Annotated in this window: 106 protein-coding genes and 4 tRNA genes (1 of these 110 running past the window's edge); 71 read left to right on the forward strand and 39 right to left on the reverse strand. The window is 60.9% G+C overall.

Going from position 1 to position 113,178, the window contains the following annotated elements; all coding sequences use genetic code 11:
- The 3 genes from IEX75_RS12225 to IEX75_RS12235 all read left to right on the forward strand — a co-directional run.
- Positions 1-233, forward strand: a 233-nt coding sequence (locus IEX75_RS12225; protein WP_188794599.1) for a fimbrial protein, incomplete at its 5' end; no start/stop codon positions are given.
- A gap of 10 nt (positions 234-243) precedes the next feature.
- A complete protein-coding gene (locus tag IEX75_RS12230) occupies positions 244-780 on the forward strand; it encodes a fimbrial protein (RefSeq protein WP_188794600.1) in 537 nt (178 codons plus the stop codon).
- 10 nt (positions 781-790) lie between these two features.
- Positions 791-1,354 carry a fimbrial protein gene (locus IEX75_RS12235; RefSeq protein WP_188794601.1) on the forward strand — a complete coding sequence of 188 codons (564 nt, stop codon included), beginning with the start codon at positions 791-793 and terminating at the stop codon, positions 1,352-1,354.
- Positions 1,355-1,379: 25 nt separating this feature from the next.
- On the opposite strand, the gene IEX75_RS24315 is transcribed toward IEX75_RS12235, so the two are convergent.
- Positions 1,380-1,511, reverse strand: a complete 132-nt coding sequence (locus tag IEX75_RS24315) for a hypothetical protein (protein WP_268236480.1) — start codon at positions 1,509-1,511, stop codon at positions 1,380-1,382.
- Here IEX75_RS24315 and IEX75_RS12240 point away from each other — a divergent pair.
- The 5 genes from IEX75_RS12240 (at position 1,510) to IEX75_RS12260 (ending at position 8,603) form a co-directional block, all read left to right on the forward strand.
- Positions 1,510-2,274 (forward strand): fimbrial biogenesis chaperone, encoded by a 765-nt coding sequence (locus IEX75_RS12240; protein ID WP_188794602.1) that lies wholly within the window; start codon positions 1,510-1,512, stop codon positions 2,272-2,274. The two genes, IEX75_RS24315 and IEX75_RS12240, sit on opposite strands and share 2 nt — an antisense overlap.
- Positions 2,275-2,375: 101 nt before the next feature.
- Positions 2,376-3,137, forward strand: coding sequence for a fimbrial biogenesis chaperone (locus IEX75_RS12245; RefSeq protein WP_188794603.1), 762 nt, complete (start codon positions 2,376-2,378; stop codon positions 3,135-3,137).
- A 676-nt stretch (positions 3,138-3,813) separates the two neighbouring features.
- Entirely contained in the window at positions 3,814-4,938 is a 1,125-nt protein-coding gene (locus tag IEX75_RS12250) for a prephenate dehydrogenase (protein WP_188795637.1), read from the forward strand.
- A gap of 137 nt (positions 4,939-5,075) precedes the next feature.
- On the forward strand, positions 5,076-7,004 hold the full coding sequence (yoaA, locus tag IEX75_RS12255; RefSeq protein ID WP_188794604.1) for a DNA repair helicase YoaA: 1,929 nt from the start codon (positions 5,076-5,078) through the stop codon (positions 7,002-7,004).
- A gap of 165 nt (positions 7,005-7,169) precedes the next feature.
- Positions 7,170-8,603 carry a sugar porter family MFS transporter gene (locus IEX75_RS12260; RefSeq protein ID WP_188794605.1) on the forward strand — a complete coding sequence of 478 codons (1,434 nt, stop codon included), beginning with the start codon at positions 7,170-7,172 and terminating at the stop codon, positions 8,601-8,603.
- A gap of 227 nt (positions 8,604-8,830) precedes the next feature.
- Here the strand turns inward: IEX75_RS12260 and hemE are convergent, their stop codons facing one another.
- From hemE to IEX75_RS12285, 5 genes are all read right to left on the reverse strand, one after another.
- A complete protein-coding gene (hemE, locus tag IEX75_RS12265; protein ID WP_188794606.1) occupies positions 8,831-9,901 on the reverse strand; it encodes a uroporphyrinogen decarboxylase in 1,071 nt (356 codons plus the stop codon).
- A gap of 3 nt (positions 9,902-9,904) precedes the next feature.
- Positions 9,905-10,168, reverse strand: a complete 264-nt coding sequence (locus IEX75_RS12270; RefSeq protein WP_126684421.1) for a WGR domain-containing protein — start codon at positions 10,166-10,168, stop codon at positions 9,905-9,907.
- Positions 10,169-10,297: 129 nt separating this feature from the next.
- Entirely contained in the window at positions 10,298-11,320 is a 1,023-nt protein-coding gene (locus IEX75_RS12275) for a terpene synthase family protein (RefSeq protein WP_229720802.1), read from the reverse strand.
- 419 nt (positions 11,321-11,739) lie between these two features.
- Positions 11,740-12,837: a 3-dehydroquinate synthase gene (gene aroB, locus IEX75_RS12280; protein WP_423373024.1), complete on the reverse strand. Its 1,098-nt coding sequence runs from the start codon at positions 12,835-12,837 to the stop codon at positions 11,740-11,742.
- A complete protein-coding gene (locus IEX75_RS12285) occupies positions 12,834-13,376 on the reverse strand; it encodes a shikimate kinase (protein WP_188794607.1) in 543 nt (180 codons plus the stop codon). Before IEX75_RS12285 ends, aroB begins: the two co-directional genes overlap by 4 nt.
- Positions 13,377-13,416: 40 nt before the next feature.
- On the opposite strand from IEX75_RS12285, the gene IEX75_RS12290 reads away from it, so the two are divergent.
- A complete protein-coding gene (locus IEX75_RS12290; protein WP_188794608.1) occupies positions 13,417-14,262 on the forward strand; it encodes an NAD-dependent epimerase/dehydratase family protein in 846 nt (281 codons plus the stop codon).
- A 9-nt stretch (positions 14,263-14,271) separates the two neighbouring features.
- On the opposite strand, the gene IEX75_RS12295 is transcribed toward IEX75_RS12290, so the two are convergent.
- Both IEX75_RS12295 and IEX75_RS12300 read right to left on the reverse strand, forming a co-directional pair.
- Positions 14,272-15,024, reverse strand: a complete 753-nt coding sequence (locus IEX75_RS12295; RefSeq protein WP_188794609.1) for a response regulator — start codon at positions 15,022-15,024, stop codon at positions 14,272-14,274.
- 275 nt (positions 15,025-15,299) lie between these two features.
- Positions 15,300-16,130 (reverse strand): kinase, encoded by an 831-nt coding sequence (locus IEX75_RS12300; protein ID WP_188794610.1) that lies wholly within the window; start codon positions 16,128-16,130, stop codon positions 15,300-15,302.
- Between the two features lie 40 nt (positions 16,131-16,170).
- Here IEX75_RS12300 and pdxH point away from each other — a divergent pair, with 40 nt between their 5' ends.
- The 3 genes from pdxH to IEX75_RS12315 are packed head-to-tail and all read left to right on the forward strand — an operon-like array spanning position 16,171 to position 18,041.
- Positions 16,171-16,758 carry a pyridoxamine 5'-phosphate oxidase gene (pdxH, locus tag IEX75_RS12305; RefSeq protein WP_188794611.1) on the forward strand — a complete coding sequence of 196 codons (588 nt, stop codon included), beginning with the start codon at positions 16,171-16,173 and terminating at the stop codon, positions 16,756-16,758.
- A gap of 13 nt (positions 16,759-16,771) precedes the next feature.
- Positions 16,772-17,212, forward strand: a complete 441-nt coding sequence (locus IEX75_RS12310) for a secondary thiamine-phosphate synthase enzyme YjbQ (RefSeq protein ID WP_188794612.1) — start codon at positions 16,772-16,774, stop codon at positions 17,210-17,212.
- 10 nt (positions 17,213-17,222) lie between these two features.
- Positions 17,223-18,041: a cobalamin-binding protein gene (locus IEX75_RS12315; protein WP_188794613.1), complete on the forward strand. Its 819-nt coding sequence runs from the start codon at positions 17,223-17,225 to the stop codon at positions 18,039-18,041.
- A 64-nt stretch (positions 18,042-18,105) separates the two neighbouring features.
- On the opposite strand, the gene IEX75_RS12320 is transcribed toward IEX75_RS12315, so the two are convergent.
- Genes IEX75_RS12320 through proC form a run of 3 tightly spaced genes read right to left on the reverse strand, consistent with a single transcriptional unit; the run spans position 18,106 to position 20,052 of the window.
- Positions 18,106-18,651 carry a hypothetical protein gene (locus IEX75_RS12320; RefSeq protein ID WP_188794614.1) on the reverse strand — a complete coding sequence of 182 codons (546 nt, stop codon included), beginning with the start codon at positions 18,649-18,651 and terminating at the stop codon, positions 18,106-18,108.
- 6 nt (positions 18,652-18,657) lie between these two features.
- Positions 18,658-19,227, reverse strand: a complete 570-nt coding sequence (locus IEX75_RS12325; RefSeq protein WP_188794615.1) for a YggT family protein — start codon at positions 19,225-19,227, stop codon at positions 18,658-18,660.
- Between the two features lie 3 nt (positions 19,228-19,230).
- Positions 19,231-20,052, reverse strand: coding sequence for a pyrroline-5-carboxylate reductase (gene proC, locus IEX75_RS12330; protein WP_188794616.1), 822 nt, complete (start codon positions 20,050-20,052; stop codon positions 19,231-19,233).
- Between the two features lie 333 nt (positions 20,053-20,385).
- Between proC and IEX75_RS12335 the strand changes: the two genes are divergently transcribed.
- Positions 20,386-21,423 carry a type IV pilus twitching motility protein PilT gene (locus IEX75_RS12335; protein ID WP_188794617.1) on the forward strand — a complete coding sequence of 346 codons (1,038 nt, stop codon included), beginning with the start codon at positions 20,386-20,388 and terminating at the stop codon, positions 21,421-21,423.
- A gap of 28 nt (positions 21,424-21,451) precedes the next feature.
- Positions 21,452-22,621, forward strand: coding sequence for a PilT/PilU family type 4a pilus ATPase (locus IEX75_RS12340; RefSeq protein ID WP_188794618.1), 1,170 nt, complete (start codon positions 21,452-21,454; stop codon positions 22,619-22,621).
- Positions 22,622-22,873: 252 nt separating this feature from the next.
- Here IEX75_RS12340 and IEX75_RS12345 read toward each other — a convergent pair whose 3' ends face one another.
- The 4 genes from IEX75_RS12345 to IEX75_RS12360 form a co-directional block, all read right to left on the reverse strand.
- Positions 22,874-24,637 carry a hypothetical protein gene (locus tag IEX75_RS12345; RefSeq protein ID WP_188794619.1) on the reverse strand — a complete coding sequence of 588 codons (1,764 nt, stop codon included), beginning with the start codon at positions 24,635-24,637 and terminating at the stop codon, positions 22,874-22,876.
- Between the two features lie 192 nt (positions 24,638-24,829).
- Entirely contained in the window at positions 24,830-25,756 is a 927-nt protein-coding gene (locus tag IEX75_RS12350) for an aspartate carbamoyltransferase catalytic subunit (RefSeq protein ID WP_188794620.1), read from the reverse strand.
- Positions 25,757-25,782: 26 nt separating this feature from the next.
- On the reverse strand, positions 25,783-26,205 hold the full coding sequence (ruvX, locus tag IEX75_RS12355; protein ID WP_188794621.1) for a Holliday junction resolvase RuvX: 423 nt from the start codon (positions 26,203-26,205) through the stop codon (positions 25,783-25,785).
- A complete protein-coding gene (locus IEX75_RS12360) occupies positions 26,202-26,771 on the reverse strand; it encodes a YqgE/AlgH family protein (protein ID WP_188794622.1) in 570 nt (189 codons plus the stop codon). Before IEX75_RS12360 ends, ruvX begins: the two co-directional genes overlap by 4 nt.
- Positions 26,772-27,116: 345 nt before the next feature.
- On the opposite strand from IEX75_RS12360, the gene IEX75_RS12365 reads away from it, so the two are divergent.
- Positions 27,117-28,508 carry a hypothetical protein gene (locus tag IEX75_RS12365; protein ID WP_188794623.1) on the forward strand — a complete coding sequence of 464 codons (1,392 nt, stop codon included), beginning with the start codon at positions 27,117-27,119 and terminating at the stop codon, positions 28,506-28,508.
- Positions 28,509-28,712: 204 nt separating this feature from the next.
- Here the strand turns inward: IEX75_RS12365 and IEX75_RS12370 are convergent, their stop codons facing one another.
- Together IEX75_RS12370 and gshB are read right to left on the reverse strand one after the other, a co-directional pair.
- A complete protein-coding gene (locus tag IEX75_RS12370; protein WP_188794624.1) occupies positions 28,713-29,579 on the reverse strand; it encodes a cell envelope integrity TolA family protein in 867 nt (288 codons plus the stop codon).
- Positions 29,576-30,544, reverse strand: a complete 969-nt coding sequence (gene gshB / locus IEX75_RS12375; protein WP_188794625.1) for a glutathione synthase — start codon at positions 30,542-30,544, stop codon at positions 29,576-29,578. The genes IEX75_RS12370 and gshB overlap by 4 nt, the downstream gene beginning before the upstream one ends.
- 473 nt (positions 30,545-31,017) lie before the next feature.
- Here gshB and pilG point away from each other — a divergent pair, with 473 nt between their 5' ends.
- The 7 genes from pilG to IEX75_RS12410 all read left to right on the forward strand — a co-directional run bounded on the left by pilG (position 31,018) and on the right by IEX75_RS12410 (position 42,971).
- On the forward strand, positions 31,018-31,377 hold the full coding sequence (pilG, locus tag IEX75_RS12380; protein WP_188795642.1) for a twitching motility response regulator PilG: 360 nt from the start codon (positions 31,018-31,020) through the stop codon (positions 31,375-31,377).
- A gap of 32 nt (positions 31,378-31,409) precedes the next feature.
- Positions 31,410-31,781 (forward strand): response regulator, encoded by a 372-nt coding sequence (locus IEX75_RS12385; protein WP_188794626.1) that lies wholly within the window; start codon positions 31,410-31,412, stop codon positions 31,779-31,781.
- A 7-nt stretch (positions 31,782-31,788) separates the two neighbouring features.
- The gene (locus tag IEX75_RS12390; RefSeq protein ID WP_188794627.1) at positions 31,789-32,334 is read left to right on the forward strand and encodes a chemotaxis protein CheW; all 546 of its coding nucleotides are present in this window, start codon (positions 31,789-31,791) and stop codon (positions 32,332-32,334) included.
- A 111-nt stretch (positions 32,335-32,445) separates the two neighbouring features.
- Complete coding sequence (locus tag IEX75_RS12395) at positions 32,446-34,479, forward strand: methyl-accepting chemotaxis protein (RefSeq protein WP_188794628.1); 2,034 nt, start codon at positions 32,446-32,448, stop codon at positions 34,477-34,479.
- 80 nt (positions 34,480-34,559) lie between these two features.
- Positions 34,560-40,715, forward strand: coding sequence for an Hpt domain-containing protein (locus IEX75_RS12400; RefSeq protein WP_188794629.1), 6,156 nt, complete (start codon positions 34,560-34,562; stop codon positions 40,713-40,715).
- Entirely contained in the window at positions 40,708-42,498 is a 1,791-nt protein-coding gene (locus tag IEX75_RS12405) for a chemotaxis protein CheB (RefSeq protein ID WP_188794630.1), read from the forward strand. The genes IEX75_RS12400 and IEX75_RS12405 overlap by 8 nt, the downstream gene beginning before the upstream one ends.
- On the forward strand, positions 42,495-42,971 hold the full coding sequence (locus IEX75_RS12410; RefSeq protein ID WP_188794631.1) for a chemotaxis protein CheW: 477 nt from the start codon (positions 42,495-42,497) through the stop codon (positions 42,969-42,971). Before IEX75_RS12405 ends, IEX75_RS12410 begins: the two co-directional genes overlap by 4 nt.
- Before the next feature lie 54 nt (positions 42,972-43,025).
- On the opposite strand, the gene IEX75_RS12415 is transcribed toward IEX75_RS12410, so the two are convergent.
- Entirely contained in the window at positions 43,026-43,760 is a 735-nt protein-coding gene (locus IEX75_RS12415) for a 16S rRNA (uracil(1498)-N(3))-methyltransferase (protein WP_188794632.1), read from the reverse strand.
- Between the two features lie 169 nt (positions 43,761-43,929).
- Between IEX75_RS12415 and IEX75_RS12420 the strand changes: the two genes are divergently transcribed.
- Positions 43,930-44,256 (forward strand): hypothetical protein, encoded by a 327-nt coding sequence (locus IEX75_RS12420; protein ID WP_229720803.1) that lies wholly within the window; start codon positions 43,930-43,932, stop codon positions 44,254-44,256.
- Between the two features lie 87 nt (positions 44,257-44,343).
- On the opposite strand, the gene IEX75_RS12425 is transcribed toward IEX75_RS12420, so the two are convergent.
- Positions 44,344-45,705, reverse strand: coding sequence for an adenosylmethionine--8-amino-7-oxononanoate transaminase (locus IEX75_RS12425; RefSeq protein ID WP_188794633.1), 1,362 nt, complete (start codon positions 45,703-45,705; stop codon positions 44,344-44,346).
- 53 nt (positions 45,706-45,758) lie between these two features.
- Here IEX75_RS12425 and IEX75_RS12430 point away from each other — a divergent pair, with 53 nt between their 5' ends.
- From IEX75_RS12430 to IEX75_RS12455, 6 genes are all read left to right on the forward strand, one after another.
- Positions 45,759-46,532: a type II secretion system protein N gene (locus tag IEX75_RS12430; RefSeq protein WP_188794634.1), complete on the forward strand. Its 774-nt coding sequence runs from the start codon at positions 45,759-45,761 to the stop codon at positions 46,530-46,532.
- Positions 46,529-47,302, forward strand: coding sequence for an inositol monophosphatase family protein (locus tag IEX75_RS12435; RefSeq protein WP_188794635.1), 774 nt, complete (start codon positions 46,529-46,531; stop codon positions 47,300-47,302). The genes IEX75_RS12430 and IEX75_RS12435 overlap by 4 nt, the downstream gene beginning before the upstream one ends.
- Positions 47,303-47,410: 108 nt before the next feature.
- Positions 47,411-47,971, forward strand: coding sequence for an ADP compounds hydrolase NudE (nudE, locus tag IEX75_RS12440; RefSeq protein WP_188794636.1), 561 nt, complete (start codon positions 47,411-47,413; stop codon positions 47,969-47,971).
- Complete coding sequence (gene cysQ / locus IEX75_RS12445) at positions 47,968-48,789, forward strand: 3'(2'),5'-bisphosphate nucleotidase CysQ (RefSeq protein WP_188794637.1); 822 nt, start codon at positions 47,968-47,970, stop codon at positions 48,787-48,789. The genes nudE and cysQ overlap by 4 nt, the downstream gene beginning before the upstream one ends.
- Positions 48,786-49,592: a nucleoside triphosphate pyrophosphohydrolase gene (gene mazG, locus IEX75_RS12450; protein ID WP_188794638.1), complete on the forward strand. Its 807-nt coding sequence runs from the start codon at positions 48,786-48,788 to the stop codon at positions 49,590-49,592. The genes cysQ and mazG overlap by 4 nt, the downstream gene beginning before the upstream one ends.
- Before the next feature lie 83 nt (positions 49,593-49,675).
- Positions 49,676-50,440: a DUF4097 family beta strand repeat-containing protein gene (locus IEX75_RS12455; protein WP_188794639.1), complete on the forward strand. Its 765-nt coding sequence runs from the start codon at positions 49,676-49,678 to the stop codon at positions 50,438-50,440.
- 106 nt (positions 50,441-50,546) lie between these two features.
- Here IEX75_RS12455 and IEX75_RS12460 read toward each other — a convergent pair whose 3' ends face one another.
- The 4 genes from IEX75_RS12460 to IEX75_RS12475 form a co-directional block, all read right to left on the reverse strand.
- The gene (locus IEX75_RS12460) at positions 50,547-51,680 is read right to left on the reverse strand and encodes an SLC13 family permease (RefSeq protein WP_188794640.1); all 1,134 of its coding nucleotides are present in this window, start codon (positions 51,678-51,680) and stop codon (positions 50,547-50,549) included.
- Positions 51,681-51,796: 116 nt separating this feature from the next.
- Entirely contained in the window at positions 51,797-52,426 is a 630-nt protein-coding gene (locus IEX75_RS12465; RefSeq protein ID WP_188794641.1) for a glutathione S-transferase family protein, read from the reverse strand.
- A gap of 132 nt (positions 52,427-52,558) precedes the next feature.
- Positions 52,559-55,042 (reverse strand): ABC transporter permease, encoded by a 2,484-nt coding sequence (locus IEX75_RS12470; protein WP_188794642.1) that lies wholly within the window; start codon positions 55,040-55,042, stop codon positions 52,559-52,561.
- Positions 55,039-55,737, reverse strand: a complete 699-nt coding sequence (locus IEX75_RS12475) for an ABC transporter ATP-binding protein (RefSeq protein ID WP_188794643.1) — start codon at positions 55,735-55,737, stop codon at positions 55,039-55,041. The genes IEX75_RS12470 and IEX75_RS12475 overlap by 4 nt, the downstream gene beginning before the upstream one ends.
- Between IEX75_RS12475 and IEX75_RS12480 the strand changes: the two genes are divergently transcribed.
- From IEX75_RS12480 to IEX75_RS12490, 3 genes are all read left to right on the forward strand, one after another.
- The gene (locus tag IEX75_RS12480) at positions 55,736-56,362 is read left to right on the forward strand and encodes an arylesterase (protein ID WP_188794644.1); all 627 of its coding nucleotides are present in this window, start codon (positions 55,736-55,738) and stop codon (positions 56,360-56,362) included. The two genes, IEX75_RS12475 and IEX75_RS12480, sit on opposite strands and share 2 nt — an antisense overlap.
- A 100-nt stretch (positions 56,363-56,462) precedes the next feature.
- A complete protein-coding gene (locus IEX75_RS12485; protein WP_188794645.1) occupies positions 56,463-57,194 on the forward strand; it encodes a response regulator transcription factor in 732 nt (243 codons plus the stop codon).
- A gap of 16 nt (positions 57,195-57,210) precedes the next feature.
- On the forward strand, positions 57,211-58,194 hold the full coding sequence (locus tag IEX75_RS12490; RefSeq protein ID WP_188794646.1) for a sensor histidine kinase: 984 nt from the start codon (positions 57,211-57,213) through the stop codon (positions 58,192-58,194).
- A 90-nt stretch (positions 58,195-58,284) separates the two neighbouring features.
- Here the strand turns inward: IEX75_RS12490 and IEX75_RS12495 are convergent, their stop codons facing one another.
- Positions 58,285-59,640, reverse strand: coding sequence for a 3-oxoacid CoA-transferase subunit B (locus tag IEX75_RS12495; protein ID WP_188794647.1), 1,356 nt, complete (start codon positions 59,638-59,640; stop codon positions 58,285-58,287).
- A 192-nt stretch (positions 59,641-59,832) separates the two neighbouring features.
- On the opposite strand from IEX75_RS12495, the gene IEX75_RS12500 reads away from it, so the two are divergent.
- The 3 genes from IEX75_RS12500 to IEX75_RS12510 all read left to right on the forward strand — a co-directional run bounded on the left by IEX75_RS12500 (position 59,833) and on the right by IEX75_RS12510 (position 62,609).
- Positions 59,833-60,204, forward strand: coding sequence for a BlaI/MecI/CopY family transcriptional regulator (locus IEX75_RS12500; protein ID WP_188794648.1), 372 nt, complete (start codon positions 59,833-59,835; stop codon positions 60,202-60,204).
- Positions 60,191-61,486: a M56 family metallopeptidase gene (locus tag IEX75_RS12505; protein ID WP_188794649.1), complete on the forward strand. Its 1,296-nt coding sequence runs from the start codon at positions 60,191-60,193 to the stop codon at positions 61,484-61,486. Before IEX75_RS12500 ends, IEX75_RS12505 begins: the two co-directional genes overlap by 14 nt.
- Before the next feature lie 130 nt (positions 61,487-61,616).
- Complete coding sequence (locus IEX75_RS12510; RefSeq protein WP_188795646.1) at positions 61,617-62,609, forward strand: isoaspartyl peptidase/L-asparaginase family protein; 993 nt, start codon at positions 61,617-61,619, stop codon at positions 62,607-62,609.
- Positions 62,610-62,651: 42 nt separating this feature from the next.
- Here IEX75_RS12510 and IEX75_RS12515 read toward each other — a convergent pair whose 3' ends face one another.
- The 3 genes from IEX75_RS12515 to IEX75_RS12525 all read right to left on the reverse strand — a co-directional run bounded on the left by IEX75_RS12515 (position 62,652) and on the right by IEX75_RS12525 (position 66,239).
- Complete coding sequence (locus tag IEX75_RS12515; RefSeq protein WP_188794650.1) at positions 62,652-63,239, reverse strand: response regulator transcription factor; 588 nt, start codon at positions 63,237-63,239, stop codon at positions 62,652-62,654.
- 103 nt (positions 63,240-63,342) lie between these two features.
- Positions 63,343-64,623 (reverse strand): ATP-binding protein, encoded by a 1,281-nt coding sequence (locus IEX75_RS12520; protein ID WP_188794651.1) that lies wholly within the window; start codon positions 64,621-64,623, stop codon positions 63,343-63,345.
- Between the two features lie 65 nt (positions 64,624-64,688).
- Positions 64,689-66,239, reverse strand: a complete 1,551-nt coding sequence (locus tag IEX75_RS12525; RefSeq protein ID WP_188794652.1) for a peptide MFS transporter — start codon at positions 66,237-66,239, stop codon at positions 64,689-64,691.
- Between the two features lie 254 nt (positions 66,240-66,493).
- On the opposite strand from IEX75_RS12525, the gene IEX75_RS12530 reads away from it, so the two are divergent.
- The 4 genes from IEX75_RS12530 to IEX75_RS12545 all read left to right on the forward strand — a co-directional run bounded on the left by IEX75_RS12530 (position 66,494) and on the right by IEX75_RS12545 (position 69,016).
- Entirely contained in the window at positions 66,494-66,868 is a 375-nt protein-coding gene (locus IEX75_RS12530; protein ID WP_188794653.1) for a diacylglycerol kinase, read from the forward strand.
- Positions 66,869-66,992: 124 nt separating this feature from the next.
- Positions 66,993-67,613: a LemA family protein gene (locus tag IEX75_RS12535; protein WP_188794654.1), complete on the forward strand. Its 621-nt coding sequence runs from the start codon at positions 66,993-66,995 to the stop codon at positions 67,611-67,613.
- 4 nt (positions 67,614-67,617) lie between these two features.
- Positions 67,618-68,508 (forward strand): TPM domain-containing protein, encoded by an 891-nt coding sequence (locus IEX75_RS12540; RefSeq protein ID WP_423373297.1) that lies wholly within the window; start codon positions 67,618-67,620, stop codon positions 68,506-68,508.
- A 1-nt stretch (position 68,509) separates the two neighbouring features.
- Positions 68,510-69,016, forward strand: a complete 507-nt coding sequence (locus IEX75_RS12545) for a TPM domain-containing protein (protein ID WP_188794656.1) — start codon at positions 68,510-68,512, stop codon at positions 69,014-69,016.
- A gap of 89 nt (positions 69,017-69,105) precedes the next feature.
- Here IEX75_RS12545 and IEX75_RS24460 read toward each other — a convergent pair whose 3' ends face one another.
- Together IEX75_RS24460 and IEX75_RS24160 are read right to left on the reverse strand one after the other, a co-directional pair.
- A complete protein-coding gene (locus IEX75_RS24460) occupies positions 69,106-69,450 on the reverse strand; it encodes a GspH/FimT family pseudopilin (protein ID WP_423373296.1) in 345 nt (114 codons plus the stop codon).
- Complete coding sequence (locus IEX75_RS24160; RefSeq protein ID WP_229720804.1) at positions 69,384-69,650, reverse strand: pilus assembly FimT family protein; 267 nt, start codon at positions 69,648-69,650, stop codon at positions 69,384-69,386. Before IEX75_RS24160 ends, IEX75_RS24460 begins: the two co-directional genes overlap by 67 nt.
- Positions 69,651-69,777: 127 nt before the next feature.
- Between IEX75_RS24160 and uvrB the strand changes: the two genes are divergently transcribed.
- The 5 genes from uvrB to IEX75_RS12575 all read left to right on the forward strand — a co-directional run bounded on the left by uvrB (position 69,778) and on the right by IEX75_RS12575 (position 76,229).
- Complete coding sequence (gene uvrB, locus IEX75_RS12555) at positions 69,778-71,814, forward strand: excinuclease ABC subunit UvrB (RefSeq protein ID WP_188794658.1); 2,037 nt, start codon at positions 69,778-69,780, stop codon at positions 71,812-71,814.
- Between the two features lie 48 nt (positions 71,815-71,862).
- Positions 71,863-71,937: transfer RNA gene (locus IEX75_RS12560), tRNA-Val, on the forward strand.
- Positions 71,938-72,456: 519 nt separating this feature from the next.
- Positions 72,457-73,227, forward strand: a complete 771-nt coding sequence (locus IEX75_RS12565; RefSeq protein WP_188794659.1) for a response regulator transcription factor — start codon at positions 72,457-72,459, stop codon at positions 73,225-73,227.
- A 99-nt stretch (positions 73,228-73,326) separates the two neighbouring features.
- Positions 73,327-75,612, forward strand: a complete 2,286-nt coding sequence (locus tag IEX75_RS12570; protein ID WP_188794660.1) for an ATP-binding protein — start codon at positions 73,327-73,329, stop codon at positions 75,610-75,612.
- Positions 75,613-75,779: 167 nt separating this feature from the next.
- Positions 75,780-76,229 (forward strand): CopD family protein, encoded by a 450-nt coding sequence (locus IEX75_RS12575; protein ID WP_188794661.1) that lies wholly within the window; start codon positions 75,780-75,782, stop codon positions 76,227-76,229.
- A gap of 66 nt (positions 76,230-76,295) precedes the next feature.
- Here the strand turns inward: IEX75_RS12575 and IEX75_RS12580 are convergent, their stop codons facing one another.
- Positions 76,296-77,309 carry an NAD-dependent epimerase gene (locus tag IEX75_RS12580; protein ID WP_188794662.1) on the reverse strand — a complete coding sequence of 338 codons (1,014 nt, stop codon included), beginning with the start codon at positions 77,307-77,309 and terminating at the stop codon, positions 76,296-76,298.
- Positions 77,310-77,550: 241 nt separating this feature from the next.
- Here IEX75_RS12580 and thrS point away from each other — a divergent pair, with 241 nt between their 5' ends.
- The 10 genes from thrS (at position 77,551) to IEX75_RS12630 (ending at position 86,089) form a co-directional block, all read left to right on the forward strand.
- Entirely contained in the window at positions 77,551-79,452 is a 1,902-nt protein-coding gene (gene thrS, locus IEX75_RS12585; RefSeq protein ID WP_188794663.1) for a threonine--tRNA ligase, read from the forward strand.
- 45 nt (positions 79,453-79,497) lie between these two features.
- Positions 79,498-80,022, forward strand: coding sequence for a translation initiation factor IF-3 (infC, locus tag IEX75_RS12590; protein ID WP_284358162.1), 525 nt, complete (start codon positions 79,498-79,500; stop codon positions 80,020-80,022).
- 308 nt (positions 80,023-80,330) lie between these two features.
- Positions 80,331-80,528: a 50S ribosomal protein L35 gene (gene rpmI, locus IEX75_RS12595; protein WP_019467379.1), complete on the forward strand. Its 198-nt coding sequence runs from the start codon at positions 80,331-80,333 to the stop codon at positions 80,526-80,528.
- Positions 80,529-80,545: 17 nt separating this feature from the next.
- Complete coding sequence (rplT, locus tag IEX75_RS12600; protein ID WP_128898432.1) at positions 80,546-80,905, forward strand: 50S ribosomal protein L20; 360 nt, start codon at positions 80,546-80,548, stop codon at positions 80,903-80,905.
- A gap of 231 nt (positions 80,906-81,136) precedes the next feature.
- Positions 81,137-82,132: a phenylalanine--tRNA ligase subunit alpha gene (gene pheS, locus IEX75_RS12605; RefSeq protein ID WP_188795650.1), complete on the forward strand. Its 996-nt coding sequence runs from the start codon at positions 81,137-81,139 to the stop codon at positions 82,130-82,132.
- Between the two features lie 21 nt (positions 82,133-82,153).
- Complete coding sequence (gene pheT, locus IEX75_RS12610) at positions 82,154-84,544, forward strand: phenylalanine--tRNA ligase subunit beta (protein WP_188794664.1); 2,391 nt, start codon at positions 82,154-82,156, stop codon at positions 84,542-84,544.
- Position 84,545: 1 nt separating this feature from the next.
- Positions 84,546-84,848, forward strand: coding sequence for an integration host factor subunit alpha (gene ihfA, locus IEX75_RS12615; protein ID WP_115477488.1), 303 nt, complete (start codon positions 84,546-84,548; stop codon positions 84,846-84,848).
- A complete protein-coding gene (locus tag IEX75_RS12620; protein WP_115493718.1) occupies positions 84,829-85,185 on the forward strand; it encodes a MerR family transcriptional regulator in 357 nt (118 codons plus the stop codon). Before ihfA ends, IEX75_RS12620 begins: the two co-directional genes overlap by 20 nt.
- A gap of 58 nt (positions 85,186-85,243) precedes the next feature.
- Positions 85,244-85,320, forward strand: a tRNA-Pro gene (locus IEX75_RS12625).
- A 97-nt stretch (positions 85,321-85,417) separates the two neighbouring features.
- Positions 85,418-86,089, forward strand: a complete 672-nt coding sequence (locus IEX75_RS12630; RefSeq protein ID WP_188794665.1) for a hypothetical protein — start codon at positions 85,418-85,420, stop codon at positions 86,087-86,089.
- Between the two features lie 104 nt (positions 86,090-86,193).
- Here IEX75_RS12630 and IEX75_RS12635 read toward each other — a convergent pair whose 3' ends face one another.
- Together IEX75_RS12635 and serA are read right to left on the reverse strand one after the other, a co-directional pair.
- Positions 86,194-87,852, reverse strand: a complete 1,659-nt coding sequence (locus tag IEX75_RS12635) for a methyl-accepting chemotaxis protein (protein ID WP_188794666.1) — start codon at positions 87,850-87,852, stop codon at positions 86,194-86,196.
- A 110-nt stretch (positions 87,853-87,962) separates the two neighbouring features.
- Entirely contained in the window at positions 87,963-89,195 is a 1,233-nt protein-coding gene (serA, locus tag IEX75_RS12640; RefSeq protein WP_188794667.1) for a phosphoglycerate dehydrogenase, read from the reverse strand.
- A 110-nt stretch (positions 89,196-89,305) separates the two neighbouring features.
- On the opposite strand from serA, the gene IEX75_RS12645 reads away from it, so the two are divergent.
- Together IEX75_RS12645 and pip are read left to right on the forward strand one after the other, a co-directional pair.
- Complete coding sequence (locus IEX75_RS12645; RefSeq protein ID WP_188794668.1) at positions 89,306-90,691, forward strand: FAD-binding oxidoreductase; 1,386 nt, start codon at positions 89,306-89,308, stop codon at positions 90,689-90,691.
- A gap of 113 nt (positions 90,692-90,804) precedes the next feature.
- Complete coding sequence (gene pip / locus IEX75_RS12650) at positions 90,805-91,767, forward strand: prolyl aminopeptidase (protein WP_188794669.1); 963 nt, start codon at positions 90,805-90,807, stop codon at positions 91,765-91,767.
- A gap of 79 nt (positions 91,768-91,846) precedes the next feature.
- On the opposite strand, the gene upp is transcribed toward pip, so the two are convergent.
- The 3 genes from upp to IEX75_RS12665 form a co-directional block, all read right to left on the reverse strand.
- Entirely contained in the window at positions 91,847-92,485 is a 639-nt protein-coding gene (gene upp / locus IEX75_RS12655; protein ID WP_188794670.1) for a uracil phosphoribosyltransferase, read from the reverse strand.
- A gap of 105 nt (positions 92,486-92,590) precedes the next feature.
- On the reverse strand, positions 92,591-92,908 hold the full coding sequence (locus IEX75_RS12660; protein ID WP_188794671.1) for a PsiF family protein: 318 nt from the start codon (positions 92,906-92,908) through the stop codon (positions 92,591-92,593).
- 192 nt (positions 92,909-93,100) lie between these two features.
- Positions 93,101-94,597, reverse strand: a complete 1,497-nt coding sequence (locus IEX75_RS12665) for an aminotransferase class III-fold pyridoxal phosphate-dependent enzyme (RefSeq protein WP_188794672.1) — start codon at positions 94,595-94,597, stop codon at positions 93,101-93,103.
- Positions 94,598-94,871: 274 nt separating this feature from the next.
- On the opposite strand from IEX75_RS12665, the gene IEX75_RS12670 reads away from it, so the two are divergent.
- Genes IEX75_RS12670 through IEX75_RS12685 form a run of 4 tightly spaced genes read left to right on the forward strand, consistent with a single transcriptional unit; the run spans position 94,872 to position 98,417 of the window.
- Positions 94,872-95,786, forward strand: coding sequence for an ABC transporter ATP-binding protein (locus tag IEX75_RS12670; protein ID WP_188794673.1), 915 nt, complete (start codon positions 94,872-94,874; stop codon positions 95,784-95,786).
- Positions 95,786-96,583: an ABC transporter permease gene (locus tag IEX75_RS12675; protein WP_229720805.1), complete on the forward strand. Its 798-nt coding sequence runs from the start codon at positions 95,786-95,788 to the stop codon at positions 96,581-96,583. The genes IEX75_RS12670 and IEX75_RS12675 overlap by 1 nt, the downstream gene beginning before the upstream one ends.
- A 44-nt stretch (positions 96,584-96,627) precedes the next feature.
- Positions 96,628-97,818, forward strand: coding sequence for a sensor histidine kinase (locus IEX75_RS12680; protein ID WP_188794674.1), 1,191 nt, complete (start codon positions 96,628-96,630; stop codon positions 97,816-97,818).
- Positions 97,815-98,417, forward strand: a complete 603-nt coding sequence (locus IEX75_RS12685; RefSeq protein ID WP_188794675.1) for a response regulator transcription factor — start codon at positions 97,815-97,817, stop codon at positions 98,415-98,417. Before IEX75_RS12680 ends, IEX75_RS12685 begins: the two co-directional genes overlap by 4 nt.
- Positions 98,418-98,468: 51 nt before the next feature.
- Here the strand turns inward: IEX75_RS12685 and IEX75_RS12690 are convergent, their stop codons facing one another.
- Positions 98,469-98,765 (reverse strand): hypothetical protein, encoded by a 297-nt coding sequence (locus IEX75_RS12690; protein ID WP_188794676.1) that lies wholly within the window; start codon positions 98,763-98,765, stop codon positions 98,469-98,471.
- Positions 98,766-99,083: 318 nt separating this feature from the next.
- On the opposite strand from IEX75_RS12690, the gene IEX75_RS12695 reads away from it, so the two are divergent.
- From IEX75_RS12695 to IEX75_RS12710, 4 genes are all read left to right on the forward strand, one after another.
- Positions 99,084-99,159: transfer RNA gene (locus tag IEX75_RS12695), tRNA-His, on the forward strand.
- Position 99,160: 1 nt separating this feature from the next.
- Positions 99,161-99,231: transfer RNA gene (locus tag IEX75_RS12700), tRNA-Asn, on the forward strand.
- 391 nt (positions 99,232-99,622) lie between these two features.
- Positions 99,623-100,747 (forward strand): slipin family protein, encoded by a 1,125-nt coding sequence (locus IEX75_RS12705; RefSeq protein ID WP_188794677.1) that lies wholly within the window; start codon positions 99,623-99,625, stop codon positions 100,745-100,747.
- Between the two features lie 216 nt (positions 100,748-100,963).
- Complete coding sequence (locus IEX75_RS12710) at positions 100,964-102,187, forward strand: RtcB family protein (RefSeq protein WP_188794678.1); 1,224 nt, start codon at positions 100,964-100,966, stop codon at positions 102,185-102,187.
- Between the two features lie 103 nt (positions 102,188-102,290).
- On the opposite strand, the gene IEX75_RS12715 is transcribed toward IEX75_RS12710, so the two are convergent.
- Positions 102,291-103,670, reverse strand: a complete 1,380-nt coding sequence (locus IEX75_RS12715; protein WP_188794679.1) for a M28 family metallopeptidase — start codon at positions 103,668-103,670, stop codon at positions 102,291-102,293.
- A gap of 144 nt (positions 103,671-103,814) precedes the next feature.
- On the opposite strand from IEX75_RS12715, the gene queA reads away from it, so the two are divergent.
- The 7 genes from queA to motB all read left to right on the forward strand — a co-directional run bounded on the left by queA (position 103,815) and on the right by motB (position 111,520).
- Positions 103,815-104,846 (forward strand): tRNA preQ1(34) S-adenosylmethionine ribosyltransferase-isomerase QueA, encoded by a 1,032-nt coding sequence (gene queA, locus IEX75_RS12720; protein WP_188794680.1) that lies wholly within the window; start codon positions 103,815-103,817, stop codon positions 104,844-104,846.
- Positions 104,847-104,906: 60 nt separating this feature from the next.
- Positions 104,907-106,031 (forward strand): tRNA guanosine(34) transglycosylase Tgt, encoded by a 1,125-nt coding sequence (gene tgt, locus IEX75_RS12725; RefSeq protein WP_188794681.1) that lies wholly within the window; start codon positions 104,907-104,909, stop codon positions 106,029-106,031.
- A gap of 159 nt (positions 106,032-106,190) precedes the next feature.
- Positions 106,191-106,520, forward strand: coding sequence for a preprotein translocase subunit YajC (gene yajC, locus IEX75_RS12730; protein ID WP_188794682.1), 330 nt, complete (start codon positions 106,191-106,193; stop codon positions 106,518-106,520).
- Positions 106,521-106,595: 75 nt separating this feature from the next.
- Complete coding sequence (secD, locus tag IEX75_RS12735) at positions 106,596-108,515, forward strand: protein translocase subunit SecD (RefSeq protein WP_188794683.1); 1,920 nt, start codon at positions 106,596-106,598, stop codon at positions 108,513-108,515.
- Positions 108,516-108,527: 12 nt separating this feature from the next.
- Positions 108,528-109,493, forward strand: a complete 966-nt coding sequence (gene secF / locus IEX75_RS12740; protein ID WP_188794684.1) for a protein translocase subunit SecF — start codon at positions 108,528-108,530, stop codon at positions 109,491-109,493.
- A 210-nt stretch (positions 109,494-109,703) separates the two neighbouring features.
- Entirely contained in the window at positions 109,704-110,576 is an 873-nt protein-coding gene (gene motA / locus IEX75_RS12745) for a flagellar motor stator protein MotA (RefSeq protein ID WP_188794685.1), read from the forward strand.
- Complete coding sequence (motB, locus tag IEX75_RS12750; RefSeq protein ID WP_423373023.1) at positions 110,573-111,520, forward strand: flagellar motor protein MotB; 948 nt, start codon at positions 110,573-110,575, stop codon at positions 111,518-111,520. The genes motA and motB overlap by 4 nt, the downstream gene beginning before the upstream one ends.
- 64 nt (positions 111,521-111,584) lie before the next feature.
- Here the strand turns inward: motB and murU are convergent, their stop codons facing one another.
- Positions 111,585-112,277, reverse strand: coding sequence for an N-acetylmuramate alpha-1-phosphate uridylyltransferase MurU (gene murU / locus IEX75_RS12755; RefSeq protein WP_188794686.1), 693 nt, complete (start codon positions 112,275-112,277; stop codon positions 111,585-111,587).
- A protein-coding gene (locus IEX75_RS12760; protein ID WP_188794687.1) for an aminoglycoside phosphotransferase family protein crosses the window boundary here: on the reverse strand, positions 112,274-113,178 show its 3' portion. The gene runs 109 nt beyond the window's last position; only the last 905 of its 1,014 coding nucleotides appear in the window; the start codon falls outside the window, past its right edge; its stop codon occupies positions 112,274-112,276. The genes murU and IEX75_RS12760 overlap by 4 nt, the downstream gene beginning before the upstream one ends.

The following is a 113,178-nucleotide window of genomic DNA, read 5'->3' on the forward strand; positions in this document are numbered from 1 at the left end:
CGGCACCGTATAGCAATGCGTTTGCCAATCAGGGCACCGCCAAGGGCGTGGCGCTTGAGCTGTGGCAGAAAAACGGTTTGCAAGCCATCCCCAATAGCAGCACCCCTATCAATTTCGCCCCTCAGGGTACAGGCGGAAAGTACACCTTCTCGGCTCGCTATCTCCAAACAGCGCCAACAGTCACGGCCGGTACGGTCAACGCCACCGTCACGGTTACGGTCAACTACAAATAGGGTGAACGTCATGCAACGCTGGTCCATCAACGGCCTCTTGTCTAGTTTTCTGCTGCTTGCCTGCGCCGCGCCGAATGCGGCCTGGGCGGAAACTGCACATATCAATTTTTCCGGCACCATCAGCGGGCCACCGACGTGTTCCTTGCAAACATCCCATATCACCCTCCCCATCGGCGAGGTGGACAGATCGGTGTTTACCGGGGTGGGAAGCTATTCGGACTGGTCGCCCAATGTGGCCTTGATTTCGGCCGGTTGCAGCAATGCGTCCTTGGTATCGATGACTTTCAACGGCACCGCTGATACCGATAACACCAGTTTATTCAAGGCCGTCGGCGGCGCCACGGGTGTCGGTATCCAAGTGTGCAAGACGGGCAGCAGCGACCCTGCCAATTGTGCAGTACCGAACGATACGAGCAAGCGCGTTACTTTTGATCCGGCTGCAGCCGGGCAGGGTTACTCCTTTGCGGCGCGCTATATACAAACCACGCCCACGGTTACCCCGGGAACGGCCAACGCCACGATCACCGTGTTGATCACCTATACCTGATGGTCCAACTATGAACACTATTTCAGAATCAACAAGGTCATATCCGCTGTGGCGTAAAACACTGACTGGCTGGCTGGTTTGTGGTGTGCTGACACTTGGGAGCAGCCTGGCGTTCGCACAGAGCACGGACAACGCCCAGATCGATGTGACCGGTAGCATCACTGGCGGGGCATGCACCATATCAACACCTTCGGTATTCCTTGGCGACCACAATCCTGTCGAATTCAAAGGCGTAGGGACATTCACCGATTGGGTCGACTTTCCAATCACCTCGGGAGGCTGCACACCCGATATCGTGACCTTATACATGGGTTTTGACGGTACCGCCGATGTTGATGACGCCAATGTGTTTGCCGTGGCATCAGGTGGCGCTACTGGCTTGGGCATCCAGCTGCAGGGTCTGGATGCAGCCCAAACCATCGTCATACCCAACAGCACCACGCAGTTGGTCACCTGGGTTCCTGTCGCGGCTGGAGGAACTTATCCCATGCGCGCGCGCTATTGGCAGACCAAGGCGACGGTGACATCGGGCCCGGCCAATGGCACGGTCACGGTGATGCTTTCCTACAATTAAAAGGTTCTGTTCTTTCAGAATTGGATCAAGATTCGGCTTGATACTGGATTCTGTATTTATCCTTCGCCTCCAGAGCTATGGCCAGTTGCTTGGCACCGGGGCCATGGCGGAAGAACAGCGCGCCTGCCCTCGTTATTTCTATGCTGGAGTCGAACATGAATATTGCCCCGCTATCCCGTATGGCACGCCAATTAATTTTTGTTTGCTTGGCCGTCTTGTTCAGTCTGCCAACGCGAGCCGACGTGGTGCTCAACACCACGCGTGTGATCTATCCCGTGCCGGAGCGCGAAGTCACGCTTGCACTGGCCAATGACGAAAAGACCCAACCCCGTTTGGTGCAAGCGTGGATCGACGACGGTCGAGTGAATGTTCCTCCCGATCAAATGCGTGTGCCATTTCAACTGTCGCCGCCGGTGTTTCGCCTGGATGCCGGCAAAAGCCAGGTGCTGCGTATCACTTACACGCACGACGATGACGCGGGGAAGTCGCCGCCCAAGGACAAGGAATCCTTGTTCTGGCTCAACGTGTTGTCGGTGCCACCCACACCAGACAATGCGAAAAAACAGAACGTGCTTCAATTCGCGATCCGTACCCGCATAAAGTTCTTTTTGCGGCCCGAAGGACTTGCAGGCGATCCGGAACAGGCGCCGACACAGTTGCAATGGAAGCTTGCCTCTCAGGGTGCCGAGCAGGTTCTTGAGGCTTATAACCCGAGCGCCTATTACATCTCTCTCGCCAAAGTTGCCCTGGTGGCGAAGGACCAGGAAATCCAAAGCGAGGCACCGCCTATGCTCGCTCCAGGCGCTACTGAAAGATATGTTCTCAAACGCTCGGTGCAGCCACCTTCGGGCGCGGCAACGGTGCGTTTTACGACGGTAAACGACTTCGGCGCGCAAGTGGAGCACACCGCAACGTTGTAGCTGCGTGCTGTGTCCACGTTCGGTTTGAATAGTGCTGTTGCGATGACGAATGCCCACGATGGCCGTCGTCAGGCAATCGGCTTGGATTATCGGAGGAAGCGATGACGACTCGTTTCATTTTCAACGCATGCTTGGCGACCATCTGCTGCCTGATCGGGTTTCTTGCTGCGCCCGTGCGTGCTGGTGTAGTGATCGAAAAAACGCGATTGATTTATCCGGCGCAAGAACGTGAAGTCACGGTGTCACTCGTCAATGACAATAAGGACATACCGGTACTGGTCCAGGCATGGATCGATGAGGGGGACCAGAAAAGTGCGCCGGATCAGATCCAAGTGCCGTTCTTGCTGGTACCACCGGTTTTCAGGATGGAACCAGGCAAAAGCCAGTCGCTAAGGATTAGTTCTCTTCCTGACAAGTCATTGCCAACTGACAAGGAATCCGTGTTCTGGCTGAACGTCATGGAAGTTCCGCCCAAACCCAAGGCTGCCAAGGACAAAGCAAGCAACACCTTGCAGCTGGCCTTTCGCACCCGTATCAAGCTGTTTTTCCGGCCCAACGGTTTGGTCGGAGCGGTGGGTGATGCACCAGGTCAGTTACGTTGGAAGCTGGAAAAGGAGGGTACGCGGCAGGTGCTTGAAGCGAACAATCCTTCCTCCTATTACGTTTCCTTCGAAAAAGTGTCGTTGCTCGTGGACGGGAAAGAAGTCAAAAGCGAAGATCCGCAGATGATCGAGCCGGGCGGTACACAACGCTTTGTGCTTGACGCTGCCGATTTGCCCGTTGGTGTAAGGACTGAGGTGCAGTTTACCCATATCGATGACTACGGCCAGATCGTCGCGCACACAGCGACGTTGATGCGTTAGTAAACGGCTTGAATCGCGTCAGGTGTCCCGCTGGTTTCGCGGCCAATACTTAGCATTTTTACTTCGGCGTCATTCCGGCGAAGGCCCACTGCTGTCCGGGGAAGTTTTTAGCTTGCCGGATCGGCCCCCTCCCCTACGTGTAGTAGGGGAGGGTTGGGGTGGGGTGAAGCAACCTCGCCAGAGATTCCATCATGTTTCTTATCCATTCCCGCGTAGCGGGAAGCGAGCTTCGCTCGCCTCACCCCACCCCAGCCCTCCCCTGCAAGCAGGGGAGGGGGCATTTCCGGTTCACTCGTGGATATCGCGTTGAACAAACTTTTTTAAGTCGCTTGCTGCGCGAATCATGCCAATGTGTTGCCCCTTAAGTGCTCGCTACTTTTTCCGCAAAGTTTCCCCGGACAGCAGTGGGCGAAGGCCGGAATCCATGGTGAATGCGAAGCATGGATTCCGGCGTTCGCCGAGGCGCTTTACAACAACGAAGCTGGTCAATGACGGTTCGGTAATTTACTAAATCTTGGCCACCCTGCTGATTTTGCTCAGATCATCAAGCGGAAAGCGTGGGGATACTTCAGAACTGGTTGTCACGCTGACTTGCGAGAAAATGGCACGATAAAATATGGCGGCAATCACACCGGATGGCCACGGCAAGAGGGAGACAACTTTGCAAACCCATGAAATGCCCCGCATCGGGCTGGTCGGTAGCCAGGGTGCCTATGGCCGCTGGTTGCGGTGCTTTTTTGAAGACCGCATGGGTTTGCGGGTGGTGGGCCATGACCCCCATGGCGACACCGCACTCACCGAACGCGCTCTGATCGAATCCGTCGATGTCCTGATCTTCTGTGCACCCATCCACCAGACTCCGTCCGTCATTCGTCATTACGTTGAACAGGCTGCGGGTGCCGAACGCGGGCAGCTCTGGCTCGATATTACGTCGATCAAAGCCGGGCCTGTCGCCGCCATGCTCACGTCGCAGGCCGAGGTTGTCGGCCTGCATCCGATGAGTGCTGCACCCAAGTCCGCTACCTTGCGCGGTCGTGCCATGGTGGTGTGCGAAGCACGCCTGGATAGGTGGCGCGCATGGCTGGAACGTTTTCTGGCTGCTACGGAAGCCGATTGCGTACGCGCCAATGCCGACCAGCACGATCGTGTGATGGCCCTGGTGCAAGGTATGGTCCATGCCACGCATATGGCGCAAGGGGCGGTGCTGCGCGAGTTGGCGCCAACGGTGGGCGATCTTGACGGCATCCGGCCTTTCAGCTCCGTGGGTTATGAGCTGGATGTGGCGGTCACGCGCCGTATTCTCGCCAGCAATCCAGTCATCTACCAGGACATCCAGTTCGAGAACCCCTATGTCGCGCCGATGTTGGAACGTCTTGCCGCGCATATCGACGGCCTGCGCGATCTGGTTCGCCAAGGCGACGATGTAGCACGCGAGCGCATGCGCGAAACGCTGCTGACTCAGAGCCGTAGTTATGTTGGTGAACAAGCGGTTGCTGAAGGCAGTTATGCGTTCGAGCGCCTGGGTTATCTGCTCGCCGATTTGCGCGAACCACGTTACATCAGCGTCTTTCTGCCGCTGGATCGACCTGGCTCGCTGCGTGCTTTGCTATCCGTGTTCGAGCAGCGCGGCGTGAATCTCGACTCCATCCACTCTTCACGTAGCGCAGAGGGTGAATTGTTGTTTCGCATTGGTGTCAGCAGGGAGTGTGATGCAATGGCACTGCGCGACGCCATAGATGCCATTGCGTGGCAAGGCATCGGTCGCGTGGTAGAAGCCGCTGGTATGGCGACACCATCCTGACGATTGCTGGTATGTCAATGTAGGTTGGGGTGCAAACCCCAACATGACGTGTGTCCAAGCCTGGCGATGTTGGGGTTTGCACCCCAACCTACGATGGCATGGGCATACCTGTCTGCGGTTTGGTTCATACTGTGCCAATGACCGATTCTGACGACAGCGGCGCACTACTCGGCGCCGAAGGCCCCTTTGCCCGCGAGTTGCCGAATTTCGCGCCGCGTCCCGCGCAGCAGGCGATGGCGCGCGCGGTGCAGCACGCCATCGCCGAATGCGAAACGCTGATTGCCGAAGCGGGTACGGGCACAGGGAAGACATATGCGTATCTGGTGCCGGCGATGCTGTCGGGCGAGCGGGTGATCGTTTCCACAGGCACAAAGGCGTTGCAGGATCAGTTGTTTTTTCGCGACATCCCCAAGGTGCGCTCGGTGCTGGGCGCGCGGCTGAAGATCGCACTGCTGAAAGGGCGTGCCAATTATCTGTGCCTGTACCGGCTTGATCAGACCGTGCGTGAAGGGGCCGCATTCGAGCGCACGCAGGCTGCACAGTTGGCGGCGATCCGTGCGTGGTCCGCACGTACGCGTCGTGGCGATCGCATGGAATTGGCGGAGGTGCCGGAGGATTCGCCGCTATGGCTGCGCGTCACCTCCACGCCGGAAAACTGCCTGGGCGTGGAATGTCCGTTCTATGACGACTGCCACGTGATCACCGCGCGCCGAGAAGCGCAGGAGGCGGATCTGGTGGTGGTGAATCATCACCTGCTGTTTGCCGATCTGGCTTTGAAACAGGAGGGCTTCGGCGAGATTCTGCCGGGCGCACAGGCTTTTATTCTGGACGAAGCGCATCAGATACCGGAGCTTGCTGGACAGTTCTTTTCGCAAAGCATCAGTGCACGTCAGCTCACCGAGCTGGCACAGGATGCCCTGGCCGAATGCAACGGCGTTACGGGTGCGATCGGCTTGGTGCTGGAACCAGTCGAAGCACTGCAGGAAGCAGTACGCAAATTCCGGTTGGCCATCGATACGTTGCCGACACGCGGGCCATTCCACGAGCTTTGGCAACGCGAAGGTGTACCTGATGCACTGCATGAGCTGGGTGAGGTGTTGGCCGCGCTGACCGATGCACTGGCTTCGCAGGCCGAGCGTTCGCGTGGTCTGATGAACGTGCACGAGCGTGCAGCGCACTTGAGCGAACGGCTGGAGCGTGTCGCCGAAGCATCATCCGAGCAGGACGTGCGCTGGTATGAATTGTTTCCGCGTGGCTTTGCCTTGCATGCCACACCGCTGGATCTGGCCGCGCCATTGCGTGCGATGCGCGAATGCACGCATGCGGCGTGGATTCACACGTCGGCCACCTTGTCAGTGGCCGGACACTTCGATCACTTCGCGCGACAGCTTGGCCTGGATGATCCACAGACATTGAGCTTGGAAAGTCCTTTTGACTACACGCGGCAGGCGTTGTGTTACATGCCGGATGGCTTGCCTGATCCAGGTATGCGTGATTACACCGATCGCGTGATCGATGCCACGCTCCCCGTGCTGGAAGCGTCCAATGGCCGGGCGTTCCTGTTGTTTACCTCGCACCGCGCGTTGCGCCGCGCGGCGGAATTGTTGGCCGATCGCGTGCCCTGGCCCTTGTTCGTGCAGGGCAGTGCGCCGCGTCATCAATTGCTGGAAGAGTTTCGCGCCAGTGGTCATGGTGTGTTGCTTGGCGCAGCCAGTTTTTGGGAAGGCGTGGACGTGGCGGGCGAAGCATTATCAGTCGTGATGATCGACAAGCTGCCGTTCGCAGCGCCGGATGATCCGGTGTTGCAGGCACGGCTCGAAGCGTTGGAGCAGGCAGGCATCAACCCCTTCATGGGCTGGCAGGTGCCGTCAGCGGTGATCGCGCTGAAGCAGGGGGCTGGGCGCTTGATTCGCGATATTCATGACCGCGGGGTGTTGGTGCTGTGTGATCCGCGACTTACGACCAAAGGCTATGGGAAGTTGTTTCTCAATAGCTTGCCGGCGATGCCGCGTACGCGAGATATCAGCAACGTGCAGCGCTTCTTCGAAGGCGCCCCAGCTGTGTAGGTTGGGGTGTAAGCCCCAACATCGCCATGTTTGTCACGGCGCCATGTTGGGGTTTGCACCCCAACCTACAGTAGTCTTTCCCTGCATACGTATTCAGGCGGACAAGGCCAGCAGGCATACGCAGAATCGTCCACGACCCAACCATCATGCGGGGAGCATGATCACATGCACTTAAATACAAACAATGCGGGCGCGGCGCAGGGTGAAGAGGCGCGCACTACGGCCAGGGTTGTGCTGATTGCAGCGGCGGCGGCCATCGGTGGATTTCTGTTCGGTTTCGATACGGCTGTCATTAATGGCGTTGTTGATGCGGTGCGTCATGGTTTTGGCTTGAGTGCTGGACAGATCGGCATCGCTGTTTCTTGCGCCTTGCTCGGTTCCGCAGTGGGTGCGTGGTACGCGGGGCCATTGGCGGATCGCCTGGGCCGCGTGCGCACCATGCAGGTGGCCGCGCTGTTCCTGGTGCTGTGTGCGATCGGCTCGGGTTTGGTGCACGGCGTGGCGAGCCTGATGTTCTGGCGCGTGATCGGTGGCATCGGCGTAGGTGTCGCTTCGGTGATCGCACCGGCCTATATCGCGGAAGTGTCGCCGGCGAACGTGCGTGGACGGTTGGGTTCGATGCAGCAGCTGGCGATCGTACTGGGTATTTTCGTTGCGTTGCTTAGCGATGCATGGCTGGCAAACACGGCCGGCGGTGCGTCAGGAAAACTCTGGTTCGGCCTGGAGGCCTGGCGCTGGATGTTCCTGGTTGCCACGGTGCCCGCACTGATCTACGGCGTGCTTGTGCTGGGTGTGCCGGAATCGCCGCGTTATCTCGTGGCACGCGGACGTCCTGCCGAAGCGCGCGTGGTGTTGGCAAAGGTGCTCGATCTGCACAGCGATCACGCCCTGGATGCCAAGATCAACGACATCGCGCATAGCTTGAAGGTGGAATACCGCCCCACCTTGAAAGACCTGCGCGGTCCGCGTGGCGGACTGCTGCCGATCGTGTGGGTGGGCATTCTGCTGTCGGTGTTCCAGCAGTTCGTCGGCATCAACGTGATCTTCTATTACTCCTCTACGTTGTGGCACTCCGTTGGCTTCAGCGAGACCGATTCGTTCTCGATCACGGTGTTCACGTCCATCGTCAACGTGTTAGTGACGCTGGTGGCGATTGCACTGGTCGACAAGATCGGGCGCAAACCGCTGCTGTTGATTGGCTCGGCTGGCATGGCCATCACGTTGGCCATGATGGCATGGTGCTTTTCGCAAGCGGTCGGCAGCGGTGCTTCGTTGAGCCTGCCGGCGCCATGGGGAATGGTCGCGCTGGTGGCCGCCAATCTTTACGTGGTGTGCTTCGGTTTGAGTTGGGGGCCGATGGTGTGGGTGCTGCTGGGCGAGATGTTTCCGAACAGCATTCGTGCGATTGCACTCGCCGTGGCGGCTGCAGCGCAGTGGGTGGCAAACTTTGTCATTACCAGCACTTTTCCGTGGTTGGCGCAGGTCGGATTGGCGTTTGCGTATGGGTTATATGCGCTGTTTGCTTTCGTATCGCTGCTGTTCGTGATGCGTGCCGTGCGTGAGACGCGTGGTATCGAGTTGGAAGACATGCACGCCTGACACATCTTGCGCCGGTATGCGGGCATGCCGGCGCGTTTCATATGTTTCAGGCGGCGCTGATCGTTTGATGGATGGACGTCCAAACAAAACGGGGGGGCATGCGTTGTCGTTGCTTCCCTCGCTGCATACCGCGCCAGCCAAGCGACCGCGTCGGCTCTTGGCACCTAATCTCGCAGATCCCCTCCAGATAAGGGGAGAGGGTTCTGGTTTGCGGGTGCGATGAGCTTTTACGCCGCGCGCAATACGCGGCTGTACGCATGCACTTCGTCCACCAGCACCTTGACGTGCTCGGGATCAACTTCCGGTGTGACGCCATGACCCAGGTTGAAGACATGCCCGGGATGATTGCCATAGCTGTCGAGTACCCGGCGCACTTCGCGCCGAATCACTTCGGGGTTGGCACGCAGCACGACCGGATCGAGATTGCCTTGCAGCGCGACCTTGCCGCTCACCGCTTCGCGCGCATCGGCAAGATCGATGGTCCAATCCACGCCGAGTGCGGCACAACCCGTCCTGGCCATCTCGGCCAGATGTGCATTGGCACCTTTGGAGAACAGGATTAACGGCACTTCGCGTGCATGCGCATCACTCTTTAGTGCGTCGGCAATCTGCGCCATGTAGCGCAATGAGAATTCACGATAGGCCGACGGCCCCAGCATGCCGCCCCATGTATCGAAGATCATCAGTGCTTGCGCACCCGCGGCTGCTTGGGCGCTGAGGTAAGCGGCCACGGAGCGCGCCAGTGTGTCGAGCAACTGGTGCGCCAGCGCGGGCTCGTTCCAGCACATGGCTTTGGCTGTCGCGAAATCGCGGGAACCTTCGCCTTCCACCATGTAGCAGGCAAGTGTCCAGGGGCTGCCGGAAAAACCGATCAGCGGTACGCGGCCGGCCAGTTCGCGGCGGATCACGCGCACGGCATCCATCACGTAGCGCAGCTCGCCTTCCATATCCGGCACGCCCAAGCGTTCCACGTCGGCGCGTGTGCGGACTGGATGGGCGAATTGCGGACCTTCACCTTGTGCGAAAGAAAGGCCCAGGCCCATCGCATCTGGAATAGTCAGGATGTCGGAGAACAGGATGGCGGCATCCAGCTCGTAGCGCTCCAGCGGTTGCAGCGTGACTTCGCAGGCCAGCTCGGGGTTGGTTGCCAGGGCCATGAAGCTGCCGGCCTTGGCGCGCGTGGCGCGGTATTCGGGCAGGTAGCGGCCGGCCTGGCGCATGACCCATACGGGTGTGGTATCGACGGGCTCGCGGCGCAGGGCGCGCAGCAGGTGATCATTCTTCAACGGTATAGACATGTTTTATCGACGTCCGTAGGGGCCATCTACCCCTTGGGCAAAGACCACGCGATAGCCGCGTTTGAGTTGGGCATCGCGCACTTTTTCGAAGGCGGCGATGGCTTCATCGCGCTCCAGGTATTGATCGCGCTTGAGCGTGGCGCGGCCGCCCTGCGTGCCGGATTCGCGGTAGAGCGTCCAGCCTCCGAGCAGATCCTGCTCCAAGACGATCTGGACGTAGCGCGGCGGCTCGGCCGAGGCGGGCATGGTTTGCAGGTAAAGGCGCATGGCGTCCTGTATGGCGGTGCGGCGACAAGACCGCAGGCAGACCATTTTAGAGGGCCGGCGCCCTGCTAGCGAGAGTGGATGCCCGGGCATGAGCTGGATATGAGATGCCGGGCGGGTCTGGCGGTGGCCCTAGACGAGATGAGCGAATGCGCGATCGTCCGCATCCTTTTCGGCAAACTGGGGCGAGTAGCGTTGGGTATCGTGTTCAAGCCAGTCGAAATAGCCGCGCAACCAGTCCTTCAGGCCTGCGATATAGGTATGCAAGCAATGATCTGCGTTCTGTTCCGTGGCGGCGGCAAGGACAAGGAATTGGTCGATCTCCGTGCGTATTCTTGCGGCGGCGTAGTCAAAGGCATGTTGTAGCGAGCGTTCCTGGGCCGCGTAGACAGTCACCATATTCCAAAACTGACCAGGCTGTTTCATTTCCACGTCTACGCTGTGGGTATCGTTGCTCCAGCAGACAATGTTGTTGACCTGAAGACGCAGTTGCTGCACTTCCGGCCGGGAAAGAACAGCGGCGGGCAGCGGGGCAGCGTTGGCGGGATCGATCAGGTCAAGGGTTGGATACACACCGCCCATGTACCGCCGGACGGTTATGTACGTTTGCATGGCGGGTGGTTGGCCATTCAGATGATTCAGGATTTGCAGGCCGGCCACGGTTGCCCACAATCGCATGCCGTGCGCGAATCGCTCAAAGTGTTCCGCGGGCAGCAATTGTCTGAGGCGTTCGCATACATCGAGCCACGCCGTCTCACCGTATACGGGTTTTTCGCTCAGGCAATGAAGATCCATGACGTCCAGCATGGCGGTCAATTGAGGGACGGTGGACGCAGAGATACGGTCGACGCGATCAACGAACAGATCGTCGATCAGGAAAAAACAGGCGATGTAATCGGCGATGGCTTGCAACAGGCGGCGTTCCGCATGGGGATAGCAGCGTGCAGCCAGCCATGCAAAGCGTGCCCTAACCGTGCGGCGGCGGTGTTCTTCGTTGAGAAACAAGCCATGTGCCTGCGCCCAGTCGAGCATGGCGCTTTCTATCTGCTCAGCCTTGGGTGCGCAGGCCGAAGGCCAGGGAATGTCGAAACGCGGGTGGGACGGAAGGGCGAGTGAGGCCGGGGTGTCGGCAACGGGCGACAAGGGCGTATTCAAGGCGGTTTCTCCGGCAGGCAGATGCAGATCCTTGGGTGTCCTTTGCCAGGGAATGCAGGAGGCGGTGTCGCCCCTTGTGTTGCCGTCGGCGCGTCACCGGTATCCAGCGTCTCCCTGCAGGGAGCTGATTGCAGCACTTGAAGCTTGAGCGGCCCTGACTCGGCGATCAGGGGTGTAGCCAGTTGTCTTGCCGATGCATGGAGCGAGCGAAGCGTGTAAGGCTCGCCGTATGGCATTCGAAATGTGGTTCTTGCCGCAGATGGCGAGGGTTGATCCACGGCATCGACAGTTTCTGCCGAACTGCACTCAATAGAACGTCAACAACGCCCATGAAAAGAGTTAAGCACGCTCTATGACGTGCTCTTTTGCAACGAAGTGAGTGCGTTTGGGTGCCGTGTGCCTGAACGACTGTGACCCGCTTACATGGCTTCGCGCAGCACCGCGAGAACGTCTGCCTCGTCGACACCCGAGATGATTTCTGCAAGCCCGATACCGTGCCACAAGATCAGCCGCAGCGTACCGGCAGTGTTCTTCTTGTCCAGCCGCATCAAGGCCAGCAACTGTTCCGGGTCGTAGCCGGTGGGAACGTCGGTCGGCAGGCCAATGGCTTTGAGCAACTGCTCAAGACGCAGCGTGTCGGTGCTATGGCTCATGCCCAAACGTTCGGAAAGCCGTGCCGCCAGCAGCATGCCGACAGCCACGCCTTCACCGTGCAGTAGCGTGGTGTAGTGGCCTGCCGTTTCCAGCGCATGGCCGAAGGTATGGCCCAGATTGAGCAGCGCCCGTTCGCCTTGCTCGGTTTCATCGCGTGCCACCACGCCGGCCTTATAGCGCACCTTGGTGGCGATGGCCTGTACGAGGGCGGTTTCATCGCGCGCCGCGAGTGCCTGCGCGTGTTGTTCCAGCCAGTTGAAAAAGATGGCATCGCCGATGGCAGCGCCTTTGATCACTTCAGCCATGCCAGCGCGGTATTCGCGTGCAGGCAGGCTGTCCAGCGTGCCGATATCGGCCACCACCGCACGCGGCTGATGAAATGCGCCGACCAGGTTCTTGCCGGCGGGAAGGTTGACGCCGGTCTTGCCGCCGACGGAGGAGTCCACCATCGACAGCAAGGTCGTCGGCATCTGGATGAAGTCGATGCCACGCATCCAACAAGCTGCGGTGAAGCCGGCAAGGTCGCCTACCACACCGCCGCCCAAGGCAATGATGCAGGCATCGCGCGTTGCGCCGAGTGTGGCTAGTGCTTCCAGTGCAAGACCGACATTGGCGAAGCTCTTGTGCGCTTCGCCATCCTCGAGCAGGAACGAAGACCAGTGCAGTCCGTCCAGTCCGCGTGTTAGGCGCTCCAGATAGAGCGGTGCGATGGTGCGGTTGCTGATCACCAGTGCGTGTCTGCCGCGCAGCATGGCGCGCCAGCGGGCATGATCATCGAGCAGGTCGCGGCCGATCCATACGGTGTAGCTGCGTTCGCCAAGCGTGACGTGGATGGTTTCCTGGGGCGTAGTAGTGCTCATCATGCGGCTTGTCGATTCCAGTGCTGTTCCAGCAATGCCATGCAACGCTCGCTGGCAGCAGCAACGCCTTCGTTGTCCGGGCCGGGCGAGACGGTCAGATCGGTGATTTCGGCATATAGCGAGGTACGCGCTGCTGCCATCGCTTCCAGCTTTTGATGTCGATCGGCATCTGCCAGCAATGGGCGCGACGTATCGAGTGCAAGCCGTTGCAACTGCACCGGCACGGTCGCCTGCAGCCATACCACATAACCACGTTCTGCCAGGGTGCGGCGGTTGGCCGGATCGAGCACCGCCCCGGCTCCACTGGCCAACAGTACACCGCGGCGACCGCTACACTCCTCCAGCATGGCGCGTTCGCGCCGGCGAAAACCGGCTTCACCTTCGATGTCGAAGATGGTGGTGACGGAAACGCCGGTGACGCGCTCGATTTCCTGGTCGAGATCGATAAACGGCATGCCATAACGTGCCGCGAGCTGCCGACCGATGGAGGTTTTGCCTGCACCGGTGGGGCCGATCAGGAACAGGTTGCACGAAGGATTCATGCGTGGATATTAGCAAGCGAGTCGACAATCAGGTGGGCGGATGGCCGAACGGATCTTGATCGCCGGCTGCGGCGACCTGGGTGAGCGCGTCGCGCGCTTGCTGCTGGCGCGGGGTGGCGAGGTCTATGCGCTGCGCCGCAATCCTCCTCGTGGTGACGATGGCATTCATTGGCTGTCCGCAGACCTGGCCAGTCCGGAAACGCTCACTGTCTTGCCCGAAGGGATCACCCGGCTGATCTTCACGCCGGCTCCGGATGCGCGCCAAGCGGATGTCTACCGCGCCGTTTTTCTCGACGGTTTGCGCAATGTGTTTGATGCCCTGGATACCCGCTCGTTGCAGCGCATGTTGTTCGTGTCATCCAGCGCGGTGTATGGCGAACACAGCGGAGAGTGGGTGGATGAAGCCACGATGCCCGCGCCGTTGAGCTTCAATGGCCGGATTTTGCGGGAGGCCGAGCTGGCGTTGTCGGCGTATCCAGTTGATTCGATCGTGCTGCGTCTTGCTGGTTTGTATGGACCGGGGCGCCTGCAGCTGATTGATCGTCTGCGTGCAGGGCAGGTGAGTGCGCCGCGGCACCCCAGGCACTGGGCCAATCGAATTCACGTCGATGATGCTGCAGCCGCGATCGTGCACCTGCTTATGCTGCACGATCATCAAGCGGTGTATCTGGGAACGGACGATACGCCGTTGCCGATGGACGTTCTTTACGACGATCTCGCCGCTTTGATCGGTGCGCCGAAGGTTCCTGATGGGCCTTCACCCACAGGTATCGGCAGCAAGCGGCTCAGCAACGCAAGGTTGAAGGCCAGCGGCTTTCGCTTTCGCTGGCCGGATGCACGCATGGGTTACGCGGCATTGTTGGATAAGCCCCTGCCATCGGCTTGATAGCTGGGATCAACTTTCCGGAGTATCGGGCGTCGGCCGACGCTTCGCCTCATGATGCGGTTCGGCGCTCTGCGAGGTAAGTTGTTCCTCGATGCCATACTTGATGAGGTCTGCATCGCGGCTGATGCCGAGCTTGCGCATCGCACTCATCTTCTGCGTGCTCACCGTTTGCTTGCTGCGTTCGAGGCGGCGTGCGATTTCGCTGATGGTGAGGCCCGACACGTACAGCCGCACCACTTCCAGCTCCCGGGTGGAAAGATGGCGTGCGCGTGATGACGTACTGGCTCCTTGAATACCATGCCGCTGCACTACGGCTTCAATGCCGGGCGAAAGATAACGCTTGCCGGCGAGCGATGCGTAAAGCGCCGTGGTGAGATATTCCAGTGGATCGGCCTTGCTCAGAATGCAGTTGACGCCTTGTGCCAGCAACGTGCGAATCACGTCGGCATTGTTCATCATGGTCAAGGCGATCAGGTGGACGTTCGGAAAGCGGCGACGGAGCAGGCTGAACAGCGTGACCCCATCGCCATGGCTGCCGCCAGGCATGGCGTAGTCCGAGACGACGACGTCGACGGATTGCTTCTCCAGCAAATCCACCAGCACGGTCGAGTTGCTGGCGATGCCGACAATGCGTACGTCCGCTTGGCCTTGCAGTTCGTGCAGAAGTCCGGCCAGCAGCAGAGGATGATCGTCAGCGACCACCACGCGGACTTCGCGCTCACTGGTTGACTGGGTTTCGTGGGTTGATTTCGTGGACGTCATGCTGCACAGCTCTTAAGTGTTTTCCTAACGCTGCCGGCTGCGCCGGGGAATCATTCGGCAGCGGCGCAGCGCCCCACATGCGTGGGTGGGTGTGTCATCGTTGGAGTCCTGGCCTTTGACGAAAAATGCGAGCGAATCGTCTGCGCGGCGGTACGGCTTTCACCAGGATTTGCTGTTCGTCGATTATGGTCAGACGAAACCTTCGGACAATAGAACTTTTCCGAAATGCATCGGCGCATGGGAAGGCGCGGAATGACTGGCGCGAAGCGCTGTTTTCAATTGTGGCTGAGGCCCATCACGTGATGATGGGTGTCATATTCGACGCAGGTGTCGGCCAGCACCGGCAGTGTGGCCAGGGCATGTCGGCTAAGTCGCTCGAAATGAAGCAGAAATCGTTGCATGGCCGTTGCGTCCATCGCCAGTGGTGCGCCGCGTGCCAGCAGATCCTTCTCGGTTTCGCTGCGCCATTCGCGGATCACTTCCCAGTTCGGTGCCTGCAGCACGATCAGGGCATCCAGCTTGCGCCACACCGGCTGGTACGCGCGCAGCTGCTTATTCACCCAATGGCGCCAGCGGCCGTCCGGATCTTCGGTACGTTCCAGTTCGTTTACCGGATCTTCCAGCGCGCTTTCCAGTTGCGGCCTGAGGCCGAGCGCCCAGCCTTCCACCACCACCAGGCGCGGTGGACGGGTGGTGTGCGGCCAGCGTGAAGGTGGCATGCGCGTATCGCGGCCCTTGTCGAAACGCGGCCAGGTCACTGGAAATTTTTCTGAAGCATTGGGCAGGGCTGCCAGCACGGAAAGCAGCAGTTCGATTTCATGCGTGCCGGGCACGCCGCGCGTCTTCAGCAGCGGGTGCACCTGATGGGCGAGCGCCTCGCGTTCGCTGCGCGAGTAGTAGAAGTCGTCCAGTGCGAGTACTTCCGTCGGCCAGCCACGATGGTCGGCCTGGGCCTTGATCACACGCGCCAGGGTGCTTTTGCCGCTGCCCTGCAGGCCGGACAGACCAAGCACATACGGCCGCTGCACCCGCGCGATACGGCCGGCGTAATGATCCAGCAAGTGACCCGCGAGGGCCTCGTTCTGCGTGCTAGCATCATCCTTCATCGCGTAATCATGACGTGCGCCGGCTACGATTCAAATACCCATGCTCAAACCCGAGATCCTTGACACTTTCAACACCTTGCTGGATCAGGCCGTGGCCAGTGGCGACCCGGAGCCCAATGCCATGACCCTGTCCAGCGTTGACGCCGCGGGACGGGTCAGCTCGCGCATCGTACTGCTGAAAGGGGCGGATCAGCGCGGGTTTCGCTTCTTCACCAACTACGAGAGCGACAAGGGCGTGCAGATCGAAGCGCACCTGCAAGTTGCCCTGTGTTTCCACTGGAAGCGCCTGCGCGAGGGCATACAGGTGAGAGTGGAAGGCTTGGCGCGCAAGCTCACGGCAGAAGAATCCGACGCCTACTTTGCAAGCCGCCCGCGCGGCAGCCAGATTGGCGCATGGGCGTCGCTGCAATCGCAGACCCTGGCGGCGCGCGAGATGTTCGAGCAACGCGTCGCGCATTACGAGCAGCAGTTCGCAGACCGCGAAGTGCCGCGCCCGCCGCACTGGGGCGGGTACCTGGTGGAACCTGACATGGTGGAGTTCTGGTACGGCGCCAACTTCCGTCTGCACGAGCGCGTACGTTGGGACCGCCACGGCCAGACCTGGACCCATCGTCTGCTCTACCCATGAGGAGAAGCGCGCCATGACCCGAGCCACACCTGCGGAACATGTCGCGCAAAACGGCTTCACCGTGCACACGCGCGGACGCGGCTTCAGCGAGGTCACCGACAAGGTGGCGGAGCTGGTTGCGGTCAGTGGCGTGCACACCGGCATCGTCAACGTCTTCACCGCGCATACCAGTTGCTCGTTGTTGATCAGCGAAAACGCCGATCCCTCCGTGCGTGCTGATCTGGAGCGCTGGTTCACCCGCGCCGTGCCGGATGGCGATGCGATCTTCCAGCACGACGCCGAAGGCCCCGATGACATGCCCTCCCACGTGCGCGCCATCTTGACTGGCGTGAGTCTGACCATCCCCGTGCACGGCGGCAAGCCGCAGCTGGGCACCTGGCAGGGCATTTACTTGTGGGAGCACCGGGTTGATCCGCACCAGCGCAAGGTCGTGGTGACGGTGTTTGGACATTGATGACACATGCATGACCAAAAACGATCCCTATCCCCATCGCATCGTCTGTCTCACCGAAGAACCCACCGAAGTGTTGTACGCGCTCGGCGAGGAGCACCGCATTGTCGGCATTTCCGGCTTCACCGTACGACCGCCGCGCGCGCGCAAGGAGAAGCCGAAGGTGTCGGCCTTCACCAGCGCGAAGCTGGAGGAAATCCTGGCGCTGCAGCCAGACCTGGTGATCGGCTTTTCCGACATGCAGGCGGATATTGCACGTGATCTGATCCGCGCCGGTGTCGAAGTTTGGATCAGCAATCATCGTAGCGTGGAAGGCATCCTTGCCTACATTCGCCGCCTAGGCGCGATGGTAGGTGCGTACGAAAAAGCCGAAAGCTATGCGCAGCGCGCCGAAGCCCATCTTGCCGAGGTGCGTGCTGCCGCCGCCGCATGGCCGAAGCGGCCGCAGGTGTATTTCGAGGAATGGGACGAGCCGATCATCACTGGTATTCGCTGGGTGGCGGAGCTGATCGGCATCGCGGGCGGCGATGATCTGTTTCCCGAACTCGCGCGCGAATCGCTGGCGAAAAACCGCATCCTGGTGGACGGCAGCGAAGTCGTGCGGCGTGCGCCGGACATCATTCTTGGCTCGTGGTGCGGCAAGCGCTTTCGTCCCGAGCGTGTGGCGCAGCGGCCAGGATGGGAAGCGATTCCTGCGGTACGCAATGGCGACATGCAGGAGATCAAATCGCCGATCATCCTGCAGCCGGGGCCGGCGGCGCTATTCGATGGGTTGGATGCCATGCATGCCGTGTTTGCGGAGTGGGCGGCGCGGCACGGGATACCAGCGTAGATTGGGGTGCAAACCCCAACATGGCGATGCACGTACGTCTATGCGTTGGGGTTTTCACCCCAACCTACGGGCCACGTGGCAAGCACGGTGCGGCAATACGCTGCAACGCATGGCTCTGCACCGCATCCAGCACAAACTCTGCCGCCAGTGGCGGCGTCTGCATATTGTTGGCGTTCTGAGCCCAGATGATCGTCACACCCGGCTTGCCGAGTGCTGCAACAAAATCCGTCACGGCATTGCGCCTCCTGAGCGTGGTAGCGATGCCGAACACGAACATGTCTGGATCATCACCACTGATCCAGCCTGTTACCGGAACCGGCGAAAAAGATTGCTTGCCCACTTGCAGCGTCGCACTGGGCAGTTGTGATGCCGGCGCATTCGGTCCTTCAAACGCATCGAAAGGGAAGTCAGGTGCGGTGTCGCGAACCACCGCCAATTGCAGCGACAGCGCACCACCGCTGCCTGTTGTGCACATCAGCGTGAACAAGGCGGGATGTTCGCCGCTTTGCGTCGTGATGGTGCCGTGCAAGACAAGTTGCGGCGGTCCCGGCTGCGAAGCGTTCGCCAGACCGAACGCGAATGCGAGACAAAGCAGCCAATGCCTCCACATGACGGTTTACCGCGCCAAGCTCGCGCCGAAATCGAACAAAGGTGCTGCAATCAACCGTTGCGCCAGCAGCAGGATGATCACCACCACCGTGGGCGAGAAATCGATGCTGCCCACGACCAGCTTGCCGCGCAGCGGGCGCAGCAGCGGCTCCACGATGGTGCCGGCAAGACGGTACAAGGGGTGATAGGGATCGGGCGCAAACATGCTGAGCAGCGACCAGCCGAAGATCACCACGATGTAGAACAGCAGCACGAAGTTGAGCAGGTCGGCGAGGGAGATCACCAGCAATCCCAACCACGCTGGTACAAAGCCCAGCAGAGCAGAAAGCACCAGCCGTTCCAGCACGAAGGTGAGCAACAGGATCAGCAGGGCAGCGAGGTTGATCCGCCGCCAGTTCGGCAATACGCGCCGGATCGGCGAGAGGATGGGATTGGTATAGCGATATACGAATTGGCTCAGTGGATTGTGAAAATCCGCCCGATTGGCTTCGGCCAGCAGGCGTACCAGGAACAGCGTGGCGATGGCGCCGAACGCCATTTGGACCAGCAGGGTCAGCGCATCAACGAGGTATGACATCGGTCAATCCTTATCCAAGGCAGCGGCAAGTTCCTCACCGCGCCGGGTGGCAGCGCCCACCGCGCGGGCGACGATGCGCGGGAATTGGTCGGCACTGAAGCTCTCCAGCGCCGCCTGGGTGGTGCCGTTGGGCGAGGTGACGCGCTGGCGCAGTGTGGCCGGTGCTTCGTTGCTTTCCACCAGCATGCGGCCGGCGCCGAGACAGGTCTGGGTGGCCAGGATGCGGGCGGTCTCGCGCGGCATGCCTTGTGCCACGGCCGCGTTTTCCAATGCTTCGACGAATGCGAAGAAATAGGCGGGGCCGGAGCCGGAAAGGGCGGTAACGGTGTCCATCAAGGCTTCGTCTTCGATCCAGCGGGTAATGCCCACCGCATCCAGGATGTGCTGCGCCTGCTCACGCTGCTGTGGCGTCACGCGCAGGTTGGCGCACAGGCCGGTGGCGCCGGCGCCGATCAGGGCCGGCGTATTGGGCATGCAACGCACGATCGGCAGCAGGTTGCCGAACCAGCGCTCCAACTGGTCGATGCGAACGCCGGCGGCGATTGAGATCAATAGCGGGCGCTTGCGTTGCAGGGTGTCGCGCAGTTCGTGGTGGATGGCGGGCATCACCTGCGGCTTCACTGCCAGCACCAGCACGTCGGCATCCGCCGCGGCCAGCCGATTGTCGTCGAAGGTGGCTACACTAAAGTCGCGCCCCAGGCTTTCGCGCGCCTGCGCCAGCGGCTCGGCCACGCGCAGGTTGGCGGCCGGCGTGCCGGTCTTGAGCAGGCCGCCGATCAGGCTTCGTGCCATGTTGCCGCCGCCGATGAATGCGATGTGGGTCATATCGATAAGGTGTTCCAAGGTGCCAGCGGCATACCTTAACAGCAGCGCCAGTCTGGCTGAGTGAGCGGGTGTTCCAATCCGCGTTTTCCCCAAGGGCAAAGGGGGCTGGTCGGGATGAATGTGTGTGCGCTCGCATTTGCCGCGATGCGCTCCTGCGCGGACGCCGGAAAGGCTGGCTGCGCGCCCCGTGCCGCGAGTAGTATCGGCATCGCTGCAAGGATCGGGGGAATGGCGGGGTTTGCCACGCCAGCGCATCTAACCGGATGACCACCGTCGTCCTGCTGCGGCTTGCGTTTTCGTATAGACGATCGGTTCTTAGGGGAAAACATTCCGATGGATATCGCCGAACTGCTTGCCTTCTCGGTGAAGAACAAGGCTTCCGACTTGCATTTGTCGGCGGGCCTGCCGCCGATGATCCGCGTGGATGGCGACGTGCGCCGCATCAACATCCCTGCACTGGACCACAAGCAAGTGCATTCGCTGATCTACGACATCATGTCGGATAAGCAGCGCCGTGATTACGAAGAATTCTTCGAGACCGACTTCTCATTTGAGATCCCCGGCCTGGCGCGCTTCCGCGTCAACGCGTTCAATCAGAATCGCGGTGCGGGCGCGGTGTTCCGTACCATTCCTTCCGAAGTGCTCACCCTGGACGACCTGGGTTGTCCCAAGGTGTTCCGCGAGCTGATCGAGCAGCCGCAAGGCCTGATCCTGGTGACCGGGCCGACCGGCTCGGGCAAGTCGACCACGCTGGCGGCGATGGTCGACCACATCAACAAGAACGAATACGGCCACATCCTCACCGTCGAGGACCCGATCGAATTCGTGCACACCTCGCAGAAGTGCCTGGTGAACCAGCGTGAAGTGCATCGCGATACGCATGGCTTCAACGAAGCATTGCGCTCTGCGCTGCGTGAGGACCCCGATTACATCCTGGTGGGTGAGTTGCGCGACCTGGAAACCATCCGTTTGGCCCTTACCGCGGCGGAAACCGGACACCTGGTGTTCGGCACGCTGCATACCAGCTCGGCGGCCAAGACCATCGACCGCATCATCGACGTGTTCCCCGCCGGTGAAAAACCGATGGTGCGCTCCATGCTGTCGGAGTCGCTGCGCGCGGTGATTTCGCAGACGCTGCTGAAGAAAGTGGGCGGCGGCCGTATCGCTGCGCACGAGATCATGGTGGGCATTCCCGCCATCCGCAACCTGATCCGCGAGGACAAGGTGGCGCAAATGTATTCCTCCATCCAGACCGGTCAGCAATACGGCATGCAGACCCTGGACCAGATCCTGCTCGACCTGGTGAAGCGCGGCTTGGTCACGCGTCAGCAGGCGATCGGGTATGCGAAGAACAAGGAAGTGTTCAAGTGATTGAGGGACGTCCCAACGGGAGTGCGCCATGAGCGAATTCGACTTTACCTCGTTCCTCAAATTGATGGTCCACAAGAAAGCGTCGGACCTGTTCATCACTGCCGGCGTGCCGCCGTCGATGAAGGTGCAGGGGCGCGTGGTGCCGATCACGCAGAGCCCGCTGTCCGCGCAGCAATCGCGCGACATGGTGATCAACGTCATGACGCCGGCGCAGCGTGAGGAATTCGAAAAGACGCACGAATGCCAGTTCGCGATTTCCGCGCAGGGTGTGGGCCGTTTCCGCGTATCGTGCTTCTACCAGCGCAACTGCGTGGGCATGGTGTTGCGCCGGATCGAATCGAAGATTCCGACCATCGAAGAACTGAGCCTGCCGCCGGTCATCAAGCAGCTGGCGATGACCAAGCGCGGCATCATTATCTTCGTGGGTGCGACCGGTACCGGTAAATCGACCTCGCTGGCGGCGATGGTCGGTTACCGCAATCAGAATTCCACCGGGCACATCATCACCATCGAAGACCCGATCGAATACGTGCACAAGCACGAAGGCTGCATCATCACGCAGCGCGAACTGGGCATCGATACCGACAGCTGGGAAAACGCGCTGAAGAACACGTTGCGCCAGGCGCCCGACGTGATCCTGATCGGCGAAGTGCGTACGCGCGAAACGATGGAGTTCGCGATCAACTTCGCCGAAACCGGTCACTTGTGCTTGTGTACGCTGCACGCCAACAACGCGAACCAGGCGATCGATCGCATCCTGCACTTCTTCCCGGAAGACCGCCGCCAGCAGTTGTTCATGGACCTGTCCTTGAACCTCAAGGGCATCGTGGCGCAGCAGCTCATTCCTACGCCCGACGGCAAGGCGCGTCGCGTGGCGATGGAGGTGATGCTGGGCACGCCGCTGGTGCAGGACTACATCCGTCAGGGCGAAATCCACAAGCTCAAGGAAGTGATGAAGGAATCCGGCAACCTCGGCATGATGACCTTCGACCAGAGCCTGGTGACGCTGTATCAGGCCGGCGAGATCAGTTACGAGGATGCGCTGCGTCACGCCGATAGCGCCAACGAAGTGCGCTTGCGCATCAAGCTGGCGCAAGGTGGCGATGCGCACACCTTGTCGCAGGGGTTGGAAGGGGTGGAGCTGGAAGAGGATAAGAGCAACCAGAATGGGTTGGGTGGGGGCTTCCTGCGGCGTTAGGCGTCAACACTCGCAGCAGCACTTCAACTTGCTGGGCCGTCATTCCCGCGAAAGCGGGAATCCATTTTGCTCTGGTGCAAAAGCGAAGATGGATTGACCAGCATTCGCTGTTGAAAAGCGCCTCCGCTTTCGCGGGAATGACGCCCTAAACAAGAGGATGTGTGGCGCAAGTGTTGCGTTCGCTGCTCCAATACACCAACAAAAAAGGAGCCATCGGCTCCTTTTTTGTTGACTGGTTTTACCGACACCCTGTTACTTCAATTCCGTGTGTGTGGTAATCACCAAGCCCTGATCTTCCATCCGCACACCCGCGCCGATCGCCTTGATGCGCGCCGCTTCCGACTTCATCGCTTCGAACTGCGCCTTTGTGCTGGCGAGTGCGGCTTTCGGATCGCTTTGCGCGCCGGAGTCGTCCGGATTCAACGTGGCGTTCGTCGCGGCAGCGGCCTCGGCGCGCTGTTCCAGCAGATCGATCCAATTGGCATACATGTCGCCGTCCAGATGCGTGCGCATCAGATCACCGGCGCTGCCGCTAGGCTGCTGCATGGTGTCGGCCAGCTTGCCATCTTCACCGGCTCCGACCGCAATGCCCAGCGATTTGGCGCCCATCGCCGCCCATCCCGACTCCCCCAGCGCATTGGCGAGCTGAGCGGGAAGGGCAACCGGTTTGTTGTCACCGGTGAGCTTCAGGCCATTGAGCATGGGGCTGGTGACTTGCGCCATCGCCAGCAGACCGGCGGGGTTGTTGGTGCCGATCACCACGCGGCCGGACACCTTCGGCATGCCGCCGTTGGGGTTGGGCGTGTAGCTGTCCAGCGCGATATGCAGACCGAGCAGATCGCCGATCGGCGGTACCGCGGCCTTCTGCATGCTGTCACCCAGGCTGCTGAAGGTGTCGTTGAGGTTGTCGAGCATCGGGCAGGTGAACGGCTTGTCCGACACGGCTTGGGCCTGTGCACTCCAGAACGCGCGCAACTGCGGCATCGGCAAGGCCAGGCTCAGTTCGAACGGCGCTGCGGGGTCGCTGCCGAGGCCCGGCAATTCCACCTTCAAACCGCTGAACGCGCTGACGATATCGCTGGCCAGCGATACATCGAAACGCATGTCGCGATGTTTTTCATCCAGCTTGGTGTAGCCCATGCTCATGTTCGGCATGCGTGCCGCGATACGTGAGGCTTCACTTTGGCAGCTGGGCGGCACCTGCATGATGTTCGCCACCGGTTCGCCGGTCTTGGACGATTCGTTTTCCGCGCGCATCTTCTGCAAGGCTTGCGCCAGCGGATCCTGGCCGCCAATGAACAGCGGCAGCAAGCGCGTGAGATCCACTTCGCCTACCGCCCACTTTGCATAACCCTTGGACTTGGCGAGGTCCGTAAGGCGATCGGTATCCTGCACGCTCTTCGCTGGGCGATCCAGGCCCAGTGCCTGACGTAGCAGCGGCTGTGCGGCATCCTGCGGCAGCAACGCGAGCACCGCTTGCTTGCCGACGATGGCGATGATGAATTGCAAATGCGAAACCGGTGCGACGTAACGCTGATAGCTCTGCGTGCCCAGCGTCACCACGTCGAACTTCTTGCCGTAATCGTTCTGGATCTTGGTGACGAAACTCTCGAACGCCTTCGCGTCGGCCAACTGCATGCGCAGGACGGGCGACAGGCCCAGGCCATAGAACGCCATGTAGCCCTTGGGATCGACGCCGGTTTCCTGGATGACCTGTTCGGCCGTCTTGCCGTCGAATTCGGTGGCGACGGTGCGCAGGTACTTCGCCATGTCCGGATCTTTGTCGGCGAGCTGGTCGGCCTGCGTTTTCATCTGCATGACCTGTGCCGGCAATTCCGCGTCGACCTGGGTCAGGATGGCCTGGCGCGTTTCATCGTCCAGCACATCCAGATTGGCTAACACATAAGGGGTATCCGCCGGCACGAAGGCCAGGGGGGCATCCTTGTCTTTGTGCGAGCAGGCGGCCAGCAGCAAGCCGGAAAACGCCAGCGCCAGCACGCGCTTGGGTCTACGCATATTCTTCCCCGGGGGTGTCGTCATTTAACGGCGGCATTATGCCTGTTTTGGCGTGTTGCCGGTGTGGTTGCAGCGTGTTGCAGCGTGTTTTCGCACGGCGAGCCGTAGGTTGGGGTGCAAACCCCAACATCGCCAATGACCCAGACATGGCAGTGTTGGGGTTTGCACCCCAACCTACGGCAGTGTGGTCCCTTACCGCGCCAGCATCTCGCCCAGCACGGCCATGCGTACGAACACGCCATTGCCCACCTGTTCGAGAATGCGTGACTGCGGGCCATCCGCCACTTCCGGCGCAATCTCGATGCCGCGGTTGATCGGGCCCGGGTGCATCACCAGGCAACCGCGTGCAGCCATGGCCAGGCGGCGGCCGTCCAGGCCGTATTCGCGGAAATAGGCGGCTTCGTCCGGCAGCTCGATGGTCGCCATGCGTTCTTTCTGCAAGCGCAGCGTGATCGCGACGTCGGCGCCTTCGATCGCTTTGTCGAAGTTGTCGTAGAACTTGCAGGCGGGAAATTCCTGCTGGTCGGGCATCAGGGAGGCGGGGCCGCACAGGCGGATTTCCTTCGCGCCCAGCTTGCTGAAGGCATGGACGTCGGAGCGTGCCACGCGCGAGTGCTTCACGTCGCCGCAGATCACCACGGTGAGCTGGCTGAAATCCGGCCGATGCTGGCGGATGGTCAGTGCATCAAGCAGACCTTGCGTGGGATGCGCGCGATTACCGTCGCCGGCGTTGATCACCGAGACGCCGCTCATCGCATGACGCACCAGTTCATCTGGCGTACCGGACACTTTGTGACGCACGATGATGGCGTCCAGGTGCATCGCTTCCAGCGTGTGCAAGGTATCGAACAGCTCTTCGCCCTTGGCGGTGGAAGAGAAACCGATGTCGAAGTTGATCACGTCCGCGCCGAGGCGGCGGGCGGCCAGCTCGAATGACGTGCGCGTGCGCGTGGACGGTTCGAAGAACAGATTGAGGATGGTGCGTCCGTTGAGCAGATCCAGCTTGCGCGTGCCATGTGCGCAGGCATCGCGCATGGTGATGGCACGGTCCAGCAAGCGCTCGATGCAATCGCGCGGCAGGTTTTCGAGCGTGGTGAGATGGCGCAGGCGTGAGAACATGGCGAGTGTCTTTTTAAGTGTTGTTGTTATGCGGCTTCGTGCAACCAGCGTTCGAGGATCACCGCCGCCGCTTCCGCGTCGAGCTGTACTGCATCCCGGCGGCGCTTCAAACCTGCGGCGCGTGCGTGGGCAAAACGCTCCGCGGCTTCGAGGGAACTATGGCGTTCATCGACCATGGAGACCGGCATGCGATAGCGTTCGCGCAGCCGTTCGGCGAAGCGGCGCGCTCGCTTGCTGGCTGCCTGTTCTTCGCCATCCAGTGTAAGTGGCAGACCTACCACGAAGCTGTCGGGCAGCCATTCGCTGCGTAGCGCATCGAGCGCAGCCCAATCGGGTGCGTCGTCGCGCATGGCAATGGTGGCGATGGCGCGGGCGCTGACCGTGACGCGATTGCCGACTGCAACGCCGATAAGCTTGCTGCCGACGTCGAAGCCGAGCACGCAACTCATGCGTGGCCCGCGTAGCCAGGGAGTTGCAGCGGATCGATGCCGACCAGGCCGGCCGCGGCGCTCCAGCGTTCTTCCAGCGGCGTATGAAAAATCACCCGCTCGCTGGCGTCGGCGGTGAGCCAGGTGTTGTCCTTCAACTCCTGCTCCAGTTGGCCGGCGCCCCAGCCCGAATAACCCAGCGCCATCAATGCCAGGCGCGGACCTTCGCCGGCCGCCATCGCGACCAGGATGTCACGCGAGGTGGTGACGGACCAATCGCCGTTGATGCGGTAGCTTGATTCCCAATGACCGTGCTCGCGGTGCAGGACGAAGCCGCGCTCCTGTTGCACTGGGCCGCCGATCAGCACCGGCGCGTCGATCAGTTCCGGGTCGTTGCAGATGAGCTTCATCTGCGACAGCACGTCGCCGAAGCGGTATTCGGAAAGCTGGTTGACCAGCAGGCCTACGGCACCGTCCTCGTCATGCTGGCAGATAAAGGCCACGCCGCGCGAAAACGGCGGGTCGGTGAGGCTGGGCATGGCGATCAGGAATTGCCCAGCGAGGGTCGGGGGCGAGCTGGTTGGCATGGCCGCATTCTAACCCTCAAGCAACAAAAATTCGTTTCTTCCTTACGTCTACCCGCCCAAGCGGATGATTCAGCTAGGGAAGAAAAGTGTTGATGGACCAGGGGTCGGTATGTACCACCGGGATAGTGCCCTATGACCTGCAAAATCTGTTGAAAGAGCTAGTCAGAAGGTCGCCATATGTCTGTTCAAGCTATCAACGCAGGGCCTGCGCCTTACCATCCAGCGGGGCTCAATTACGGACAACCCTATGCCAATGGACATAACGCTGGTTACGGGGCGAATGGCGCCTATCCGCCACCCGTTCAGATTCATCGATCCACAGGGTTCCCAGGTGGAGCGGCGGATATGGCTGGACTTCGTCGAGGGGGGCGCAACCAGGATTTGTCTAAACACCGGGAGGCCCCTGACAGGTTGAAAGACCCGGAAGCCGGAAAGGAATACCAAGCTGACCGAAATAAAATGTACACACGCCTCTCTTCAGGGCTTTCAGGGCTCCTTGAAAGGGCGGCGGATATTGCTGGAAGGCTCCGTGAAAAAGCACTGGATATGGCTGGACCTGCTCAAGAGGCACGCCACCAGGATTTGTCTAAAGATCGTGCGGACCCTGGCAAGTTGAAAGACCCGGAAACGGTGAAAGAGCTGCAATCCGAACTTGCTGAAGCGGCACGCAAGCAGGATTTATCTAAATATCGGATGGACCCTGACGAGCTGAAAGACCCGGAAACGGGGAAAAAGCTGCAACCCGATGAAAACGGCCTGTATACACGCCGCCATCGCGATCGAAGTGAGGCTTATTTCATCACGACGAGGGATGGAGATATCTATCAGGTTGGCTTCGACCCACGCACGATGACCTGGCATGTGCTTGATCCACGAACAGGACGGCCCGTTAGGACTCTCGGTCGGCACGGCAAGACAGGTAGCGGAGGAGAGCTGACCGACATGCCGGTATCCCCGGGGAAAGGAAGAACCTCGGGCGGCGGAGGTTTCCAGGGTAGTGGGGGTGCTCAGGGTGGCGGAGCCCCCGGGGGCGGTGATACGCATGGCAGCGGCGGTGCCGGGGGCGGTGCACATGGCAGAGGCGGTGCCGGGGGTGGTGGTACGCAGGGTACGCCGGGTGGCGGACGTGCCCGGGGTGGTGGAGGTGCCGGGGGTGGGGGCGGTACACCGAGCGGACAGGAGGTTCAAGGCGGGCAGGCGCCGGTGGTGGGGCCGGAATCCCCGGGCGACCGGGAGAATATTATGAATATGTTAAACAAATCGATCGGAACGGTCAGAAATACGATCAATAAGATTGATGACCATTTGTCAGGCAAAAAACCATTATCTCCGAAGGATGCCGAGCACGTGCGAGAGGTTTATGGTGATGATGGATTGACTCCGGAAGGTCTCACAGCCATCAAAAACACGCTCACCGTAACAGTGAATGCCATGGAGCAAAGCCTAAGAACAGGGGCCTCAAATGTACATTTCGGTAGCGTGAGACCTGGTGCGTCGGCACAGGCCGACCTCAATACCGGCCAGATTGTTTTATCTCGCGAACAGTTTGCGGCGATGCCAGAGTGGAAGCAGACTGAAACTATGGCACACGAATTTACGCATATTGCTGCTTTTACCAAAGACAATCATTATCTGGATCAAAACGATAATAAACATGCCAATCTGGATGGCAAATTTTCTCCTGAGCCCTTTGGCAATGCCGACAGCTACGCAAGGCTTACGACTCATCTTAGGTAGGGGCTAGGTACGCGGGAGTTGCCTCCCGCCCCGGCACTGATCCGTACACGCGGTATAAGCGGGGCGGTTTCATATGGCCGGCGGCCTAAACCTTAGGCTGGAAAACTACCTGGAAGGCTATGGCTGCGGAGATCACCAGGTTTTCTTCCAAGCTTGCATTTGCAATTTGAGACCGCTGGTGCTTCTTGACGCCGCTCTGCTTGCTCACCGCGTCTTCAACACATCTCCCGGCTGAAACTGCCAAGTGCGGGTGATGTAGAGAATGTCCACTTTTTCCTTGTTGTCCGGTGGCAGCGCCGGGAACGGTGCACACAACTTCACGATCGCGATCGCCGCCTTGTCGATGACGCTGTAACCCGAACTTTGTGTGACGTCGATGCTGTAGATGCTGCCGTCCCGGTTCAAGCCGACAGTGAGGATTACGTCGCCGTGCAGGTGTTGGTCGCGGGCCTGCTGCGGATAGTTGAGGTTGCCCACGCGTTCGATGCGGTCCACCCAGCCGCGCATGTAGGCGGCATACACATATTCCTTGGTGTTGGCCGAAATGAATTTCTTGTGCGGACGCTTGGCGTAAGCCTGCGACTGCTGGCGGACTTCGGCAGCCAGTTGCGCGGCTTCTCGGGCCAGGCGCGCTTCATCGGCGGTGGCGGTGTCCGGGGTGTCGCGCACGTCCTTGGCGTTGTCGCTGTTGACGCTGAAATTGGCTTGCCCGGTGGTGGTGAGCATGCGTTGATCGGTCGCCTGTTGCGGCGAGGGCGTCGCCGCCGTGACCGGTTGGGGCGCGATGCCCTGGCTGGGTAGCGGTAGGAGTCCTGAGAAGGGTTGCGATGGCCGCTGTGTTTTGTCGCTCTCGCCACCGCCCTTGTTGTTGGCCTGGGCCAGGAAGTCGGCCTTGTCGGGCGCTTCGCTGTTGGCGACGTTCACCAGGGTCACGTCGAGCGTGGGCAGGGCCGGGCGTGTCGCGACGTAACCGACGCCGATGCCGAACAGCAGCAGGCCATGCACCAGCAGCGAAAAAACGAAGGTGGCCCCGATCTTGTTGTCGCCAGGGCGGCGGGCTACAGCATTCACGCGAGGGATGGCCTGGTCTCAAGGGCGTCAAACAACATTCCCGCGATATTAAGCCCGAATTGTTTGTCCAGTTCGCGTGCGCACGTCGGCGATGTGACGTTGATCTCGGTCAGGTAATCGCCGATCACATCCAGCCCTACGAAACGCAGGCCGCGGCGGCGCAACTCGGGACCGACTTCGGCGGCGATCCAACGGTCGCGATCGGAAAGGGGGACACCTTCACCGCGCCCGCCGGCAGCCAGGTTGCCGCGGAATTCGTCGCCCTGCGGAATGCGTGCAAGGGCATAGGGCACTGGCTCGCCATCGATCATCAAGATGCGCTTGTCGCCCGCGCTGATCTGCGGAATGAATTTTTGCGCCACTGTGAACTGACGTTCCTGACCATGCGAATCGCCCTGCACCAACGTTTCCAGCATGGAGTTGAGGTTCTTGTCGCCGGCCTGCACACGGAAGATGCCGCGCCCGCCCATGCCGTCCAACGGTTTGAGCACGGCGTCACCGTGTTCGGCCACGAAGCGGCGCAGCTCGGCCGGGTCGCGTGCTACCAGGGTCGGCGCCATGCATTGAGGAAAGTGCAGGGCGAACACTTTCTCGTTGCAGTCACGTAGCGCACGCGGGTCGTTCACTACCTGCACGCCGTCGCGCTGGGCGACGTCCATCACCAAGGTGTCGTAGACGAACTGGGGGTCGACCGGCGGATCCTTGCGCAACAGTACGGTGCCCACCTCGCGCAGGTCGGTCCAGCGGGCTTCGCCCAGGGTGTACCAACCGGTCGGATCGTCCATCACGCTCAGAGGACGCAGCTTTGCCCAGGGGGCGCCATCGCGCAGGGCCAAGTCACCTTGCTCCATGTAGTAAAGCGGGTGGCCGCGGCGCTGGGCTTCCAGCAGCAGGGCGAAGGTGGTGTCCTTGGCGATCTTGATACTGCCGATGGGATCCATCAGCACGGCGACCGAGCGGGGCATGGCGGTTCCGTTGGCGAGTGGGGCGTGCATGTTCGCCGAGGTGGTCGGGGTGCCACAAGGGATGCTCTGATCTATTCCACGTGCCCGGCAAGGCCTGCAGGGTGTGTTGCATGGCACCGGTCAGATTCCCAAGGATGAGCTATGCGCAAATTTGGGCAGCTCAGGGACACTCCTTTGTCCGAAGGTGCCACTGTGGGTCTTCTTTCACATATGTGTTCGCGATTTTGGTGATAAGCCCCCCCGCCACAACGTTTTTTCCTTGACGGAAGACCGCCCAGGCAGTAAACAGCAACGACGGAGCGCCCGACGCAGATTGGGCACCGAAGAACAGCTTGAGCAGGAATTTTTCATCTGCGTCCGGTTTGTGGCCCGTTTGCTGCTTGCTGGATGACGTACCTGAGCCTGGGGCAGGCAGCAGGGGGGGTTAAGTGAACTTGAACGTAGCTACGAACGGCCTGGCTGGTCTAAAGGTCATGGTCATTGACGACTCCAAGACCATCCGCCGCACGGCGGAAACCTTGCTGAAGAAAGAAGGATGCGAGGTGCTCACCGCCGTCGACGGCTTCGAGGCGTTGGCCAAGATCTCGGACCAAAAACCGGCCATCATCTTCGTGGACATCATGATGCCGCGACTGGATGGCTATCAGACGTGTGCGCTGATCAAGAACAATCCGCAATTCCGTTCGACGCCGGTGATCATGCTGAGCTCGAAGGACGGCTTGTTCGACAAGGCACGTGGCCGCATTGTCGGTGCGGAGCAGTACCTCACCAAACCGTTCACCCGCGATGAACTGCTTGGTGCCATCCACCGCCATGTCGCCAGTACGGTTTAAGGCTCGTGAAAATAAGCTCTAAAGGGGGAGCCGTGGCCAACATCCTCATCATCGACGATTCGCCCACAGACGTGCGCGTGTTTTCGACCATGCTCGAACGGGCAGGGCATCGCGTCGACTCCTGCAACAATGCCGAGGACGGTATCGAGCGCGTACGCGCGACGCGGCCGGACCTCGTCATCATGGACGTCATCATGCCGGGCATGAACGGCTTCCAGGCCACGCGCACGCTCACGCGCGACCCGGCCACGGCCGATGTACCAATCGTCATCATCACCACCAAGTCGATGGAAACCGACCGCGTGTGGGGCATGCGCCAGGGCGCCAAGGCCTTCATCACCAAGCCGGTGAACGAGAAAGACTTGCTGGCATGCATCAACGAATTGTTGCCGAAGGCGGCGTGAGACGGGCATGACCGCAACTGCCGCCCAGTCGCCCTTCGAAGTTCTGGCCCGCTACGAGCGGCTTTCGCTGGCGCACGCGTCCGGTACGCAGGAGCGTTTCGAAGCACCTGGCCTATGGCGCGGCATCGGTTATCGCGCCGGCAACTCCCTGTTCGTGAGCGCGATCGACGAGATCAACGAATTGCTGGCCGTGCCGACGCTGACACCTGTGCCCGGCACCAAGCCGTGGCTGCTGGGCGTGGCGAACGTGCGCGGCAACCTGATGCCGGTCGTGGACATGGCACGTTTCCTGTTCAGCGAGCGCACGCAGCATTCCGAACGCGCACGCCTGCTGGTGGTGCGCCAGGGCGGCGGCAGCGTGGCGTTGCTGGTGGACGAAGTATTCGGGCAGCGCACGGTCGATGCGGAACAACGCCGTGGCGCCGAGCGCGAAGACGATCCGCGCCTGACGCGCTTCGTCGAAGACCGCGTGGAAGTAGACGGACAGCGCCTGGCGCTGTTCAGCATGGGCCGGTTGGTTCGCGCGCCTGATTTTCGTCAAGCGGCCGCCTGATGGCGTGCGGCTGGCCGGCGCAAGTGGCGACCGGAGCAGGGGCAAGGGCTTCGGAAATTCTTGACCGACACGTTAGGCGTGCCGGGTGCAGTAACGGATGAGGTGAAGAGCATGAGCACTACAGGGGGCGTCGGCAAGGAACAGGGATACACCATCCTGATCATCTTGCTGGTGGTTTCGATCGGCTTTGCGGCCGTCGACTTCGTATTACTCAACCTCAAGAACGGCGAAGACCGCCTGGCGAGCGCGCTGACCACGCAGATCCAGGTGTTGTCGCAGCAGACGGCCAAGTACGCGCTGGAAGCTTCCGGCGGTAACTCGGATTCGTTCGCGGAGCTTGAGAACGCGCGTGACACCATCGACTCGGCCGTGCAGCACCTGGTCAACGGCGACACCAAGACCGGCATGAAGCCCTATGCCGACCAGAACGCCACGCCCACCGGCCGTTCGGTCAGCAAGCTGGCCGACGCCTGGAAACAGCTCGATGGCGACATCGGCAAGATCCTTTCCAACAAGGCGGTCGTGCTCGATTCGACGCAGCGCGCCGATGACCTTTCCAAGCAGTTGCCGCTGCTCAACTCCAACATGGAGCAGGTGGTCAACATCCTGCAGCAGCGCAAAGGCACCAGTGCCGATGAAATGCTGGGCGCCTCGCGCCAGATGTTGACGGCTGACCGCATCATCCGCCGTGTGCAGGAAGTGTTGCAGGGTGGCGAATCGGCGCAGGCGTCCGCCGACGGCCTGTCGCGCGACGCGCAGAACTACAGCGAAGTGCTCACCGGCCTTTTGCAAGGCAACCAGAGCATGGGCGTGCAGCAGTTGGGCGACGCCAATGCACGCAAGATCCTTTCGGAGATGCAGGGTGACTGGAGCAAGCTGAGCGATCCGGTTTCCAAACTCGCCGCCGCCGCCAACAACCTGGCCGAAGTGAAGAGCGCCGGCAACCAGGCTTCGCTGGACTCGCAGAACGTACTGCTGCGCGCGAACGACCTGGCCGAGCAGATCGGCCAGTTGCCGGTGCGCCGCCTGTTCCCGAACGTCTGGTGGGGCGTGATCGGCGCGGGTGGTGCCGTGGCCTTCGCCGTGTTGCTGGTGTTCCAGCTGGTGACCGACCAGCGCCGCCGCTTCCGCGAAAGTACCGAGCTCAACCAGCGCAACCAGGAGGCCATCATGCGCCTGCTGGACGAAATGGGTTCGCTCGCCGAAGGTGACTTGACGGTAAAGACCACCGTGTCCGAAGACATCACGGGCGCGATCGCCGACTCGGTGAACTACGCTATCGACGAGTTGCGCACCCTGGTGACGACGATTAACGAAACCTCCGAGCAGGTGTCGTCCTCGGCGCAGGAAACGCAGACCACTGCACGCCACCTGGCCGACGCCGCGAAGGCCCAGGCACATCGCATCAGCACGGCGACCACCGCGATCAACCAGATCGCAAGCTCGATGGACGATGTGTCCAAGAACTCCGCCGAATCGGCCGACGTGGCCGAACGCTCGGTGCAAATCGCCTCGCGCGGCGCGGAAGTGGTGCGCGAAACGATCTCGGGCATGGACTCGATCCGCGACCAGATCCAGGAAACGTCCAAGCGTATTAAGCGACTGGGTGAATCCTCGCAAGAAATCGGCTCCATCGTGGAACTGATTAACGACATTGCCGAGCAGACCAACATCCTCGCCTTGAACGCGGCCATCCAGGCGGCCTCGGCGGGTGAAGCGGGCCGCGGCTTCGCGGTGGTGGCGGACGAAGTGCAGCGCCTCGCGGAACGCTCCGCGAGCGCGACGAAGCGAATCGAAACATTGGTGCAGACGATTCAGTCCGACACCAATGAAGCCGTCAATTCTATGGAGCAGACCACCGCGGAAGTGGTGGCCGGTGCCCGCAAGGCCGAGGATGCCGGCAGCGCACTGGGCGACATCGAGCGCGTATCGCACGACTTGTCCGCACTGATTCAAAACATCTCCGCCGCGGCGCGTCAGCAGTCGATCGCCGCGACGGATATTTCGCAATCCATGAACGCGATTCAGGAAATCACCTCGCAGACGTCGCAAGGCGCAAGCCAGACGGCGGAATCGATTGGTTACCTGGCGCAACTGGCAAGCGATCTGCGCCGTTCGGTGGCGCACTTCAAGTTGCCGGGTTGATAGGTGTTATTGGACATTCACGAGAGGGCAACCTCGACGGTTGTGTCTAGCGCCAAGAGCGCAGCCGCTGAGGGGGGCGTATGAGACTTCAAGACCACATCGATTTCACCACGCTCCAGTGGGTCAAGCCCGAGCTTGACGAGACGCTTGCGCTCGCGCGACAGGCGCTAGAGTCCTACGTGGACAATCCCGGCGAGCGCGACGTCATGCGCGGCTGCGCCGACAACCTGCATCAGGTGCAGGGTACCTTGCGCATGGTCGAGCTGTACGGCGCCGCGATGGTCGCCGAAGAGATGGAAACACTCGCCATCTCGCTGCTCGAAGACCACATCCGCAATCGCGAAGATGCCTATGCCGCGCTGATGCGCGGCCTGATGCAGCTGCCCGATTACCTGGAGCGTCTGTCCAGCGGCCACCGCGACGTACCGGTGGTGCTGTTGCCGCTGCTCAACGAACTGCGTGCCAGCCGCGAACAGGAAGCGCTGAGCGAAGCGGCGTTGTTCACGCCCAACCTGGAAGCGGCGCTGCCCGCACAGGCGCCGGCCGCCGCCATTCCCGTCGACGCCCAGCGCCGCAAGAGCGAAGTCAACGAACTGCGCCTGCGCTTCCAGCAGCAACTGCTGGCCTGGTTCCGTGGACAGGGCGGTTCGCAGCAATTGTCCGGCATGCGCAATTCGCTCCTGGCGATCGCTGCGCGTTGCAGCACCATCCATGGCCGCCGCTTGTGGTGGATCACCGCCGGCGTGTTGGAAGGTCTCGACCAGGGCATGCTCAAGGCGCAAGCCGCCGACGTGCGCCAGCTGATCGGCAAGGTCGACCGCAGCATCCGCCAGTTGATCGAACAAGGCGAAGACGGTCTGCAGGGCGGTGATGCGGACGATCTGGCGCGCAAGCTGCTCTACATCGTCGCGCAGGCCAAGCAGCGCAGCCCGCAGATGCACCAGCTGGTGCAGACGTACAACCTCGACAGCCTGATGCCCGACGCCACCGAGGTCGAGCATGCGCGCGGTTCGATGGCTGGCCACAACCGCGCTTTGCTTGATTCCGTTGCTCGCGCACTGAAGGACGACCTGCTGCGCGTGAAGGAAGCGCTCGACCTGTTCCTGCGCCAGAACGATGCCGATCCGGCCCAGCTCGGCGCCCAAGCCGAAGTGCTGGAACGCGTCGGTGACACGCTCGGCATGCTTGCACTCAACGTGCCGCGCCGTGTGGTGAACGAACAACGCCGCGTGCTGGAAGAAGTCGCCAACCGTCTGCGCAGCCCCGACGAGGAATCGCTGCTCGACGTGGCCGGCGCGCTGCTCTATGTGGAAGCCTCGCTGGACGACCACATCGAAAGCCTCGGTGCGGAAACGCCGCCGGAAGAAGAACACAAGGTGGCGATGCTGCCGCGCAGCGAGGCACGGCACATTCTCGCCACGCTGATGAGCGAAGCCGTCGGCAACACCGGCAAGGTGAAGAACGGCATCGTCGCCTTCGTCGAATCCGGTTGGCAGCACGAACAGCTCGACGGCATGCCGGCGTTGATGGACGAAGTGGCAGGCGCCATGCGCATGCTGTCCTCGCCGCGCTCGGCGCAGATCGCCGAAGGCGTGGGCCGCTTTATCGGCAACGAACTGTGCATCGACAAGCGCATTCCCAGCAGCGCGCAGATGGATCAGCTCGCCGACGCGTTGGCCGCACTGGAGTATTACCTGGAAGCCGCACGCGAACACCGCGGCGGTCTCGACCACGTGTTGGACGTCGCCGAACACAGCCTGGGTGGATTGGGCTACTGGCCGCCGCCGCTGCCCAAAGCAGCGCCGGAGACGGTGCGCGAAGCGGCTGCCCCGGCACCCGCGCCAGTGGAAGCGTTCGCGCCGGCACCGGTGCACAGCGAACCCGCACTCAGCGAATCGGTCTCCGTCGCGCACGGCGAAGATGCCAGCGCGCTCTTCATCGGCAGCAGCGAAACACCCGCGCCGATGGCACACGACCTCACCGGCCTGCATTTGGTCGAAACCGAATCGCACATCCACGCGCCAGTGGTCGACGAAGGCGACGACTGGATCGAGATCGAAGAGGAAGTCGAAGAGCAGGTATCCGGCATCGATCCGTTGGCTGCCAATGCCGGCTTCCAGGCCAGCACCGAAGGCATCGACGACGACATCCGCGACATCTTCCTGGAAGAAATGCAGGAAGAGATCAACAACCTGCGCCATGCGCAGCAGGCGTGGATGATCGATCCCACGCAGCTTGTGGAGCTCACCCCGATCCGCCGTTCGTTCCACACGCTCAAGGGCTCCGGCCGCCTGGTCGGCGCCGCGGTGCTGGGCGAATTCGCGTGGCGCGTCGAGAACATGCTCAACCGCGTGCTGGATGGCACGGTCCAGCCGCACGCCGGTGTGCAGACGCTGATCGGCCATGCCATCGAAGCGCTGCCGCAGCTGTACTCGATGTTGAAAGACGGCACCGTGCCCACGGTGCCGCTCACCGGCATCATGCAGGCGGCTGATCATCTTGCCGCCGGCGAACAGGCCACCGCGGAACAGTTCGCGACCAGTGGCACGCAGACGGTGCGCCGCGTGGTACGTCGCCGCGTGCCACGTGTGTCGGCTGAAACGATTCCCACCGCCACGCATACCGATCATTCGGCTGCCACTGCGCTTCCGTTCGAAACGCTCGCGCCAGCGCCTGAAGCGATCGAAGCGCCGGTGCTGCCGCCGGTCGATCCGGTGCTATTGGAAATCCTGCGCAGCGAAGTGGCGCAGTACCTGCAGACCATCCGCAATGCGGTGACGTTCGCCCAGGGCGACATCCCGGTCGAGGACGGTCTCCTGCGCGCCGTGCACACACTCCATGGCGCCATTGCCATGGTCGACATTCCACTGCTGATCCAACTGTTGTCGCCACTGGAAAGTTTGCTCAAGCGTCTGCGTGCAGCCGGCGAACCGCTGTCTGGCGAAGGCGTGCGCCTGTTGCGTCAGAGTGCCGACGTGGTCGACGAGGTGATGGCACAGTTCGACGCGCCGCATCCGCAGTTGCCGGATGCGTCAGCCATCATCGCGCGCCTCACCGAACTGCGTGACCATCAGCCCGAACCGCAGATGGCGCACGTGGTGTTCGAACCGCATGCGGTTGAACCGGTGTCGTTCGAGCCGATCGAGCCGCCGGCTCCGGTGGCTGCGCCCGCCGGGCACGAAGAAGAACAGGCGCCGGTTGCCGTGGAACAGCCGACCGAGATGCCGGTCGCCGCGGACGAGGATTACACCGCCGAACTGCTCGAATCGCTGGCTGCCGAGGAACCGTCCGAGGCGGAACCAGCACAGCATCATCGCGAACCCGAGCCCAGCGCCGAAGATGCCGAATTCGCGGAACTGCTCGCCAGCCTCGAAGCCATCGAACCGGAACATGCAGTGATCGAGCCGGTGGCCGAAGAACCGGCGCCGGTCGAACATCATCTGGATGTCGGCCATGAAGCGGCCAACGAGCTGATCGACGAGACTGCTCTTGTGCAACCCTCGCACGAGGAACTCGTGCATGCATTCGTCGACGAGCCGGTGCTCGACGCCGAGCCTATGGCTGAGCCGGAAGTGGTCGAACACGACATCGAGCACGCCGCCGCGCCGCCGGTTGAAGAACCGATGGCGGAAGCCCCGCATCACGAAGAACCGGTCGCTGAGCTACTGCACCACGAGGAGCCGGTTGTCGAACCGGTCGCTGAGGTGCCGCAACACGAAGAACCCGTTGCCGAGCCGGTTGTCCAGGCACTGCAGCCCGAAGAACACGAAGAACCGGTGGTGGCGGAAGCGCCGCAGCCGCACGAAACGATCGAAGCTCGGCCGGCGGAGCGCGTACCGGCCGGCGAGCTGATGAGCTTCAACCATATCGATCCGGACTTGCTGGAAATCTTCAGCGAAGAAGCGCGCGAAATTCTCGATGACGCCGACAGCACGCTGGCGAAGTGGCATGCCGAGCCGGCCGATGTGTCGCATATGGCGGGCCTGTTGCGCGCGCTGCACACCCTCAAGGGCGGTGCACGTATCGCGGGCGTGACACCCGTGGGTGACCTCAGCCACGCGCTGGAAAGCTTGCTGGAGCATTCGCACGGCATCGATCCGCACAAGACGGTGCCGCTGATCGGCACGCTCGAGGCCGCGTTCGACGAAATGCACGGTCTCGTGCAGCGCGTTTCGCAAGGCAAGGCCATTGCGTATCCGCACGCGATGATCGCGCGCTTGCAGGGCGACCCGCAGGAGCCTGCGGCGCCTGTGGCTGAAGCACCCGCGCCCGTCGCGGCGGTGCTGGCGCCTGCTCCGGTTCCGTCGATAAGCGCAGACGAACTGCCCTCGCTGCTGCCTGCCGAAGACGAATCGCATCCTGACGATGCCGGCCGCACCGCGCAGGAACAGATCCGCGTTCGCGCCGAACTGCTCGACAGCCTGGTGAATCACGCCGGTGAAGTGGCGATCTACCGCTCGCGCCTGGAACAGCAGGTGTCGGCCTACCGCTTCAACCTGGTCGAACTCGAACAGACCGTATCGCGTCTGCGCAGCCAGCTGCGCATGCTCGAAATCGAAACCGAAGCGCAGATCATCGCGCGCTTCCAGCGGGAACATCGCGACGCCGGCCTTGCCGTGTTCGATCCGCTGGAACTCGACCGCTTCTCGCAATTGCAGCAGTACTCGCGTGCACTGGCCGAATCGGTCTCGGACTTGGTGTCGATCCAGAGCATGCTGGACGAACTCACCCGTCAGGCCGAAACGCTGCTGATCCAACAGTCGCGCGTGAGTTCGGAACTGCAGGAAGGTCTGCTGCGCACGCGCATGCTGCCGTTCGACACCATGGTGCCGAACCTGCGCCGCACGCTGCGTCAGGCCGCGCAGGAAGAAGGCAAGAGCGCACAGTTGTATGTGGAAGGCGCGCACGGCGAAATGGATCGCAACCTGCTCGACCGCATCAAGGCGCCATTCGAGCACATGCTGCGCAATGCCGTGGCGCACGGTATCGAAACGCCGGCCGACCGCCGCAAGGCGGGCAAGTCGGAAGAGGGCGTGGTACGCATTCGCGTGGCGCGCGAAGCCACCGAGGTGGTGATCCGTGTCAGCGACGACGGCCGCGGCCTGGATCGCGAGGCGATCCGCAAGCGCGCGATCGAGCGTGGGCTGATCCGTCCGGATACGCGCTTGTTCGATGACCAGTTGCTTGCGCTGATCACCCAGACCGGCTTCTCCACCGCCAGCACCGTGACCCAGCTCGCCGGCCGCGGCGTGGGCATGGACGTGGTGGCCAGCGAGATCAAAGCAATGGGCGGCTCGCTCGCCATCGAATCACGCCAGGGCGAGGGCACCACTTTCGTCTTGCGCCTGCCGTTCACCCTCGCGGTGACACAGGCGATTCTGGTGCGCATCGGCGAATCCACCTTTGCCATCCCGATGACGTCGGTGCAGGGCGTAGCGCGCATCAGTCCGGATGAATTGGCGGAGCGCCTGGCGCAGGACAATCCGCAGTTCGATTACAACGGCGAGGATTACGCCGTCCACGATCTGGCCGGGCTGCTTGGTCTTGTGCCAGGTATCGGTGACGAAGAACAGCTGCCGCTGCTGCTGACCCGTTCTGGTGAACTGCGCGCCGCGATCCGCGTCGACGCCGTGATCGGCTCGCGCGAAATCGTGGTGAAGTCGGTCGGTCCGCAGGTGAGTTCGGTGCCCGGCATTCTCGGCGCCACCATCATGGGCGACGGCTCGGTGCTGGTGATTCTCGACCTCGCACCGCTGGTGCGTCATGGCCTGGCCCGTCTCGAGCAGCGCTTGGCCGAAGGCGTGGAATACGCCACTACCGCCCCGGCGATCGAAGAAGTACGGGTACGTCCGCTGGTGATGGTGGTCGACGATTCGATCACCATGCGCAAGGTTACCGGCCGCGTGCTCGAACGCCACGAATACGAAGTGGAAACGGCGAAGGACGGTCTGGACGCGCTGGAAAAACTGCACGAGCGCGTGCCGAACCTGATGCTGCTCGACATCGAAATGCCGCGTATGGACGGCTACGAGCTGGCGACGCAGATGAAGGCCGATCCGCGCCTGCGCCACGTGCCGATCATCATGATCACCTCGCGTACCGGCGAAAAGCATCGCCAGCGTGCCTTCGACATCGGCGTGGAACGTTATCTCGGCAAGCCGTATCAAGAAGCCGAATTGCTGGCGCAGATCAGCGAAGTACTGGAGCAACACGCGCAGGAGCCGGTGAATGAGTGAGAAGGTTGTCGCGGTTGCGCTGCTGTTCGATGACGTAGAGTTGGGTAGTCATCTGCGCACCGCACTCTCCGAGCACGGCGCTCGAATTGCGCACGAAGGCCCGGTAAGCAGCTTTAACGTGGCCCAACTGCGCCAGGCCGGCGTGAACGTGCTGGTCGTGAATCTGGACGACTCGGTGGACGACACCGCGCTCGACCTGATCTACGAACTGGTCGCTGCCGGCGATATTCCCGTGGTGTTCAACGACGCCCAGGCCAGCCGCGGCCTGGACGGTTGGGATCGCGCGCGCTGGGCGCGCCACCTGGCAGCCAAGACGCTCAACATAGACATCATCGATCCGCCGCGTCCCGAGAACGCACAGCCGGTAGTGCCACCACCCGCTGCGCCGATTCAGCCCGAACCGCAGGCTGAGCCTGCCGTGTTGGTCGAACCAGAGCCAGCTCCCGCTCCCGCCTTGGCAGCCGAACTGGAACCCGAACCGGCATTGGCGTGGCAACCGGAACCGGAGCTTGAATCCGTACCTGCGCCAGAGCCCGACGTCGTGGCACCGGCGCAAACGTCGCTTGCCGACGCGCTGCAGCAGCACGACGAGACACCGATTCAAGCCGAAATGTCCGAAACCCTGGCGGACGAACTGGAAGCGCTGCTGGCAAAGGGCGAAACCGTCGAACATGCGCCTGAAAGCGAATTCGGCTCGCTGAAGTTCAACGCGGAAGACGAACTCCCGCCGTTGCACGACGGCGATTTCGGCTGGCAGGACGACGATCACATCGCACCCGGGCAGCATGAGCACATTCCGACGGCGGCCGGCTTCGCGCCGGCCCCCGAACCTGCGCCTGTGCCCGCACCGGCGCGCATGGAAGCGCCGGCCTTCAACATCAATCTCGATCACCTGTCGCTGGCCGCGGTCGATCAAGAATTCACCCCGCCGGTGATTGAAAAAGCGACGCTCGCCCAGCAAACACCTTCTGCGCCGGAATGGGGCTTCGTGGAAGAGGACGATCACGCCGCGGCCCAACCACCGTCGGGCGACAAATCATCGTTCGCCGTGGAGAAAGTCAGCGCTGCCGAGTTCCTGGCGCCTGATGTGGAATTTCTGGACGAAGATTCCCCGGTCGAACCCGGCATGAGTCTGGAGCTGGTGGCGATGGAAGACGCCATCGCGCCCAAGGATGACTACCAGCCGTTCGAATCGCACCTGCATGAACTGGATACTGCCTTCGCGCATTTGCTGGTGCTGGGTGCGGCACGTGACAGCGGTGCTTCGCTAGGCGCTTTCCTCGCCGCGCTGCCGGGCGATTTGAAGCTGCCGATCCTGCTCACCCAACATCACACCCAGGATGCGCTCGAACAGCTCGTCGCTTCGCTGGCGACCCGCTGCACGCTGCCGGTCAAGGTGGCTGCGGTCGGCATGCGCGTGCGCCATGGCGACGTGGTAGTGGTGCCACGCGGGCAACAAGTGCGCATCACTCGCGACGGCCGTGTCGAACTCAATGCCGCCAATGACGATGCCGGTGGGCAATCGCCATCCATCGACAGCAGTTTCACCATGGCTGCGAACGTGTTCGGGCGCGATGCGCTCGCCATCGTATTCGCCGGCCAGGCCACCGACGCCGTGGCCGGTGCGCAAGCTATCCACGATCGCGGCGGAGAGGTATGGGTGGAAGCTTCCACCAGCGATCACTACACAGACATGGTCAACGGCGTGATGGCCGAACGCCTGGCCAGCTTTTCCGGTTCGCCGCAAGAATTGGCGGTGCGCCTGGTGGAGGACTTCCGATGAGCGAACAACCGCTACCCCGTGAAATCCGCTGCGTGCTGGTGCCGGTCGGCAACCTGCGCCTGCTGCTGCCGAATGCCACCGTGGCCGAAGTGATCACTTTCGCCACCCCCGAACCGGTTCCCGGTGCACCCGAATGGCTGCTCGGCCGCATCGCCTGGCGTGGCTGGCGCGTGCCGCTGGTCTCGTTCACCAAACTGGCCGACGCCGAAGAAGGCGATACGGAACTCAGTGTGCGCGTGGCCGTGCTCAAAGCATTTGGTGACAACCCCGACGTGCCTTTCGTGGCAGTGGTCACCCAGGGCTTCCCACGCCTGACCACGCTCAACGCCGAACTGATCATTCCCACCCACGATGGCAAGCCGTTGCCGCGTGGCGTGAAGGCGCAGGTGCTGGTGCGCGACGATATCGCGGTGATTCCTGATCTTGAAGGGATCGAGAGTGAAGTGACGGAATTGCTGCGGCAGGCGAGCTGATCAGCCATCATGGTCATCATTCCGGCCTTTGCTGGAATGATGATGTGGCGCGAATCAGAAATCCCCGTGTAATGCCTGCAGCGCTGCGAGTGCTGCAAGCCCGGCCGTTTCCGTACGCAAAATCCGCGGCCCCAGGCGCAGCCCTTGAAAGCCTGCTTCGCGTAATGTCGCCACATCGCGGTCGCCCAGCCCGCCCTCCGGCCCCACTACGAGCAATCCACCGGTTTCTCCGAATGGCACGTCACGCGCGCGCAGCGTGCCTTCCGGCAGCAACGCCAGACGCTGGGCATTGTCATGGTCCAAGCCTTCCAACCAACTCTGCATCGTTTGGGCAGGCATCACCTCGGGAACGTGTACACGCCCGCTCTGCTCACATGCACTGGCTGCCACCGCGCGCCAATGCTGCAAACGCTTTTCGGCACGCGCGGGATCGAGCTTCACTTCGGAGCGCTCGGTGAATAACGGCACGATGCGCGCGACCCCCAGCTCGGTGGCTTTCTGCACGATCAGATCCATCTTCTCCCCACGCGCAACACCTTGCGCCAGGGTGAGTCGTAGCGGCGACTCATTCGCAATTTCCTCGCGTCCGTCGATGCGGACTATCACATCGCGCTTGCCGACGCTGACCAGCGTGGCGGTGTAATCAAAACCATCGCCGTTGAATACCGTGAGCGCATCGCCTGCATTCATGCGCAGCACGCGTGCCACGTGCTCGGCGGCCTGCGCGGGCAGGGTCAGTTCGGTGGCAAGCGCCAGCGGCTGTTCGACATGAATGCGAGTGCTGCGCATAAGCTTTCGGTCACTGAGAAGTCGATGAGCATACCGCTTGCTGCGGTCTTGTTCAGCCATCTGAATAGCCCGGCAGTCATCGCCCCCTTGCGATGAACCGAACCTGGTAGCAGCATGGACTCACCCCTGAAAAGCTCGCGTTTTCCCCCATGGCGAGCAGGAGGTTTCCATGATCAAGTTGATATGCTCCGCTGCCTTGCTGGCCGCTGCGACGGCCGCCTTCGCCGCACCCCAGAACGGGTCTTCGGCCAATCAGCCCCAGGCCAACGCGCCTACCACCTCGACTACGGCCAAACGCTCGCCGCTCAAGCCGGGCGACCGCCAATGCATCCGCGATACCGGTAGCCTGATTCCGCCCAAAAAAGGCGAGTGTTTGCCGGTCGCGGGCCGCTCCTATACCAAGCAGGATATTGATAACACCGGCGAAAACACGCTGGGGCCGGCGTTGGAAAAATTGGACCCGGCCATCACCACACGTGGTTATGGTGGTCACTGATCTTTAGGTGCTGCGCTTTGTAGGTTGGGGTGCAAATCCCAACAACGGTGGCCGTGAACATGGCGATGTTGGGGTTCTCACCCCAACCTACGTGATGGCGCGTGCAATGCCATCAATTGCCACATCAACCAAGTGATCGATCTGGCCTTCATTCACCACATAGGGCGGCATGAAGTAGATCACGTTACCCAGCGGCCGCAGCAATGCACCGTGTTCAAGGCCATGCAGGTAAACACGCAGGCCACGCCGTTCCTCGGCAGGAAATGCGCGTCGCGTCGCTTTGTCGGCGACCAGTTCCACCGCGGCGATCATGCCGTGCTGCCGAACATCAGCCACGTTGGGATGATCGTGCAGCGGTGCAAGCCGCGCGGCAAGATGCGAGGCCAGCGCGCGATTGCGCTCCAGCACCGGCTCGTCGCGAAAGATGTTCAAGGTTTCCAGCGCAGCACGGCACGCAAGTGGATTGCCGGTATAGCTATGCGAATGCAGAAATGCTTTGCCCGCGTTGTATTCAGCGTAGAAGGCTTCATACACGTGCTGCCTCGTCAGCACGGCGGAGAGTGGCAACGTGCCGCCGGTCAGTCCTTTCGAGAGGCACATGAAATCCGGCGCGACAGACGCCTGCTCGCAGGCAAAGAGGGTGCCGGTGCGTCCGAAACCTACGGCGATTTCATCGGCAATCAGATGCACGTTGTATTGGTTGCACAGCGCGCGCAGGCCGCTGAGATAGCTGGGGTGATACATGCGCATGCCGCCTGCGCATTGCACCAGTGGTTCCACGATGACGGCGCAGGTTTCATGCGCATGGCGTTCCAGCAGCACGCGCATGGCTTCCAGGCGCCGCGTGGCGACATGTTCAGGCGATTCACCGGGTTCACCTTCATACGCGTCGGGTGAGGGTGCAAGAAGGGGAGTAAGCAATAACGGTGCATATGTCTTGCGATACAGCGCTACGTCGCTCACCGATAGCGCGCCCAGTGTTTCGCCGTGATAGCTGCCAGTCAGTGCGATGAAACGCGTTTTTTCGCCGTGCCGCTGGTTGAGCCAGTAGTGAAAGCTCATTTTCAGCGCCACTTCGACAGCAGCCGAGCCGTTGTCGGCGAAAAAGACTTTCTCAAGCCCTTGCGGCGTGATTTTCACCAGTCGCTCGGCCAGCTCGATCGCTACGGGGTGCGTAAAGCCCGCAAAGATCACATGCTCTAGTGTATTTGCCTGTTCGGCTAGCGCCGCAGCGATACGTGGATTGGCGTGACCGAACAAGTTGGTCCACCAGGAACTGATGCCATCCAGGTAGCGACGCCCGTTCGCATCGATCAACCAGGGGCCTTCACCGCGCACGATCGGCACCATGGGCACGACCTGGTGGTCATGCATCTGCGTACACGGGTGCCAGATATGGCGGAGATCGCGCTGGGCGAGGGAGGCGTTCGCGTCGGCTTGCTGAGTCATCCGGCTATGATCGGGGCCGCGAGGGTGTTGCTCAAGCATTAATGGTTGGATCGATGAAACGCTGGTTTGCGGGTTTACTGCTGGTTGTACTCATTCTGGGCGCGCTGTTGTGGTTTCTGCCGGCGCGCTGGGCTTTGCCGCTGCTGCAGGCACGACTGCGCGGCATACGCCTGGACGGTGTCAGCGGAACGCTGTGGCAGGGGCGGGCGGAGCAGGCATCGATCGTGAATGGTCCACAGCTTGGCCGTGTTGCCTGGACGCTTTCGCATCGTGCTCTGCTTGGTGATATCCGCTTGGGTCTGGATTTGCGCCAGCCGCAGTGGCAACTGCAAGGGCAAGTGCACCGCATGTCCTCCACGCAACTGGACCTGCACGACGTCACCTTGCACATGAATATGGCCGAGCTCGGCACGCAGTCGTGGTTGCACGGGCAACCCCAGGGACAGCTTGATCTGCAGGTGCCGCAGGCACAGTTGCAGGGCTATTGGCCCATGCAGCTCGATGTGGCCGGCACGTGGTCGCATGCTGTCGTGCATACGCCACAGGGCGAGGTGCCGTTGGGTGCGCTGTCGCTGGTGGTGACCGGGCAGTCGGGTGCCATCCAGGGCATGTTGACGGATGACGGCAGCGGCCCGTTGCAGACGGCTGGACGGCTATCCATCAGCCCGCTGGGATGGGATCTGCAGTTTCACCTTGTTCCGCGCCGTGATGATCCCGTTTTGATGAGCTGGTTGCGTAGCCTGGGCACGCCGGCAGCGGACGGCACGCTCGAACTCCGCTATCGTGGTGGTTTGGCTCAGATGAATCCCGTTACCAGGAAACCATGAACGAGCAGCAATGGGAGGCGGCGCTGAAAGCCGCGCGCGACGCGGCGGACGCAGCCGCTGAGGTGATCCGGCATTACTGGCGCCGTGGCGTCGATGTGGAGATCAAATCCGACGCCACGCCAGTCACGATTGCCGACCGCGAAGCCGAACAGGCCATTCGCGCCATTCTCGCTCCGGCCTTACCGGGCGCGGCGATCTATGGCGAGGAGTTCGGTCTGGATAATGGCAACACCGATTTGCTCTGGCTGGTCGACCCACTGGACGGCACCAAGAGCTTCGTGCGCCGCACGCCGTTCTTCTCCACGCAGATTGCGTTGATGCATCAGGGCGAACTGGTGCTGGGCGTATCGAGCGCGCCGGTATATGGCGAAACCATGTGGGCCAGCCGCGGTGGCGGTACCTGGTTCCATGGCGAACGCGTTCATGTGGCAACGACCACCGAGATGGCGCAGGCGTCGATCTCCACCGGCAACGTCAAAACGCTCACCGGTGATGCGCGCTGGCAGGCGCTCGGCCAGATGATTCGCGACAGCAATCGCATCCGTGGCTATGGCGATTTCTGCCATTACCACTTATTGGCGCGTGGTGGGTTGGATCTGGTGATCGAGTCCGACGTCAACATTCTCGATGTAGCCGCGCTGGCGGTGATCGTGCGCGAGGCTGGCGGCGTATTCACGGATCTGGAAGGCAAGTCCTTGAATCTGGAGACGCGCAGCGTGCTGGCTGGTACGCCGGCGCTTCACGCACAGGCGCTCTCTCGTCTCGCATGACCTCGTAGGTTGGGGTGCAAACCCCAACATCGCGCGAGATGGCGATGGCACGCTGGGGTTGCACCCCAACCTACGGAGCTGAAGCAAAAGCCGGTTACAATCCCGCTCATGCCACCTCGCTATCCCATCATCCACGCCACGCGCGACTCGGACACCAGCCGTTTTCTGCACGCGGAGCAGGTGGACCTGGAATTCTCCAACGGCGAACACCGCACCTACGAACGACTCAAGGGCCATGGCCTGGGCGCAGTGATCATCGTGCCGATGCTGGATGATGAAACCGTGCTGCTGGTGCGCGAATATGGCGTCGGCGTGGACCGCTACGAACTCGGTTTGCCGAAAGGCCGCCTGGATCAAGATGAAACGGTGGAGCAAGGCGCCGACCGCGAGCTGAAGGAAGAAGTAGGCTACGGCGCGCGCAAGCTCAAGATCCTGCACAACCTCTCGCTGTCGCCAGCCTACATGACGCATATGGCGCACGTGGTGCTGGCACAGGACCTGTATCCCGAGCGCCTGCAGGGCGACGAGCCCGAGCCGCTCGAAGTGGTGCCCTGGAAACTCTCCGATCTTCATACCTTGGTCTCGCGTGACGACGTCACCGAAGGCCGTTCCATTGCTGCGCTGTTCATGGCGCGCGAATACCTTGCCGGACGCCTGCAACGCACGTGAGCGAACTACCCAATTTTCCTCTGCTGTTGGACATCGGCCTGCTGGCACGGCGTGCCGGCGAAGCGATCATGGACGTTTATCGCCAAGACTTCGACGTCGAGATGAAGGCCGATTTCTCGCCGCTCACTGCCGCGGACCTGGCCGCCCAGAAAGTCATCGCCGCGGGCTTGGCGCAGATCGATCCGCAACTACCCGTCATCTCGGAGGAAGCCAGCCAGCTGCCCTGGGAACAGCGCCGCGAATGGCAGCGCTACTGGCTGGTCGATCCGCTCGATGGCACACGCGAATTCGTCAAGCGCAACGGTGAATTCACCGTCAACATCGCCTTGATCGACAACGGCACGCCGGTGTTGGGCGTGGTGCTGGCGCCGGTTACCGAAGAATTGTTCGCCGCCGCACGCGGCCATGGTGCATGGTGGCAGGTACAGCGCGATGCCGAATGGGAACGCATCTCCACACGCGCTTTGGCCAATCCACCGGTTGCCGCGGGCAGCCGCTCGCACGGGGGCTCGTCGGAAGCCACCTTGCGCCGTTTGCTGGGTGAGGAATATCAGCTGCATGCGCTGGGCTCTTCGCTGAAGTTTTGCCTGATCGCGCGTGGTTCGGCGGATGTCTATCTGCGCCGTGGCCCCACCAGCGAGTGGGATACCGCCGCTGCACAGTGCGTGCTGGAAGAAGCCGGTGGCGCGGTGCTCGATCTGGCCGGCAAGCCGCTGCACTACAACCGCGGCGAATCGCTGATCAATCCGGAATTCCTGGCCGTAGGCGATGCTGAGATCGATTGGTCCGCGCGGTTGCACGAAGCGGGATTGCCGTGAGCACGGCCACACGCCACAGCCTGGCCGATCTGCTTGTCATCATGGCGCGCCTGCGCGATCCCGAACGCGGCTGCCCGTGGGATCTGCAACAGGATTTCAGCACCATCGCGCCTTACACCATCGAAGAAGCCTACGAAGTCGCCGATGCCATCGACCGCAAGGACTGGAACGAACTGCGTGATGAACTGGGCGATCTGCTGCTGCAAGTGGTCTTTCATTCGCAGATGGCGCAGGAACAAGGGTTGTTCGATTTCGACGACGTGGCACATGCGATCAGCGAGAAGATGCTGCGCCGGCATCCGCATGTGTTCGGTGATGTCAGCTATGCCGATGTCGAAGCGCAAAAGCGCGCCTGGGAAGAGATCAAGAACGCCGAGCGTGCAGCGAAAGGCGCGGCGCACGACGATAGCGTCCTGGCCGGCGTCTCTCACGGCCAGCCGGAATGGCAGCGTGCCCAGAAACTGCAGCAGCGTGCCGCGACCGTAGGCTTCGACTGGCCCGACCATCGTCCAGTGATCGGCAAGCTGCACGAGGAATTGGCCGAAGTCGCCGCTGAATTCGAAGCCGGTGCCGATCCCGCGCGTCTGGAAGACGAGATCGGTGACGTGCTGTTCGTGGCCGTAAACCTGGCGCGTCACGCCAAGGTGGATTTCGCGCGGGCTTTGAAACACGCCAATGCCAAGTTCGAGCGGCGCTTCCGGCGCATGGAGCAGTTGGCTGCCGGGGAAGGGAAGCCGTTGGCGTCGCAGGGTTTGACCGAGCAGGAAGCGCTTTGGCAGCAGGCCAAGGCGGAAGAACGGTAGCGTTTATCCATGCCCTGACGAGGCATTCAACCTTTTGTCCCCGTCGCGCATCTGAAACATTCGAACACAGCCGGAGATTTCGTATGCGTTATCTGCTCGCCCTACTTGCCTTGCTGCCACTGGCCGCCACCGCCGCGGACTGCCGCTACAGCGCTCCCCGCAACCTGCACGACGATCTGGCCGGCGTGCGCCGCGTGCAGATCGAACTGCACAGTTATGACCTGCACCTGGTCGGCAACCATGGCGCCGGTGGATTTCAGCTCAACGGCCGTGCCTGTGCGTCTTCGCAGTCCGCCTTGGACAATATGCAGGTGACCTCGCATCGCGAAGGGGACCAGCTCATCGTGGATGTTGGCGCCAATCATTCGTTCAACGTCGGCATTTTCGGTGATTCCTACGCCTATTTGGACCTGCAGGCGCAGCTCCCTTCCAACGTGCCCGTGAGCATCAACTCCGGTTCCGGCGACGTCTACGTGGGCGGATTGGACCAACTCGATGCACACACGGGTTCAGGTGATTTGCATATCGACCATATTGCCGGCGAAGTGTCGGTCACCAGCGGCTCGGGTGACGTCGAGCTTTCCGATATCGGCAGCCTGAAGGTCGGCTCGGTCGGTTCGGGCGATGTCAAGGCGAACAACGTGCGTGAGGGCGTGAACGTCGGCAATGTGGGTTCCGGCGATGTCACCCTGGAACACGTGGGCGGCAGCGTCTACGTGAGCACGATCGGTTCCGGCGACCTGGTGGTGAAGGATGTACATGGCGACTTCACCGTGGGGGCGAGGGGAAGCGGTGATGTCACGCATACGGATATCGCTGGCAAGGTCAGCGTGCCGCACGACGATTGATTCACGCCTGCAAGCGCGTAGGTTGGGTTAGCGCAGCGTAACCCAACAAAGTTCCGCCGAAGCGGTCAGTATGGTTGGGTTACGCTGCGCTAACCCAACCTACGACTCAAGCCAGCAAATGCATCACCAGATAAATCAGTGCTGCGCAGACCAGCAGGAAGGGCACTGAGACCTCATGAAACAGCCGCATGCCATGCGGCTGTTTTGCTAAGCGCAAGGCGATCAAATTCGCCAGCGAACCAATGACGATGCCGAAGCCGCCTACGTTTACCGCGACGGCCAATGCCATCGCATCTTGCGCGTGATTCAGCAGCAACACCGTAGCCGGCACGTTGCTGATCAGCTGCGAGCTGATGATGCCGCTGAGGTAAAGCGCCAGCGGCTGGTTGAAATCGATCTTGCCGAGCATGTGATCCACGACAGGCAGCGCGGCGAAATGGCCCAGGCCGAGAAAAATCATGGCGAAGGTCGCCATCAGCAACCAGTCGATGCAGGCAAGCGTGCGCCAGGAAAACAGCGCAAACGGAACGACCAATAGCAAGGCGCCAAGCGGTGCGTGGCCGCTTTGCATCATCAGTACCATCATCGTGAGTGCGACGATGGACAGCAGGGCCAGGGATGCGGATACCGCGTGGCCGTCGAGCTTGTTGGCCTGCAGTGCCACACGTTCCTTCGGCAGCCAGAACCAGGTGACTGCCGCGACCAGCACAAACATCACCGCTGCCGTAGGCAGCAGGTGAGCAACGAATTGAAAAAACGGGATCTGCGCGTGTTGCCAGATCAGCAGGTTCTGCGGATTGCCGATCGGGCTGAGCGTCGAGCCGGCATTGACCGCCAGCGCTTCCAGCACGGCCATGCGCAGCACCGGCAGATTGGACAGGCTGCCGATGGCAAGCGTGAGCGGCACCATCAGGAACAGGCTGACGTCATTGGTCAACACCATCGACAGCACCGCCGTCATGCTTACCAGCAACAGGCCCACACCGCGCAGCGAGTGCATGCGCGCCACCAGCATGCCGGCGATACGCTGCACCAATCCGCTGTCTCGAATGCCCTGGATGGCAATCATCAATCCAAGCAATCCGCATAGCGTCGGCAGTTGCAGCCAGCTCTGGTAGCGCGGCCAGGGTTGCGGGTCGACGCAGGCCAGTATCACCGTGAGCACCGTGAAGAGCACCAGCAGGAACTCGTGCTTGAGGCGATTGAGCCAGATGTGGGTGGTGGAGGTCTTTGAATGCATCGTCAATCGCGCGATGTGTGATTTTGAAGGGACTTCCAGCAGTGCCGACATTCCCACTTTCGCGGGAATGACGGCGGGTAAAATCAGGTTTCAAATGGAAGATAAAGAAAGACGATTTACCACTCCGTCAACCCTTCCAACTCATACAACTTCTTCCAACTCGGGCGTGCACGCACCAGATCGGCCAATCGCTTCAGCGCAGGCCACTCCGTCGCCGGACGCGGCATGTTGCGCGACCATCGCATCAGCATGGTGAGCATTAAATCCACGCCGGAGAAGTCGGCGCCGAGCATATACGGCCCATGCGCAGAGAGATGCGCTTCCAGGCGATCCCAGATGCCCTCGATCTTGCGTTGCACGGCGGCGCGGATATCCGGCGGCAATGCCTGATAACCAAGCTCCTGCGGATAGAACCAGAACCGATACGTCGACATCAGCGCATTGCTGAGGAACACCGTCCACTGTAACCATGTATCGCGTTCCGGCGTACCAAGTGGCGGAATCAGTTTTGCTTCCGGATGACGCTCGGCCAGGATCATCAGCAAGGCTCCCGATTCGTACACCGCGCGACCATCGATGATCAGCGTAGGCACCTTGCCGCCCGGATTGAGCTTCAGGTACTCATCGGTGAATTGCTCCTGCTTCTCGATGTCCACCGACTTCAGTTGATAAGGCGCACCGATTTCGAGCAGCGCCAGATGCACGACCATGCTTGCGGTGCCGGGGGAGTAGTAGAGGGTGTACATGCGCGGTCCTGGCTGGGGGAGAATCCGCATCCTATCGCACACGTATTCTTCCCGTAGGTTGGGGTGCAAACCCCAACATTCCTCCATGTGCCATGCACCCCCGATGTTGGGGTTTGCACCCCAACCTACAGGTCATTCAGCACGCAACAACCGCATCGGCGGCGTATGCGTCACTTTTCGCGTACCAGCCAACCCAAGCAACATCACCACGAAGGCCGCGGCAAGCGCCGCCAGGATCAGCGGCAAAGGCTGCGGCATGAAATCCTTGATGTGGAACACGCTGCGCCCCAGCCACCATCCGCCGACCATGGAACCCAGCGCCGCCGTGATGCCCGCGATCAGGCCGAGCAGGGCGAACTCGCATGCGGCAGCAATGCGTAGCAGGCCGCGCCGTGCACCGAGGGTACGCAGCAAGGCTGCCTCATGGCGGCGTTCCTGCCCGCTCGTCGCCAATGCGGCGGCCAGCACCAAGGCGCCGGCCAGCAGGCTGAAGCCGAGCACCCAGCGCACTGCGCTGGTTACGCGCTGCACGATCTCGCGCACGCGGTCGAGCAGCGCGTCCACGTCTACCAGGCTCAGGTTTGAATAGTTGCGCGACAGTGTGGCCAGCGCTTCGGCATGGCCGCGCGGAAGATAAAAACTGGCTAGCCAAGTGTGTGGGAGCGTGTTTGCATGCGTGGGATCCATGAGCAGGAAGAAGTTCACCCGGAACGATGTCCAATCCACATGGCGGAAGCTGGTGATCTTTGCGTCGACCTGACCTTCACCGACATCGAAGCGCATGATGTCACCAAGTTTGAGTGCGTACATGTCGCGCCACATCGTATCCACCGACACTTCGGCTTGCGTCGGATGTGGATCGAACCAATGGCCGGCGATCACGGTGTTCGACGGCGGCAAATCGTTGGACCATGACAGGCGCAACTGTCGATCGCTCCATTCCTTTGCACGCTCGTCTTTGAAGGTCAGCGAGTCGATCGGATGTCCATTGATGGCAGTGAGTTTGCCGACGGCCAGCGGCATCATGTTGAGCTGGTTGGCGCCGATGCGATCGAGCGCCTGGTTGAAATCATTGCGCTGATCGTCCTGCAGGTTGAGCACGAACCAATTCGGCGTATCGCCAGGCAATTCCTTGCGCCAGCCATCCAGTAACGCGGGCGCCACCACGGCCAGCAGCAACAAGGCGGTAAGGCCCATGCTCAATGCGGTCGCCTGCACGATGCTCAAGCCACGTCGGCGTGCCAGCGCCGCCATGCCAAGCCGCAGCGCGGGGTGGCCACCCGGTGTGATGCGTCGTGTTACCCATAACAACAAGGCGGCAAGCAACGCGGCCACCACGGCAACGCCCAGCAGGCTTACGGCAAGAATCCCGGCAAGTTTGGCGGAACCGCTGAGATTCCAGATCAACGCCAGCGCCACCACGGCAGGGATCAGGTACAGCACATCGAAGCGGCGAATGCGTCGCGCCATGCTCGCGCGAAAGACGGCGACCGGCGGTACATCGGCCAGCCGTACAAGTGGCGGCAACGCAAATCCCACCAGTACGGCGATGCCCATGCCGGCAGCAGCCAGGGCCGGCAAAATCGGCAGTTCTGTCGGTACACCCGAAAACAATTGGCTGGCGAACATCCATGCACCTTGTGCCAGCACCAACGCCAGCAGTACGCCGAGTAACGCTGCCGGTAGCGCCAGCCCACCCATCGTGCCGAGCAGCAACGTAAACACACGCGCACGCGACGTGCCGAGTGCACGCAGCAATGACACTTCACTGGTCTTGCGTCGCGCATAACGCTGCGAAGCCAGTGCAATCGCCACGCCCGAAAGCAGTGCCGACAGCAAAGCTGTCAGGCGCAAAAAGGCACCGGCACGATCAAACGCATTGCGCATGCGTTCTTGCGTCTGCTCCGGTGTAATGAGTTCACCACCCTGCGGCAGGGTGGTCGATTGCGCCCACGTGCGCCAACTCTGTACGGCGGCTGGTTCGCCGGCCAGCAACACGGTGTGTCGCGCGCGGCTGCCGACACCGAGCAAGCCAGCCTGTTGCGCATCGTTGATGTTCATCAGCGCGCGCGGCGCCATGGCTACCAATTCGCCGCCATCCGGCTGCTGGATCAGCTCGCCCGCAATGCGCAGATCGCGGCCACCCAGCTGCACGCTGTCACCGACGCGTCGATTCAGCCCCACCAGCGCGCGATGATCGAGGTAGACGGTGCCGGCCGCCGGGCCGTGGCTGGTCGCCTGCTTTCCGTTGGCATCTGCGATTAACAAAGTACCGCGCAACGGATAGGCGCTGTCGGCGGCAAGTACATCCAGCAATTGGCTCTGCTGCTGCGCGAACGCGACCGTGGGAAAACTCGCTGTGTTGGTGAGGGACAAACCGCGCTGATGGCCGGCGACCGAGAATTTGCCCGGAATGTTTTCCGGTGCCGAAACACCCAGATCGCCGCCGATCAATTCGGCCGCGCTGGCAAGTACCCCACGTTCCATGCGCGTGCTGAGCGTCGCCACCACGCCCAGCGCCACCACGGCAAGCACAAGGGATGCAGCCAGCGTGCGCAACTCCGGCAGATGCCATTCGCGACGCAAGCTGCGCAAGGCGAGCAGCAGGATTTTCATGCGGATGGCTCTCCCATCGGCACCAGCCGCCCTTCCTGCAATTCCGCGCGACGCATGCAACGTTCGGCCAGCTGCATGTCGTGCGTGACCAGGATCAGCGTGGTGTGATGGTCGCGATTCAGTGCGAACAACAGATCGCAGACGTGCCGCCCGGTACGTCGATCCAGGTTGCCCGTGGGCTCATCGGCAAACAGTAAGCGCGGGCTATGCACGAAGGCGCGCGCAATCGCTACGCGTTGCTGTTCGCCGCCGGAAAGCTGTGCGGGATAGTGTTTGCGCCGGGAGCCGAGTTCGACGGCATCCAGCGCAGCGTGCGCGCGCTCGCGCGCATCGGCGTGGCCTTCCAGTTCCAGCGGCAACATCACGTTCTGCTCGGCAGTGAGTGCGGGCAATAAGTGGAACGACTGGAACACGAAGCCAACCAGGCGCCGGCGCAGATCCGCGCGCGCTTCTTCATCAAGCTGTTCCAGCGCATAACCATCGAGCTGAATGCTGCCACGCGTGGGCGTGTCCAGGCCGGCAAGCAAGCCGAGCAGGGTGGTTTTGCCGGAGCCGGAGGCACCGACGATGGCGAAGCTCTCGCCTGCGCTTACCTGCATCGCCACGTTGCTGAGGATGTCCAGCCTTCCCTCGGGACCATTCACCGACTTGCTAACATCGCGAACTTCCAATACCGGACGAGAACCACCACTCATGCGTCGTTTCCTATGTTTGTTGCTGCTGCTTGTTTGCGGTATCGGTGCAGTGCAGGCCGCGTCCACCCAGGCCGCGCCAGCGAAGAACGTGCTTGTGCTCGGAGACTCCTTGTCCGCCGCGCACAACATTCCCGTAGAAGCAGGCTGGGTGCATCTGCTGGAAGTACGTCTCAAGCAGATGGAGCCGGGCTGGGCGGTGATCAATGCCAGCATCAGCGGCGAAACCTCGGTGAGCGGGCGCAACCGGTTGCCGGCGCTGCTGGCGCAATACCACCCGCGCATCGTGGTGATCGAGCTGGGTGCCAACGACGGCCTCCGCGGCCTGCCATTGACCGACCTGCGCAGCAATCTCGCGGCGATGATCGACGCGGCACAGCATGCCGGCGCCAAGGTGCTGCTGCTCGGCATCGAGCTGCCGGTGAACTACGGGCCGCAGTATCGCGATGGTCTGCGTGCCGTGTATGCGGATCTTGCCCGCGACAAGCACACCGCCCTGGTCCCGTTCCTGCTGGAAGGCGTGGCTTTGAACCCCTCGCTGATGCAGGAGGACGGCCTGCACCCGGTGGCCAACGGCGAGCCGCTCGTGCTGAATAACGTCTGGCCAGAACTTAAGTCGTTGTTATAGAAGGCCAACACGGTTTCATCCGCTTAAATTCACGTTGTCCTTACCACTCTGGAGGGTAGCCTTCACAAATGTGAAGACTCCCCAAGGCGACGAGGCGACCATGAGTTCACGTGACGAGCATGCAGGGCTGATCCTGCTGGTGGAAGACAACCGTCAGATTGCGGAAATGGTGGGCGAATTTCTCGAGCGCCGTGGCTATTCTGTTGATTTTGCACAAGATGGTGTCAGCGGCCTGCACTTGGCAGTGTCCAACAGTTACGACGTGGTGGTGCTGGACCTGATGCTGCCCGGTATCGATGGCCTGGATGTCTGTCGCAAGCTGCGCGGCGACGCCAAGAAATCCACCCCCGTGCTGATGCTGACAGCCCGCGACACCCTGGAGGACAAGCTGATAGGCCTGGAGGCCGGCGCGGACGACTACCTGGTGAAGCCCTTCGAGGTGCGGGAGCTGGAGGCGCGCCTGCGTGCCCTGATCCGCCGCGATCGCCGCCAGGTGTCCAGCGAAGTGCTCACCGTCGGCGACATGACCCTGGACACGGCCACCCTGCGGCTCACCCGCGCCGGGCAGGAGCTGACCGTCTCCCCGATCGGCCTGAAGCTGCTGGCGATCCTGATGCGCGAATCGCCGCGCGTGGTGAGCCGGCGGGATATCGAACGGGAAATCTGGGGCGACACGCTGCCTGATTCGGATACCTTGCGCTCGCATCTTTACAATCTGCGTCGGGTGATCGACAAACCGTTCGATCGGCCCCTGCTGCATACCATCCATTCGGCCGGTTACCGCCTTGCCGACCTGGAAGCAGAGACCACTCCGGCCAGCCACATCGCATAACCGCCCAACAACTTACATGACCACCACGGGTGCCCAAGTGCCGCGCGTAGAACGTGTGCGCGGCGGTTTTCAACGCCACCTGCTGCTGATTTTCAGCATGCAGTTCGTGGCCGTGGTCGTGGTATGCCTGATGGGTTATTACAACGTGGCACCCGTCTTTGCCGTGGTGCTGCTGATCGTGATCGTCAGCGCGCTCACCTGGCTGGCCACCGAGCGCAGCTGGCGACAGGTCACCAGACTGGCGCGGTGGGTGGGCAACTGGAAAGAAGGGCAGACCGACCTGGATGCTTTGCAGTCCGACCGCTTGCGCGAGACTGACAGCGACATCGCTACGCTTGCCCGCGGCTTCCACAACTTCGCCAGCCGCATCGCCGGTTACAACGAACGCGAGCGCAATTTCACCCGCGACGCCAGCCATGAACTGCGCAGTCCGCTTACCGTGATCAAGATGTCCACCGACATGCTGTCGGACGAAGCGGGTTTGAGCGAGTTCGGCAAGCGCTCCGTGCAGCGCATTCGACGCGCGACGCGCGAAATGGAATCGCTGGTCGAGGCCTTGCTGATCCTGGCGCGCGAAGCCGACAACGGCCAGGGTGAGCAGGATTTCGTAGTGAATGACGTGCTGCGCGATGAACTCGCCAACGCGCGCGAGATGTTGCACGGTCATCCGATCGAGCTGCGCCTGGAGGAACCGGCGACGTTTGCATTGCACGGCTCGCCGCGCGTGTTCGCCGTGTTGTGTTGGCAGTTGATTCGCCACGCCAGCCAGTACACGGGGCAGGGTGTGGTGCAGGTGACGGTGTTGCCCGGCATGGTGAGCGTCAGCGCCACTGCCGGTGGTGAACAGGATCCACCGGCGCCTGGGCAACGTGGTTTTGAATACGCCATCGCGCAACGCATCAGCGAACGCTTTGGGTGGCCGCTGAGTCTGCATGTGCAGGGCGGCAATCGTTACGTGGCTGAGATTCGGTTTCCGAAGCCGTTGCCGGTGTCGGCGTAGCTTCCATCTCCGCCGGAACATAGGTTGGGGTGCAAACCCCAACATACGCACACACATCCGAGTGTTGGGGTTTGCACCCCAACCTACGCGTCATCGCAGTGAAGCGCTGATCTCAAACGGGCATCCCGTCTTCGCCTTCACGTCATCCACCGTCACACCTGGCTGCAGTTCGATCAGCGTCAATCCTTTGCCCTTCGCTACTTCGAACACGCACAGGTCGGTGATGATCAGGTCCACCACCTGCTTGCCGGTCAACGGCAGATCGCACTCCGTCTTGATCTTCGGCGAGCCGTCCTTCGCGGTGTGCTCCATCAGCACTACCGTGCGCTTCACGCCACTGACCAGATCCATCGCGCCGCCAGGGCCTTTCACCATCTTGCCCGGCACCATCCAGTTGGCGAGATCACCGGTGCAGGATACTTCCAGTCCACCGAGAATCGACAAGTCGATGTGCCCGCCGCGGATCATCGCGAACGATTCGGCGCTGGAGAAATAGCTCGAACCGGGCAGGGCGGTAACCGTCTGCTTGCCGGCATTGATCAGGTCCGGGTCCACGTGCGCTTCATCCGGGAACGGGCCGATGCCGAGCAGGCCGTTCTCCGACTGCAGTATCACGTCCATGCCTTCCGGAATGAAGTTCGCCACCAGCGTGGGAATGCCGATGCCGAGGTTTACGTAGAAACCATCGCGCAATTCCTTCGCCGCGCGCTGAGCCATGGCCATGCGGATCGGGCTTTCCTTGCCGGTGTTGGCGCCAGCGAGCGTGCGAAATTCGATGCGCTTCTCGTACTTCTCGCCCTTGATGATGCGGTCGACGTAGATGCCCGGCACATGGATCTGATCCGGATCCAGTTCGCCCACTTCCACCAGTTCTTCCACCTCAGCCACGCAAATCTTGCCGCAGGTGGCGATCATCGGATTGAAGTTGCGCGCGGTCTTGCGGAACACCAGGTTGCCGAGCTTGTCGCCCTTCCATGCTTTCACAATTGAAACATCAGCGTGGATTGCTTCTTCCAGTACGTATTCCTTGTCACCAAAACGCTTGGTTTCCTTGCCCTCGGCCAGCTTGGTGCCGTAAGCCGTGCGCGTATAGAACCCCGGAATGCCCGCGCCCCCCGCACGCAGCTTCTCAGCCAGCGTGCCTTGCGGTACCAGATGCAGCTCCAGTTCACCGGACAGCACCTGGCGCTCGAATTCCTTGTTCTCGCCCACGTAGGAGGCGTACACGCGCTTGACCTGGCGCGTCTTCAGCAGTGGGCCCATGCCGAAATCATCCACGCCGGCGTTGTTGCCGACGATGGTCAAACCCTTCGTGCCGGCCGCGAGCAGGGCGCCGATCAGGTTCTCGGGAATGCCGCACAGGCCGAAGCCGCCTGCCGCGATGGTCATGCCGTCGAACAGCAGACCATCCAAAGCCTTGGTAGCGCTTGCGTAAACCTTTTCCATGGGGGTGCCTTTTTTGCAGGGGGAATTAGCTCCCTAGCATACGATGGAACGGTGACGGGGCGTGTTGTACGAAGGTCGCAGAGATCCCGGATGAGCCGTAAGGGGAATTTCAAGGGACGTCGTCGCCTGTTGACATAGTCGTTTACACGCGTAAACATTATCTTGTGCTTACAGATGTAAACGGATTGGCGAATGGCTATTAGCGAAGCCGAAGCGGTCATCATGGAGGTGCTATGGGGAAGGTCACCGCGCAGCGCCGAAGAGATCCTCGCTGAAGTAGGCGAGCAGCAGAACTGGCAGGAAGGAACAGTCAAGTCACTGCTCAACCGCCTGCTCACCAAGAAGGCGGTGAAAGCCGAACGTGACGGCAGGCGTTATCTATATTCCCCGAAGCTGACCCGCGAACAATACATTTCTCAGGAAAGCAAAGGCCTGCTCGATCGGTTGTTCGAAGGTCGCGTGGCGCCGCTGGTGGCGCACTTTTCGGAGCAACGAAAGCTGAGTAAGCGCGACATTGCCGAGCTGCGCACATTGCTCCGGAAGCTTGACGATGATCAGTCCTGAACGCATCGCGCAGGAATGGATCGCACGCGGCTGGCCGATGCTGCTTGCTTTCACCTTGGGGCTTGTAATCGTGTTCGCTCTGCGCAAATCGTGCCGGCGACTTTTTGGTGCCGAGCGCAGCTTCCAGCTCTGGTTGTTGCCCTTGCTGGCATGGGTTGTCACGCAACTTCCGAATTCCAGGCCGGGACATATCATTGAGTTGCCGCCGGTAGTGCAAAAAGTTGCCTCGGTCAGCGCGACGCTGAACACGCATGTCGTTGAGCAGGGAACGAATCCCCATCTGTGGCTACTGCTGGCATGGCTTGCTGGTGTAGTTCTGACGCTTGTCAGGGCTGCATTGGCTCAGCGGCGTTATCGCAACCTGATGCGTGATGCTGTATCGATTGGGCAGGCTTCAGATCGTTGGCCTTTGGTGCGTGCGAACAGCGTGGATATTGGGCCGGCCATGGTAGGAGCGTGGCGCCCCTGCATCGTGTTGCCGGCTGATTTCGAGGCTCGCTACGACGCGACAGAACGCATGCTCATACTCGCCCATGAAAGCATGCATGCGCGGCGCCTGGATGGGTGCTGGAGTTTGCTTGCACAGATGCTGGTTTCGTTGTTCTGGTTCCATCCCTTGGCATGGCTTGGATGGAGCGCTTTCCGGCATGACCAGGAGCTTGCATGCGATGCCGCGGTGGTTCGCGAACACCACGCGCAACGCCGCAGTTATGCCAACGCCATGTTGAAAACCCAAACCGCGACTGCGCTGCTGCCGATAGGTTGCAATTGGTCGCCTCGTCATCCTCTTACGGAGCGTATTGCCATGTTGACACGGAAAACACCAAGTCCACGCCGCCGGGCTGTCGGTGCGTTGCTTTTGCTTAGCTTGACGTTCGGTATAGCAGGTTTTAGCTATGCTGCATCACGACAGTCAGCCTTGGCCGTTAAAGCGCCTGTGGAGTACAGGTTGGCTATCGTTGTCAGCCGCGGCAATCACACGCTCGCCAGCCCCACTGTGTGCACGCGCGAGAATGAGCCGGCCACCATCCTGCAACAAAGCAAGGTAGATGGTGAGGCCGCCTGGCAATTCAAGTTTGTGCTGAAGCCGGCAGGCAGCGATCAGGTGCAAATGGATATCCATGGTTCGGTGGACGAAGCAGGGCAACACGACACCGTTGCTCCGACGCTGCGCGGGCCGCTAGGTAAAGTCATGCTGGTAAGCATTGGCGGACATGCATCGCCGCTGCAGCTCTCCATCACACCCAGCACAGGATGCAGCGCTGAATCTCCGTCTTCCTGAGCGCGTCATGTAAAGGCCTTTTGACGCATGATGCGATGGCGGCCGGCTATACTCGCTCCATGCTCGCGAGAGGTGTCACGTGAAGCCGTTCCGTCTGCTTATCGCGCTCACTGCCTTGGGAATTGCCGCCATGACACATGCCACTACACCGGTATTGGTGATTCATGGCGGCGCGGGCGTGATCAAGCGCGATATGAGTCCTGCCAAGGAGAAAGCCGTGCGTGCGGCGATGAGCAAGGCGCTGCAAGACGGCTACGCCCAACTCAAGGCGGGCAAGCCAGCCATCGATGCCGTGACCGCTGCTATCACCGTGCTCGAGGACGATCCCAATTTCAACGCCGGCCGGGGTTCGGTGTTCACGCATGATGGCAAGAACGAGATGGACGCTGCCGTGATGGAGGGCGACAGCTTGAGCGCGGGATCGGTAGCAGGCGTGCACCGCGTGAAAAATCCGATTTTGCTGGCGCGCGCGGTGATGGAACATTCGCCGCATGTGATGCTGATCGGCGATGGTGCCGAGGCGTTCGCGAAGGAACAGGGCATCACCCTGGTCGATCCTTCCTACTTCCGCACCGATGAGCGCTGGCAGCAGTGGCAAAAAGCGTTGAAAGAGGACAACGAAAAAAAGCCTCATGCTAATCAGGACACAACCAAGCACTTCGGCACCGTCGGCGCGGTAGCACTCGATAGTGCCGGACATCTCGCCGCCGGCACGTCCACCGGCGGGATGACCGACAAACGTTGGGGCCGTGTTGGCGATTCGCCGATCATCGGCGCTGGCACTTACGCGAATGCAAAGTGTGCCGTCTCAGGCACAGGCTGGGGCGAGTTCTATATCCGCACCGTTGCTGCGCACGAAATCTGCATGAAGGTATCGATGTTGGACGAACCGGTGCCGCGCGCCACCGCCGAAGTGATCAACCAGGAAATCCCGTCGATGGGTGGCAATGGCGGCGCCATTGCGCTGGATGCGGACGGCAATATCGCGATGCCGTTCAATACCGACGGCATGTTTCGCGGCTGGATCGGTGCGGATGGCGTGCCGCACGTGGCGATCTACGATGATGAGCCGGATCCGTCGAACCATCTTGGCGTACCGGCTGCGCCATCTTCGACGCAGTGATCGTGACGTGATCCGTGTGTAAGGTGGCAACGATGAATTTGTTCAACTGCTCTGGTTCGGCCGCTCACGTACCGGATGCTTGCTCAGCTTGCGCTGCAGTGTGCGGCGATGCATGCCTAAGCGTCGTGCCGTTTCGGAAATATTGCCGTCGCATTCGGTGAGCACGCGCTGGATGTGTTCCCATTCCAGGCGGCGTAAGGCCAGAGGCGCTTCAGGGGCGTCGATGACCTCGTCCTCGCTGGGTTGCACCGTTTCGCCTTCGAGCAAGGCGCGAACCACGGCGTCGGCGTCAACCGGCTTGGCAAGGTAATCATGCGCACCGCGCTTGATGGCTTCGACGGCCGTGGCGATGGAGGCGTAGCCGGTCAGCAGCAGGATGCGTACGTCGGGTACCAGCTCGCGTAATTCGGGGATCAGGCGCAGGCCGTTTTCTTCCCCCAGCTTCAGGTCCAGCACGCAATGGCGAGGCTGATGCCGTTGCGAAAGCGCACGCGCTTCGTCGGCGGTACCGGCGGTGATCACTTCGAAACCGCGCGACGTCAACGCTCGGGTCAGAACACGTACGAAGGTGGCATCGTCGTCCACGATCAGCAAGGGACGCGTACCGCCGGTAGGGATGGGGTGGTTCATCTGCTGCTTCTGCTCGACTTCACCCAACTATTTTGCCGGATAAGCAGCCCCGTGTGTGCGTTTGTATCTCTCGTGAGCCAGGCAAGCCCGCTGCAGGCGCGTTCTATGCGCCCTCGGCAATGGTGGACAAGGGCAGCCGCAGGCACATTTCCGCACCGTTTTCAGTGTTCTTGGCGATCAACTCGCCAGAAAGCCTTTCGGCGGTGGCTTCGGCCAGTGCCAAGCCAATACCGAGGCCGCTTTGCTTGCCGCTCTCGCCAAGGGCTGCGCGAGTGCCCGCGGGGGCAAAGCCCGGGCCACGGTCGCTGACGATCCAGTCAAGCCAAGGTCCGTCGCGGCGCACTTCCAGCGTGACGCTGTTTGAATCGCGTAAGGCTGAGGCATCCACTGCATTGTTCAATAGATTGAGCAAGGAGTGGCGCAGGCCGGGTGGTGTGCGCAGCACAAGCTGGTTGAGTTGCGGCATGACACGCAGCTCCAACTCTGCTTCCGGACGCAGGAGCTGGAAGCGCTTTAGACATCCGTGGATAAACGTCGACAGGGTGACACGTTCGAATTCCTGCGACAGTTGCGCCTTGCCGAAGGCGACCATCTCGCGAAGGATCGTGCGGCAGCGCTCCACTTGGCCTTCCAGCAAGGACAGGTCTTCGTCCAGCGTTGCATCGGCGGCATGCTCGCGCCGCAGCTCCGGTAACAGCGTGCGCATCGTCGAAAGCGGTGTGTTGAGTTCATGCGCGGCGCCGGCAGCCTGCGTGGCAATGGCCATGATGCCTTCGTCGCGCAACGCGCGTTCACGGACGCGCTGAACCTCCTGTTGTTGCCTGCGGACGGCGGTCGCAAGGCGATTGATGAAAAAGCCAAGCAGCACGGTCGTAATGCCGAAGTTCACGCCCATGCCCGCGACGTGCAGCGAGAAACCGTGATCGTTGGCCGTCAGTTCGTTCATCGGCAAGGGCACGAACCAAAGCAACAGCACGAAGTACGCCGCGCCAGCGATGGCGGCGACGGCAAGAATGGCGCGCACCGATAGCGCTGCTGCACTCAGCGCGATGGGCACGAGCAGCAAGGTGACGAACGGATTTCTGGCGCCGCCGGTGAAGTAGAGCAGGTAGCTCAGCACCAGTGTGTCCGCGACGATGTGGCACACCGTTTCCCACTCGCGCACCGGCCATGGTTGGCTGATGCGCCACGCTGCAAACACGGCGAACACGGCGAGCATGTCAATGCCGAGCAGCAGCGAGAGTGTGGGGATGTCAATGCGCATCCACCACGAGCACACCATCACGGCCATGCTCTGGCCGCCGATAGCGCACAGGCGTAGCCAGGCGAGAGTGCGGGTGAGGGCGAGCGGCCCGAAGGGTTGTTGAAGGGAATGTTGCGGCATGGCCGCAGCCTACCAGCCCCCTCTCCCGATAGGGGAGGGGAAAGGGCTCAGCGCATCCCTCGACATCAAGGCGTTTCGAATTCTTCGCCGTGTGCAGCGGTCAACGGCTGATAGCCGGCGGCTGCATCGGAGTGGGTGGCCGAGAGCTTGTTCATCAGCGGCAAGATCAGAACGGCGACGATGGTGCAGCCGATGCCCACGAAGCCAAGAATATTGAACAGGTGCGTGTAGATGCTCAGCGACTGCAGCGGATCGGTGATGTTGTCCGGGATGTGCGCGATGTTGGCCACCACGCTGCCGAGGTATTGCGAGATGCCTACCGCCACGTAGTACGCGCCCATCATGAAGCCGCCCATGCGCTCAGGCACATAGCGGGCGATCATCGCCAGGCCCAGGCCGCTCACCAGCAACTCGCCGAGCGAGTAAAGGCCATAGCCCCAGATCATCACCCACGAGGACACTTGCCCGTTCACCGCCCAGGTCGCGCCGAACCCGTACATGAAGAAGCCGAGCGCCACCGCCGCGAAACCCCAGGCGAACTTCGTTGCTACTGACGGATCCTTGCCGAGCTTGCCGAGCGAGTTGTAGATGAAGACCAGCACCGGGCTCAGCAGCACGATCCAGATGGCATTCAAGTTCTGGTACTGCTCGGGAATCCAGTTGAACAGGTGGAAGCCGAAGATATCGAACGACAGATCGACGTTGCGCTGCGCGAACAGATTCAGCGACGTGGCCATCTGCGCGTAGAAGATGAAGAAGAAAATCGTCTGCACCGTCAGCACCAGCGCTGCCGTCAGGCCGGCGCGCTCGCTGGGCTGGGAACTACGGATCAGGTGCACGAAGATGCCGAGGATCACGATGCCCGCACCATACACGCACAACCTGGCGATGGTTTCGCTTTGCAAAATGAAGGCGGCGATGAACACGGTTGCCAGTGCGCCCAGTAGCACTGCGGCAAGGCGCTTGACGTCAACAGGGCGCTGGTCGCTTGGTGAGCCGATATGCGACAAGGTGCGGCTCATCATCGAATAATTGATCAGGCCGAGGACTAGGCCGATGGAGCAGACACCGAAGGCCGTGTGCCAGCCAAGATCGTCACCGTAGAGCGCGCCGATATAGTTGCGAATCCACGGTGTTGCCGTCATCGAGATCATCGAGCCGATGTTCACCGCCATGTAGTAGATGGTGAACGCACTATCGATGCGTGTTTCATCGCCTTCATAGATCTTGCGCACCAGGTTGCCGGCGTTGGGTTTGAAGAAGCCATTGCCGACGACGATCACGCCAAGGGAGATATAAGTGACGTATGCATTGTCCGTTGGTATCCAAAGCATGCCGTAGCCGAGCGCGAGAATGGTCGCGCCCATCAGCATGGTGCGCCGCGTGCCCAGCAGCTTGTCGCCGACCCAGCCGCCGATCGCCGGAGTGGCATAGATCAGCGCCGCCGCCGCGCCCCAGACCAAGTTCGCCTTGGTATCGACGAAGCCCAGCTTCTTCATCATGAAGGTGACCATCAGCACCTGCATGCCGTAGAAGCCGAAGCGCTCCCACATCTCGATAAGGAAGACCGTGGTGAACGATCGGGTTTGCGAAACAGGTCGGGTCAGTGTGGTCATGCGATGGTTCCGGATTACGTGTACTACAAGGCCAAAATCGACCTGTTTTTAGCGCCTTGGGTGAGGCACATCCGGCGAAGGGTAACTTAAATGTCATTAGCTAAAAGTTGCATTGCGGCAAAGCAAAATCCTGCGGCAGGCCGGCGTGCCGGCCGGCTTGTGGCATGATGCCCAGCCTGTTGCCGCCTTTCCGGGAGCGTTGCCCGCCATGCCGAAAACCGCCGTAATTCCTTCATGGGCAAGCATTTTTAGCCATGCCGGGTAGCGGGTTTCGTGGCGACCCGCGTCAGTTGTGGCGCGCTTTTCGTTGGTCGATGAACGGCCTGCGCGCGGGCTGGCGGCACGAGGCATCCTTTCGGCTGGAAGCGATGCTTACTGTCATCCTTGTCCCCATTGGCTTGTGGGTCGGGAATGGGGCGCTAGAGAAAATCGCCTTGGTTTTCCCGGTGTTCCTGGTGTTGTCGGTGGAACTGCTCAATTCGGCGATCGAAGCGGTGGTGGACAAGGTCAGTCCCGAGTTTCATGAGCTGGCCGGTCGAGCCAAGGATATGGGTTCAGCGGCCGTGTTTGTGCTGCTGGTGCTGGTGGTGTTGTGCTGGGGGCTGATTCTGGGGCCGCGCTGGTTTTGACGTGAAGGCTTTGGTCATCATTCCCGCGCAAGCAAGCGTCCAGATATAGGTATAGGTAAAACGAGCGATTGCATCCCTATAAACCTGATGCTGCAATGACTGCTTACAGGAAAGGAGCATTCCGATGAAAAGCCTACGCATTCTTGTGCTGTTGCTATTGGCCATCATGTTGACCGGCTGCGGCTACAACTCGATCCAGAAGCAGGACGAGGTAGTCAAGGCGCAATGGTCCGAAGTGCTCAATCAATATCAGCGCCGCGCGGATCTGGTGCCGAATCTGGTCAATACCGTGAAGGGTTACGCCGCGCACGAAGACAAGATCTTCACCGAGGTGGCCGACGCGCGCTCCCGCGTGGGCAGCATCCAGATAACGCCGGAGCTGGCGAATGATCCTCAAGCGCTGGCGAAGTTTCAGGCCGCGCAAGGGCAGCTCACCGGTGCCTTGTCGCGGTTGATGGCGGTCAGCGAGAACTATCCGAACCTGAAGGCGGATGGCGTATTCCAGAACCTGCAGGCGCAACTGGAGGGCACTGAAAACCGCATCGCCGTGGCGCGCAATCGCTACATTCAGGCGGTGCAGCAGTACAACTCGCTGATCCGTACATTCCCCAACAATCTCACCGCCAAGATGTTCGGCTATCAGGTAAAGCCAAATTTCTCGGTGGAGAACGAGAAGGCGATTTCCACGGCGCCGACGGTGGATTTCGGTACCAGCACACCAGCGCCTGCTACGTCGGCGCATTGACATGATGCGGCGCTGGGTGCGCCTCTGGATGGTCCTGGCGATAGCCTTGCTGTCGCCCTGGTCCGTTTTGCATGCGGATGACCAACCTGCAGTACCCAAGCTCACGCGTCATATCACCGATCTCACCGGCACACTGTCGCCCCAGCAAATCGACCAGCTCGATGCGCAACTGGTCAATCTGGAAAAGCAGAAGGGTGCGCAGCTCGTCGTGCTGATGGTCGGCAGCACGCAGCCCGATGACATCGAGGATTACTCCCTGCGTGTGTCGGAGGCCAACAAGGTTGGCCGTAAAGGCACTGACGATGGCGTGCTGCTGTTTATCGCCAAGAACGACCGACGAGTGCGCATCGAGGTGGGATACGGGTTGGAAGGCGCGATTCCCGATGCCGCGGCGGCACGCATCATCCGCGAATACATTGCGCCGAAATTCCGCAGCAATGATTACTTCGGCGGTATCAGTGATGCCGTGGGTGCGTTGACGCAGCTCATCAATGGCGAACCATTGCCACCGCCGGTGCGTGGCAATGAAGAACACCATGGTTCGAATCTGCAGGGGATGTTCTTCATCGCGGTGTTTCTGCTGATCGTGCTGCGCGGCATGTTTGGGCGTGCGCCGGCACTGGTTCGCGCCCCCTTGGGCGGCTTCATCATCGGCGCCTTGCTGTGGATGCTCGCGTCCATCGGTATCGGCATTTTTGGCGGAATTCTCGGTGGTTTGTTCATGCTGTTGCCTGCTGGCTCGGGCCGATCCATCGGCGGCGGCGGCTGGGGTGGCTTCGGCGGCTGGGGCGGGGGCGGTGGTTTCGGAGGCGGCGGCTTCGGCGGCGGTGGAGGTGGAGGCTTCAGCGGAGGCGGCGGCAGTTTCGGTGGCGGTGGCGCTTCGGGGAGCTGGTGACATGCCAACACGCGCTCAACGCATCACGGCGAATTTGTTCGAAGGCTTGTTTCAGTTGCATCGACGCTTCCCGCCTGAGTTGCTGGATGACATGACCGCCGCGATCGCCGATGGCGAACACACCCATCTAGGCGAAGTGCGCTTTGCTATCGAGTCGCGTCTTTCCATTCCCGTCGTATGGGCTGGCCTGGATGCCAGCACTCGCGCACGGCAGGTTTTCGGTCAGCTTGATGTGTGGGACACCGAACACAACTGCGGCGTGCTGATTTACGTGCTGATGTCGGAGCATCGCATCGAGATTGTTGCGGACCGCGGCATTGCAAAGCACGTGAAGCCGGAAGAATGGCGCGCGATTTGCGAGGGTATGCGCGAAAACTTCGCTGCCGGCCAATGGCGCGCAGGTGCGTTGCACGGGATTACCCAGGTGCATGCGTTGCTGGCGAAGCATTTTCCGAGTCATGGCAAGCCACGGCCGGATGAGTTGCCGGATCGGCCTGTGCTGCTTTGATGTAGGTTTGGGTGCAAACCCCAACATCTCTATATGTACATGCATGGCAACGTTGGGGTTTGCACCCCAACCTACCAAAAGCCGAGTGCTCAAGCTGAAGTAGAACATGGCGATGCGGCAGGGTTTTTCTCGACATCACCTCGGATTCGCCCTGTTCGGGAAATGATCACTTTCAACAAGTGCTGAGGATCGCCCTTCACGCAGAAGGAAAGCGACGGCCAAGTGTTTTTCGCGCTGCCATCAGGGCCGAACCATACGTACTTCTGTTTGATATTGCTGATGATGATAAGCGTATCGCGATATTTTCGGCCGGTATAACGTGGCAAACCGAGTAACTGACCATCGTCGTTGAGGTCAGCTTTTCCTATCAGCCAACCTTGGCCCCACGAATCATCACCACTGCAATGTAGGCCATCGCGGCTTGGGCAAAAAATGTGATGCGCACCTGTTCGTTCACCGCGAGATTGCGTGCGTGCTGTAAGGCCGCGATGTAATCGGTTTGGGCGGCGCGCAGTTCGTGTCCCATCATCATCCGATGAAAGGCTGGTATGGCGATCGCCGTCAGCACGGCCAGAACCGCCAGGGTGATGATCTGCTCCGCCAGCCCAAAGCCCTTCACATTGCTGTTTATCATCCAACCCATGCTAGGCCCTATTTCCGCGACGCCAACCAGCCTAGGGGGGCGATACGGTCAGACCCTGCTGACAACCTGTGTCAGCACCTGCATTTAAAATGACCCGGAGCGCCCGCAAGTGATGCCCATGACCGACCGCGACCGTTTCGAACTCGTTTCCCAGTACAAGCCCGCTGGCGACCAGCCCGAGGCCATCAAGCGCCTGGTCGAGGGCTTTGAGTCCGGCCTGGCAGGGCAGACCTTGCTTGGCGTTACCGGCTCGGGCAAGACCTTCACTATCGCCAACGTGGTGGCGCAAGTGCAGCGCCCCACTATCGTGCTGGCGCCGAACAAGACGCTGGCGGCGCAGCTGTACGGCGAGTTCAAGGAGTTCTTCCCGCATAACGCGGTGGAATACTTCGTCAGCTACTACGACTACTACCAGCCGGAAGCCTACGTGGTGGCGTCGGATACCTATATCGAGAAGGACGCCTCGATCAACGACCACATCGAGCAGATGCGTCTGGCCGCGACCAAGGCGCTGCTGTCACGCAAGGATTCGCTGATCGTGGCCACGGTGTCGGCCATCTACGGCCTGGGCGATCCGGAAGATTACCTATCGCTGCGCCTGATCCTTGCGCGTGGCGAACGCATCGATCAGCGCGCGCTGATCCGCCAGCTGACCGAGCTGCAATACACCCGCAACGAAATGGAACTGCGCCGCGGTACATATCGCGTGCGCGGCGAAATCATCGACGTGTTTCCGGCCGAATCGGAAACCGAAGCGCTGCGTATTGAACTGTTCGACGGCGAGGTGGAAAACCTCTCCCTGTTCGATCCGCTCACCGGCGAAACCATCCGCAAGGTGCCGCGCTACACCGTGTATCCACGCACGCACTACGCCAGCACGCGCGAAAGCGTGTTGAACGCGATCGAGACGATCAAAGTCGAGCTGAAGGAACGCCTGGAGCTGCTCTACAAGGAAAACCGCCTGGTCGAGGCGCAGCGCCTGGATCAGCGTACGCGCTTCGACATCGAGATGATGGCCGAGGTCGGTTATTGCCAGGGCATCGAAAACTACTCGCGCCATCTCACCCGCCGTGCGCCGGGCGAGCCGCCGCCGACTCTGTTCGACTATCTGCCGCCGGATGCATTGCTGGTGATCGACGAATCGCACGTCACCGTGCCGCAGCTCGGCGCCATGTACAAAGGTGACCGCTCGCGCAAGGAAACCCTGGTGGAATTCGGCTTCCGCCTGCCGTCGGCGATGGACAACCGCCCGCTGCGCTTCGAGGAGTTCGAGCGCCGGGCGCCGCGCAGCATCTATGTCTCCGCCACGCCGCGCAAATACGAAATGGAAAAATCCGGCAACTCTGCGGTTGAACTGGTGGTGCGTCCCACTGGCCTGATCGATCCGGAAGTCGAAGTACGCCCCGTGCGCACCCAGGTCGACGATCTGCTGGGTGAAGCGAAAAAACGCATTGCGATGGGCGACCGCGTGCTGGTCACCACGCTCACCAAACGCATGGCGGAAAACCTCACGGAATACTTGAGCGAGCACGATGTGAAAGTGCGCTATCTGCACTCGGATATCGAAACCGTGGAGCGCGTGGAAATCATCCGCGACCTGCGACTGGGCGAATTCGACGTGCTGGTGGGCATCAACCTGCTGCGCGAGGGCCTGGACATGCCCGAAGTTTCGCTGGTGGCCATTCTCGATGCGGACAAGGAAGGCTTCCTGCGTTCCACCGATTCGCTGATCCAGACCATCGGCCGCGCGGCGCGTAACGTACGCGGCAAAGCCATCCTGTATGCCGATGAGGTGACCCGCTCGATGCGGGCGGCAATGGACGAAACCAGCCGCCGCCGCGAAAAACAGGAGGCCTGGAACGAGGCCCATGGCATCACGCCCAAATCGGTGGTGCGCCGGATCTCCGACATCATGGAAGGTGCTCGCAGCGAAGCCCCAGGCCGGGGTCGCGGCAAGTCCGCGCGTGGCAGGGCAGCCGCTACCGCCGTGGCCGAAGACGCCGCCGAGTACGCCAGCCTCAGCGCCGATCAGGCTTCAGCCATGATCAAGCGCCTGGAGGCGGATATGCGCAAACATGCGGAAAACCTGGAATTCGAAGAGGCCGCGCGCCTGCGCGATCGGATCCACCAGCTACGTGAGCAGGCGACCCGGTAGGTTGAGCCTTTTCAGCCCTATCCCGTTCCCGTATACTGCGCGGCTCTCGGGCGGTTAGCTCAGCGGTAGAGCACTTCCTTGACATGGAAGGGGTCACAAGTTCGATCCTTGTACCGCCCACCATTTAAATCAGTGACTTAGCCCGTTTGGGCGGATACTGAAAAATGCGAAAGCCGTCCTCCACAGAGGGCGGCTTTTTTGTTGCGCGTCATAGGCATCAGCGTGTTTTCACCTGGATGCTTAACTGGGACTCGTCTGTAGTACTAATCTGACAAAATGTCGGGCTGCTTCCTGATTTCTTGCGGCTTCCTTCCGATGCAATCTGTAGTCGCCGGTTGGCCATTCCTCTGCGAGACCGGTGGTTAGCAACCCTGAGCTTCATCGACCCCCTAGGATGAAGCTTCTGGCCCCCGAAAGGGGGCCTTTCTATTTCTGGCGGTTCAGCACAATGGTGCACCCACAGGTCGAGATTCGTACTGATCCTATGTTCTTGCCGTATTGAGATTCTTAGGATTTTTGCATCCCAAACGGGAACACCCGGACTTGACGGGCGCCAAGGCAAAAACGGTGCTGAGAAAGAAAAGAAGGCCAGGGGATTGGGCGGCCAGTCCGGGAAATCATCCACTACCTGAGGACACGACCTTGCGCATCGCCATTCTCGAAGACACCGTGAAGCAGGCTCACTCTGTCGCCAACTGGTTGCATCGGGCGGGCTATGAAAGCGTGATTCGCCATGACGGCGACAGTTTTGTGAGCATGCTTGAGAACGAGCCGGCTGACATGTTGCTGCTGGATTGGGACGTACCTGGCAAGTGCGGCATCGAAGTCCTGAAGTGGGCACGCACCACGCGTGAACACGCCGAGGTGCCGATCATCATGCTGACTCAGCATGACGATGAAAGCAGCATCGTGCAGGGCCTGGATAGCGGTGCCGATGATTATCTGGTGAAGCCGGCCCGTGAGCAGGAACTGGTCGCCCGTATTCGAGCGCAAGCACGCAAGTATTACCCGGAAGCTTTGCGTGACAAAAAGATCAAAGTGGGCCGCTACACCATGGATGCCGATGCGCGCAGCGTGCTGGTCGATGGCGTCGATGGCCAGAAGCTGGTGAACCTGCCTGTCCGCGAATTCGATCTTGCCATGTACTTCTTCCGCAAGGTCGGCTGCGTAGTCACCAAGGAAGAGCTGTGCGAAGAGATCTGGGGCGAGAATGACCGCAAGTACGACGCCACGCTGGCGACGTATGTGAGCAAACTGCGTCATGCGCTGCAATTGCGCGCCAAGAACGGCATGCTGATTTCCACCGTGTACAACCATGGCTACCGTCTGGAAGAGCTGCCGCAGGCAGGTCGCCGTCAAGCTGTTGCTCGGGGCTTGCGGGCTTCTGCGCCGCGTACCACGTCGATATATTGATCGCCGTATGCATAGGTTGGCACTGCAGCCTACGCATCGGTCTGCTCCTTGCTCAAAGGAGAGATGGCATAGGCCGCACCATTGAACAGGGAGCGCCAGATGTTGCCGAGCAAAGTCAACATACGACGCCTTTCCCGCACTGCATGGGCGCGCATCTTCTTTATTGGCATTTTGCTGTTGCTGGCCGCCTTCAGCTGGCATCCCATGGGTGCTTCGATGTCCGGCGCCTTCGACAAGGTGTGGTTCGATACGGCTTCCCGGTTATTTGCGCATCCCGGCTCCAATCAAGTGGCGGTGGTGCTGATCGACGACAAGACCCTGGGTGAATACGGTACGGATGGCATCACTGCACGTACCCGTGCTTTGTTACAGCGCCTCGATCAGGCCGCAAGCATCACCCTCGACTATCCTCTCGGCAACGATATGCACACGGAGGCTTTGGCCGTCGCCATGGCTCACAGCGCTCGCATTGTGCTGCCTGTGGTCGGAGGGGGTGCGGGTCAGAAAGCGGATACGCTGCCGGGAATTCTTGGCGCGGCCGCTGCCGGGCGCGGGCAGCGTCATGTCACGCTCGGGCACTATGGTGTCGTCACTGGCTTCGTGCCCTATCTGTCCGCCACACAGGGCGGCTATCCAAACATTGTGTTGGAAGCCATCCGCGTTGCAGATGCGGAACATGTGCACGAGCAGTCACATGTGCATCGGCGTTCCTATGCGTTGTCCATGTCGCGTTCGCGAACGGATGCAGTGCTGGTGATGCTCGGCGGGCAGCAGCCTCTGCCGCAATACTCGTTTGCAGATGTGCTCGATGGCAAGGTACCGGCAAATGCCTTCGATGATCGCATCGTCTTTGTTGGCGAAGCAGTGGGTGAGGATGCGGGCTTTCAGATTTCCTCGCTCAATATGGATGCGGTATCGCGACCGCAACTGGACGCGTTGATGACCGACGCGGTGCTCAGCGGCAATATGGCGAGCGAATTGCCTGGGATCGCCGCCGTGCCGATCTATCTGGCGATTGCCTTGGGAATGGTGCTGATTTGCGCGCTGATACCGGGGCGTTGGATGCACGCTGCGGCACTCGGCTGGTTTTTGCTGATGTTTCTGGTTCCCGTGCTGTTGCTGGCGGTGTTACATCGGTGGTTGGGTTTAGGGCTGCTGCCCTTGGTAGGTGTTTTTATCTACACGCATTTCGCTTGGGAGCGCTTGCGCCGTACGCAAAATCTGCTGAAGCGGGAGGTTGGCAAACTGCGTGCGATCGCATCCGCGGTGAACGTAGCTGAAGCTGCTGCGCCTGCGCCATCAGGCCCTATCCGCGATCCGTTGCGTGAAGCGCGGCACGTGATGCGCGAAATGCGTAGCTTGCAAAGCACATTCGTCAGCATGATCAACCAGCTGCCCTATCCAGTATTCGTCGTGGTGGATCAGAAGGTCTCTGTGTGGAACGGGGCGGCGGCTGACATGCTGGCTGAGCCCGTGGGGGATCAGGCAAGCATATCGCTGGGCGACGTGCAGCAGTTGGTGCGTAAACATTGCCGCGGCGACGAGAGCACCAGCGTGGAGATCACATTAGGTGGTCGTGAGCACATGTTGTTCTATGTGCCTTACGCCAGTGCCGATACTTCCTTGCATCCCAGGCTGGAGGAGGAGCGGGTATCGTTTCTGGTCTGTCTGGTCGACATCACCCGCATCAAGCAGAGCATTACACACGACAAGCAAGCCTTGCGGCATATCGCTCACGACTTGCGTAGCCCGCTATCTACCATTCTTGCGCTGATTGAAGAACGTGCCGAAGGGCAACACCAAGAGACTCCGCACGATCGCGCGTTTCTTGAAGACTTGCGCCGACAAGCGGATTACTCGCTACGCGTGGCAAAGGACTTTCTTCAGCTCTCACGCGCGGAACAGATTCATCGCGACAGCTTTGTACCGGTAGCCTTGCTGGATGTCGCTACCGAAGCCGTGGATCAGCTATGGCCGACAGCGGAGAGCAAGGCGATCGAGCTGATCGGTCCGGAATGCGATCTGGACGACACGCTGTTGATGGGTAGCCCGGACATGTTGATCCGCGCTTTGGTCAATGTGATCGACAACGCACTCAAGTACTCCCCGTCCCATACCGCCATTACCGTGCGCCTGGTAGATGAAAGCGAGGACGGCATGGTCTTGCATATCGTCGATCAGGGCATCGGCATTGCCGAAGAAGACTTGCCGCATTTGTTCGACCCCTTCTTTCAGGCAGGAGGCGGCAAAAGCGAAGGGGATATGGGTGTCGGGCTAGGGCTGCCGTTCGTGAAAGCGGTGATCGAGCGGCACGGCGGCGCCATGACGGTTGCAAGTCAGTTGGGGCAGGGGACGGATTTCAGGATGGTATTGCCACGGGCGTGACGGGTTATGCGGCTGCACTAGGAAAGCGGTGTTGGGCTGAACGTTGAAACGCAGTCCGGCACGTTGCGCGTTCGCAGGAACGCCATGTGACTTGTGGCCGCAACCGCTGACGCAAACATCCAATCCACGTACCATCCCGCACGTTGTCCTCTCTGCGCGGAGCCGTCATGACCTATCTGTGGATCAAAAGCCTGCATGTCGTGTTTGTGATGGCCTGGATTGCGGCGGTGTTTTACTTGCCGAGGATTCTGGTGAATATCGCCGAGGCGGGCGACGAACCGGCAGTGAGGGCACGTCTTTGCCTGATGGGGCGCCGGCTGTATCGCTTTGGCCATAACCTGTTCGGTATCGCCTTTCTGTTCGGCCTGACCCTGTGGCAGGGCTGGCGTGTCTTTCCCCATGCATTGCCGAACGTCGTCGGTTCGTCACATTGGATCGACGCCAAACTCACGCTGGTGGTCTTGCTGCTGGTCTATTTCGTTTGGACAGGGCGTTTGCTCAAGCGCAGCGAGAAAGGTGGTGCGCTGCCCTCGGCGCGCACCCTGCGACTGTTGAATGAGCTGCCGATATTGCTGTTGCTAGGCATCGTGTTTTTGGTGATCGCCAAGCCAATGTAGGTTGGGGTGCAAACCCCAACACCGAGATCCTGATCTGCATGGCAATGCTGGAGTTTACACCCCAACCTACGCGGGAATATGGTGGTATTCGCGATACCACTTCACGAACTTCGCCACGCCTTCCTCGATTGACGTATTCGGCGCATAACCGACATCGCGCCGCAGCGCCGATACGTCTGCCCAGGTGTCCGGCACATCACCTGGCTGCATCGGGAGCAAGCGCTTCTCGACCGTGCGGCCCAGGTTCCGCTCCATCAACTCGATGAAATGCATCAACGGTACGGGCTGATCATTGCCGATGTTGTACAGGCGATACGGTGCGGTGGACGTGCCGGGGTTCGGCTGTGTCGCATCGTAGGTCAGGTCAGGCTGAGCGATTTGATCGAGCGTGCGGATCACGCCTTCGACAATGTCGTCGACATAGGTAAAGTCGCGGCTATGGTTGCCATGGTTGAACACGTCGATCGGCTCGCCGCGCACGATGCGATCGGCGAACAGGATCGGGGACATGTCTGGACGGCCCCATGGACCGTATACGGTGAAGAAGCGCAGGCCGGTGGTGGGTAGGTCGTACAGATGGCTATAGGTGTGCGCCATCAATTCGTTGGCCTTTTTGCTGGCGGCGTACAGGCTCACCGGGTGGTCGACGGCATCCTCCACGGCGAATGGAAGCTTGCGATTGGCGCCATAGACTGAGCTGGATGAGGCGTAGACCAGGTGCTCCACCTTATGGTGGCGGCAAGCTTCCAGGATGTTGACGAAGCCGACTAGATTGCTCTGTACATAGGCATGTGGATTTTTTAGCGAGTAGCGGACGCCGGCTTGGGCCGCGAGATTGACCACGCGCTGGGGCTGGAAATCGTGGAAGACCTGATTCACCGCATTGGCATCGGCCAGGTCGCCACGCAGGTGCGTGTAATGGGAATGTCCAGCGAAGCGAGCCAGGCGAGCCTCTTTCAACGCAGGGTCGTAATAATCGTTGTGGTTGTCGATGCCATAAACCTGATCGCCGCGGGCCAGAAGCCGCTCCGTGAGAGCGGCGCCAATAAAGCCAGCCGAGCCAGTGACGAGTACGCGCATCGCAATGTCCTTGAAGTGATATTCGCATTGTATAGCTGGCTGGTCGTCGCTGAATTGACACGGCCGCTGCGCTAAACTAGCGTTCGGTTCCTAACTTTAGAGACAAGGTGGCCCGCGCCCAGACGCCGGTCGAGTGTGCGACATGACAACTACGAGCTTCCAGCACTGACCCCGCCACGCTTGTCTTTTCCGTGAAAAGGGCGCGTGTGGCGCCCTTTTTGTTTTTCCGAGATACCGCCCCATGATCGAAATCACGCTACCCGACGGCAGCAAACGCCCCTTCGACCACCCCGTCACGGTACAGGACGTGGCTGCCTCCATTGGCGCCGGCCTGGCCAAGGCCACCCTGGCTGGCAAGGTGGATGGCAAGCTGGTCGACGCCAGTTTCACGATCGGCCACAACGCCAGTCTGGAAATCGTCACTGAGAAAAGCCCGGAGGCGTTGGAGATCCTGCGCCACTCCACGGCGCATCTGCTCGCCCAGGCTGTGCAGCGCCTGTTTCCCGGTGCGCAGGTCACGATCGGCCCAGTGATCGACAATGGCTTCTATTACGACTTCGCCTACGAACGTCCTTTTACGCCCGATGATCTGGTGAAGATCGAGGCGGAGATGGAAAAGATCGTGAAGGAACAGCTGCCCGTCACGCGCAGTGTGAAATCGCGCGATGACGCGATCACGTTCTTCCGCGGCATCGGTGAGGCCTACAAGGCCGAGATCATCGAAAGCATTCCGCAGAACGAAGAGCTTTCGCTCTATACGCAAGGCGAATTCACCGACCTGTGCCGTGGCCCGCACGTGCCCAACACAGGCAAGCTGCGTGCTTTCAAGCTGATGAAGGTGGCGGGCGCCTATTGGCGTGGCGATTCCAACAACGCCATGCTCACGCGCGTGTACGGCACGGCATGGTTGAATGACAAGGATCTGAAGGCCTACCTGCATCAGCTGGAAGAGGCCGAGAAGCGCGATCACCGCAAGATCGGCAAGGCGCTGGACCTGTTCCACCAGCAGGAAGAAGCGCCCGGCATGGTGTTCTGGCATCCCAATGGTTGGGCCATCTGGCAGACGGTGGAACAGTACGTACGTGGCGTGTACCGCAAGAGCGGCTACCAGGAAGTGCGCGGCCCGCAGATCATGGACGTGAGCCTGTGGAAGAAATCCGGCCACTGGGACAACTATCAGGAAAACATGTTCTTCACGGAATCGGAAAAGCGCACCTACGCGCTCAAGCCGATGAACTGCCCCGGTCACGTGCAGATCTACAACACGAACCTGCACAGCTACCGCGACCTGCCGATCCGTTATGGTGAGTTCGGCGGCTGCCACCGCAACGAACCGTCAGGTGCCTTGCACGGCATCATGCGCGTGCGTGCGTTTACGCAGGACGATGGTCACATCTTCTGCACGGAAGACCAGATTGAATTGGAAGTGACCGCGTTCCACCAGCAGGCCATGAAGGTGTACGCCGACTTTGGCTTCGACGACATCGCGTTGAAGATTGCCATGCGCCCCGACAAACGCCTCGGCAGCGACGAGGTGTGGGATCGTGCCGAGAACGCCCTGCGTGCCGCGCTGCATTCGGCCGGGGTGGAGTGGGACGAGCTACCGGGCGAGGGTGCGTTCTATGGCCCGAAGATCGAGTACCACATGAAGGATTCGATCGGCCGCGCCTGGCAGGTCGGCACCATGCAGGTGGATTTCATGATGCCCGAGCGCTTGGGCGCCGAGTACGTGGACGAGCACAGCCAGCGTCGCCATCCGGTAATGCTGCATCGGGCAATCGTGGGCTCGATGGAGCGTTTCATCGGCATTCTGATCGAACACCATGCCGGCAATCTGCCGCCGTGGCTGGCGCCGGTGCAGGCGCAGGTCTTCAGTATTACGGATGCCCAATCCGACTATGTCCGCGAGGTGGCGCAAGCCCTTGTGGACAAAGGCTTCCGCGTACACGCCGATTTGCGCAACGAAAAGGTCGGCTATAAAATCCGCGAACATACGTTGCAGAAAGTGCCCTACCTGCTTGTGGTCGGCGATCGCGAAAAGGAGTCGGGCACTGTTTCCGTGCGTACGCGCTCGGGTGAAGACCTTGGCAGCATGCCGCTGGCCAGCTTCATCGGACGCCTGGAGGCCGAAACGCGGCGCTGATCAAGCCGCCCGGCCAATGTAAAACACCTTCTGGAGGATAGTGGTATCGCCACCACAGAAACTAAGGGCAACCGCCGCAACCATGAGATCCGCGTACCGCGTGTGCGTGTGATCGGACCGGATTCCGAGCAGCTCGGTATCCTCACCCGCGACGAGGCGCTGCGCGCCGCCGAGGAGGCAGGGCTCGATCTGGTTGAGATCCAGCCGAACGGTGACCCGCCCGTCTGCCGCATCATGGATTACGGCAAGTTCAAGTTCGAAGCCCAGAAGAAGGCCCAGGCCGCCAAGAAGAAGCAGAAGCAGGTCGAGATCAAGGAAGTGAAGTTCCGTCCGGTCACGGACGTGGGCGACTACCAGATCAAGCTGCGCAACATGCTTCGCTTCCTGGAAGAGGGCGACAAGGTCAAGGTCACCATCCGCTTCCGTGGTCGTGAGATGTCCCATCAGGACCTCGGCCAGGAGCTCGCCAAGCGCATCCAGGAAGATGTGGGCGAGAACGGTGTGGTCGAGTCCTTCCCGCGCCTGGAAGGCCGGCAGATGGTGATGATGATCGGGCCGAAGAAGAAGTAAGTCCCGCTCGATATCCTTCTCCCTCCGGGAGAAGGTGCCCGAAGGGCGGTTGAGGGTGGGTGCGAAGCGGGGTTTCCGGCTAACCCGGCCTCATCCCGACCCCTCTCCTGGCGGGAGGGCAGCTCTTGGAAGAATTTGGCTGGCGCCAGCCCGGCCCTTTGCGTATACTTGTCAGTTCGACCCGCAAGGAAGGGTCGTGAACCGATCGTGGCAGGACGGAAAGCGCAGACCCCAGGGGCTGCCGCCAGATCAGTCAGAAACCGGGGCTGCTCTTCATCGAGCAGGCATCCCCATCAAGGAGCACTCAAATGCCCAAGATCAAGACCAACCGCGCGGCGGCGAAGCGTTTTCGCAAGACCGCGTCGGGTAAGTTCAAGGCTGGTCATGCCTTCAAGTCGCACATCCTGACCAAGAAGTCGACCAAGCGTAAGCGCAACCTGCGCGCCACCAACCACGTCAAGGCATGCGACACCAAGGGCGTCGCACGCATGTTGCCGTATCTCTGAGACGGGAGGACTGAACCATGGCTCGTGTTAAGCGTGGCGTTACCGCCCGTCGTCGTCACAAGAAGATCATTGGCCGCGCGAAGGGTTACTACAATGCCCGTCGCAAGGTCTTCCGCGTTGCCAACCAGGCCGTCATCAAGGCCGGTCAGTACGCCTATATTGGCCGCAAGCAGAAGAAGCGCCAGTTCCGCGCCCTGTGGATCGTGCGTATCAATGCTGCTGCCCGTCAGTTCGGCCTGTCCTACAGCCGCCTGATCAACGGTCTTGCCAAGGCCGGTATCACGGTGGACCGCAAAGTGCTGGCCGATATCGCCGTGCACGACATCAAGGCGTTTGGGGCCATCGCGGAAAAGGCGAAGGCCAGTCTGGCCGCTTGATCGTCGAACACTGACGAAATGATGTGAATCAAGCGGGGAGAAGGCCTTAAGCCTTCTCCCCGTTTTTATTTGAGCTTCTGCTGAAAGGTATCGGTATCTACTCATTTCGCTGATCTCCCTTTGTGCCGTCATTCCCGCTTTCGCGGAAATGACGGCAAGGCAAAATGGAGCTTCATGGTGGGATGTGGATACGGAGGGGCTAACAACATGAATCAGGCCGAGACCACATCGATGGAAGACCTCGACACCCGCGCCAGTGAGGCGCTGACGGAAATCGACAAGAGCGACACGCTCGAAGCGCTCGACGCCTTGCGCGTAAGCCTGCTCGGCAAGAGCGGCATCGTCACCGCCGCACTGAAAGCGCTTGGCACGCTGTCGCCGGAAGAACGCAAAGCGCGCGGCGCCGAAGTGAATCGTCTGAAGGAACGCCTCAACGACGCGTTGGCCGCGCGCAAGCAGACGTTGGAACAGGCTGAACTTGATCGCCGCCTTGCTTCCGAAAAGCTCGACATCAGCATGCCTGGCCGCCACGGCGAGCGTGGTGGCATTCATCCCATCACGCGGGCGCTTGAGCGTATCGCTGCGATCTTCGCGCGCCTCGGCTATCAGCGTGCCGATGGCCCCGAGATCGAAGACGACTGGCACAACTTCGAAGCGTTGAACTTCCCGCCGCACCACCCGGCGCGGGCGATGCACGACACCTTCTACTTCGGTGACGGCCGCCTGCTGCGTACGCATACCTCACCGGTGCAGATCCGTTCGATGATAGGTCGCCAGCCGCCGATTCGCGTGATCGCACCCGGCAAGGTCTACCGTAGCGATTCGGATCAGACGCACTCGCCGATGTTCCACCAGATCGAAGGCCTGCTGGTGGATGAAACCTCCAGTTTCGCCGACCTGAAAGGCACGCTGGCCGAATTTATCCGTGCCTTCTTCGAGCGCGATTTGGAAATGCGCTTCCGTCCCAGCTTCTTCCCCTTCACTGAACCCTCGGCCGAAGTAGACATTCGCTGGGATGCGGAAGACGGCAGCACCCGCTGGTTGGAAGTGCTCGGCTGCGGCATGGTGCATCCGAATGTGCTGAAGAACTGTGGCATCGATCCGGAGCGTTACACCGGCTTTGCCTTCGGCCTTGGTGTGGAGCGCTTCGCCATGTTGCGTTATGGCGTTTCCGACCTGCGCGCGTTCTTCGAGAACGATCTGCGCTTCCTCAAGCAATTCGCGTAAACGCTGCAGGAACCGACACGCATGAAATTCTCCGAAAATTGGCTGCGGCACCATGTTCCGACGCGCGCTTCGAGCGACGAACTTGCTGCGACGCTCACGGCGATCGGCCTGGAAGTCGAGGACGTCACACCCTTGGGCAATGCGCTCGATGGCGTGATCGTTGCGCGCATCGTCAGCGCGCAGAAGCATCCGGAGGCCGATCGCTTGCAGGTGTGCGAAGTGGACACCGGCAACGGCATGGTGCAGATCGTTTGCGGCGCGCCCAACGCGCGCGCCGGTCTGGTCGCACCGTTGGCAACCGTGGGTGCCAACTTGCCGGGCGGCACTGCCATCAAGGCGGCGAAGCTGCGCGGCGTGGAATCGTTCGGCATGCTTTGCTCGGCCAAGGAGCTGGGTGTCGATCCCGACGCGTCGGGTCTCCTTGAGTTGCCCGCCGACGCGCCCGTCGGTACGCCACTTGCGTCGTATCTCGGCCTGCCTGATGCCACCATCGAGATCAAGCTCACGCCCAACCGCGCCGATTGTTTCAGCGTGCGTGGCATCGCATTCGATGTCGCTGCTGCGTTGAGCGGCGAGGTGATTCCACTCGATACCCAACCCGTATCTCCGCAGAGCGACGCCGCGATGAACGTCGCGCTCGAAGCAGGCTCACGTGTGCCACGCTTCGTTGGTCGCGTTATCGATAACGTAAACGCCAAAGCTCAAACGCCTGTATGGATGGCCGAGCGGTTGCGTCGTAGCGGCTTGCGTCCCATCAGTTTCCTCGTCGACGTCACGCAATACGTGATGCTGGAACTCGGGCAACCGATGCATGCTTTCGACAAAGACAAGCTGGACGGCGACGTCGTTGTGCGTCCGGCGCGGGAAAACGAATCGCTGGCGTTGCTCGACGGACGCACGGTGACATTGGACAAAGACTTTCTCGTGGTGTCCGACAGTCGTGGTGGTCGAGGTGCACGTGCCGTTGCGCTGGGCGGCATCATGGGTGGTTCGGAAACGCGTGTCACTGATGACACGCGCAACGTGTTTCTTGAAGCCGCGCACTGGATTCCATCAGCCATCATCGGCCGCAGCCGCAAGCTGGGCATGTACACCGATGCAGGACATCGTTTCGAGCGCGGCGTCGATCCGGAACTACCAGGCGCTGCCGTGGAATACGCAACGCGTTTGATCCTCGACATCGCCGGTGGTGTCCCCGGCCCGCTGCTCGATGTGACGTTGCCGGAAAGCCTGGTTTCGCCGAAGCCGATCCTGCTTCGGCGCGCGCGACTGGCGCGTGTGCTCGGATTGAGCGTTGCGGATGACGAAGTCGTACGCATCTTCACCGCGCTCGGCATGAAGATCGAAGCAGTGGTAGATGGTTGGCGTGTCACCGCGCCGAGCAGACGCTTCGACATCGAGCGCGAAGAAGACCTCATCGAAGAAGTGGCACGCATCCATCGCTACGAAAATATCCCGACGCATACGCCGGGCGGTGCTCTGACGCTCGCCGTTGAACCCGAGGAGCGCCTGCATGAGCTGGCGGTGCGCGAACAGTTGGCGGCGCGTGGCTACTACGAAGCGGTGAATCTCGCCTTCATCGGTAACGATGTGCTGCAGCGCTGGGGCATGACTGATCAGTTGGTCCCGCTGGCCAATCCGCTGTCGGCCGATCTGGCGGTGATGCGCCCGTCGCTGCTGCCTGGGCTGATCGAGGCGCTGTCGCACAACCGCGCACGCCAGCAGGATCGCGTGCGCCTGTTCGAACTAGGCCGTGTGTTCGCCGCAGGTAACCCGCCAGTCGAAACGCCCAGCCTCGCGATCGTGGCCAGTGGCAACGCCCATGCGGAGCAGTGGGGCGAGGCTTCACGCCCGCTCGATTTCTTCGACCTCAAGGGTGACCTGGATGCCCTGATCGCCTGGGGCGGTGAGCCACGACGCTGGGCGGTCCATGCTGATAGTCTGCCGGGTTGGCTGCATCCTGGCCGGGCTGCCCGGGTCTCGCGCGATGGCGAGACGGTCGGCTACCTGGGCGCATTGCACCCCCGCCTGGCCAAGACCCTGGATCTCGGCCCGGACGTACACGTACTCGAACTGGCCCTGGACCCGTTGCTCGCCCGCCGCCTGCCGAAGGCGCAGGCCGTGCCACGCTTCCCCGCGGTGCGTCGGGACATCGCCGTTGACGTACCTGAACAGGTAAGCTGGTCACAGATTGAGCAGGCCGTCCGCGGCACCCTGGGCACCACCCTGGCAGAGCTGCGGCTGTTTGATCGCTACAGCGGAAAAGGGGTCGAAGCGGGCCGAAAGAGTCTCGCTATGGGCTTGATTTTGCAGGACGCTTCACGCACCCTTACCGACGACGACGCGGACAACTGCGTACGAAATGTGGTGTCGGCGCTGGGGGCTGCATGCGAGGCGAAATTGCGAGGGTAAGATGGCGGCGCTGACAAAGGCGGAGATGGCAGAGCGCCTCTTCCTCGAGGTGGGCCTTAACAAACGTGAAGCCAAGGAGTTCGTGGACGCCTATTTCGAAGTCGTCCGCGAGGCTCTGGAACGTGGCGAACAGGTCAAATTGTCCGGTTTCGGCAATTTCGATCTGCGGCAGAAGAACCAGCGACCGGGTCGCAATCCCAAGACAGGTGAAGAGATTCCCATCTCCGCCCGTCGTGTGGTGACGTTCCGGCCAGGACAAAAACTCAAGGTGAGAGTCGAGGGCTATGCTGGATCAGGGGAATAACACCGAGCTGCCCGCCATCCCGGCCAAGCGCTACTTCACCATCGGTGAAGTCAGTGAACTGTGCGGGGTGAAGCCCCATGTGCTGCGCTATTGGGAGCAGGAGTTCCCGGCGCTCAACCCGGTCAAGCGTCGCGGCAACCGTCGGTATTACCAGCGCCACGACGTTCTGATGATCCGGCAGATTCGCTCTTTGCTGTACGACGAAGGCTTCACCATCACCGGTGCGCGCGCGCGTCTGGAAGGCCCACAGGCCCGGATGGAAGCGAGCATGTCGCACCAGATCGTGCGCCAGGTGCGCATGGAACTGGAGGAAGTGCTGGCACTGCTGCGTCGCTGAGCCCACCTACCGGCAGACCTGCCGGTACTGCTACAATTTCTTTCTTTGCTGGATCAGTCGGGGCGTAGCGCAGCCTGGTAGCGCATTTGCCTGGGGGGCAAAGGGTCGTCGGTTCGAATCCGGCCGCCCCGACCAATTCGCAAGACGAACAAGCGGCGCCTCTGGCGCCGTTTTTCTTTTTCGGGTCTCAACAAGCTAGTCTCAGCGCCAGTCCACCCAGGAGCTGGCCGCCATGCCGTCGAACAACTGTCACCCCAACGCCCCGCACGTGAAGTTGAAAACCCCTGATTGGTACATTTCCTCGCTGATGATGGACCGTGCACTCGACGCTGTCCTGCGGCGGGTTAAGAAGTTCGACCGTAAGCACGACATTCCCTACCTCGCCGGTTACAGCCAGGACGGTAAGACCATCTACATCGACCGGCATCTGCCTAAGTCGTTTAGCTTCCGCGGCCGCATCATTGAGGTGGACCGTTTTCTGATCTTGCATGAAGAAGTGGAAAAAACGCTCATCGACCAGCTCGGTCTGCATTACATGCACGCGCATCAGATCGCCACGCGTGCCGAGGAAGCTGCCGTGCATGCGCATCGCGTCACCTGGAAGGCGTATGACCGCTTCATGCAAAAGTACGTGAAGAAGATCGGTGATGAGCGTCTGAGCAAAGTGCCGGTGGATCTCGATCTTAAGCCGTATCGCGATTATCACGACTATGATCTGCTGGAGCGGATGGAGCAGCATCTGGCCAAGGATAAGGTGCTTGCAGCAACCAGGAAGGCTGAGCTGAAAGATTACGCGGCTGCATTCCGTGAGCATCTGCGCATGCAGCATAAGCATGCCATGGAGGAAGCGGCTGTCGAGCCACGTAAAAAATCGACGCGCAAGGTGGCGAAGCGTGCAGCATAAAGAAGCTGTGGTTTAGTGCTTGAGCAATAGGCTGCTCTCCCCTGTGAACAGGGGAGAGAAAGCGTGTTTCCATGGGCATTTCATTCGGAGTGATGGCGCGCGAATCAAGCTGCCTTCAACTGCACCTGCTGCACCGCGTGCCCCTGCATTTGGCTGCTCTGCATCGGACCCGCGTAGGCTACTGCTTTCGCGTCGAGTTTGAAGAACTCCACGCTTTGCACCAGCGCACGCGCACGTACTTGCACCGTATCGGCAGCCGCCGCTGCTTCTTCCACCAAGGCTGCATTGTTCTGCGTGACCTCGTCCATCTGCCGCACGGCGCGGTTTACCTGCTGGATGCCGTTGGCTTGTTCCATACTCAGTGTGGCGATGGATTCCACTGTATCGGTGACATCGTCCACGCTGCCAAGCAGCTTGCCGACCATGGATTCCGCACGACCGATGATCTGCGTGCCGCTTCCGATGATGGTGACGGATTCTTCGATCAAGGCGCGAATCTCACTGGACGCCGTGCGCGAGCTACGTGCCAGTGCCTGCACTTCGGCCGCCACGATGTTGAAGCCCTTGCCGGCTTCGCCCGCCCGCGCTGCTTCTACGGAGGCATTCAGCGCGAGGATGTGCGTTTGCGTGGCAATGCGATCCATCGTTTCGGTAATGTCAGTGATGCGGCCGGCTACGTTCTGTACTTGCGTCATCGCGCCGACTGCTTCGGACATCGCCGTGCCGCTCTGGTGTGCAATGTCGGAAGCGGACTTGGCGAGGCGGCTCGCTTCATGCGCGCGCATGGCATTGGCATTCACATTGTGGGTGAACTGCTGCATCGACGATGCCGTTTCTTCCAGCGCTGCCGCCTGCTCGCTGGTGCGCCGGGAAAGATCCTGGTTGCCGGAGGCGATTTGCTGCGTCGACGCGGAGATTTCGGTAGAACCAGTGCGGATCACGCTCACCACGTTGCGCAGTTGTCCGTTCATCATCGCCAACGCCGCAAGCAGTTTGCCGGTTTCATCGCGGCTCGCTGCAACGATGTCGGTGGAAAGATCACCTTCTGCCACGGCTTCGGCCACTTTCACGGCGCGTCCCAGCGGTGCGGTGATGCTGTAGGCCAGCAGCATCACCAGTATGGCACCAGCAACCATCGCACTCAGTACGACCGACGCCAGCAGCACGCACGCCTGCCTGAAGGTTGCACTACTTTGCTCATCGATACGTTTGGATGCCGCCTCGGCTTCGTGCTTCATTCCGGTAACCAGTCCATCGATGGCCGTGGTCGGCGCGCGATCGATACCTGCCACCAGACCGTCGACCACGTGCACGCTTTTTTCGTCCTTGGCGTCGTAATGCTGGATGGCGGCAAGGTATTGGGTGCCGAGGTCGGTGTGTGTGGCCATGGCGTTGTCTACGCCATGTGTGTCAAGGCCGAGTTCGCTCATCTGGCGCTTCAGCGTTGCGAGGTCGACATCGACGGCATGCGACTGCGCAATGAACGCATCGTGGTATTTCTTGAAGGCAGCACCGTCTGCACCGCGTAGCAGCAGGTCCTTCCATTCCTGGACCTGCTTCTTGAAATCGACCTGGGCGACACGTGCAGCGTCGACCGCCGCGGCAAACTGGGCAGCCGTCTCGGCCGACCGCACCTGCAGGTCATGTGTGCGTGTCAGTCCGCGCCAGCCGCCAAAACCCACGATAACGGTCGCCGTCAGCAGGATGATGCCGAGCAGGCCGAGTCGAACAGCAATGCGCAAATCGCGAAAACGAAAAGTCATGGGAAAACCGCAATAAAAGGGGGTGCCGAGTCATGTGAGCTATCGGCATAAGTGCGGTTTGGCTTGAATAAACGCGTTCAGACTGGGTTGCCCAGCCTGACGCCCAGCTTTCAATAGAGCACGCGGGTGCGCAGCGTCCCCGGGATTGCCGCCAGCTTCTCTTTCAGCAGTGCAGCCTGTTGTTCATCAGCGGACACGTCGATCACCACATAACCCACATCCGCATTGGTCTGCAGGAACTGCGCATCAATGTTGATGTTGCCGGCGGAGAACAGTTCGTTGATGCGAGACAGCACGCCGGGCACATTGCGATGGATGTGCAGCAAACGGCGGCTACGCAGATGCTCAGGCAAGGTCACTTCAGGGAAGTTGACGGCCGATAGCGTGGAGCCGTTGTCGCTGTAGCGCACCAGCTTGCTCGCTACTTCGATGCCGATGTTGTCCTGCGCTTCCAGCGTGCTGCCGCCGATGTGCGGCGTAAGGATCACATTGTCCATGCCGACCAGCGGCGAGACGAACGGATCGTCATTGCTCTTCGGTTCCACTGGGAACACGTCGATGGCCGCGCCGGCCAGATGTTCCTTGCGCAGCGCGTCGGCTAGCGCATCGATATCGACCACGGTGCCGCGGGAAGCATTGATCAGCACCGAACCTTTGCTCATGCGTGCGATTTCGTTCTTGCCGAACATCAGCTTCGTTGCAGGCGTTTCTGGAACGTGCAGCGTGACTACGTCCGCGCGTTCGAGCAGATCGTCCAGACTTGCCGCCGCACGCGCATTGCCGAGCGAAAGCTTGGTTTCGATGTCATGGAAGATCACGCGCATGCCGAGGCTTTCTGCCAGCACGCCGACCTGCGTGCCGATATGGCCATAGCCGACAATGCCGATCACTTTGTCACGCACTTCGAAACTGCCGGCCGCAGACTTGGTCCAGCCACCGCGATGACATAGCGCATTCCTCTGCGGAATGCCACGCAACAGCATGATCGCTTCGGCAATCACCAGTTCGGCGACGCTGCGTGTATTGGAATAAGGCGCGTTGAAGACAGGAATACCGTGCTTGGCCGCGGCATCCAGATCAACCTGGTTGGTGCCGATGCAATAGCAACCAACGGCGATCAGGCGCTTGGCGTGTTCCAACACCTCGGCCGTGAGATGCGTGCGCGAGCGGATGCCGATGATGTGCGCATCGGCAATGCGTGCTTTCAATTCGTCCTCAGGCAAGGATTTGGCGTGATATTCGATCTGGCTATAACCAGCACGCTGAAACGTCTCCACCGCCGTGCGGCTCACGCCTTCGAGCAGCAGTACCTTGATGTCTTGCTTGGGAAACGAGGTTTTCATGAGGGCGTCGCGTTTGGAAGTCCAAACACTATGCCAGATTTTGTCGCGTCGCAGCACTAGACGTGCGGGGCAGGCGCTGGCAGGCTGGGGGCTTCCCTTCCGGAGCTGCCATGAACCTGCAAGCCCTCGCCGATCTTTCCAGCCAATGGCCCGACCTGCGCCTGCTCACCGAGCCCGGCGACCTGGAGCACTACGGCCGCGACTGGACTCGGCGCTGGACTCCGTCCCCGCTAGCCATTGCCCTTCCTGCTTCGATCGACGAGGTGCAGGGGATCATGCGTTGGGCCAACCAGCACAAGGTGGCGATCGTGCCCTCCGGCGGCCGCACAGGCCTCTCCGGCGGCGCCGTGGCAGCCAACGGCGAGCTGGTACTTAGCTTGGCCCGCATGAACCGGGTACTGGGTTTCGACGCGGTCGATCGTACGCTGACCGTGCAGCCCGGTATTGCTTTGGAGGCCGTGCATACGGCGGCGCGCGAGCATGGCTTGATCTATCCGGTGGATTTCGCGGCGCGCGGTTCTTGTTCCATCGGCGGCAATATCGCTACCAATGCCGGCGGCATCCGCGTGATCCGCTATGGCAATACGCGTGAGTGGATCGCGGGCCTCAAGGTGGTGGCCGGCAACGGCGAGTTGCTCGATCTCAATCGCGGTTTGATCAAAAACTCCAGTGGTTATGACTTGCGGCAATTAATGATCGGCTCGGAAGGTACGCTAGGCATCGTGGTTGAGGCCACATTACGCCTCACCGATCCACCGCCGGCTTCGCAGGTGATGTTGCTGGCGCTGCCGGACATGGATGCGCTGATGCAGGTATTTGCACTGTTTCGCGAGCGATTGTCGCTGCAAGCATTCGAGTTCTTTACCGATGTCGCACTCAAGCACGTATTGGCGCATGGCGCACAGCGCGCGATCGATGGCGATTATCCGTATTACGTGGTCACCGAATTCGATACCGTGGACGAGCGCGCGCAGGAAACGGCGCTAGCTACATTCGAACAAGGCGTGGAGCAGGGATTGATTGCCGATGGCGTGATGGCGCAAAGCGATGCGCAGGCCGCTGCATTGTGGCGCTTGCGTGAAGGCATTACGGAAAGCCTCGCTGCACACAAGCCTTACAAGAACGATATTTCCGTGCGCATCGGTGCTGTGCAGGGTTTTCTGCAAGAGATTCAAGCACTGCTCACGCGGGAATACCCGCATATGGAAGTGGTGTGGTTTGGACATATCGGTGACGGCAATCTGCACATCAATGTGTTGAAGCCCGGGACGCTGTCGGATGCGGAGTTCATTGCGCAATGCGAGCACGTCACCAAGCTGTTGGCGGAGACCTTGCAGCGGCATGCTGGAAGCATTTCCGCGGAGCACGGTATTGGGCTGGTGAAGCGGGCATACCTCGAAAGCACCCGCAGCACCGCTGAGATTGCCTTGATGCGCGGGGTGAAAGCGGTGTTCGATCCGAACGGAATACTCAATCCTGGCAAGTTGTTTGCCTGAGCTTGAGTTTGACTCCTGTCCCTTGAGGGAGAGGGGCGTGTTTCGGCATGACTTGGGTTGCACGGCACTCCCCCGTACCATGTGCCTCCCACCTTCAGAGGATGCCGAAGACCATGTCCCAGCATCGCCGCGGCTTGTACCCGGAGATCGAACCCTACGATGTCGGCCTACTCAAGGTCTCCGACCTGCACACGCTGTATTACGAGCAGAGCGGCAACCCGGACGGCAAGCCGGTGGTGTTTCTGCATGGCGGTCCGGGTGGTGGCACCAATCCCAAGTGCCGTCGCTTTTTCGATCCGTCGGTCTACCGCATCGTATTGTTCGATCAGCGTGGTTGCGGCAAATCGACGCCGCATGCGGAATTGACCGATAACACCACCTGGCACCTTGTGGCGGATATGGAGCGTCTGCGCGAGCACTTGGGTATGGCGCGCTGGCAGGTATTCGGCGGTTCATGGGGCTCCACGCTATCGCTGGCTTATGCACAGACTCATCCGGACAAGGTCACCGAACTGGTGCTGCGCGGCATCTTCATGCTGCGCCGCTGGGAGCTGGAGTGGTTCTATCAGAAGGGCTGCGATGCGCTGTATCCGGATGCATGGGAAGCGTATTTGGCCGCGATTCCCGAAGTTGAACGCGGCGACTTGATGAGCGCCTATCACCGGCGCCTTACCAGTACGGATCCACAAGCGCGACTGAAAGCCGCGCGTGCATGGTCGGTGTGGGAAGGTGCGACAAGCTTTTTGTATCAGGATGAGGGATACATCAACAGCAGTGGCGAAGATGAGTTCGCGCTGGCCTTTGCACGCATCGAATGTCATTACTTCGTGAATGGCGGCTTCTTCGAGCACGATGATCAGCTGTTACGCAACGTCGATCGCATCCGCCGTATCCCGGCAACGATTGTGCAGGGACGTTACGACGTGGTGTGCCCGATGCGCAGCGCATGGGACCTGCATCGTGCATGGCCGGAGGCGGATTTGCGTGTCGTGCAGGATGCGGGGCATTCGGCGTTCGAGCCGGGGATTACGCATGAGTTGGTGGAGGCGACGGATAGGTTTGCGCGTCGCACGTAGGTTGGGGTGCAAACCCCAACATCGCCATCCTGCGTAATACCGCAATGTTGGGGTTTGCACCCCAACCTACGGTGGCGCGTTACGTGGGCAGTTGCTTCGTCCCAAAAATCTTGTCCCCCGCATCACCCAACCCTGGCAGGATGTAGCCATGCTCATTGAGCCGCTCATCGATCGCCGCGGTATAGATCTCGATATCCGGATGCGTTGCTTCGATCCGCTTCAACCCTTCCGGCGCCGCCACCAGGAATAGCCCCTTGATGCGCTTGCAACCGGCCGCCTTGAGCATCTCCACGGTCGCTACCAGCGTACCTGCCGTGGCCAGCATCGGGTCGACGATCAGCGCAATGCGTTCGTCCATGCGGCCGGTAAGTTTTTCGTAATAGGCGATCGGCTGCAGCGTCTGCTCGTCACGTTGCAGTCCCACCACGCCCACCTTCGCTGACGGGATCAGTTCCAGCACGCCTGGCAGCATGCCAAGACCCGCGCGCAGGATCGGGACGATGGTGATCTTCTTTCCCTTGATCTGCTCCACGCGCACGGGGCCGGCCCAGCCCTCGATCTGCGCTTCGGCCGTTTCCAGGTCCTTGGTGGCTTCGTAGGTGAGCAGCGAGGCAACTTCGGCGGCCAGTTCGCGAAATTCCTTGGTGCTGATACCGGCGCGGCGCATCAGGCCGAGTTTGTGCTGGATGAGCGGGTGGCGGACTTCAACGATCTTCATGGCGGCTATGCAGAAGAGGATGGCGGCAAGCATAGCCGGAAACGAAAAAGCGCCGCCCATGGGCGGCGCTTTGAACTTCAGTGAGTCCCTGACGAGGTCAGCGCATCAGTGTGCCTTCATGCAGGCGCTGACAGCACTCTTGTAGTCAGCTCCTTTCTTGCCCGCGTTCTGCTTGGAGCATGCGGACATGCGTTCCTGCGGGGTCATCTTGGCGGGTGCGGCGGCGGCTGTGGAGTCGCCTTTCATGCAGGTGCTGACGGCACTCTTGTAGTCGGCGCCAGTCTTGCCTTTGGCGGCGTGGCTGCAATCGGCCATTTTCTGCTGCGACGAGGTGAGGGGTTTGCTTTGCGGTGCGGCGGCGAAGGCGGCGCTGGCAAAGACCAGAGCAGCACTCGCGACAAGCAGGTTAAGACGCATGGACATGATGCTTCCTCCTGAAGTTATGACCGGTGGCGGTACCGGCCGGGGCAGTCTATGCCTTGTGAGGAAGCAGGGGAACGGGGAGCGCCAACATTTCGCGGACTTCGTAGGTTGGGGTGTAAACCCCAACATTGCCATGCACGTGTGCACCCAATGTTGGGGTTTGCACCCCAACCTACGATTAGGGCGAAGGCATCAAGCCGCCTGCGCCTCGCTCTTGCGCGGGCCTTCCAGCAACGCATGCCGCACGTGCGCAATCACCATATCCACTTCCGCGCCGGTGATCTTGAAGTGCGGAGTGAAGCGCAGCGAATTGGCGCCGCCATGGATCACGCCGATGCCACGCTCGCGCAGGTATTCCTCGGTGGAGCCTGCGCCGTAGCATTTGAATTGCGGCGCCAGCTCACAGGAGAACAACAAGCCCGTGCCCTGTACCTTGGTAATCAGGCCGCCCAGTTCGTCCTTCAGCACATTGAGCTTGTCGACGAATTCCTTGCCGCGCGCGCTGATGTTCGCGCGCACCTCGTCGGTGAGCTGGTCCAACGTAGCGAGCGCCACGTCCAGCGCACGCGGGTTGGCGGTCATGGTGTTGCCATAGATACCCTTGCGATACAGGCCGGCGACGCGGTCGGTTACGGCGAGCACTGAGAGCGGATACTGGCCGGCGTTAAGCGCCTTGGAGAAGGTTTCCATGTCCGGCGGCGCCAACTTTTCGAAGCCGGGGTAATCAATGATCGACAGCACGCCATGCGCACGCAGGCCAGCCTGGATCGAATCGACCAGCAGCAGCGAGCCGTGCGATTCGGTCAACTCACGCGCCGCTTGGTAGAACGCAGGCGTCACCGAACGACCCGGATCGCCTTCGCCCATCACCGGTTCCAGGAACATCGCCTCGATAAACCAGCCATGCTTGTCCGCATCGGCGAACACAGCCTCCAACTGCGCGGTGTCGTAAGGCGACACGGTGAGCAGTGTGTCTTCGTGGCGATAGCTCGCCAGGTGCTGCACATACGTGCGGCGCGAGGAATCCGAATACAGCGCCGGTTTATCGGTGCGGCCGTGGAACGCACCCTTCACGGCGATACGCTTGATCGTGCGCCCCGCATAGCGTGCACCCGGATCAGTCATCAGCTTGGCGTTCACGTCGGCAATGCGGCAAGCCAAGCCCACCGATTCCGAGCCGGAATTCAGGCACAGGTAGCGCGTATACGGATTGTTGCCGCGATGACGGCCCAACTCGCGCTTCATCGCCTGCGCAAAACGCATCTGCGAAATGCTCGGCGTCATCACATTGGCCATCACTTGCGGACGCGCCAGCGCGGCATCGATGGCAACGTTGTTGTGACCGAAACCCAACATGCCGTAGCCGCCGTTGTCGTGCACCACGGCACCTTTCAGCGTGACGACCCATGGACCGCGTGCGGCAGCCGGCAGGTACGGATTGATGGCATCGTCCGGATAGAAATTCACCAAGTCGTGCTGTGCCCGCGTCAGTTGCTCGGCTTCGTCCAGCTTCAGGAAATCGCTGAGCTCCGCACGCAATTCGCGATGGCGTGCGACGGCGTCGGCGATGGCCTGCGTCAATGGCGGGTCCAGCGCAGCCATGCGCTCGATGGTGGCGTCGTCCAGGCCAGTGGTCCGCGGCTTGCCGCCAAATTCGCGCAATTCGCGCAGCTGATCGATGACACCCATGACTACTCTCCTCGAATCTGACAGCGCCTCGCGCCCAACGCGAAGCAGGCCGGCAGGTTGTTTTTTCGTGCGGTGAAGGGTGAAAACCCGGGGCGATGCGCCCGCTCGCACTGCGCCGCGTATGGGGAAACCGCGCGCGTTTCGTGCATCAGGATAACCGCTGGGAAAGGCCGGCGGTACCCCCAAAGATGACGGCTGTCATGTCCAATCGCTGACGTGGACAACTGCAGAAATAGGCTTGCCTTCCCTACGCTGCAGTGCAAGGAGGACGATCATGCATACCCAAACCGACGTAGTAGCCCGTCTCTGCGGGGTTGTGAAACGTTACGGTCATCTGACAGCGCTTGATGGCGTCGATCTTGTGTTGCAGCGCGGCGAACTGTTGGCGGTGCTGGGACCCAACGGCGCCGGCAAAAGCACGAGTATCAGCTTGCTGCTCGGCCTGATACGCCCGGATGGCGGCCAGGCGGAATTGTTCGGCATGGATCCGCAACAGATCGATGCGCGTCGCCGCATCGGCGTCATGCTGCAATCGGCCGTGCTGCCGCCCACACTGCACGTCGGCGAGCTGCTGCGGCTGGTGGCCAGCTACTACCCGCATCCGCGTCCGCTCAAAGAGAGCACGGGGCTCGCCGGTATCGACGATCTGCTGAATCGCCCTTACGGCAGGCTGTCGGGCGGCCAGCAGCGCCGCGTGCAGTTCGCACTTGCCTTGTGCGGTCGGCCCGAGTTGGTGTTTCTGGACGAACCCACCGTGGGCATGGATATCGATGCGCGCCGCAAGCTGTGGAGCGCGATGCGCAATCTGGTTGCCGAAGGTTGCTCGGTGGTACTGACCACGCACTATCTGGAAGAGGCTGAAGCACTGGCGCAACGCGTGGTGGTGATGGCGAAGGGGCGCGTGTTAAGCGAGGGCAGCGTCGATGCGCTGCGCGCACAAGTACCGCTCGCGCGTATCCGCTGCGCTACCGATCTCGATGTTGAGGCGGTGTCGGCATGGCCCTTGGTCAATGCTGCCCAGCGTGAGGGTGGCCGTTTGCTCATCCTTACCAGTGAACCGGAAAACGTCTTGCGCCGTTTGCTCGACGCCGATGCTTCGCTCAGTGCGCTGGAAGTACAGCGCGCAGGCTTGGCCGAGGCGTTTACCGAATTGACGCGCGAAGAAGACGAACAACAGGAGGCTGCGTGATGAACAGCGTATCGATTCCTGCCGTATCCGCGGCGCCGTCCATCACCGGCATGAGCACGCGGCGTGTCATCGGCGCCTATCTTGCTGAAGCACGCAGCGAATGCCTGCGCTACATGCGCGCACCGGCCTTCATGCTGCCGATCATGTTGCTTCCCACCATGTTCTATTTGTTGTTCGGCGTCGTGATGAACGGCTCTGCAGGTGCGGATACCGCTCGTTATTTGTTGGTGAGCTATGGCGTGTTCGGTGTGATGAGTCCGGGCCTGTTCGGTTTCGGTGTGTCGTTGGCACTGGAGCGCGATGGCGGTCTGCTTACCTACAAGCGCGCCTTGCCGATGCCGCCTGGTGCATATCTGCTCGGCAAGATGTTGATGGCGATGGTGGCAGCCGGGGTCGTCATCCTGCTGCTGTTGACGATGGCATTGACGCTTGGCCATGTCGTGCTGTCCTGGCAGCAGGCCGGCTTGTTGCTGCTGACCGGCGTGCTGGGCGTATTGCCATTCTGCGCACTGGGCATGCTGATCGGCACCTTGATCAAAGGGCAGGGCGCGCCGGGCATGCTCAACATGGTCTACCTGCCAATGTCGTTTCTGTCGGGCTTGTGGATCCCGATGAGCATGTTGCCGAAAGCGTTGCAGCAGATCGCACCCATCTGGCCCAGTTACCACCTGCATCAACTTGGACTGGCTGCGTTGGGGCTGCAGCATGGTGGCGTTATCCAGCACTTCGGCGTACTTGCGGGTTTTGCGGCGGTATTCTTGATCATCGCGGCGCGCAGGCTGCGCCGCTACGGTTGAAGTAGGATGTCAGCCGAGAGGGATACGGCGTGGGGAGCGCGGCCATGAACATTACGACAGTCATGCGTACCTGGTTGGCGGCCGCGCCGGACTCAAGCGCGGCGGATGAGTTGCGGCAAGGCAAGGCGCCATGGGCTGTTCATTTGCTGTGGTCGACCTGGATTTTCATCACGCCGTTGCTCGATACCCAGGGTTATACGCTCAGCTGGTTCCTGTTTACGCTGGGTACGTATCCAATCTTCATAGCGGTGTATCTCAAGGCGCATTACGCTTCCTGCCGTCACATGCATTTCTACGGATTTGCCGTGGGCAGCCTCTGTCTGCTTACGCTGCCGTGGTATTCAAGCGGCCTCAGCTATTTCTTTTTCGCCTGCACGATGTTCATGAAATGGCGGGCGAGCTTTCGTGCGCGAGTTGGCCTGTTGCTGCTGATAAATGCGCTTTATATCGCCCTGGCGTGGCGGGCGGGTTATCCATGGGCGATGTTGATTTCCATGCCTACGATGGCTTTCATCATATGCGCCGTGATAGTTGTCGAGATCAAGAGCAGGGAGCGTGATGCGGCGCTGCGCTTGTCGCAAGAAGAGGTGCGCCGTTTGGCTGCGACGGCCGAGCGTGAGCGTATCGGCCGTGACTTGCATGATTTATTGGGACACACCTTGTCCTTGATCACCTTGAAGCTGGAGCTGTCACGCAAACTGTTCGACCGCGATAGCGCCGCTGCGCGGCGGGAGTTGGAAGAAGCCGAACGCGTCGCTCGTCATGCCTTGGCGGAAGTGCGCGCCGCCGTAACCGGCATCCGCTCGACGGATCTTGCTGCAGAACTTGCTTCAGCACGATTGCTGCTGGAATCGTCCGCCGTGCATCTAGACTACGGCGTTCTGCCCGATTCGCTGCCGCAGGATGTCGAGCGTATGCTCGCCCTGGTCATTCGCGAAGCGATGACCAATATCCATCGCCACGCAGACGCCACCGAGGCCTGTGTCCGTTTTACCCGTGCGGCAGATAGGCTGGACATGCAGATCAATGACAATGGAAAAGGCGGACTCGTTGCCCATGGCAATGGCATGAGCGGCATGTGCGAGCGGATATGCGCCATCGGTGGCAGCTTGCAGGTCGATTCGCCGCCACGCCGCGGCACGCGCTTGCTGATCAGCGTGCCGTTGCAGATGCAGAAAGGGCAAGTTCTGTCCGAGACGATCTCCCAAGACAATCTTGCCGGACGGGCAGCATGATCCGTGTATTGCTGGCTGAAGATCAGGCCATGGTACGAGGTGCGCTGTCGGCGCTGCTGAATCTCGAGTCGGATATCGAAGTGCTCGGTTCCGCATCCGACGGTGAAATGGCCTGGCGTGAAGTGCAGCGATTGAAGCCGGATGTGCTGGTGACCGATATCGAAATGCCGGGCCTTACCGGCTTGGAGCTGGCGCAGCGCATTCATCGCCAGGAGCTGCCGGTGAAGTGCATCATCGTGACAACATTTGCGCGCCCAGGATTTCTTCGCCGTGCGTTGGATGCGGGCGTATCGGGTTACTTGCTGAAGGATGCGCCGGCTGAAAATCTTGCTGAAGCCTTGCGCATGGTGCATCGCGGTGGTCGTTCGATCGATCCACAGCTTGCGCTGGAAGCATGGTCGGAAGCGGACCCCTTGAATGATCGCGAGCGGCAGGTGTTGCGCCTTGCCGGAGAAGGGCAATCTGCAACTGACATCGCCGCCAAGCTCAATCTATCGCATGGCACGGTGCGTAATTATCTTTCCGAGGCGATCGGCAAGTTGGGTGCGGCCAATCGTATTGAGGCGTATCGGTTGGCGCGGCAGAAAGGGTGGCTTTGATACGGGTATGTGATTAATAAAATCGTCATATGGCTTAGGAAATTTTCTTAGTTAAAAAATGCTTGCATTAAAAATAAAGCTCACGTAATGTTCGCGTCCTTCGCCAGCGTTGGCGAATTTATTCGAGGGTTTGCCATGCTTTATCACGTCGCCCAATTCGGTTTGCCGTCGCGAAATAACCGCGATGCGCTGCCGTGCGTGCGCGGTGGACGGCATGCCCCGATGATTTTCACTCATTGACCGATTCTCTCGCGGAGATCGGTCACCCCGATCTCCCGAGGCAACGCGAACGCCCTCGGGTTCCACACCCGGGGGCGTTTTGTTTTTGGCGTTTGCAGGGATGGTCATGCGAAAACTCACTATGAAACCGATCTATAGACGTTTTCTTTCGCTCTGAAGCACCCGGTGCGGGTCCGCGCCGAGGGAAAGGGCGCGGCTGCAACAGGCGCATGTGCGCTGCACCAGGGTGCTTCGGTGCGGGCAACAGGTAAATCGGGTTTCATCTATTCGGGCCCTTTGTGCCCACACGCATTGCCGATTGGAAACAGTCGGTAATACGCAGCATCAAAACGGCAGGTTTCAGCGGCAAGGGTTCAAAAAGCCCATCCGGTGCGCGGGGCTTTGCCTCGAGCGTATGCCGAAGCTTGTACGCCGGTGTTGCGATAGTCGACGTTAGCTCAGAAGGTAGAGCAACGGCATGTGATGCTGTTGGCCGCCGGTTCGAATCCGGCACGTCGAGCCACTGGATAGCTCAGATGGGTAGAGCATCGGACTGTTAATCCGACTGTCGCGGGTTCGACTCCCGCTCCAACCAGGGCGAAAGCCCTCCAACAGGAAACGCCCCGTGCGTGGGCTGGATGGCTTGCCAAGGAGGGCAATCGCCAGCCGCGCAGCGGATGCAGGACTGGATTTCCGTCTCGAGCCTGGGCGGATGGTCGTGAATATGCATCGGATGCGGCGCGCCGCCCGATGTATGGAAACGGTTATCTCCCCATGCAAGGCACGAATATCCCGCTTTGTGTGCGTCATGGGGTGTTTCCACTTTTTATTTTGTTCGGCGTTGATGATTTTATGCGCCGATTATCCCGAGAGGGAGGGCGCAGTGCGCTTGCGATTATGGAAATAAGTATCACGCATGAATGGTCTGCCAGCGTGATGGATTATCTCAAGCGGACCTAGTCGGGAAACTAAAAAGGAGTATTCCCATGTTATGGATCAAGCAAATCGTGATCGGCGACGGCGAGCGCGGTTTGCTGTATCGCAACCGTCGAGTGCGGGCCGTGTTGACGGCTGGCGTGTATCGTTACTTCGATCCATTGGATCGTATCGCCGTGGTCGTGCACAACGTTGCACGGCCGGAGTACAGCGGCAACGATGCCGAGGTGTTGATGGCATCGACAGACAGCGAGCTGACCAAGCACTTCCTGGTGGCCGATGTCGGGACCGATCAAGTTGGCCTGGTGTTGAAGAACGGCAAGCTTGAGGATGTGCTGGCACCGGGTACGCGTAAATTGTACTGGCACGCCTTGGTGCAGATCGAAGTGCAGCTGGTGTGGATGTCCGAATCGCTGGCCATCGATGCCAACGTGGTGGCGCGTCTGCGTCAGTTGGGTGCGCTGTCCAGGGTGGCCGTGACGGTCGACGTGCCGGCGGAATCGACCGGTCTCTTGTTCGTCGATGGCAAGCTGGTGCGTGCGTTGACGCCGGGTGCGTACGCCTTCTGGAACTTCCGCAAGAACGTGGCGGCCGAGGTGATCGACTTGCGCGTGCAATCGATGGAGGTGTCCGGCCAGGAGCTGTTGACGCGCGACAAGGTCAGCCTGCGTGTGAACCTCGCGGCCAGCGTGCGTGTGGCCGACCCGGTCGCTGCGCGTACCAAGGTTGCCAAGTATGGCGATTACTTGTACCGCGAGTTGCAATACGGCTTGCGCAAGGCGGTTTCCGTCAAAACGCTGGACGAACTGCTCGGCGACAAGGCTTCGCTGGATGCCGACATCTTCGCCTACGTGCACGGCCGTGTGAGCGAGCTGGGTCTGGATGTGCTCGGTGTGGGCGTGAAGGACGTGATCCTGCCGGGCGACATGAAGGAGATCCTCAACAGCGTGGTGCAGGCGGAAAAGGCGGCGCAGGCCAACGTGATCCGCCGTCGTGAAGAGGCGAACGCAACGCGTTCCTTGCTCAACACGGCCAGGTTGATCGAGGAAAGCCCGACGCTGATGCGCCTGAAGGAGCTGGAGGCCTTGGAAAAGGTCACCGAGAAGATCGACAAGCTCACCGTGTTCGGCGGCCTGGATGGCGTGCTGACACAGCTAGTGAGTCTCAAGCAATGAGAGCCTGTTTGACGCCCCATCGCAGCCCGTCTAGCCCCTGAGTAGCCGCCATGCGGCCGCGCGCGGCTTGACCAGGTAACCAGCCTGGCACTGCGCCACGCACGACCACCTGACGACTACTCAGGGGCTAGGCGAGCTACGCTGAGGCATCAAACGGGCTCTAACATTTGGCACGGCAAAGGGAGTTGCCGTGCCGATCCTCATGGATAAAGAAACATGGAAACGCAATCCCAATACGAACTGCTGCACGCCGAAGGCAGCGCCACGCCGATCAAGGGCTGGGTACGCGGCGTGCCGCTGGAAGATCAGGCACATCGCCAATTGCAGAACATCGCCGCATTGCCGTTCGTCGGCCCGTGGGTGGCGGTGATGCCAGATGTGCATCTTGGCAAGGGTGCAACGGTGGGTTCGGTCGTGCCGACACGCGGCGCGATCATTCCTGCTGCCGTAGGCGTGGACATCGGCTGCGGCATGGCCGCCGTACGTACCACGCTGAGCGCGAAGGACTTGCCGGACAATCTGGCGCAACTGCGTTCGAGCATCGAGCGCGGCGTACCGGTGGGCAACGGGCGCGGCGGCGATCATCACCGCATGCCGGCCAGCGTCGAAACGCGCCTGGGTGCGTCTGGACTGTATGAGCGCCTGGAAGCGATCAAGGCCAAGCATCGCCGCATCCGTACCGACAAGCTTGACAAACAGCTAGGCACACTCGGCGGCGGCAATCACTTTATCGAAATCTGTCTCGACGAGACCGATGCCGTGTGGGTGATGCTGCACTCCGGCTCGCGTGGCACCGGCAACCTGATCGGCACGTACTTCATCGAGCTTGCGCGCGAGCAATTGGCGCATCGCGTGCTCGGCTTCCATCTGCCGGACAAGGATCTCGCGTTCTTCATGGAGGGTGAGCCGCTGTTCGATGACTACGTGGAAGCGGTGTCCTGGGCGCAGGATTACGCGCGGCACAATCGTGAAGCGATGATGGCGCGCGTATTGGATGACATGCGCCATCGCCTGCCGAAGTTCCAGCTGGACAAGCTGGCCGTCAACTGTCACCACAATTACGTGCAGCGTGAAACGCATGGCGGCGAATCACTGCTGGTCACGCGTAAAGGTGCGGTGAGCGCCAGGGAGGGCGAGCTGGGCATCATTCCGGGCAGCATGGGCACGCGTAGCTACATCGTGCGTGGCAAGGGCAACCCGGAAAGCTTCCACAGCTGCAGCCATGGTGCGGGACGTGTGATGAGCCGTACCGCGGCGCGTCAGAGCATCACCTTGTCACAGCACCGCGAGGCGACGGCGCACGTCGAATGCCGCAAGGATGCGGGTGTGATCGACGAATCACCCGCGGCGTACAAGTCGATCGATGCGGTGATGGCTGCGCAGACCGACCTGGTGGAAGTGGTGCATACGCTGCGGCAGGTGCTTTGCGTAAAGGGTTAATGTCGAATAGGCCTGGCCGTAGGTTGGGGTGCAAACCCCAACATCCCTTGGCATGTATGCATGGCGATGTTGGGGTTTGCATCCCAACCTACACGGCGGCTTTTTATCGCGCCGCAGGCGCAGCAAAGCTGCCTGCATCTCCGGGAAACACTGCCGGGCTTTCATAACCGTCAGCAGAGACCGCGGAGACACCAAAGAACCAGTCGTCGATCACGACATCTTTCAACACGTAGTGGTCGACGTCACCCACGTTGCGGCTGTATTGCCACTGCGGCGCGGTGGTATCACGCCAATGCACACGGTAGCCGGCCGCGCCGGATACTTTCTGCCAGTTGAGCGTGGTGTCGGTAGCGACGGCGCCACTGATGGAAACGTGTACCGGTGGCGCCGGTGCGCGCGCCATGGAAGCCATGGTGATGATGTTCAAGGCGGCAACGCGTGCCAGATAGCGAAAGTCGATGCCATCGATCGTGTCGCCGTATTTCACGCCCTGTGCTTCGCGCACGTCCTGGTGTTGGTGCGTGTAATCCTCATGGCCTTCGGTGACACGTACGGCCGGATAGCCGGCTTCCAGAAACGGCACCTGATCGCCGCCGCGCCCGTAGCGGTCGGTGCGGTAGATCATGCGCACGTGCAAGTCGGGCATGTATTGATCGGCAAGCGCCGTCATGTAGCGCGCCACGTTGCGCGAGGGGGAGTCGACTTCACCGCCGAAGTAGTTGCGCACCTTGGCTTGCTCGGGTGTTTCCATGCTGCGCGTGCCTTCGCTGAATACGCGTACGGTGGTGTTGTCGAGCACACCATTCTGGCCATGGCTGTTGCCGATGATGTCGTTGTTGAGATCGGCTTCAACTTGCCAGCCTTGCGCTTTGGCGTAGTCGGCCAACACCTTGCCGCCGTATAGCCCCTGCTCCTCGCCGGACAGCACCGCGAAGACCAGGGTGGCGCGGTTGTCGCGCTTGGCTAGCAACCGTGCCGCCTCGATGAGTGCCGCTACGCCCGAGGCATCGTCGTTTGCGCCGGGCGCATCGCTGGTGGCGTTCATGACATCGCTCACGCGCGAATCCAGGTGACCGGTCATCACGATCACCCGTTGCGGATCGCCACTGCCGCGTTTGATCGCTACCACATCCATCACCTCGGTGGGTTTCGGAATGCGCTTGCCGGTGACGGTTTGCGACGGCGTGACGATTTCCAGGCAACCGCCGCAATCGTGCGAGATGGCTTGGAAGCGGGACTGTACCCAGTGCCGCGCCGCGCCGATGCCGCGAGTGGGCGAGGTGGTATCGGAGAGGGTATGGCGCGTGCCGAAGCTGACCAGCGTGGCAATGGTGTCGTGCAGTTGAGCTTCGTCCGGTGCGGTGGCCAATGCGTGCAAATCGGCTTGTTCGTGTGGATAGGCCGGGGCGGTTTGCGCCTGGCAGGCATGGCCATACAGTGCAATGAGCAGGGCAAGCGAGCAGGGAAGGGCATAGCGGGGCATGGGCTTTCCTTGTGCTTTTGGCATGGGCGCCGGTGATGGACCGGGATTGTGCACCATGTGCCTGCGCTCGGTGCCGCGGGCTATGGCGGCAAGCAAAGCGCGACGTTTGGGCGATAATGCGCCACCCCTGTCCAACGCCGTGCCGTGAAGAAAACCGATTTCAACTTCGATCTTCCACCTGAGTTGATCGCACAAGAACCGCTGTCCCAGCGCAGCGCCAGCCGCCTGCTGATGCTCAACGTACCCACGCGCACCTGGCAGGACCGGATGTTCCGCGACTTGCCCGCGCTGCTACGCAAGGGCGACTTGTTGGTGTTCAACGACACGCGCGTGCTGCCGGCACGCTTGTATGGGCAGAAACCGAGCGGCGGTGCCGTGGAGATTTTGATCGAGCGCGTGACCGGCGCGCACGAAGCTACCGTGCAACTTGGCGTAAGCAAGAAGCCGCGCGAAGGCACGGTGATCATCCTTGCCGATGGCAGTCATGCCACGGTGCTGGGGCGCGACGAGAGCTTTTTCCGCTTGCGGTTCGAATCACCTGAGCCGCTGGAGCGCCTGCTGGCGAGACTGGGTGAGATGCCTTTGCCGCCCTATATCTCGCGGCATGCGGATGCCAGCGACCTGGAGCGCTACCAGACGGTGTACGCACGCGAACCTGGTGCGGTGGCGGCACCGACAGCGGGTTTGCATTTCGACGAAGTCCTGCTGAAACAGTTGCGCGAGATGGGCGTTGATTTCGGCTACGTCACCTTGCATGTGGGCGCAGGTACGTTCCAGCCGGTGCGCACGGAAGATCTCTCGCACCACAAGATGCACCGCGAGTGGTTGAACGTGGGCGCGGGGCTGCTTGAGCAAATCAAGCACACGCGTCGCGCCGGCGGCCGTGTGATTGCGGTGGGCACAACGGTGGTGCGCGCGTTGGAAAGCGCTACGGTGGAGGGTGAACTGCGCCCCTTCGCAGGCGAAACGCAGATCTTCATCTTCCCCGGTTATCGCATCACCAGCGTCGATGGATTGATCACCAACTTCCATCTGCCGCAATCGACGTTGCTGATGCTGGTGTCCGCGCTGGCCGGGCGGGAATTCATTCTTGGGGCCTATCGGCACGCGGTTGAAGCGCGGTATCGGTTTTTCTCGTATGGGGATGCCATGCTGATTCTGCCGCATGGGCAGTAACGACGCGGTTCTTCACTCCTACCAAGGGGCTGCAGAGCCATGGGATGTCATAATCTCCCGATGACCTCCATGCATTTCGATCTTCTCGCCACCGATGGCGACGCGCGCCGCGGTCGTCTTACCTTCGACCGCGGCACCGTGGAAACGCCGGCTTTCATGCCCGTCGGTACTTATGGCTCGGTGAAAGCCATGACGCCACGCGACCTGCTCGAGGTAGGTGCCGAGATCATCCTCGGCAATACCTTCCATCTGTTTCTGCGCCCCGGTCTGGACATCGTCGGCGAGTTTGGCGGGCTGCATCGTTTTATCGGCTGGAACAAGCCGATCCTTACCGACTCCGGCGGCTTCCAGGTATTTTCGCTGGCGCACAAGCGCAAGATCACTGAGCAGGGCGTAACGTTCGCCTCGCCGGTGGACGGTTCCAAGGTATTTCTGTCGCCGGAAGAATCCATGCGCATCCAGACCGTGCTGGATTCGGACATCGTGATGATCTTCGACGAGTGCACGCCCTATCCCGCTACGGAAAACGTTGCCGCAGAGTCGATGGAGCTGAGCCTGCGCTGGGCGGAACGTTCGCGCCGCGCCTTCGACGATTTGAAAAATCCCCATGCGCTGTTCGGCATCGTGCAAGGGAGCGTCTACGAAAACCTGCGCAAGCGCTCGGCCGAGGGACTGATCCAGATCGGCTTCGACGGCTACGCCATCGGCGGGCTGGCGGTGGGCGAGCCGGAGGCGGAGCGCAATCACACGTTGGACATCACCGTGCCGTTGTTGCCGCAGGATCGGCCGCGTTACCTGATGGGCGTGGGCCGGCCGGAGGATATTGTCGAGGCTGTTCGTCGCGGCATCGACATGTTCGATTGCGTGATGCCCACCCGCAATGCGCGCAACGGTTTCTTGTTCACCTCGCAGGGCACGCTGCGCATCCGTAACGCCAAGTACGCCAACGATACCCGCGTCATCGAGGACGGCTGCGAGTGCTATGCCTGCAGCCAAGGTTTCAGTCGCGCCTACCTGCGCCATCTGGACCGCTGCAATGAGATCCTGGGTAGCCAACTCGCCACCATCCATAACCTGCATCACTACCAGCGCCTGATGGCCGGCTTGCGCGAGGCCATTGCGGCGGGGTCGCTGGGGGACTTCGTGACCGAGTTCTATGCCCGGCGGCAGGGTGTGACGGAGTAGCGAAACCCTGCCTGCCGGCCGTTGTCTCAGGGGCACGCGCCTTGGCCCGGCTGGGCTTTCGCGCCGTGCATAGCTCCGGGGCGCATGGCATAATCCGACGTCTTTTATTTGGCTTGCGGCAAAAACTTCAGTCGTAGCCACAACTTGCGGGATAAGTAGATGATTCTTCCGACGACTTTCGTACTGGCGCAGGCAGCGCCAGGAGCGGCCAATGGCGGCCTATCCATGCTGATCATGATGATCGTGCTGTTCGGCCTGATGTATTTCATGATGATCCGCCCGCAGATGAAGCGGCAGAAGGAACATCGCCAGATGATGTCCGGCCTGGCCAAGGGCGACGAGGTGGTCACCAATGGCGGCATCGCCGGTCGCGTCGATGACGTAGGCGAGACCTTCATCACGGTCGAGATCGCACCGAACGTGAAGGTCAAGCTGCAAAAGGGCGCGGTTCAGCAGGTTCTGCCCAAGGGCACGCTGAAGTCGTCCTGATCGCCAGGCAACTCTTCCCAACTTATTAATTCACGTTATCCGCGGCGAGCGCCGCGGTTCATTCGGATGCAAGGCATGAGTGATTTTCCTCGCTGGAGATACTTTCTGGTCGCCATCGTATTGGTGGTGGGCATCCTGTACGCACTGCCGAACGTTTATGCACCGCTGCAGGCTGTGCAGGTAACGCCCGCGCAAGGTACGACGCTCGATCCGACGGTGGAGCAGAAAGTCATCACTGCGCTGCAGACGGCCAAGCTTCCGTATGTCAACGAAAGCCTCAAGCACGATCCCAGCCGCGGTGACTACATCGTGGTCGGCTTCACCAACGGCGATCAGCAAAAGAACGCGGCCGATGCGTTGAAGGCAGCCTTGGGCGAGAACTACAACGTCGGCTTCAACCTGGAATCCACCGTACCGCGCTGGCTTGGCATGATCGGTGGCCGCTCCATGCCGCTAGGCCTGGACTTGCAGGGTGGCGTGCGCTTCCTGATGGCGGTCGACCAGAACGACATCATCGATCGGCAGGAAAACCGCTATACGCAGGACATCACCGCGCTGCTCAAGGAAAGGAAGATTCCTTTCGTAGCCGTATCGCGCAATGCCACGCGCGGGCAGGGCGTGAATGTGGTGCTTAGCTCCGCGGCTGATCGCACGGCAGCCAGTGATGCCATTGCCACGGAATACACCGACCTTGCCGTGACGGATGGCCAGAGCACCGGCGACCGTTTCGTGCTCAATGCCATCATCAAGCCGGACAAGCTGCGTGATCTGCAAGTCAATGCAATCCGCCAGAACCTAGCTACGCTGAGCAACCGCATCAACGCGCTGGGCGTGTCCGAACCGGTGATCCAGGCGCAGGGCGAGGACCACATCTCGGTGGAACTGGCTGGTGTGCAAGATCCGGCTGAAGCAAAGAAGGTGATTGGCGCGACTGCCACCTTGCAATACGTGGCTGGGCTGGGCGAAGCGCGTTTCAACGGCAGGGATTGGGCGGGTGATCAGACGGTGGCAGACGCCGTCCGCACAGGCAACATTCCGCCTGACGCGCATCTCTATTACAACCCGGACAACACGGTGGCTTACCTGGTCAGCAAGAACATCATCGCCAGCGGTGATGAGCTGGTGGACGCTTCGTCGGGCAACGACCAGCAAAGCGGTTCGCCCAGCGTGAACGTCACGCTGAACTCGGTCGGCGCCGCCAAGATGCTCGATTTCACCCGCGACAACGTCGGCAAGCCGATGGCCGTGGTGTATGTAGAAAGCACCACCGACACCAAGATTGTCGACGGCAAGGAAGTGCGCACGCCCAAGACCACCTACCAGGTGATCAACTACGCCACCATCCAGGGCGTCTTCAGCAACAAGTTCCAGACCACTGGTTTGGGCAGCCCCAAGGCCGCCTCGGACCTGGCGCTGATGCTGAAGGGCGGCTCGCTTGCCGCGCGCATGGATATCGTGCAGGAAGGCGTGATCGGCCCCAGCCTCGGCCAGGACAACATCGACAAGGGTCTCATGGCGGTGCTGTTGGGCCTGGCCCTGGTGCTGGTGGCCGCGGCGATCTACTACAAGCTGTTCGGCCTGGTGGCGGACGTGGCGCTGTTCTTCAACCTGGTGATCCTGATCGCGGTGATGTCGGCGATCGGCGTGACGCTCACCATGCCGGGCATCGCCGGTATCGTGCTGACGCTGGGTATGGCGATCGACGCCAACGTGCTGATCTGCGAACGCGTACGTGAGGAATTGCGCAATGGTTCCACGCCGCTGGCAGCGATCCGCGCAGGTTATGAAAAAGCCTGGGCGACCATTCTCGACGCCAACGTCACCCACCTTATCGCCGCGCTGGCACTGACCACGATGGGCTCCGGCCCGATCAAGGGCTTCGGCGTCACGCTGCTGATCGGTATCCTGACTTCGATGTTCACCTCGGTCACGGTCACCCACGCGATCACTGCGCTGATCCATCACGGGCGCAAGCTCAAGACGTTGTCGGTGTAATCGGAGACGCCCATGGAAATTTTCAATCACAACGCCAACGTCCACTTCCTGGGGCTGCGCAAGATCAGCATCGGCATTGCGATCCTGCTGATGATCGTCTCGATCGCCTTGCTCGCCACCCGTAGCCTCAACTACGGCCTGGATTTCACCGGTGGCGTCAGCATGGAAGTCACCTACGACAATCCGGTCTCGATCGAAGATGTTCGCAGTGCCCTGGACAAGGGCGGCATCGAGAACGCCGTCGTGCAGAGCGTAGGCGGTACCCGCCATGTGTCGATCCGCTTCCAGCCCAAGGACGACAAACACTACGCGCTGCAGGAGGGCAAGTCGCCCAACCTCGACCTGATCGCCAACGACGTGGCCAAGGCGGTGCAGGCGGCACGTTCGGATGCCAAGATCGCCGGCAAGGACTACGTCGGTCCGCAGGTGGGTGAACAACTGCGCAGCGATGGCGTTACCGCAGCGATCTTCGTGATCATCGGCATTGGTATCTATCTGTGGATCCGCTTCGAGCGTCGTTTCGCCATCGCCGCGCTGGCTACCGAAGTGCATGATGTGCTGGTGACGCTGGGTGTGATCTCGCTGGTGCAGCGCGAATTCGACATGACGGTGCTGGCTTCCGTGCTCGCCGTGATCGGTTACTCCATCAACGACAAGGTGGTGGTGTTCGACCGTATCCGTGAACTGTTCCGTTCCTCGCGCAAGGCGGATCCGGAAGAAGTTCTCAACCGCTCGATCAACAGCACGCTGTCGCGAACCATCATCACCTCGCTGTTCACCAGTATCGCGATGGGTGCGCTGTACTTCTTCGGCGGCCCGTCCGTGCATGGTTTTGCGATCACCATGTTGATCGGCATCCTGGTTGGTACCTTGTCGTCGATCTTTGTCGCTAGCCCGATCTTGCTGTGGCTGGGCGTATCGAAGAAGGACCTGATGCCCGTGAGCAAGGAAAATCCGGAACTGGCGCGTCGTCCGTAATTCATGGCGTCACGTGCATACGAAAAAGCGGCCCGGTCATCCGGGCCGTTTTTTTATAGCTTGTTGCCGTGCAAGTGACGCAATCGGCGTGCACATGACAAAAATTTGCACTTGATCTGCATCACATTACACAAACGTTTCGACCTAAATTTTGCACTTCGCCGGTCGATAAGCACTGGGTAGGACGCTAACGTCCCGAACGGAGTCCCCATGCTTGTCCTGATTGGTTCCCTGGTGGTGCTTTCCTGCGTACTGGGTGGTTACCTGATGTCGCATGGCCATATTCTCGCGCTGTGGCAGCCGAGCGAGCTGATGATCATCGGCGGTGGCGCCATCGGCGCATTTCTGTCGGCCAACCCACTGAAGATCGTGAAGGGTGTGCTGCATAACGTCGTCGCGCTGTTCAAAGGGCCGAAGTACCGCAAGCAGGATTACGTGGATCTGCTGTCGTTGCTGTACGACATCTTCAGTGTGATGCGCAAGCAAGGCTTGCTTGGCTTGGAATCGCATATCGAAGATCCGCAATCGAGCCCGATCTTCAGCGCCTATCCTCGCCTGGTGAAAGAACATCATCTGATCGAATTCACCACCGACTGCCTGCGCCTGATGGTGGGTGGCAACATGAATCCGCATGAGTTGGAACAGTTGCTGGAGGTGGAGCTGGAAACCCATCAGCACGATGCGGAAGCACCTGCGCTGGCCGTGACGAAAATGGCTGATGCCTTGCCGGGTTTCGGCATCGTGGCGGCGGTGCTCGGCATCGTCACTACCATGTCGCAATTGGGCGGCGATACCTCGCAGATTGGCGAACATATCGCAGGCGCGCTGGTCGGTACCTTCCTCGGGATTTTACTGTGCTATGGCTTTATCGGTCCGTTGGGCGCAGCGATGGAAAGCCGCGTGCACGAAGACGGCAAAGCGTTCGAATGCGTCAAGGTAGCCTTGCTGGCCTGTCTGCGTGGTTACAACCCGAAAGTCGCGGTCGAATTTGCGCGCAAGACGCTGTCACCGCAGGCACGGCCGAATTTCCAGGATTTTGAAGATCACTTGAAGGATGCCGCGCGCGCCGGAGCATCGGCGTGAGCGAGCAGGATCGCGACATGCTGATCGTGGTGCGCCGTTCACGGCGCAAGAAGCACGGTCACCATGGCGGCGCGTGGAAAGTGGCCTATGCCGACTTTGTCACGGCGATGATGGCGTTCTTCTTGGTGATGTGGCTGCTCGGCGTGGGCACGCGCCAACAACGCGCCGCCATCGCCGAATATTTCAAAAATCCCAGCATGACACCAGGCACGGCAACGGTGGCCCCGCCCGGCAAGCTCGGCCCCGGTGGTGCCAGCGACAGCATGATCAAGCTCGGCGGCGCCATGGACATCTCGCACGGTGCCGGCAAGGACCGCCGCGCCGCCACGCCGATGACTCCAGCGGATGTGGAGAAGCTGGCACGTGAGCGCGAAAAGGAGCGCCTGGAAAACTTGATGCAGCAGATGCACGCCGCCATCGAGAAAAGCCAGGCATTGGAGCCGTTCAAGGATCAACTGCTGCTCGACATCACACCGGAAGGCTTGCGCATCCAGATCGTGGATAAGCAGAATCGCCCGATGTTCGCGACCGGCAGCGCGATGCTGGAGCCTTATACCGTGGCGATCCTGCATGAGCTGGCAGGCTTTATCGATCAGGCACCCAACAAAGTCAGCATTTCGGGCCATACCGATGATGCGCAGTACAGCAACGGCAGCCAGTACGGCAACTGGGAGCTTTCCGCCGACCGCGCCAACGCCGCGCGGCGCGCACTGCTGGATGGCGGGCTTGAAGCCGGAAAGATCGCGCGCGTGGTGGGGTTGGCGGACTCGGTGTCGTTCGACAAACTCAATCCGAGCGATCCGATCAATCGCCGCATCAGCATCATCATGATGACCAAGCAGGCGCAGGATGCGGCGTTGTCGCAGGAAGAAGCAGAAGCGACGCCGCCTCCCACGATACCCGCGCCGGTGACGATCAAACCGCTTGCCTCGGGTGCTCCGTAGGTTGGGGTGCAAACCCCAACATCGCTATGCATATGGGGCGACAGGTTGGGGTTTGCACCCCAACCTACGTATTAAGCGCCGCCAACCTTTCAGGCGAACCTACATCCGTCCACTCGCCATGGTGATGGCTGCCACTTACCTCATCCCGCTGCATCGCCGCTCGCAATAGCGGTGCAAGCTTGAAGCGTGGATGCCTGTCGTCCATGGAGTCGTGCTGATTGATAACGGCGTACCAATCGCTCAAAAGCTCACGCCGATACACACCAATGCCGCTATAGGTCAGCCGCCTCTCGCCTTCATCGTGCAGCTTGCCATGCTCATCCAGCGCAAAGTCACCCTGCGGATGATGCGGCGGGTTGTCCACCATCAGCAGATGCGCAAGGCCGTTCGGTTCCGCTGGCAGCGCACTAAAATCCGCATCCGTCCATACATCGCCGTTGATCACGATAAACGGTTCCGGTCCCAATAATGGCAGTGCATTAAGCATGCCGCCGCCGGTTTCAAGCGGTGTAGGGCCTTCATACGCATAGCGAATGCGCAAGCCCCACGCTGAGCCATCGCCCAGTGCTTCCGGAAACTGCTCAGCCAGATGCGAGGTGTTGATCACCACGTAACGCACGTCGATCGCCGCGAGCTTTTCCAGATGCCAGGCGATCAGCGGTTTACCGCGCGCGAGCAGCAAGGGCTTGGGTGTGTGGTTGGTCAATGGACGCATGCGTTCGCCCAATCCTGCTGCGAAAATCAATGCATGCCTCATGCGCGGGTCACCTGGGTAAGGTCCCGGCCTTCGGCATATCGCTCGATCAAGGCGGCGAAGTCGGCCAGCTCCGGATAGCTGCGCGCCACCGATACCACGTAGTGATAGACGCGCGGCACGTCGGCGAGATAACCCGGCTTGCCGTCGCGATACCACAAGCGATAGAACTGGCCGAGCACACGCACGTGGCGATGCAGACCGGTGAGATCGAACCAGCGCAGGAAGCGTTCGCGATCAATGTCATCGCCAATCGTGCCGGCATGACGCAAGCGCTGCCGATAAGACTCCACCCAGCGCTCCACACGCTCGCGTGGCCACACGATATAGGCATCGCGCAGCAACGAAGCAAGGTCGTAGGTCATCGGGCCAGCGAGTGCACCTTGGAAATCGATAATGCCCGGATTGTTCTGCTCGACCACCAGCAGATTGCGGCTGTGATAGTCGCGATGCACGAAACAGCGTGGCTGTTCCTGTGCGTTGTGAATGATCACGTTGAACGCCGCTTCCAGCACGTCCCATTCATCGCAGGCAGGCGTGTGATCAAGATGACGGCCAAGAAACCACTCTGGCATCACTTCCAATCCGCGTACCAGCACGTCGCGATTGAAAGGCGGCAGATCGCGATAGTCCATGCGCGTCTGCATCAGCAGCAGGGCGTCCATCGCGTCGCCGTAGAGGGCATCGGCGTTACGTTCGTTGAGCTCGCTGAGATAAAGCCGTATGCCGAGATCTTCGATCAGCAGGAAACCCTGTTCGAGATCCTGCGCTTGTACGGCCGGCACGTGCAGGCCGGCGGCGGCGAGTTGCTGGCCGATCTTCAGCCACGGGCGCGGGTCTTCCTGCGCGGGCGGCGAATCCATCACGACCCAGCTGCGGCCGTCGTGGTGCGTGCGCCAGTAGC

Source organism: Dyella nitratireducens (assembly GCF_014642835.1).
Classification (GTDB): domain Bacteria; phylum Pseudomonadota; class Gammaproteobacteria; order Xanthomonadales; family Rhodanobacteraceae; genus Dyella_B; species Dyella_B nitratireducens.

What these genes read in the sequence shown, in the direction of transcription:
- IEX75_RS12490 (WP_188794646.1), top strand. Translation starts at nt 57,211, where the DNA reads ATGACCACCACGGGTGCCCAAGTGCCGCGCGTAGAACGTGTGCGCGGC.
- IEX75_RS12580 (WP_188794662.1), bottom strand. Translation starts at nt 77,309, where the DNA reads ATGCGCGTACTCGTCACTGGCTCGGCTGGCTTTATTGGCGCCGCTCTC.
- IEX75_RS12315 (WP_188794613.1), top strand. Translation starts at nt 17,223, where the DNA reads ATGACCAAAAACGATCCCTATCCCCATCGCATCGTCTGTCTCACCGAA.
- yoaA (WP_188794604.1), top strand. Translation starts at nt 5,076, where the DNA reads ATGACCGATTCTGACGACAGCGGCGCACTACTCGGCGCCGAAGGCCCC.
- IEX75_RS12410 (WP_188794631.1), top strand. Translation starts at nt 42,495, where the DNA reads ATGAGCGAACAACCGCTACCCCGTGAAATCCGCTGCGTGCTGGTGCCG.
- IEX75_RS12670 (WP_188794673.1), top strand. Translation starts at nt 94,872, where the DNA reads ATGCATACCCAAACCGACGTAGTAGCCCGTCTCTGCGGGGTTGTGAAA.
- IEX75_RS12535 (WP_188794654.1), top strand. Translation starts at nt 66,993, where the DNA reads ATGAAAAGCCTACGCATTCTTGTGCTGTTGCTATTGGCCATCATGTTG.
- IEX75_RS12545 (WP_188794656.1), top strand. Translation starts at nt 68,510, where the DNA reads ATGCCAACACGCGCTCAACGCATCACGGCGAATTTGTTCGAAGGCTTG.
- IEX75_RS12285 (WP_188794607.1), bottom strand. Translation starts at nt 13,376, where the DNA reads ATGAATCCTTCGTGCAACCTGTTCCTGATCGGCCCCACCGGTGCAGGC.
- IEX75_RS12715 (WP_188794679.1), bottom strand. Translation starts at nt 103,670, where the DNA reads ATGCCCCGCTATGCCCTTCCCTGCTCGCTTGCCCTGCTCATTGCACTG.
- IEX75_RS12480 (WP_188794644.1), top strand. Translation starts at nt 55,736, where the DNA reads ATGCGTCGTTTCCTATGTTTGTTGCTGCTGCTTGTTTGCGGTATCGGT.
- IEX75_RS12400 (WP_188794629.1), top strand. Translation starts at nt 34,560, where the DNA reads ATGAGACTTCAAGACCACATCGATTTCACCACGCTCCAGTGGGTCAAG.
- IEX75_RS12335 (WP_188794617.1), top strand. Translation starts at nt 20,386, where the DNA reads ATGGATATCGCCGAACTGCTTGCCTTCTCGGTGAAGAACAAGGCTTCC.
- IEX75_RS12685 (WP_188794675.1), top strand. Translation starts at nt 97,815, where the DNA reads ATGATCCGTGTATTGCTGGCTGAAGATCAGGCCATGGTACGAGGTGCG.
- IEX75_RS12530 (WP_188794653.1), top strand. Translation starts at nt 66,494, where the DNA reads ATGCCGGGTAGCGGGTTTCGTGGCGACCCGCGTCAGTTGTGGCGCGCT.
- IEX75_RS12240 (WP_188794602.1), top strand. Translation starts at nt 1,510, where the DNA reads ATGAATATTGCCCCGCTATCCCGTATGGCACGCCAATTAATTTTTGTT.
- IEX75_RS12515 (WP_188794650.1), bottom strand. Translation starts at nt 63,239, where the DNA reads ATGAACCACCCCATCCCTACCGGCGGTACGCGTCCCTTGCTGATCGTG.
- rpmI (WP_019467379.1), top strand. Translation starts at nt 80,331, where the DNA reads ATGCCCAAGATCAAGACCAACCGCGCGGCGGCGAAGCGTTTTCGCAAG.
- IEX75_RS12690 (WP_188794676.1), bottom strand. Translation starts at nt 98,765, where the DNA reads ATGACCATCCCTGCAAACGCCAAAAACAAAACGCCCCCGGGTGTGGAA.
- IEX75_RS12430 (WP_188794634.1), top strand. Translation starts at nt 45,759, where the DNA reads ATGAAACGCTGGTTTGCGGGTTTACTGCTGGTTGTACTCATTCTGGGC.
- IEX75_RS12320 (WP_188794614.1), bottom strand. Translation starts at nt 18,651, where the DNA reads ATGTGGAGGCATTGGCTGCTTTGTCTCGCATTCGCGTTCGGTCTGGCG.
- IEX75_RS12500 (WP_188794648.1), top strand. Translation starts at nt 59,833, where the DNA reads ATGGCTATTAGCGAAGCCGAAGCGGTCATCATGGAGGTGCTATGGGGA.
- IEX75_RS12235 (WP_188794601.1), top strand. Translation starts at nt 791, where the DNA reads ATGAACACTATTTCAGAATCAACAAGGTCATATCCGCTGTGGCGTAAA.
- IEX75_RS12295 (WP_188794609.1), bottom strand. Translation starts at nt 15,024, where the DNA reads ATGACGTCCACGAAATCAACCCACGAAACCCAGTCAACCAGTGAGCGC.
- IEX75_RS12540 (WP_423373297.1), top strand. Translation starts at nt 67,618, where the DNA reads ATGCGGCGCTGGGTGCGCCTCTGGATGGTCCTGGCGATAGCCTTGCTG.
- IEX75_RS12495 (WP_188794647.1), bottom strand. Translation starts at nt 59,640, where the DNA reads ATGGAAAAGGTTTACGCAAGCGCTACCAAGGCTTTGGATGGTCTGCTG.
- IEX75_RS12645 (WP_188794668.1), top strand. Translation starts at nt 89,306, where the DNA reads ATGAACCTGCAAGCCCTCGCCGATCTTTCCAGCCAATGGCCCGACCTG.
- IEX75_RS12680 (WP_188794674.1), top strand. Translation starts at nt 96,628, where the DNA reads ATGAACATTACGACAGTCATGCGTACCTGGTTGGCGGCCGCGCCGGAC.
- murU (WP_188794686.1), bottom strand. Translation starts at nt 112,277, where the DNA reads ATGAGGCATGCATTGATTTTCGCAGCAGGATTGGGCGAACGCATGCGT.
- IEX75_RS12260 (WP_188794605.1), top strand. Translation starts at nt 7,170, where the DNA reads ATGCACTTAAATACAAACAATGCGGGCGCGGCGCAGGGTGAAGAGGCG.
- IEX75_RS12245 (WP_188794603.1), top strand. Translation starts at nt 2,376, where the DNA reads ATGACGACTCGTTTCATTTTCAACGCATGCTTGGCGACCATCTGCTGC.
- IEX75_RS12510 (WP_188795646.1), top strand. Translation starts at nt 61,617, where the DNA reads ATGACACATGCCACTACACCGGTATTGGTGATTCATGGCGGCGCGGGC.
- IEX75_RS12575 (WP_188794661.1), top strand. Translation starts at nt 75,780, where the DNA reads ATGACCTATCTGTGGATCAAAAGCCTGCATGTCGTGTTTGTGATGGCC.
- IEX75_RS12505 (WP_188794649.1), top strand. Translation starts at nt 60,191, where the DNA reads ATGATCAGTCCTGAACGCATCGCGCAGGAATGGATCGCACGCGGCTGG.
- motA (WP_188794685.1), top strand. Translation starts at nt 109,704, where the DNA reads ATGCTTGTCCTGATTGGTTCCCTGGTGGTGCTTTCCTGCGTACTGGGT.
- rplT (WP_128898432.1), top strand. Translation starts at nt 80,546, where the DNA reads ATGGCTCGTGTTAAGCGTGGCGTTACCGCCCGTCGTCGTCACAAGAAG.
- IEX75_RS12635 (WP_188794666.1), bottom strand. Translation starts at nt 87,852, where the DNA reads ATGACTTTTCGTTTTCGCGATTTGCGCATTGCTGTTCGACTCGGCCTG.
- gshB (WP_188794625.1), bottom strand. Translation starts at nt 30,544, where the DNA reads ATGCCCCGCTCGGTCGCCGTGCTGATGGATCCCATCGGCAGTATCAAG.
- upp (WP_188794670.1), bottom strand. Translation starts at nt 92,485, where the DNA reads ATGAAGATCGTTGAAGTCCGCCACCCGCTCATCCAGCACAAACTCGGC.
- IEX75_RS12415 (WP_188794632.1), bottom strand. Translation starts at nt 43,760, where the DNA reads ATGCGCAGCACTCGCATTCATGTCGAACAGCCGCTGGCGCTTGCCACC.
- IEX75_RS12340 (WP_188794618.1), top strand. Translation starts at nt 21,452, where the DNA reads ATGAGCGAATTCGACTTTACCTCGTTCCTCAAATTGATGGTCCACAAG.
- secF (WP_188794684.1), top strand. Translation starts at nt 108,528, where the DNA reads ATGGAAATTTTCAATCACAACGCCAACGTCCACTTCCTGGGGCTGCGC.
- pheS (WP_188795650.1), top strand. Translation starts at nt 81,137, where the DNA reads ATGGAAGACCTCGACACCCGCGCCAGTGAGGCGCTGACGGAAATCGAC.
- IEX75_RS12365 (WP_188794623.1), top strand. Translation starts at nt 27,117, where the DNA reads ATGGCTGGACTTCGTCGAGGGGGGCGCAACCAGGATTTGTCTAAACAC.
- IEX75_RS12485 (WP_188794645.1), top strand. Translation starts at nt 56,463, where the DNA reads ATGAGTTCACGTGACGAGCATGCAGGGCTGATCCTGCTGGTGGAAGAC.
- IEX75_RS12325 (WP_188794615.1), bottom strand. Translation starts at nt 19,227, where the DNA reads ATGTCATACCTCGTTGATGCGCTGACCCTGCTGGTCCAAATGGCGTTC.
- IEX75_RS12290 (WP_188794608.1), top strand. Translation starts at nt 13,417, where the DNA reads ATGGCCGAACGGATCTTGATCGCCGGCTGCGGCGACCTGGGTGAGCGC.
- IEX75_RS12665 (WP_188794672.1), bottom strand. Translation starts at nt 94,597, where the DNA reads ATGGGTGTCATCGATCAGCTGCGCGAATTGCGCGAATTTGGCGGCAAG.
- IEX75_RS12620 (WP_115493718.1), top strand. Translation starts at nt 84,829, where the DNA reads ATGCTGGATCAGGGGAATAACACCGAGCTGCCCGCCATCCCGGCCAAG.
- IEX75_RS12675 (WP_229720805.1), top strand. Translation starts at nt 95,786, where the DNA reads ATGAACAGCGTATCGATTCCTGCCGTATCCGCGGCGCCGTCCATCACC.
- IEX75_RS12345 (WP_188794619.1), bottom strand. Translation starts at nt 24,637, where the DNA reads ATGCGTAGACCCAAGCGCGTGCTGGCGCTGGCGTTTTCCGGCTTGCTG.
- nudE (WP_188794636.1), top strand. Translation starts at nt 47,411, where the DNA reads ATGCCACCTCGCTATCCCATCATCCACGCCACGCGCGACTCGGACACC.
- IEX75_RS12705 (WP_188794677.1), top strand. Translation starts at nt 99,623, where the DNA reads ATGTTATGGATCAAGCAAATCGTGATCGGCGACGGCGAGCGCGGTTTG.
- IEX75_RS12520 (WP_188794651.1), bottom strand. Translation starts at nt 64,623, where the DNA reads ATGCCGCAACATTCCCTTCAACAACCCTTCGGGCCGCTCGCCCTCACC.
- secD (WP_188794683.1), top strand. Translation starts at nt 106,596, where the DNA reads ATGAGTGATTTTCCTCGCTGGAGATACTTTCTGGTCGCCATCGTATTG.
- tgt (WP_188794681.1), top strand. Translation starts at nt 104,907, where the DNA reads ATGACCTCCATGCATTTCGATCTTCTCGCCACCGATGGCGACGCGCGC.
- aroB (WP_423373024.1), bottom strand. Translation starts at nt 12,837, where the DNA reads ATGATGAGCACTACTACGCCCCAGGAAACCATCCACGTCACGCTTGGC.
- IEX75_RS12270 (WP_126684421.1), bottom strand. Translation starts at nt 10,168, where the DNA reads ATGCGCCTTTACCTGCAAACCATGCCCGCCTCGGCCGAGCCGCCGCGC.
- IEX75_RS12660 (WP_188794671.1), bottom strand. Translation starts at nt 92,908, where the DNA reads ATGTCCATGCGTCTTAACCTGCTTGTCGCGAGTGCTGCTCTGGTCTTT.
- serA (WP_188794667.1), bottom strand. Translation starts at nt 89,195, where the DNA reads ATGAAAACCTCGTTTCCCAAGCAAGACATCAAGGTACTGCTGCTCGAA.
- thrS (WP_188794663.1), top strand. Translation starts at nt 77,551, where the DNA reads ATGATCGAAATCACGCTACCCGACGGCAGCAAACGCCCCTTCGACCAC.
- IEX75_RS12435 (WP_188794635.1), top strand. Translation starts at nt 46,529, where the DNA reads ATGAACGAGCAGCAATGGGAGGCGGCGCTGAAAGCCGCGCGCGACGCG.
- IEX75_RS12525 (WP_188794652.1), bottom strand. Translation starts at nt 66,239, where the DNA reads ATGACCACACTGACCCGACCTGTTTCGCAAACCCGATCGTTCACCACG.
- IEX75_RS12470 (WP_188794642.1), bottom strand. Translation starts at nt 55,042, where the DNA reads ATGAAAATCCTGCTGCTCGCCTTGCGCAGCTTGCGTCGCGAATGGCAT.
- IEX75_RS12230 (WP_188794600.1), top strand. Translation starts at nt 244, where the DNA reads ATGCAACGCTGGTCCATCAACGGCCTCTTGTCTAGTTTTCTGCTGCTT.
- hemE (WP_188794606.1), bottom strand. Translation starts at nt 9,901, where the DNA reads ATGTCTATACCGTTGAAGAATGATCACCTGCTGCGCGCCCTGCGCCGC.
- ruvX (WP_188794621.1), bottom strand. Translation starts at nt 26,205, where the DNA reads ATGAGTTGCGTGCTCGGCTTCGACGTCGGCAGCAAGCTTATCGGCGTT.
- IEX75_RS12420 (WP_229720803.1), top strand. Translation starts at nt 43,930, where the DNA reads ATGATCAAGTTGATATGCTCCGCTGCCTTGCTGGCCGCTGCGACGGCC.
- IEX75_RS12455 (WP_188794639.1), top strand. Translation starts at nt 49,676, where the DNA reads ATGCGTTATCTGCTCGCCCTACTTGCCTTGCTGCCACTGGCCGCCACC.
- IEX75_RS12350 (WP_188794620.1), bottom strand. Translation starts at nt 25,756, where the DNA reads ATGTTCTCACGCCTGCGCCATCTCACCACGCTCGAAAACCTGCCGCGC.
- IEX75_RS12405 (WP_188794630.1), top strand. Translation starts at nt 40,708, where the DNA reads ATGAGTGAGAAGGTTGTCGCGGTTGCGCTGCTGTTCGATGACGTAGAG.
- IEX75_RS12360 (WP_188794622.1), bottom strand. Translation starts at nt 26,771, where the DNA reads ATGCCAACCAGCTCGCCCCCGACCCTCGCTGGGCAATTCCTGATCGCC.
- pilG (WP_188795642.1), top strand. Translation starts at nt 31,018, where the DNA reads ATGGTCATTGACGACTCCAAGACCATCCGCCGCACGGCGGAAACCTTG.
- proC (WP_188794616.1), bottom strand. Translation starts at nt 20,052, where the DNA reads ATGACCCACATCGCATTCATCGGCGGCGGCAACATGGCACGAAGCCTG.
- IEX75_RS12390 (WP_188794627.1), top strand. Translation starts at nt 31,789, where the DNA reads ATGACCGCAACTGCCGCCCAGTCGCCCTTCGAAGTTCTGGCCCGCTAC.
- IEX75_RS12250 (WP_188795637.1), top strand. Translation starts at nt 3,814, where the DNA reads ATGCCCCGCATCGGGCTGGTCGGTAGCCAGGGTGCCTATGGCCGCTGG.
- IEX75_RS12465 (WP_188794641.1), bottom strand. Translation starts at nt 52,426, where the DNA reads ATGTACACCCTCTACTACTCCCCCGGCACCGCAAGCATGGTCGTGCAT.
- ihfA (WP_115477488.1), top strand. Translation starts at nt 84,546, where the DNA reads ATGGCGGCGCTGACAAAGGCGGAGATGGCAGAGCGCCTCTTCCTCGAG.
- IEX75_RS24315 (WP_268236480.1), bottom strand. Translation starts at nt 1,511, where the DNA reads ATGTTCGACTCCAGCATAGAAATAACGAGGGCAGGCGCGCTGTTCTTC.
- IEX75_RS12475 (WP_188794643.1), bottom strand. Translation starts at nt 55,737, where the DNA reads ATGAGTGGTGGTTCTCGTCCGGTATTGGAAGTTCGCGATGTTAGCAAG.
- IEX75_RS12300 (WP_188794610.1), bottom strand. Translation starts at nt 16,130, where the DNA reads ATGAAGGATGATGCTAGCACGCAGAACGAGGCCCTCGCGGGTCACTTG.
- IEX75_RS12310 (WP_188794612.1), top strand. Translation starts at nt 16,772, where the DNA reads ATGACCCGAGCCACACCTGCGGAACATGTCGCGCAAAACGGCTTCACC.
- IEX75_RS12425 (WP_188794633.1), bottom strand. Translation starts at nt 45,705, where the DNA reads ATGACTCAGCAAGCCGACGCGAACGCCTCCCTCGCCCAGCGCGATCTC.
- IEX75_RS12630 (WP_188794665.1), top strand. Translation starts at nt 85,418, where the DNA reads ATGCCGTCGAACAACTGTCACCCCAACGCCCCGCACGTGAAGTTGAAA.
- IEX75_RS24160 (WP_229720804.1), bottom strand. Translation starts at nt 69,650, where the DNA reads ATGATAAACAGCAATGTGAAGGGCTTTGGGCTGGCGGAGCAGATCATC.
- pip (WP_188794669.1), top strand. Translation starts at nt 90,805, where the DNA reads ATGTCCCAGCATCGCCGCGGCTTGTACCCGGAGATCGAACCCTACGAT.
- IEX75_RS12395 (WP_188794628.1), top strand. Translation starts at nt 32,446, where the DNA reads ATGAGCACTACAGGGGGCGTCGGCAAGGAACAGGGATACACCATCCTG.
- yajC (WP_188794682.1), top strand. Translation starts at nt 106,191, where the DNA reads ATGATTCTTCCGACGACTTTCGTACTGGCGCAGGCAGCGCCAGGAGCG.
- IEX75_RS12710 (WP_188794678.1), top strand. Translation starts at nt 100,964, where the DNA reads ATGGAAACGCAATCCCAATACGAACTGCTGCACGCCGAAGGCAGCGCC.
- IEX75_RS12570 (WP_188794660.1), top strand. Translation starts at nt 73,327, where the DNA reads ATGTTGCCGAGCAAAGTCAACATACGACGCCTTTCCCGCACTGCATGG.
- pdxH (WP_188794611.1), top strand. Translation starts at nt 16,171, where the DNA reads ATGCTCAAACCCGAGATCCTTGACACTTTCAACACCTTGCTGGATCAG.
- IEX75_RS12460 (WP_188794640.1), bottom strand. Translation starts at nt 51,680, where the DNA reads ATGCATTCAAAGACCTCCACCACCCACATCTGGCTCAATCGCCTCAAG.
- uvrB (WP_188794658.1), top strand. Translation starts at nt 69,778, where the DNA reads ATGACCGACCGCGACCGTTTCGAACTCGTTTCCCAGTACAAGCCCGCT.
- pheT (WP_188794664.1), top strand. Translation starts at nt 82,154, where the DNA reads ATGAAATTCTCCGAAAATTGGCTGCGGCACCATGTTCCGACGCGCGCT.